The following is a 115,343-nucleotide window of genomic DNA, read 5'->3' as shown; positions in this document are numbered from 1 at the left end:
GGTCCACCTCGGCGGTGCCTGCCTGGCCCGCGGCTACCTGAACCGGCCGGACCTCACCGCCGAGCGGTTCCTGCCCGACCCCTTCGTGCCCGGAGCGCGCGTCTACCGCACGGGCGACCTGGCCCGCTGGCTGCCGGACGGGAACGCCGTCCACCTCGGGCGGCGGGACGAGCAGATCAAGCTCCGCGGCTTCCGGATCGAGCCGGGCGAGGTGGAGGCGGCGCTGCTGGCACTCCCGGACGTCCGGGAGGCCGTCGTCCTGGTGGACCGGGACTCCCCCGGCGAACCCCGCCTCGTCGCGGGGGTCGGCAGGAGCGACGCGGAAGCCCGGACGCCGCACGAGTGGCGGGCGGACCTCTCCCGGCGACTGCCCGCGCACATGATCCCCTCGGCCTGGGCGGAGATGCCCCGGCTGCCGCTGAACGCCAGCGGCAAGGTGGACCGCCGGGCCGTGCTCGCCGCCGCCCGCGCCGCGACGGCCGGGCAGGTCAACACGGCGGGTCCGCGCGACCGCGTCGAGCTGGCGCTGCTCGGGATCTGGCAGCGGCTGCTGCTGCATCCCGGCATCGGGGTGGGCGACAACTTCTTCGACCTGGGCGGCACGTCGATATCCGCGATCAAGGTGGCGCACGCCGTGCACGAGGAGTTCGGCACCGCACTGCCCATCAGGGAGATCCTCCTGCACCCGACCGTCGAGTCGCTCGCCGCCCGACTGCGCGGCAGCGCACCGGAGGCCGCCGAGGACGACGACCTGATCGACTTCCGGGCCGGTGACGGACGGCAGCGGGTGGTCTGCGTCCACCCGGCCGGCGGCACCGCGTTCTGCTACCTGCCGCTGGCCGCGGCGCTGCCGGAGTCCGTCGGCGTCCAGGGCGTCCAGTCCCCCGGGCTCGGCCCCGGCGCGACACCGCTGCCGACGGTCGAGGCCATGGCCGAGCGGTACCTGGAACTCGTCGCCCCCCGGCCCGGGGAGACGCTCGTCCTGTGCGGGCTCTCCTACGGGGGCCTGGTCGCCCACGAGATGGGCCGGCGGCTCGCGGAGGCCGGGCACCGCGGGCTGACCGTGGTGCTGCTGGACACCCGCGGGACGGAGGATGCGGCCGAACTCGCCGCGATCGGGCCGGTGGACGCCGCCGAGTTCCGGGAGAAGCTCGTCCGCTTCAACGGCATGTACCCCGGCATCGAGGACGCGCAGATCGACCGCTACCTGCGGATCTACAACCACAACCGGATGACGGCGCGCGGCTACCGGCCGCCGCCGACCACCGCCCGCACCGTGCTCGTCCGCGCCACCGCCGAGGAGACGGGCACCGTGCCGGACGCCTCCGCCGCCTTCTGGGAGCGCCGGGCCCGGGGCGCGCACCGGGTGGTACCGCTCGACTGCGGTCACTGGGACCTCCTGGAGCCCGCGCAACTGCCCGCCGTCGCCGAGGTGATCACCGGCGAGCTGGCCGCGGCGGAGGGCCCCCCGGGGTCGGAGGCCGACCGAGCCGCGCCGACCGGCGCGCGGGAGGCGTGATGGAAGGCGTGAGGGGAGGCGGGATGCGCGCCGGGAGCCAGGACACCGCAGGCACCGGCCGTGCCGGGCCCGGCACGCGCCCGGGGGGCCGTCCGGGCCCGGCCACGTCCCCACCGGACGGTCTGGCGTACCGGGTCCACGAGCAGGCCCTGCGCACCCCGTCAGCGCCCGCGCTCGCCGACGGCAGTACCCGCCTCGACTACGCGGCCCTCGACGCGGCAGGTGCCGACGTGGCGGAGGCACTGCGCCGGCACGGCGTCCGCCCCGGCCAGGCCGTCGCGGTCGGACTCCCCCGTTCCTGGCAGCTGGTCTGCACGATGCTGGGCATCCTGCGGCTGGGTGCGGTCGTCGTCCCGGTCGACGCACAGAGCCCGCCGGAGCGGCGGGCGCGCATCCTGGCGGGCTCGGGCGCGGTGCTGCTGATCGGCGAGGACGTGCCCGAGGGCGGGGGCGCCGCAGCGCCCGAGCACGGGGACACCCCGGAGGGCGGGGACGTACCGGAGGAGGACGCGACCGGGGCGGACCTGCCCGACGGGGGTGGGACCGCTGCGGTGCGCCGGTTGTCGGCCGCCGCGCTGCTGGGCCCGGGGCCGGGCACGGCGGCAGCCCGCAGCACGTCGCCGGGCGCCCCCGCGACCGGCGCTCCGGTCTCCTTCGTCTTCCACACCTCGGGCTCGACCGGCCACCCGAAGGGCGTCGAGGTGCGGGACGCGGGTGTCCTGCGGCTCGCACTGCCGGGCCCCCTCCGGACGGAGCCCGGCACCCGCTTCGCCTGCATGTCCAACCCCGCGTTCGACGCGCTGAGTTTCGAGGTCTGGGTACCGCTGCTGACCGGGGGCTGCTGCGTCGTCCTCCCCGACGAGGACGTGCAGACGCCGCACCGCCTGGCCGCCGCGCTGCTGACGGAGCGCGTCGACGTCCTGTTCGTCACCACGGCACTGTTCCACGCCGTGGTGGACACCGTCCCGGAGTGCTTCGCCGGAGCCGGCCAGGTGCTGGTGGGCGGCGAGCAGCTCAACCCGCGCGCCGTCCGGGACTGGTACCGGCACAACGCGGCGAGTGCCACCCGCCTGTTCAACGTCTACGGTCCGACCGAGTCCACCACGTTCGCCCTCTGCCACCCGATCCCACGCGACTTCGACGGCGAGGCCGTGCCCATCGGCCGGCCCCTGCCGGAGACGGGGGCGCTGCTCGTCGTTCCCGAGGGCGACCGGCCGGCCGGGACCGGGGAGACGGCCGAGCTGCTGCTGTCGGGGGCCGGCCTGGCAGCCGGGTACCGGGGCCTGCCGGAGGAGACCGCGCGCCGCTTCGTCACGCGTACGGAGCCACCCGCCGCCGGCGGCGACAGGCGTGGCGACGGGTCCCCGGCCGTCCGCTACTACCGGACCGGGGACCTGGTGCGGGCCGCGGCGGACGGCGCGCTCGTCTACGTCGGGCGCGTGGACCGGCAGGTGAAGGTGCGCGGGTTCCGGATCGAGCCCGGTGAGGTGGAGCAGCGGATCGCCGCGCATCCGGCCGTCCGGCAGGCGCACGTCCGCACCCGGCGCGGCGAGGAGGACGGTCCGGTCGAGCTGCTCGCCTACGTGGTCGCCGACGACGGCCTGTCCTTCGCCGCGTTCGACCGCCATCTGGCGGCGGTACTGCCCGCGTACATGCGTCCGCACCACGTCCACCGGGTGGCCGCGCTGCCGCTCACCGCCAACGGCAAGGTGGACGGCGCGGCGCTGGCGGCGGCCGGTCACCGGCCCTGGCGGCGTACGGGCGGGGGCGGCCCGGTCTCCGCGCTCGGCCGCGAGGTGCTCGACCTGGCCGGTGAGGTGCTCGGAACTCCCCCGCCCGACCCCGCGGACCCCTGGACCGCGGTCGGCGGCGACTCGCTGAAGGCGCTGCGGCTGCGCTTCGCGGTTCAGCACCGCTGGGGTTGCGAACTGCCGCAGTCGCTGGTGCTCCACGGTGACCTCGCCGGGGTCGTGGACGCGGTCGCCGACGCGGTGGAGCACGGCGGCGAGGAGACGGCCCACGGCCCGGGGCCGGTCGCCGCCTCGGGTGCCGCCGAGGCGCCGGCCACCAGCGAACAGCAGCGCCTGTGGCTGGCGCACCGGCGCGCGCCGGACTCGCGGGCCTACCACGTGGGACTGCCCTTCCGGCTGACGGGCGACGTGGACACCGCGGCGCTGCGGCACGCCCTGCGCGCACTCGTGCATCGGCACGCGGCCCTGCGCACCGCGTTCGCGGCGACGCCCGAGGGGCTGCGCCAGGTGGTGCACCCGCCGTACGACCCCTGGTCCGACGCACCGGTGGCGGAGCCGGGGGGCCCGGAGCCGGCGCCTCCGGTCCCTCCGCACGACCGGGACCGGAGGCGCCGGTTCGCGGACGTGTTCCTCGGCCGCCCTTTCGACCTGGCGGAGCCGCGGATGCTGCGCGCCTGCTGGCTGCCGCAGGACGACGGCGGTCTGCTGCTGCTCCAGTTGCACCACATCGCCGTCGACGGCTGGTCGCTGAACCTACTGCTGCGCGACCTGTCCGAGGACTACGACCGCGCGGTGCGCCGGGCCCGGGACGGCTCCGGCGGTGACGGCGGACCCGCGGCGCAGCGGCCGGCGGACGCCCCCACCCCGCTCGACCACGCCGCGTGGCAGACCAGGTGGTTCCGCTCCCCCGGATATCTGGCGCAGCGCGCCGAACTCGCCGCCCACCGACCGGCGCAGGACGACCCCGCAGCGGACGGCGACGCCCGGGGAGAGGTGTGCGGGGGCTCGTTCGAGCCCCCGGGGACGCTTTCCCCGGGTCGGCCGGGCACGTACGGAGAGGCCCGGTTGCTGCACACCGTGCTGGACGGGGAGCGGCGCGCCGCCGTCGACCGGCTCGCCGCCGAACTCCGCCTCACACGCTTTCCGTTGCTGCTCGGGGTCCTCGTGTGGAGCCTGTACGGGGTGACGGGGCTGACCCGGCCGCGCTTCGCGAGTCCGGTGGCGAACCGGCCGGTGCGGGAGTTCGAGGACAGTGTCGGCATGTTCGCCAACACCGTCCTGCTCGGTCCGGTGGTCGAACCGCACACCGCTCTGCGGGGCCAGTTGCCGCGCCTGGCGGCCGAAGCACGCCGCGTACTGGACCGGCAGGACGTCACTCTGGCCGATGTGCTCACCGACCGGGAGACGGACGGCGGAAGCAACCCCTTCGACTTCCTGTTCGTGCTGGAGAACACCGACTTCGGCGCGCTGCGGCTGCCGGGCTGCACCGCCGAACCGCTGTGGTGGGCACCCGCCGAGGCCAAGTGCCCGCTGGCGCTGTCCGTCGTCGAGCGCGGCGACCGCCTCGATCTGCTGTGGGAGTACGCCGGGGGGCACTTCGGGGCCACCGAGGTGGAGGCCCTCGCCGGACTGTTCGTGCGGGCACTCGACCTGCTCGCCGAAGGGACGGCGGCGAGCCCCGCCCAGCTGGCGGCCCCCTACCGGCGGGAGCTTCCCGAGCCGGGACGCGGGCCCAAGGCGCGTCCGGAGTGGACCACCGTCGCGGAGGGCTTCGCCCGCCAGGCGGCGCGGACACCGCACGCCACGGCCCTGGTGTCCGGCCCGGTCCGGCTCGACTACGCCGAACTCGACGCGCGGGCCGAGGCGCTGGCCGACAGCCTGCGCGCGGCGCACCCGCTGCCGGAGGACGACGCGGAGCCGTGCCGGGTGGGTCTGTACTTCGAGCCCTCCGTCGCGCACGTGGTGGCGCTGCTCGCGCTGGCCCGGTCGCATCTCACCGTGGTGCCGCTGGACCCGGCGTACCCGCCGGCCCTGCTGCGGCAGGTCCTGGCGCAGGTGGACCCGCTCTGCGTCCTGCTGCCGCCGGACGCCGGTGCGGCGTTCGACGCCGTCGACCCGGACCGCCTGGTGCCGCGCATGCCCGTCGCGCCGGACGGAGGGCCGGACGCGGGCACGGAGGGACGGGCGGAGGGGCGGAGCAGCTCCCGCTCGCCGTCCACGCGCCCGTCGGAAGGCCCCGGGCAGCGGGCGGGCCGCGGTGGCGGCCGTCCGCTGTACACGCTGTTCACCTCGGGCTCCACCGGCGTCCCCAAGGGCGTCGAGGTGCCGGACGGCACGCTGTGCAACCTGCTCCAGTGGCAGCAGGACGCGGGCGGTCTCGAACGGCCCGCCGTCACCCAGCAGTTCTCGATGCTCTCCTTCGACGTCTCCTTCCAGGAGATCTTCGGGACACTGTGCGGGGGCGGGACCCTGCACCTCGTCCGGCCGGGCTGGCGGCAGGACGCGCCCACGCTGCTGGACCAGTTGGAGTCGGCCGGTGTCGAGCGCGTGTTCATGCCGTACGTCGCACTCCAGTTGCTCGCGGAGCACGCGGTGCACCTGGGTCGCCACCCGTCGAAACTGCGGGAGGTCGTGACGGCGGGCGAGCAGCTCGTCTGCACCCCGGCCATCCGCCGGTGGTTCGCGGACATGCCGGGCGCCCGGCTGTTCAACCACTACGGCCCGACCGAGACGCACGTCGTCAGCGCCCTCTGCCTGGACGGGGACCCGGCGCAGTGGCCGGAACGCCCCGCGATCGGCCGTCCGGTGGCGGGGGCGGTACTGCGGGTGGTCGACGAGGCGGACGAGCCCGTGCCACCGGGACGACCCGGCCGGCTGCTCGTCGGCGGGACGATGGCCACCCGCTGCTACCCGGCCGATCCACGGGCGAACGCGGAGCGCTTCACCGAGGTGCCGGGCGTCGGTCTCTGCTACCGCACCGGCGACCGGGCCCGCTTCGACCGGGAGGGCCTGCTCCACTACCTGGGCCGCGACGACGCGCAGTGGAAACTCAGCGGCCACCGGCTGGAACCCGGCCAGGTGGAGGCGGCCCTGCTGCGCCACCCGGACGTGGTGAACGCCGTCCTCGCCCGGGACGGGCAGACGCCGGTCGCCTGCGTACAGTGCCGGGACCGCGTCCCCTCGGCCGGGGAACTGGCCGCCCACCTGGCCGGCCTGCTGCCGCCGCAGGTGCGCGTCACCCGATTCCGGCGCTTGGACGAGCTCCCCAGGACCCCCAGCGGCAAGCTGGACCGCGCCGCCGCCCTGCGGGCCCCCGGTGCGGACCTCGCCCCGCAGGAGGGCCCGCAACCGGACGGCTCGGCGCCCCGCGGGGACGCGTCCGCGCAGCCTGGCGAGGACACCGGTGAGCGCACCGGCGGCGACGCCACGGCGGACGCGTGCGAGAAGCGGCTGGCCGAGGCGTTCGAGAGCGTGATCGGCGTGCCCGTCGCCCCGGACCGGTCCTTCTTCGAGGCCGGCGCCTCCAGCCTGGGCCTGATGCGCTTCCACCTGCACTGCACCACCGAGTTGGGCCTCCGCTTCACCGTGGCCGACCTCTTCGAGCACGTCACGGTCCGCGCCCTCGCCACCCACCTGGCCACGACAGCGCCGCGTCCCCCGGCGCAGCCCGCAGTGCCGGGGGCGGAGACGGAGGCGCCGGAGTCCGGTGGCGAGCGGGCGGGAGCGGCGCCGGGAAGCCCGGTCGGCGGCGCGGACGCGGAGAACCGCGCCCGCGGGGACCTCCCGGAGCGGCGCGGGCCGCGGAACCCGCAGCGGGAGGACGGGGAGGAGCCCGTCGCCGTCGTCGGCATGGCGGTGCGGCTGCCGGGCGCCCCGGATCTCGCCTCCTTCTGGGAGATGGTCCGCAGCGGGGGTACCGGGATCGAGTACTTCGACGCCGCCGACGGACTGGTCGGCGCCCGCAGCCAGATGGACGGCCTGCTGGCCTTCGATCCGGAGCGGTTCGGCATCAGCCCGCAGGACGCCCGTCTGATGGACCCGCAGCAGCGCCACCTGCTGATGAACTGCGTGGAGGCGCTGGCGCACGCCGGTATCGCGGACACCTCCGCGACACGGGTCGGGCTGATCGCGGGAGCCGGTGAGAACACCTACTTCCAGGCGATGCTGCGCGCGTCCGCGTCCGCCGACGCTCCTGTTGCCGTGCCGGACGGCTTCCAGTGGGCCCTCCACCACGAGAAGGACTTCCTCGCCACCAGGGCCGCGTTCCACCTGGGCCTGACCGGCCCGGCGCTCACCGCCCAAGCGGCGTGCGCCAGTTCACTCGTCGCCGTCCACCTGGCGGCGGGGCTGCTGCGCGGTGGCGAGGCCGATGTCATGCTGGCCGGCGGCGTACTGGTGGACACCGGCATGTCCGGCGGCTACCGGTACCGGCCGCAGCACATCTTCTCCGCCGACGGACACTGCCGCCCGTTCAGCGACGACGCCGACGGCACGGTCGGTGCCAGCGGCGCGGGCGTGGTGGTGCTCAAGCCGCTGCGCCTCGCCCGGCGCGACGGCGACACCGTGTACGCGGTGATCACCGGCTCGGCCGTGAACAACGACGGTGCGGACAAACTGAGTTACAGCGCTCCCTCGCTCTCCGGGCAGCGGGCGGTGATCCGGGAGGCGCTGCGGCGCAGCGGCCGGAGCGGCTCGGACGTCGGCTGCGTCGAGGCCCACGGCACCGGCACCCGGCTGGGCGACCCGGTCGAGGTGAGCGCACTGCGCCAGGCGTACGGCCCCGGGCGCTCCGGGCGATGCGCGCTGACCTCGGTCAAGAGCCAGATCGGCCATCTGGGCGCGGCGGCGGGGGTGGTGGGCCTGGTGCGCGCCGCACTGGCCGTGCACCACGGTCTCATCCCGCCCACCCTCGGCTTCCGTGCGCCCAACCCGCAGTTCGGCCCGGACACCTCGCCCTTCTACTTCCCGGCCGAGGCGCGGCCCTGGCCGGCGGCCGAGCACCGGGTGGCGGCCGTGAGCAGCTTCGGCATCGGCGGCACCAACGCCCATCTGCTCCTGGAGTCGGCCGACCACGCGAGCCCCGCCGCGGCGGCGGCGGAGACGGCCGTCGGCACCCGCACAGCCGGTGCGGGCACCGACGGTTCGGCGGCGCTCCGCCCGGTCGTCTCCCCGCTGGTCGTGTCCAGCAGCAGCCTCGCGGGACTGCGCGGGGACGCCGCCCGCGTCGCCGCGTACCTCACCGCCCGGCCCGGCACCTACGCACAGGTGCTGCGGCACCTGCGCGCGGGACGACCGCCGGGCCGCCATCGCGCCGTCGGGCACTGCCCGCGCGTCTCCGACGCGGTGGCCTGGCTCCGGGCCGTGGCCTCCGGGGACATCGCCTCCGAGGAGGCCGACGCCGCGATCCGGCCCGCCACCCGGGCCGGCGCGGACCGGACCCCCGGGCGGCCCCGGGACGACCTCGGCACACCGCCCGGCGTCCGCACGCCCGCGCCCGCTCCCGTGTCCGCGGCGGTGGCATCCGCCGGTCCGCCGCAGGGCGACGAGGACCCCGTCTCCGCAGGCGCGTCGGCCCAGGCGCCCTGGGACTTCCCTCCGCCCGCCTTCGCCCTCACCGACTACTCCTTCGCTCCGTCTCCGGAGGTCGCGGGCAGCGCAGGGGCGGCGGAGATCCCGGGGGTCACCGAAAGCCCGGGGCCCGCAGCGCCGACGGAGGCAGCGGAGCCGGCAACCGGTCCGGCGGGGGTGGCGCCGCAGCGGCTCGACGAGTCCGCGTGGCTGCGCCAACCCCAGTGGGCGCGGTTGCGCCGGGCATCGGCCGTCCCGGCGGCTCGGGCCGACCGGACCCTGGTGCTGCTGACGGACGGACCGGCCGCGCAAGAGGCCGTCCGCTCCTTCGAGGAGGCGTACGCCCGGGTGGTCCGGGTCACCGCCGCCGTGGCATTCGCCCGCCGCTCGACGAACGTCTACGAGGTGGACCCGTCGGACCCCGACTCACTGCGCGCGCTCCTGGACGCCCTGGAGGGCGGAGACGCACGCGACGGATCGGCTCCCTTCGAGGCGAGCGGAGCGTCCGGAGCGCCTGCGGCCCCCGGGGTCGGGATCGACTGGGTGCACGGCCTCGGACTGTCCGTCGGGGGACGGGTCGGTCCGACTGCGCTGGAGGCCGCACGCCGGGCGTGCCTCGACACGGTGGCCGCACTGGTGCAGGCGCTCGCAGCCGGACCTGCGCGGCCGGACCTGCGGATCTGGCTGCTCTCCCACGGTGCCGCGCCGGTCGAGGGCCACGTGGAACGACCCGAGTTGGGGCTGCTCGCCGGGGCCTGCGCGGTCGTCCCCCAGGAGACCGGCCGCCACAGCCGGTGGGTGGACCTGCCCGGCCCCGCGCTGACCTCCGCGGCCGCGCCGCTGGCGGACCTGATGACGGGCGGCGCCCCCGAGCGGCTGCCGGTCCGGCTGGCACTGCGGCAGGGGTTCTGGTGGGAACGGCACCTCCTGCCGGTGCCGTCCGACGGTGCGCCGCCACCGCCCCTCTCGCCGTCACCGTCACCGCCGCCGTCACCGCCGCCGTCACCGCCGCCGTCACCGTCGTCGGCCGGGTATCCCGGGGCTGCCGCCCTGCCGGGGTCGGCCGAGTCGGTGCACCTGGTGCTCGGCGGGACCGGCGGGCTGGGTTCCGGCATCGCCGGATGGCTGCTGGAGCACACCGCCGGACGCGTCCTGCTGCTGGCGCGAGGGGCGCGGCTGCCCACAGCGCCGGCCGGGTGGGAGAGCCGCGTCACCGCGGTCGAGGCGGACCTGAGCGCGACGGCCACCGAGGACGTGGTGGACCTGCTCGCCGCGCACACCGACCGCCTCGACAGCGTCGTCCACGCGGTCGGCACCGGGCAGGGCGCGCTGCTCGTCCGGCGGAACGCCGATACGGCGGCGGAAGGGACGGCCGGCAAGCTGGCCGGCGCCCTGCTGGTGGAGGCGCTCGCGGTCCGCTACCGGCCCGCCCTCGCCGTCTACTGCTCGTCCATGTCGGCGGTGCTCGGCGGGGTCGGCCAGTTCGACTACGCCGCGGCCAACGGCCTGTTGGACGGCTTCGCCCTCCACCGGCCCGAGGAGGCCGACGGCACCGTCCGCGTCACCGTCGACTGGGACGTGTGGCGGGAGACCGGTATGGCGTTGCGGGCACCGGCTGCGGACGCGCGCCACCGGAGCCACCTCGCCACAGGGTTGACGGTCCGCGAGGGGCAGCGGGTGTTCGGACGTGCGGTCGCCCTGCGACTGCCGCACCTCATGGTCTCCACCACTGATCCGGAGGCCGCCCGGGCGGCCTTCTACGCCCCGACCGGAGCGCTCCCGGTGACGTCCCCGGCTCGGTCCGCCACCGGGGCCGGAACCGGCGACGCGGTGGCGGCGGCGAGCGGCGAACCGGTGGGCGACGGCGCGGCGGAGATCGACGCGGCGGGCGACGGCGTGGCCGCGCGTCCCCCCGGGTCGTCGGCCGCGCTGCTCACCGAGTGGCTGGAGACCTGGCTCGGCGTGGAGCATCTCGATCCCGACGCAGCGCTGTACGACCTCGGTGCCGACTCGCTCACCATGCTGGACCTGATCAGCAAGGTGCAGGGACACTTCGGCGTCGAGCTGGAACTCTCGCGACTCGGACACCTGGTGAGCCTCGCGGACATCGTGCGCGACATCCGGGAGACGGCACGGACGGAGGGCGGGGCGACGGTGGCTCCGGAGGTCTGGCAGGAGGGCAGCGGCGAGGACGTGCTGTGCCTGGTGCACCCGGTCGGCGGGGACGTCCAGGCCTACCGGTCGCTGGTCTCGGCACTCGACGCCCGGCTGACGGTCTGCCTCATCGCCGACCCCGCCCTGCGCGACCCGGAGGTGCCGGAGTGGAGTGTGGCAGAGCGCGCCGCGCACTACCTGGCCGCGCTGCGGAACCGTTTCCCCGTCCCGGGCCGCCGACTGCGCTTGGCCGGCTGGTCCTTCGGCGGCTGGGTGGTGGCCGAGATGGCGGCACAGGCGGAGGACGCCGGGGAGGCGGTGGCCGAGGTCCAGCTCCTCGACCCGCCGCCGCCCGGTGCGGGAGCGACCCTCGGCTCCTACGACGACGCCGGGCTCGAAGCGGTGTTCACAGCCGAACTCGGCCGGGCCGGGGAGCACACGGCCGGTGAGGGTCCGACCGGCGACGCGGCGGCCGCGTACGCCGAACGGCTGGCCCGCTGCTGCCGGGCCAATCTGCGCAGCATGGCGGACCACCGGGTGCGGCGGCTCGCCGCCACCCCCGCCGGAATCTGGCTGGCCCAGCACCAGGAACCCGGGCTGCCGCTCCGGGAGACCGCCGAGAGGCAACGGGCGCGGTGGCAGCCCTGCCTCGGCGGCCCGCAGCAGTGGCACCTGCTCGACACCACGCACTACGGCGTCGTCCGGGCACCCGCCGCGGCCTCCGTCGCCGCGGTGCTCAACGCCGCCGTGTCGCCCCCGTCGGCGTCCGGCTGACGCCCGTCCGAGCCCGGCCGACCGCGTGCCTCCCACCCGCCGAACCCGTCCGACGATCGGAGACCCCCGCACGTGAATCCCTACGCGTCACTCCCGGTGCGCTCGTTCTGGCGTCCCGCCGTGGCCGAACCCGAGCCGCAGGCGATCACGGAGGTGTGGACGCCGAAGTTCGGCATCGGCCAGGACGACCCGGTGCTCACCGCGGGCTCCTGCTTCGCCGCCCGGCTCGGGCCGGCCCTGCTGGAGCACGGCATGGACTGGTACGACGCGGAACCGGCACCTCCGGGACTCACCGCCGAGGAGCGGCGCGCACGCCACTACGGCGAGTTCTCCTTCCGCACCGGCAACATCTACACCGCCGCCGTGCTGCGCCAGTGGCTCTCCTGGGCCCTGGGCCGCTCGGCGCCGCCGGAGGAGACATGGCAGGAGGACGGCCGCCACCACGACCCGTACCGCCCGGCCGTCGAACCGGGCGGGCACGCCTTTGCCGAGGAGGTCCACGCGGCCCGCGCGGCGACCCTCGCCGCGATCCGCACGGCCCTGGCCGAGGCGAGCTGCCTCCTCTTCACTCTGGGCCTGACCGAGACCTGGCGGTCGGCGAAGGGCCCCGGGCGCGGCACGGCCTACCCGTCGTGCCCCGGAACCGTGCGCGGCACCTTCGACGCGCAGCGGCACGTGCTGCACCGTCCCTCCTTCGCCGAGGTGCACGAGGACCTGTCCGAGGCCGTCGCGCTCGCCCGGGAGGCGAACCCGGCGCTGCGGGTGCTGCTCACCGTCTCCCCGCAGCCGCTCACCGCGACCGCCACCGGGGAGCACGCGCTCACCGCGAACGGCCACACCAAGTCGCTGCTGCGCGCGGTGGCCGGGCAGTTGGCCCGGGAACTCGACCACGTCGACTACTTCCCGGCCTACGAGCTGATCACCGGGGTGCCGTTCCGGAGCGGCTTCTACGCACCCAACCTGCGGGCCGTCACTCCGGAGGGCGTCGCCTTCGTCGTGCGACACTTCCTGGCCGGGCTCGCCTCCCGCGACCGGGCCGCTCCTCCGGCGCCGACGGAGGCCCGTCCCGGCCCGAGTCCCTCCGCGGGAGGAGGGGACGTCTGTGACGACGCCGTGCTCGACTACTGGAGCCCCCGCTAGGTTCCTGCTGCTGGGCGACTCGCACGCCGGTCCGGTCGGCAGGGCCGCCCGGCGGGCCCGCATCCCCTTCCTCGGCGGACCGATCGGCGCCGGGCGGGAGTTCACCGACCGATTCTTCACCGCCCGCGGTGACGATGTGCAGTTCCTGGACCCCGAAGCGGAAGCCCGCTACCGCGGCTTCCTGACCCAGCTGGGCGCGCCCGACCTGGGCAGCCTGCGGGTCCCGCTGGTGGTGACCTTCGGGTTCTGCGCCCACTTCCTCGCCACCCGCGAGAACTGGCGGTTGTACCAGGAGCCCGACGGGTCCTGGCCGGCCGGGTTCCTCACCGGTCCGCTGTTCGACGCGATCATCCGCGCCTCGGTGCGCGACGCGCTCGCCTTCTACTCGCACGCCCGCGGCCTCGGTCTGCGGACCCTCGCCGTCCTCCCACCGCAGCGCGTGCCGGGGCAGTCGGACCCGGCGGTGTTCACGGCCGCGCAGGAGGCGGTGCTCCGCGCCGTCCGCGCCCTGGACGTGGAGACCGTCGACCTGCGCGACCGCACCACCGGACCGGACGGCCGCCAGCGCCCCGAACTCTGCGAGCCGGACGACGAGATCCACGGCAACCTCGCCTTCGGCCGCCTCGTCCTCGCCGAGTTGCTCGACCGCGGCCTGTAGGACCGTCCCGCCTCCACTCACCCCCTTGTCAGGAGAACCCCATGGAGCCGTACGAACTGGCCGCGCTGGAGCGTCTCACCACCAGGAAGCCGCGGGAGTACCGGACCCTCGGCGTCGCGCCCCTCACCCCCGTCATCGGCGCCGAGGTGTCCGGCGTGGACCTCTCGGCCGACCTGCCGGAGGAGCAACTCGCCGAGGTGCGCGCCGCGTTCCTCGACCACCATGTGCTGGTCCTCCGCGACCAGGAACTCACCCAGGAGGCACACAAGCGCTTCGCCGCCCACTTCGGCACGCTGCGCCCGGTCAACCCGCCCCCGCCCGAAGGCGATCCCTTCATCCTGGAGATCCGCACCGACGCCGCGGCGGAGAACGTGGCGGGCAACGGCTGGCACGCGGACGGCACGGCGGACGCGGAGCCCTCGCTCGGTTCGATGCTCCACCTCACCCGCACACCCGAGGGCGGCAGCGGCGGCGACACGCTGTTCGCCAACATGCACCTCGCCCACGACATGCTCTCCCCCGCGCTGCGCGGCCTCCTGGGCGAACTCACGGCCGTGCACGACGGCGCGCTCGCGTTCAAGGGCCAGGCACCCCCGGTCGGCTACGTCCCGCCCCGCAGCGAGCACCCGCTGGTGGTGCGGCACCCGGAGACGGGCCGCGCGATCCTCTACGCGAACCCGGCGTACACCGCCCGTATCCCCCAACTGTCCGCCGACGAGAGCCGCGCCCTCCTCGACCTGCTGTTCTCGGTGGTGCCCAACCGCCCGCTGCTGAGCTGCCGGGTCCGCTGGGAGCCGGACACCCTGGTCTTCTGGGACAACCGCTGCGTCCAGCACCACGCCACGTACGACTACTACCCGCTCAGCCGCTACGGCCAGCGGGTCGCCATCAACGGCGGCCCGCTCACCCCCTGAGCCGCAGCCACGGCCCGGCCGGATGACGGGGCCCGGCCGGATGACGGGGCCCGGCCGGGTGACGGCGGCGGCCGGTCAGGCAGGCGGCCTCGGGGCGGCGCGGGCGAGGGCGTCGGCAAGGCCCCCGGCCAACCGCGCGAGGCAGAGCAGTTGGGACGTCCCGTCCGTCGCCGTCGCACGGACGCACCCGCGGACGAAGGCGGCCGGGTACGTGGCCGCGTAGGCCGCCGCGTCCGCCGCGGCCCATGCGGCGGCGAGCGCCGCCGCATGGGCGGACGCGTTGGCCTCCTCGTGCATCCGGGCGCAGGCCCCCGTGTTCAGCGCGGCGTAGGTCTCGCCGTACTCGGCGGCCTCCGCCTCGCTCCACCCGCGGGAGCGGGCGAACGAGTCGGCCGCCGCCGCGGCCGTCGCGTGCGCCGCCTCTCGGGGGAAGGCGTGGCGGTAGACCTCGCGCAGCGCCGGTTCCAACGCCTCCCGCCATTGCGCCTCGGCCACCGGTTCCCCGGCGAGTGCCCGTTCGTGCAGCGAGCGGACCTGCTGGTACGCCCGGACGTCCCCACCCCGCGCCCCGCTCGCCGCGACGAGCAGCGGGCTCACCGTACGGGCGTGCCAGTCGTGGACGACGGAGAAGGGGACACCGTCCAGGCGGGCGAGCTCCCCCCGGACCCGCCGCATCCGGGAGCGGGCCTCGGAGGCGGCGGGCCCGTCCAGGAGTACCCCCGCCACCTGCGCCAGCCAGTCCGGTACCCCGCCGACCGCCGCCTCCGAGGGCGCGGCGTCCGCGAGCGCCCCGAACACTCCGTCCACCGCGTGCTGATGCACCATCCGCACAGCCTACAAGCGGGTCCGCCCGCAGTAGGAACCCGGCGGGCGCACGCTACTCCGCCATCTCGTACGTTCCGGACAGCGCCTCGACGCGGGCCCAGACCCGCGCGGTGCGCGCCTCGTCCGCCACCGGCCTGCGCACCGCGCCGAGAGCCCACCGCTGCTGCTCCGCGGTGGCCGAGTCCTTGCCGTGCAGCTCGACGGCGTGCGCGGAGAAGTCCCGCACCAGGACCGCGAACAGCTCGTCCAGCACGTCCTCCTCGACGCCCGTCAGGCGCGCCTGCTCCAGGACGAGCTGGCCGTGCACGACCAGGGCGAACAACTGGCCGACGGCGAGCAGCAGGTCGAGGTCGCGGCTCTGCTCCGCGTCGGGCGCGGCCTCGGTGACGAACGTGCACAGCGCGTCGGCCTGCTCGCGGAACCGGGCCACGTTGGCCACCGCGGCGTACGCGTCGTAGGCGGGCCGCCAATCGTGGAACCGTACGGACCCCAGCCCGCGGGCCGGACCCTGCCGGAAGAGGAAGGAGTCGTCGGCGGCGTCGAGCCGGGTGGGGGCCGGCTCGTGGGCGGCGGGCTCCAGCAGGTGGTTGCGGAGGAACTTGAGGATCAGCGCCAGGTTCACGTGGACGGTGCCCTCCAGCTTCGGCAGCCCGCGGATCTCGGTGGCCGCCTGGGCGAAGTAGGTGTCCTTCTCGAAGCCCTTGGCCGCGATGACGTCCCACATCAGGTCGACCACCTTCTCGCCCTCGGTGGTCACCTTCATCTTCGTCATCGGGTTGAACAGCAGGTAGCGGCGGTCCTCGGGACCGGCGGAGCGGAAGTAGTCCACGGCCCGGTCGCTGAACAGCTTCATCCCGGCGAGCCGGACGTAGGCGTCGGTCAACTCCCGTCGCACGTGCGGGAAGTCGGTGACGGGACGGCCGTACAGGAACCGGTTCCGGGCATGCGTGACCGCCTCGTACATGGCGTGCTCGCAGATCCCGATCGACGCCGCGCACAGGTTGAACTTGCCGACGTTGACGGTGTTCAGGGCGGCGTCGAAGGCCTCCCGTCCGGTGTGCAGCACGTCCTGCGGGCCGACGGGGTAGTCGGCGAGCCGGAACTCGCTGACGAACTTGGAGGAGTCGACGACGTTCTGCACCAGGCGGTAGGCCGGGTGGCGGCTGTCGGCGGCGAAGAACACGTACCCCTCCGGGCCCTCGACGTCGGTGCGGCGGCCGAAGACGGACACCAGCCCGGCGGCGTTGCCGTTGCCGATGTAGTACTTCGAACCGGTCGCCCGGAAGCCGCCGTCGGCGTCGGGCTCCAGCAGCATGTCGGTGGAGTAGATGTCCGCGCCGTGCGTCCTCTCGGACAGCCCGAAGGCGAACACCTCCCCCTCGGCCAGGAGTTGCGCGGCCCGGCCGCGGGCCTCGGCGTTGCCGCTCTGCCAGACGGGGCCGAGGCCGAGGACGGTCACCTGCCAGGCGTACCAGTAGTCCAGCCCGTAGAAGCCCAGGATCTCGTTGAGGGCGGCGATCCGGGCGGTGTCCCAGCGCTTGTCCTGCGACTCCCCCGCCTCGGCCGAGGGGGTGAGGAAGGTGGCGAAGAGCCCCTCCTTCGCGGAGAAGGCGAGGAAGTCCGCGAGCCAGGCGCGCGAGCGGTAGTCCTCGATGAGCTGCCGCTTCCCACGGCTCTCGAACCAGGCGACGGTGGCCCGCAGCAGCCTCCGGGTCTCCGGGTCGAAGTGCGCGGGGTCGTAGGTGCGCGGGTTGAACAGCAGCGAGTCGGCCATGGGATACGCCTTTCCGGCTTGAGGGTTCGGATTGCGGCTTCGGGTGGGGAGTGCGGGGGCGGCGGGTACGGGGTGACAGCGTGCGGGGTTGGCGGAGTGCGAGGGTCGGCGGTGCGGGGGCGGCAGGTCGCGGTGCCCGGCACGCGCGGCGACCTCGCTCGGCGCGGTGGGCGCCGGTCAGGCGTCGGGGGCGAGCCCGCGGAGCGTGGCGAGGACGTCGTCGAGCCAGGCCAGCGTCATCCGCTCGTAGGCGATGCCGCCGCGCAGCACGACGTGCTGGAGCTCCCGCCCGGCGTCCCGCCCGTCCCTTCCGGCCCCCTCCGCCCCGGGAGGGGGCGCCGACCCGGTCTCCGCTGGCGGCCCCTGCGGCAGGCCCGGCGCCTGCGTGGACGCCTGTGCCGGTGCCTGCGTGGGCACCTGTGGCGGTGCCTGTGCGGCCGTCGGGAAGTCGCACCGCTCCCCGGCGAGATAGTGCGCCAGGCGGTCGGAGTGCGCCCGGTGGTGACGTTCGACCTCGCGGATCAGTGCGGCCGGGTCGTCGAAGGCCGCTCCCCGGATCTTCACCGCGAGGTCGTGCCGGACGCTCTCCGGCTCGATCGGCTCGTGCAGCCACCGGGAAAGGGCCTCCCGCCCGGACGCGGCGACCGAGTACTGCTTCTTGTCCGGCCGTGCCTGCTGCGGCACCTCCCGGACGTCGACCCAGCCGACGCTCTCCATCCGCTTCAGCACGCGGTAGATCTGCTGGTGGGTGGCGGTCCAGAAATAGCCGATGGACCGCTCGAACCGCCGGGCCAGCTCGTATCCGGAGCCCGGCTTCTCCAGCAGCGAGACGAGTATCGCGTGTTCGAGCGCCATGACCCCGATCCTGATATGCAACTAGTTGCATATCAAGGGGCCGCCCCCCGATGAGACACGCCTCACCCGCCCGGCCCCGCCCCGGCGCCGACTCGGCCGGGCGCCGACTCGGCCGCCACGGCTCGGAGGAGGCCGATCCCTGCGCCTCCACCGGCGTCCCCGGCCCCCGGCACCGTCTTTGTGGGACCGGACACCCGGCCGGTCCCGGGGGCCGCGACCGGACGCGGAGTCGGTGCTGCCACGGAGGGCGTACGTGGTCGGGTGGCAGGCGCCCTCCACCGCACCCGGTCGGAGGTGTTCGGCCGGCATCAGCACAGCCGATCGGAGGGCCACGAGAATCACGGTGGGAGCGACGCGAGCCGACGGCCGTTTCGTGGCCGCCCCGACCTCGACAGCCCTCCGACCCGCCACAACTGAATGCCGTCTGCAACGGCCCACCTGTCTCGCCGGACTCCGAGGTGCCGTGGACCGCCCCACGAGCGTCGAGGCAGACTCGTTGTCATGGCGCACCTTCGGGTTCTCACGACAAGCGACTGGCCGTTGTGGCGGGACGTTCGCCTCGCGGCCCTGAGTGAGGCACCTCAGGCATTCAAGGCTCGGCTCGCGGACTGGCACAGCGGCGGCGAGGAACGGTGGCGTGCGCGTCTGGCGATGCCCGCCTCCTTCAACGTCGTCGCGTTGCTGGATGGCCGGGCAGTCGGGATGGCCGCCGGCCTTTCTGCGGACAGCAGCACATGCGAGCTGAGGTCGGTGTGGGTCAGCCCCCGGGCGCGAGGGCGCGGCGTCGGAGGCCAACTGGTGGCGGCGGTCGAGACATGGTCGCGGCAGTCGGGTGCTGCAAGGCTGAAACTCGCGGTGATTCCGGGCAACGAGCCTGCCACCGCGTTGTACCAGCAGTCGGCCCTGAGCCCTGGGCAGCAGATCGCCACCCGCCCCCGCACCCGCGCGAGAGCGCACGGGAGGCCGCCGCTGCGAGCCGGACAGGGCAACCGCGCGGGTCCGGGCGCCTGGGTATCGGTGCCCGGACCCGCTGCGCGCGTCCCGGCCCGGCCGGTGGGAGTCCGGATCGCCGGGTGCGGTTGCCCGCGGTCGCCGCCCTGTCGGTGCGCGTTACTTGCTGACGGCGAAGCGCATCAGCGACTGCTCGTCGCCCTGCTTGATCTTGCCGGTCTCGTTGATCACCTGGAGCTTCCACCCCGCGCCGTCCCTGACCGCCTTGGCCACGGCGCAGCCGTTGTCGTTCGTGAGCAGACTGGGCCAGATGTCGGCCACCTGCTGGCTGGAGCCGCCACTGGCGTCGTACACCTTGAAGCTGATGTTCCGGGCGTTCTGGAACGCGCTCCGCTTCTTGTAGGCGGCGGCGACGAACACGATGGACGTGATGTTGGTCGGCACCCGGGAGAACTCGACGGTCACCGTCTCGTCGTCACCGGCGCCGCGGCCGGTCTGGTTGTCGCCGCTGTGCACGAGGGATCCGTTGCCCAGCGGGTCGAGCGAGTCCAGTCCGGCCAGCCGTACCGGGTCCGCGCCCTGCATCGCGATGGCGATCAGGTCGAGGTCGGTGCCGGCCTTCTGGCGGAGCTTGCCGAGCACGCCGCCACTGCTCCCCGCAGTGGGGTCCCAGGACACCCCGATGGCCAGGTGCGTCACCCCACCGAGGTCGGCCGGTCCGTCTTCCTTCTGCAACGTGATCATGCGTGGTCCTCTTTGTTCGCGGGACTGCTACCCCAGCAGTGTGCCCCGTGGCCCGTGCGAAGACCCAGCCCGGGGCTGCTCAGGGCACGGCGCGCCCCGGGACGCCCGAAGGCCGGGACGCCGGCGCGCGTGTCGCGGTACTCCCGGCCGACCGGCCACGGCGCTCAACCGAGGTCGTCCAGCAGCGCGTCGAGGACCGCCTCCTCCTCGACGCGGACTCCCGTCCCGCGGAGCGCCCCCGCGAGCTGCGGGTCCCAGGGGGACTCGGCCGGTCGTCCGGCGAGGGGCGGGCCGTCCGGCTGCTTCCGGATCGCGGCGCGGTAGTCGGCGGCCGTGAAGCGCCAGGGACGCCAGGGCACGTTCCGCATCAGCACGGACGACAGGCGCAGTCCGCCCCAGTCGAAGTCCGCGTGGTGGAGCAGGTCCGCGCCGTGTCCGTGCAGATGCCGCAGCAGGGTCAGGGCGGCGGCCGACGGCTGCCCCTGGAGACACACCAGGGGCGCGGAGCGCCGCCCGAGCGCATCGGCGGCCGCCGCCAGCACCGCCGGGTTCTCGCAGCTCCGTACGGTGCCGGGACCGGCCGCAGGAGGATTCCGGACGAGTTGGCGCAGGGTCAGCACGCACGGCTCGCCCGCGTCTGCCATGGCGTCCAGGACGTGGTTCCCGCGCAGGTTCAGGACCAGGACGGTGGAGGAGAGCTCGTCGCGGAGCAGGCCCGCGGAGGCCCAGACGTCCCGTCGCCACTGGGCCCCCGTCCCCTCCGGCAGGCTGTTCAGCGCCCGGATGCCCGACAGGACCAGGGTGGCGAGGGCCGTGCCCTCGTCGAGCGCGTGGGCACGGCCGAGGTGCCGGGCGGAGAAGGCCGGGAGGGACACGGTCGGTTCCGCGGGAAGGGACTCCAGTACCGACGCGACGTCGACGAGAAGGCTCCGGGCGGTATCGGGGGAGCCGGCGAACCGTCGCACCCGGCCGTCACCACGCAGCCCGGCGGCCCATCCGGCCAGGGACGGGGTCCGCTCCGCGAGGGCTTCCAGCGGCGCGTACGCCTCCCGCCAGGCCTGCTCCTCGGCCCGGCGCAGTGGACCGCGCGGTACGACCGGGCCGGTCAGCGCGGTGACGGCCGCGGCGAGGCCCTCGGGGCTGACGCCGGAACGGCGCAGCATGTCGTCCAGGACCTCCAGCCGGACGGACAGCGAGCGGCCGTCCCCGGGGGGCCTGCCCAGCAGCGCTTCCACCGCTGCTCGCTGCGCCTCGGTGGGGTCACGGAGGGAGAGGGAGCCGGTGAGCGGGCGTCCCCGCTCCAGTCGGCGGCGCAGCCGCTCGACCAGCCAGCCCGCCCCTGATCCGCCCAGCAGCCGCCGCAGCCGATCCGCGTCGACGGCCGCACCACCGGGGCCGCGCCCGTTGGCAACACCGGCATCGTCGGGGGTCACGTCCACGGCTGCTCCGGGCCGTCCGGCGCCCCCGCATCCGGCGCCCCCGCGTCGGGGGCCACCCACGGCCCCGGGAGCGACCTCTCCGGTTTCGGCGCGTCGCCGGGCCGCGGGAGGTCCTCGCGGCGGTGCCGCCTGGTGCCGTCCCACTCCCAGCGGGTGACGAGCACCGCGGCCACCTCGTCGATGCGGGAGAGCTGGGCGATGGCGACGCCGGGCACCTGCGGGTAGCAGGCCCATTCCCGTTCGCTGGTCATCACCACGTCCAGGTCGAAGGCGTGCAGCAGCCCCAGGCACTTGGCGCGCGAGTCGTCGTCCACGCCCGCGAACGCCTCGTCGAGCGTGACGAGGCGCGGGGCGTGCGGACTGCCCGCACTCGCGTAGTGCGAGGAGGCGGCGGCGAACAGCGGAACGGTCACGGCGAGCGCCCGTTCACCGCCGGAGGCGGGCCCGGTCGCCGGTACCCAGCGGCCGTTCTGGTGTCGCTCGACCCCGAACTCGTGCCAGGACCGGTAGTCGAGCGCGGCGGTGAGGTGTTCGAGCCAGCTTCCCGAGGTGTCCGCGCTGTGCTGGGCGGCGATCTGCGCCTGGAGGAACTCGCCCACCGCCCTGCGGTCCTCAGCCGTCCAGGCGTCGGCGGACTGCCGCAGCCGCTCCCTGGCCCGGTCGAGCCCCGCGGGTGCCTTGCGAGAAGGCCGCCAGACCAGGCGCAGCGTCATGCCGGTGGACGTGGGACGCTCCTCCAACTCGGTGTTCATGTCCCGCACCTGGCGCTCGGCGGTCCTGATCAGCTCCTGGAGGGTGCCCGCGACCTCGCTGATCAGATGGGTCTCCAGCACCTCCCGCTCCCGGGCGGAGAGCACCCGGGTGAGCTCGGCGACCTCGGCGGTCAGCGCCTCCGCGAGTTCGGGGACGGCGCGCTCCCGGCCCTGGTAGACGATGTCGACGACCATGCCGTACTCCACCATGCGGGCCGAGGCCGAGTGGCCGTGCCGCGAGAGCACGTCCTGGAGCGACTTGAACTCTTCGCTGATCCTGCGCTGCACGCGTTCCCACGCACCGTCGGAGTCGTCGGTGGAGCCCAGTTCGCTCTCGATGGCGCGGGCGAACGTGATGGCGGGGGTCGCGGCCCACGTGTCGCCCTCCGGTACGGCCGCCGTGAGTTCCGGCAGGGCGACGTCGATCAGGCCGGTCGCGGTGAACCGTCGCAGCGCCGCGACCGCTTCGGCACGGGACTCCGCCGCGTCGCGCAGCCCGCGTTCCAACTCCTCGATGCGCCCCTCGGCCTTGCCCGCGGCACCCAGGGCCTCGGTGTGTCTGCGCCGGGCGAGCTTCGCCTCGGACGCACAGGTACGCAGGGCTTCCGCGGTTTCGGCGAGCCGCCGCTCCAACTCGGCGACCGCGGCGCCGACCGTGGAGCGCAGCGTGGCGTGCAGTTCCTCGGCGGCGACTGCCTCGTGCCCGGACTCGTCGGCCCTGCGGGCGAGTTCGGCCGCGCGCTCGCCTGACTGCCCGGCCTCGGCGAGGTCCTCCACGGCCTGCCGGTCCGCCTCGGCCCGTTCACGTAGCGCCGGCCAGAGCGCGGCCAGCACGGTGGCGAGTTCGCCGGACGCGGTGCGGACCGCGGCCAGGCCCGGCCGATCCGACGGGAGGCCGAGATCGCCGGCGGTGTCGTCGCGTTCGGCGGCAGCCCGCTCCGCGTCCTCCGCGGCTCCGGTGAGAGCGGCGAGTCGTTCCTCGCGCCACCCGCGGGCCCGGCGGACGCCCTCCGAGGCAGCGGTGACCCGGGCGTGCCCCCGGGTGAGTTCGCTCTCGTCGGGAACCTGGGAGAGTTCGGCGTCGAGCACCCGCCGACGCTCGGTCACGGCGTCCGATTCGGCGTCGAGGACCGCCCGTTCCTCGCCGAGTCGGTCGAGTTCGGTGCGCAGGGCGGCAATCCGGGCGCGGCGGGCCGCCTCCCGCGCCCCGTCGCCGATGTACTCGGCGACGGGCTTGTCCCAACGGCCGGTGAGGGCGCCGACGCGGAACCGTCCGTCCGTACCGGCCCAGGTTTCGGAGCCGTCCTCCGGCCCCGTCCCGAGTGCGGCCAGCAGACCCGCGACCCGCGCGTCGTCCACTGCGGCTGCCTGCGGGTCGTCCCGGTCCACGGCCGGGCGCAGCAGCTCCGCCAGCGTACGGCCGGGCAGGGGCACGGCGGCGGGAGAGAGCAGCACGTCGTGCCCGTCCACATCCGCGGCGAGAGCGGAGCCGTCCGGGAGAACCCAGGCGTCGAGCAGGCCGGAGGCCTCGAGCGCCGCTTCCAGGCCGGCACGTCGCGGGGCCGGGAGCGCGTCGTCGAAGTCGACCAGCCGCCACAGCGGAGCGCCGGGGAGCCCGTCGCGCAGACCGGGGGTGCGGGTGGGCGGGGGCTGCGGCGCACCGCGTCCGCCGGCCTCCAGCGCGTCGAGTTCCTGCCGCACCCGCTCGCTGACAGCAGCCAGTTCGGACGCACGGTGGGCGGCCTCCGCCGCCCGGTCGGCCAGTGGTGCCGCCGCGGCCCGGTGGGCCTCGGCGGCGCGGACTCGTGCCGGGCACGGGCCGTCGAGGTGACCGACCCAGTCCTGGAGCTGGTCCAGCAGGCCGGCGAGGTCGGGGTAGGCCAGCTCCGTCCAGGTTCCGGCACGCTCGCGGACCGCGTTCACCAGGGCACGTCCGACGCGCTCGGCGGTCTCCTCGGCCTCGGCGTGCACTTCTGTGGCACGCCCGAGCTCGGTGTCGGCCTCGTCGAGGCGGACGGCTTCCCGACGCTGCTCCGCCGCCGCGTGCTCCGCCCGCTCAGCGAGCCGCTCGACGTGGGCGAGCGCACGCTGCCCGCGGGCCACCGCCTCCTCGGTGTCACGCCGCAGCGCGACGTCACTCCCCGGAGCGTCACTTTCCGGGGTTCCGGGCCCGGGCGCGGCCCTGGCCTCGGACGGCACGGCGTCCGAGGGCAGCTGAACCCGTGCGGCGGCTGCCGCCTCCCGCGCCTGTCGCAGGGTCTCCTCGACAGTGCCCCGCGCGGTGCGGAGCCGGTTCCGCGCGGACTCGCTGCGGCCCAGAGCCCGGGTGTGCAGGTCCGCTGCGCGGTCCCGGTCGTCGCCGGCCTGCGCGGCGGCGCGGGCGGTCCGCTCGGCCGCCTGGGCGGCCTGCTCCAGTTCCCGGGCACTGCGCATCTCGGGACCGACGCGCAGAGCGGCGTCCTGGGCACGGAGCCGGGCGTCGTCCTCCTCCAACTCGACGATCCGCCGCTCGGCCGCCGCACACTCCTCCTCCGCCTCGGCGTGCCGGGCCTGTGCCTCGGACAAGTCGCGCTGCAGCTGCTCGTAGCGGGAGTGCTCGCCGCGCGGCAGGCGGGCCCGACGACGGGTGGCGGTCCTGGCGTAACGACGGTAGTGCTCCAGGAAGTCGGCGGCCGCCCGCTCGGCGGCGGTGGCGGCGGCGAGTTCCTCCTTCTCCTCGTCCAGCGAGCGGAAGGCCTCGGCCACGTCGGCGACCACGGCCTGGTCCATCGGGGGCAGCGCTTCGGTCAGCGCGCGGGAGAGAGCGGCCTCGTTGGGGCGCTTGGAGAGCTGCGGTTGCCGCAGTTGGACCAGCAGGTCCACCAGGGCGCCGTAGCGCTGCTCGCCCAGTCCGAAGAGGGCCTCGTCCACGGCCCGCCGGTAGATCCGCGCCTGGTCGTGGACCATGCCGCGGCCGGCGAGTGCCTCGGCCAGCCGGTCCCGGGTCAGCGCGGTGCCGGTGGCGTCCAGCAGGCGCAGGGTCCCTTCGGCGGGGGCCTGCGGGCGGTGGTCGACGCGCAGGTCGGTGACGGCGAACCAGTGGCGGGCGATACCGCGTCCGGTCACCGCCTTGAGCCCGCAGAGGAGCGTACGGAAGTGCGGGGTGCCGGTCTCGTCGATGCGGCCGAACTCGATCCAGGTGTAGCCCAGACGCTCACTGTGCGGGTGGTCCCCGCCGAGGAGCAGGTTCCACTCCATCCGCTTGCCCGGATCGCCGTCCGGCTCGACGCGCCGCGAGCTGAGGTCGCCGTCGAGGAGGAACGGCAGGGTCAGCGCGAGGACCTTGGACTTCCCGGTGCCGTTGTTGCCGCGTAGCAGCAGCCGACCGTCGCGGAAGTGGAACTCCTCCACGTCGTAGTGGAAGAGGTCGACGAGTCCGATGCGCAGCGGTTGCCACCGGTCGCGCAGCGGCACGGGGAGCCCGGTGCCGGACGCGGTGGTGGTCGTCTGGTACTCGGCGGGAGCGGTCACTGCGTGCGGGCCTTTCGCTGCGTGGTCGGGGCGGGTGCCGCGGGACGGGGGACGCCGGGTGACGGCGCCCGGAGGGGCGGTTCACGGAGCACGGGGGCGCCGACCGTGTAGCGGGCGAGTGCGGGGCGGGGCACCACCCCCTCGGAGGTGCGGGAGACCAGGCCGAGCGCCGCGAGCCGGACGACGGCCTGTTCGACGAGTTCGGGCTCGGCCCCCGGCTCCCGTGCGGACTTCGCCCAGAACCCCGCGTGCTCAACGGCGAGTTCCCGCACCCGCTGGGCCAACCGGTCGGTGGTCACCGGTCCGTCGGCAGCAGCGAGGTGCTCGGCGAGCAGCAGGGTGACGTGCCCCCTGGTGCCCTGCTCGGGCATCCGCACGTCGGTGAGGTCGTCGTCCGGGTCGACCATCGCGATCCCCTCGGCGCGCACTTCGGGCACCAGCCCGGTCAGCTCGTTGATGCGCGCGGTGAGGAAGCCGCGCTGGCTGCCGAGGTAGTCGAGTTCGGCGCGGCTCAACTCGCCGTAGTAGACGACCGGATCGTCCAGGAGTCGCCGGGTGAGGGCCCAGCGGGTCGCGCGGAAGCGCAGTTCGTCGCTGTCCAGGGCGGTTTCGGCGACGAGTTCGCCGAGCCGCTCCTCCAGGGTCTCGCTCTGCACCGTGGAGGGCCCTCGGCGGGTGGCGAGCAACCCGGCGAGCACCCGACGCTCCACGTCGTACAGGACGTCGCCGGCGCCGCTCACGTACGCCTCCTCGTCCCCGGCGACCCGGCGCAGCACGCCGAGCCCGAGCAGGAGCCGCACGACGGCCGCGAGGTCGAGTCGCTCGTCGCGGCGGTCGAGGGTGAAGCGGAGGCCGGTGGCGGCGAGGTGCGGGTCCGCCGCGTCGAGGACGACCTGGTCGGCGAGCCGGCCGAGCGCGATCTGCGCCTCGCCGCGTTCGAGTGCGGCGAGCGCGAGGCAGAGCAGGACGTAGCGTCGGCGGGTGAAGGGGGCACCGGAACGGGTCGTCTCGCGCGCGGGGTGGGTGGCGTCGGTGAGGACACCGGGAATCCTGCGCAGGCGGGCGGTCTCGGCGTCCACCTGGAGGGACCAGCCGGTGTTCCGGTCGAACCATTCGCGCAGCGCGGAGGCGTGCCGGCGGACGAGCCGGAAGTCGTCGCCGTGCTTGCCGCGGGCGAGCAGCAGCGGTGTTCTGAGCAGGGCGCGTGCCGCCTTGCGGAGCTCCGCGGCCCGCTGCCCGTCGAGCACCTCTGCCAGCGGGGTGTTCATCGGATGCTGCTCTCTTCCTCGGTCAGGTCGATGATCTCGATGAGGTGGTCGGGCCCGCTGAACACGCCGTCCGGGGTACGGACTTCGGCCGTGGCGTCGGTGTCGGGCGCGGTGAGGCGGATCTCCGCCGAACCGTCGCTGCTGCCCGCCGCGGTGTGCCGCATACCGGGACGCCAGGTGGCCAGGGCGTCGCCGAGCAGTTGCAGGAACAGGCCGAAGGCGTCGGGGTCGAGCATACCGAGGTCGGACAGGCGGGTGGGCCCGTCGGTGGCCAGCCGTGCCCGGGCCGCGGCCGTCTGCGCGGCCTGCTCCGCCGCCACCTCGGCGAGCACCCGCCGGTGCTGCCCGCGGTCCTCCACGCGGCGGGGCTTGCCGCGCCGCTCGTAGCTCCCGGTGCGACGCAGCTGGGGGCTGATCCGCAGCGGTTCGGCCGCCGCCCAGGGCGTGCTCGCCGGAACCGGGTGCGCCGTGCGGGCTGCGAGGGTCTCGGCGTCAACGGCGAGATGCCGGGAGGGGTAGAGGCCGAAGACGGTGCGCCACAGTCGATGCCGTGAGTCGTCGTCGGGTGCCTCCGCGAACCAGCGGGCCAGCGTGCGGAAGTCGGCCGACCGGTCGGAGCGTCCGGCTCTGCGCTCACCCAGCGTCCGCACCACGGCCAGCAGTTGGGGGACGGCGCCGAGAGCGCGTCCGCGCAGCAGCCGGGCCTGCGACTCGCGCCCGTCCCGGCTGGTGAACCATCCGGCCAGCCCGTCCCACCGTACGGCCCACCGGTCGTGGGCCTGCTGCGCGGCCCGGTCGGACTCCTCGGGCGCCGCGTCGGCGGCCTCCCGTCCGGCGGCGGCCCGCAGCAGGACGGTGATCCGGCCGTCCCGCTCCAACTCCGCGACCAGGTGGGCGATGCGGCCGCCCAGGGTGATCAGGTCCTGGATGAAGCGCTCCAGGTACTGGACGAGTCGGTCCTTGTAGGCGAGGAACGCCTCCTCCTCGACCTCGTGGAGGTCGATGGTGCGTTGCAGGGAGCCCATGAAGGCCCGCGCGTTGTCGGCGAGTGCGGTGAACCGGCTGGCCAGCGCGTCGAGCGCAAGATGCGCCTTCGCGGGGTCGGGCTGCGCGTCGTCAGCGAGGACGAGGAGCGCGTGCAGGTGGGTGACGATGTCGTGCAGGGCGACGGCCTGGAGGGCGCCGCGCCGGCCGAGCGTCTCGTCGTAGACGGCCAGGGCCTCCTCGGCCGCCTCCCCGGCCCGGGTGAGCTGGTAGATGAACCGCTTGCGGTAGAAGTCCTCGACGGCGGTGACGCGGGAGGTGTCCGGATCGGCCCGCAGGTTGCCCCAGGAGACGAGGCTGTCCAGCGCCTTCGCCACAGCCTCCGCGTCGGCGGGCCTCACCTCGACGGGCAGGGCGGCGTGCACGTCCTCCGGCCGCAGGTGGACGGCGAACCGCTCCTTGGCCAGGACGAACACCCGCATCACCTGCCGGTACAGGGCGGTGTTCTGCACGGTCAGGTGGGCGAAGGGCCCGTAGGCGTCCGAGCGGGGCGGCGAGGCCGTGTCCGAGGAGGGCTGCGGGTCAGTGGTACGTGCGGTCATCGCGGACAGTATCCCGCACAGGGAGGCTCGGCAGTGTCCGGACCGGCATTTGCACGCGACGCTGCCCCACGGGCCGACCGCACGGCGACTCCCACGGCAGCACCTGCCCCACGCGCCCGGTCGCGACCGGCGCGCCCAGCGGTCAACGGCGGACGGCGGACGGCGGACGGCGAGGGTGCCGGGGACGCGGATGTGCGGGCGGCCGTCCGCGCCCGGCTCCACGCCCCGGACCCGCACCCCGTAGACCCCGGCGATGCGCTCCTCGGTCAGCACCGCGCCGGGCGGCCCGGCGACCGCGATCCGGACTCTGCTGAGCAGCACCAGGTGGTCGCGGTAGGTCGCGGCCAGGCTGAAGGTCGTGCAGGGCGCCGACGGCCGTCACGGGAGGGTCTCGGCCCAGGTCCAGCAGTTCGAGCCGGTGCTGGATGTCGAGGTGGTTGGTCGGCTCGTCCAGGAGGAGTTCGCGCGGTTCCTGAACCAGCGCCCGGGCGATCCGGACACGTTGGCGCTCGCCGCCGGACAGGGTGTGCCAGGAGCGGTCGGCGCATCCGTCCGGGCCGGTGCGCTCCAGCGCCGGGCGCACGGCCCGTTCGGCGCCCGGTGTGGGGAGCGACCAGGCGCGACGGTGCGGGAACGCCAGCAGCAGTCCGTCCTCGGAGACGAGGACGACCCCGCGGGCGTCCACCTCCAACCGCTGGTCGGCGGTGCTCGACCACGACGGGCCGAACCAGCGGCCGGACCGGTACCCGGACTCGACGCGTCGGGTGAACGCCAGCGGCAGGGCGCCCGGCAGCAGCACATCGGTCTGCGGCAGGAACATCTTCCCCGTGGCCAGGTCGACCGGGTCGGTGCCGCCGGGTGCTGCGCTGCTCGTCCCTCCGGGCGTGCGTCTCGGCGCCGTTGCGGTCCAGGTCCCGGCGCCCTGCTCCGGAGGGCAGCTCAGACGGTGTCCTGGCCAGTCTGCGCGGCAGGCCCGTGCCCTTCGGGCCGATCAGTTCCGGGGCCAGGCGGCCGATACCCTCCGACCGGTCCCGGTCGAAGGACTCCCACGTGCCCTGGAGCGCGGGCACCGGGTCCCTGGCCAACTGCACCAGCCCGGTGGCCGTGCTGGTGAGGTTGGTGGCGTACGCGGCCGGGTGGGCGAGGTCGTACGGGTCGAGCATGTTCGTGCTGCGCGCGAACGGGACGATGCCGGCCGTGCCCTTCAGCAGCCCGCCGGCCAAGTGGTCGGTGTCCAGGCGCAGCCCTGTGACGCCGTCCTCGACCTGCTCCGCGTAGGAGGGCATCGGCGGCGACTCGTCCCGCGCGGCGCGCAGAGCGTCCGCCGCGGTGCTCTGCGCGGTGTTGCGCTGGCTCCGCGCCTCCGCCAGCAGCTCCTCGGCCGCCTCGATGTCGGCCGGGCCGGGGTCCTCGAAGGCTCCCGGCCGCCTGGGCAGGCCGTCCGGGTCGCGCTGGTCGGCGGCGGTGGCGTTGTACTCCTCCACCGCCGCGTCGTAGCTGCTCACCGCGTCGTCGTGGGCCGTCCGTCCGGCCTCGGAGGCCTTCACTCCCTTGCGGTACTGCGCCGCGGTCTGCTTCGCCTGCCCCTGCGCCCACTCCACCGTCCCGGCGAGGCCCCGAAGCGCCTTCGACGCCTTCTCGCAGGCGTCCGCCACGGTGAACCACTTCTTCGGTTCGACCGCCACCCGCTCCCGGAACGCGTCCGCCGCCTCGCCCTTCAGCCGCGAGGAGTCGAGGGCTCGCAGACCTCTGCCGACGCTGTCGAAGGACTGCTGCAGGGTGTCCAGTTGCTCGGCCGTGGCGCGCAGTTTCGACGGGCTGCCGTGGACGGGCTTCTTCGGTTCGTCGGTCCGACCGAGCGGCAACTCGGCGACGTCGGCGCCGAGTCGGTTGACCGCTGACTTCGAGGTGTCACGAATCCAGTTCGCGCCGCTCTCCCAGCCGGCGTCCTCGACCCGGTCCGCAGTCCGGTCGCCGGCGTCCTCGACCAGTTCACCGGCCTTCTCCCTGCCCTTGTCGATCCAGTCCCCGGCAGACCCGAGCAGGTCCCCGACCCCCATCAGCCCCGGTCCTCCCGCGCGTCGCGGACGCCGAGTGCCGGGTCACCGGTGTCGTCCCATGCCTGACCGATGTCCTCGGCGGCCTGTGCGCGCGACTGGGCGCTCCAGCCGGGTGCGTCCGGGGTGAGCAGCTCCTGCCAGCGCTGCTGCTGCACCTCGTCCTCCGTCAGGTGCGGATTGCCCGTCGGAGAGACCGCGTTGGCGACGACCTTGAAGGAGCCCTCGCGGTAGCGGTCCTCCTCCCAGGTCATGCCCGCCGCCAGCCCGAGTCGCTGCGCCAGCTGCTCGGCGTCCTGGATCAGACCGCGCACGCCCCACTCCCAGCGGTCGCAGAAGCCCTCGAACGCCTCCGCCACCTCTCCGCCGCCAGCCTCCATGGTCGACAGTGCCAGCCCGCTCATCCCCACGCCCTGGCGCGAGCCGGTGACGTCGCCGACGTCCGCCAACGCGTCCGCCGCCCCGCGCAGACCGCCGCTGATCAGGGCGACCGCCTCGGCGCCGACGTCGAGTTCTCCCTCCTCCCCGCTCACCGGGCACCCCCTGCACCACCGGTCCCGGTCGCTCCGGCACGTATCGCTGCTCCGGCCGGTGCCTGTCCGACCGAGCCGGCGGCGCGCGGGCCGTCCATGGCCGCGGCAGCGGGCACGGCCACCGCATCGGGCACGACGCCGTGCACCGGGGGGGGGAAGAGCATCGAGCCCTGCGCGGCGGCGACGTCGAGCGCCACTCCGGCCGGGGTTCCCAGCGCCGGTATCACCACGTCGAGCAGCCGGGCGCCCAGGATCTCCCGGTGCGGGGGGCTTCCGCCACCGCCTCACCGTGGGGTGCGTCAGCACCGGCGCCATGAGGCGGGGCGGGTTCGGGCGGGACGTCGCCGCGGGCGGCGGCGAACCGGCGGATCTGGGCGGCGTCGGTGAACGCGTAGACCCAGCGGATGCCGCCCATGGTCGCGGACAGGAATCCGCCCTCCAGCACCGGCGCGAGCACCACCGTGCGCCGGAACTCCCCCAGGAGCACGGCCGGGTCGGTCGTGCCCGCGCGTACCCCTGCTATGTGCCCCGTCAGTTCCACTGCTCCCCCGCATCCCCTCGGTCACCGATGCCCCCGGACCGCCAGGCGCCCGGCCTGTCCGCCTGCCCCGCGACGGCACCTGGCCGTCGTACCGCTACGTGCCCCGGTCATGGGCCCGCCCGCGAGCTGCCGTCGCCGCACGGCGCGGGCCGCCCGGCCTGGTTTCCCCCGGCCTGGTTTCTCGCGGCTCGACGATAGCGCCCGCGCGTCCCGTCCGCCCGCCCCGGTCCCACGGTGCGAACGGGGACGGGACGGGGCCGGGGCCGGACGGGCGGGGCCGGACGGGCGGGGCCGGGGGTCAGGCGTCCCCGGGGTCCGCCTCCGTCGTGCCGCGACGCTCGGCGACGACCGCCGTGTGCGCGAACCACTCCAGGACCGCGCTGATCGCCGCGCCCTGCTCGGCGAACACCTCCAGCGGGAACGACGGTCGCAGATCCAGCTTGGCCTCGGCCAGTTCGATGCCCTCGATCGCGTTCAGCCGAGCCATCAGCTCGCGGCGCAGCGGCTCGTCGTCGAACGGAGGGCGGCGCTTGAGGTACTGGAAGACCACTTCGACCGTCCCCGAGACCGGATAGATCCCCAGGGGCCACAAGGTCCGGGCAGCGGACGCGCCCCCGACCCGGATGACCGGGAAGCAACTGGTCTCGTCCGCCCGGCCGTGTGCAAGGTGACCACCCGCCTGGTGTTCCCAGAACCTGAGCGTGTCGAGCGTCCCCCGGACGGTCTCCTCCGTCTGGTTCTCGCGCAACTGCACCTCGAACCGGGCCGCCGCCGGCTGCCGGCCGCCGTCCGGAGGGGCCGGAAGGGCTGCCACCTCCTCCGCCGCCTCCTCGCCCAGCAGCGCCGCCAGGTCGGCGGTGGTCAGCCGGTGGGTGCGCCGCGCGCGACCGGAACCGTCGAAGGGGACGCCCTCCGCCTCCAGAAGGATGCGCGCGTCCCCGGACTCCCGGCCGTCGGGCCCACGGAAGCCGGGCGAGACCCGGCCGTCCGCCGTCAGCACCCGGTGCGCGCCGTCAAGACCGGCACGGGAGGCCAGGTGCTGGCCGACGGGGACGGCGTGGGTGCCGATGAGCGCGGCGACATCCCCGTACGTCGTCCACGTCCCGGCCGGCACGGCAAGGAGCGCGGCACGCAGCTGCCTCCACCCGGCCCACTCGTCGTCGTCGGGGACGGTCCCGGCGACGGGCCCCGGCCACAGGCGCACCGCCCGGTCCGCCAGGTCGGCGGCGCGTTCGAGGATCTCGGTCTTGCCCCAGCGCGTCCGCTCGGCGATGCCCTGGTTCATACGGAGCGCACTGGAGTCCAAGATCTCCTGCTTGCGCCGGAAAGGATGGTTCGAAAGCTTCGCGTTGTCGGCGGAGAGCGTCATATTGCCCAGTGTGTGCACGAGTTCGGCGTGCACCTCTTCCGGGCCCTGACCGTCCTCCGTCTCCTCCGCCAGCAGGTCGAACCACTGCTGGGCGGGGTTCTGCGGCAGCACGTGCTCGACGGAGAGGCGCGCCCTGGCGTAGTCGACCGGTTCGCTGCCTCCGTAGCTCTCCTCAAGCCTGCGCAGCACCTGGAACCGCTGCCGGGCGCGTCCGGCCCGGTAGAAGGGCCGGGTGCGGACGGCCGCGCGCACCGCGTCGTCGTCGGGCCACACGCGTGCGCCCGTCCGGTTCTTGGACAGGATGCGGTGCACGCCTTCCGCCGGGTCCTCCTCCTTCTCGAGCTCGCGGGGCATCTCCATGAAGACCCGGTTGCTGCCTGTCGTGGAGTGGCCCGCCAGGAGGCGCCGCACCATGTAGCTCTCGGCACAGACCAGCGCACGTGCGGCCTGGTGCGGGGCCGCGAGTCCCTCGTCGACCCGGTCCAGCAGTTGGAGGGCCAGCGGGTAGTGGGTCTGCCCGCCCCAGCGGGCCAGCCTCTCCAGCACCTCGCGCAGTTCGGGGTCGGGCTCCCGCTCCGGCTCCAGGATGCGCATCAGGCGTCCGGCCCTCCGGGCGAGGGACTCGATCTCGGCTTCGAGCGCCGCCTCGTCCGAGCTGAGCGGATCGAGACGCGCCTTCTGGTCGCGGTAGATCTCGCTCTGCTTCGCCCGGCTGTTGCCGGCCACGACCAGGTCCAGCCAGACCAGGAGTTCGAGGTTGGCCGGGCCGAGGAGTTCCTGCATCGGAAGCCAGCGGTTGCGGTAGACGGACTCCCCCCGGTTGGGCAGCCCCATGAAGAGGTAGTTGCGCAGCAGGTCGCTCTGGCTGAGCCCCACGCCGGTGTTGTTGAGGGACTCGAAGATGCGGTAGACGTTGTCGCCCTCGGCCGCCGTGATCTCGACGATCGACAGCAGGCCGCTCAGCACGTGCTCGACCGCGTCCGTCCACGCCTCGCCCCCGCGCTCCTCGCCCTCGGTCAGGGCTGCGTGGAAGAACCGGTAGGCGGCGCCGACGTTGCCGGGGCCGCCCGCTCGGGGCGAGCACTCGACACAGGCGGTGAAGGCGCCCCGGTCGGCCTGGGTCGGCAGGAGCCGGTAGTGGGCGTCGCCGCTGCGGTACTTGTTGACGAGCATCAGGTCGTGGATGCGGTCGGCCTTCTGCTCCGCGCCTCCCCGCGCCCGGTGGCGGTCGCGCAGCGCGATGAAGGCGAGCATCAGGGTGGTGAGCCGCTGCTGGCCGTCGACGACGAGCCAGTGCTGCATGCCACCGGCCGTGATCCGGGCGGGCGCCAGCACCAACGAGCCGAGGAAGTGCGCCGCGGTGGCCCGGCCGGCCAACTGGTCCTCGGCGAGTTCCCGCACGTCGTCCCAGAGTTGCTGCAACTGCTCCCGTTGCCAGCTGTAGGTGCGCTGGTAGAGCGGTACCTGGTACTGCTTCTCGCCTTGGACGAGTTCCTTGAACGTGGTCTCCTGAGCGTGCACGCGCGCCTCTCCCCAACGGTCTGATCGGTCGGCCATCCTCCCACCGGAAACCGGGCACGTGTGGCGATAAGGAGCAGAACGGCAGGCCGAGTGGCCGGAGGCGCCGCCCCTGCCACGGCACCGCCCCTGCCACCGGGCTCCGGTAGCAGGGGCGGCGCCTCGGGTGGGCGGTCGCCGGGAAGGCGCGTCAGGGGGCGATGCCGATGCCGTCGATCCGGCTCCACGCCCACTCCTGGGCGGTGGTCATGGCGGGCCAGGTGAGCCCGCCGGGGCGGGACTGGACGCGGGAGGCGTACGGGGCCGGAACGACCGGCCGCTGCCCTGGAGCGCAGGGGCGCGGAATGGTGCATACCGTGTGCCCTCCGCCGCGTGGCAGAACGCGGCGGCCTCGGCAGTGCGGCGACGCATGGTGCCCGGAGCGCGCTGCGGCCCGGGACGGAAGGAGCAGTGATGAGACCAGCCGATCAGTCGCTCCAGCAGTGGGCGCGCACCACCGATTTCGCCGATCCTCCGCGCTGGGGCGAGATCGAGGCTGTCGTCCTCGGCGAACCGGTCACGAAGGAGGGCCTGGACCTGATACCCGGCAGGGCCGGAGCAGGTCCGCGCCTCGTGGGCGCGCTCGCCTACTCCCTCGTCGGGGTCCTCGCCGCGGCGATGTACGCCTCCTCGCTCGTCGGCCTCGGGCTCGTGCTGTGGCGCACGGGTGCGGACGCCGCCCCGGACGGGTGGGTGCACGGGCTGCGACGTGTCCTCCTGGCCGCGTGCGGGGTGTCCGCTGCGACCTTCGGCATCTGGTGGGACGCCAGGCGCCGGGGTGTGCTGGGGCCCGTGGCCACGACGGTCACCGGCCTCGTCTCGTACCGGGCCTTCCTGGTGATGCTCTTCCCACCCCGACACACATCGACATCCCGGACATGGTCGAGATGCCCCTCGGAACCTGGCACGAACTCGACCGGCGGTGATCCGCCCGGCGTCCGGAGGCGGCACTCTCACGCCTTGGCCGCGCCGCACGTCAGGACGAGTGCCCGGCCCGGAGGTTGCGGGCGTTCCGCCAGACCGCACCGAGTACCCCATGGCCCTCTCCGGTGAGTCTGCGCGGAGCGGCCCCCGCTGACGGTGCCCGCGGTTAGGATTCACCAGGTCCGCGACCTGTGGGGACGGCGCGCCCGGCCGAGCGCGGACCGGCACTCGACACGGCACCAAGAGGCGGGACGGCGCATGCGGGAAGGTCGGTGGACCACGGTCACCGCGTCCGAGTTCGATCACGAGCGCCGCGGCCTGGAGGCGATCCGGAAGCGGCTGCCGGACTCGGACCCGTGGCGTGCCTGGTCGAACTTCACCTTCACCGCGAACACCGGCCACGTCCGGGAAGTGGATCTCCTGGTCGTCGCTCCCAGCGGCGTGTGCATGATCGAGCTGAAGAACTGGCACGGTTCCGTGACCAGTGAGAACGGCACCTGGATCCAGACCACTCCGCGCGGCCATCGGCGTCCGCACGGGAATCCGCTGCACCTGGTCAACAAGAAGGCGAAGGAACTCGCGTCGCTGCTGGGCCGGAACGGCCGCCGGGTGTGGGTCGGAGAGGCGGTGTGCTTCACGGACGGCGGTCTACGGGTCCGGCTCCCCGCCCACGACCAGAACGGCGTCCACACCATCGACGAGTTGGTGGCCATGCTGGAGGCGCCGCCGCTCGACGAGCGGCGGCGGATCACGGGTCTCGTCTCCCGCGAGGTCAAGACCGCGCTCGACCGGGTGGGGATCCGGCGCAGCGAGGCGGAGTACAAGGTCGGGCCGTATCAGCTGGAGCGCAAGGCGTTCGACTCCGGTACCTCCTGGGCCGACTACCGGGCGAAGCACAGCGAGCTGCCCGAGGTGGCCCGGGTGCGGATCTACCTCAGCGAGCGCGGCTCGGACAGGTCGATCCGGAAGTCGGTGGAGAACGCGGCCCGCCGGGAGGCGGCCGTGCTTCTGCGGTTCCAGCACCCGGGCGCCGTCCGGCTCAAGCAGTATTTCCCGTCCGGTCACACCGCGGGCCCCGCGCTGATCTTCGCTCACCATCCGCAGACCCTTCAGCTGGACGAGTACCTGCTCCAGCACGGCAAGGGGCTCGACATCCTGGGCCGGATGGCGCTGGTCCGCCAGCTCGCCGAGACCATGCGCTCGGCGCACTCCGGCCGCCTCCACCACCGGGCGCTGGCCGCCCGTTCGGTGCACGTGGTCCCCCGCAACCGGGGCCCCCGCGGGCAGGCGGTCGGCGAGGAGGCCGCGTGGCTGACTCCGCGGTTGGAGATCTCGGACTGGCAGATCGCCACCCGGCGCGCCGGCGGGACGGGGGACGGCAGCGGTTCCGGAGCGGACCGTCTGGCGCCGACCGCCCTCTCGGCGCGGCACCTGCCGGAGAACTCCGACCCCTATCTGGCGCCGGAGCTGACGGCCCCCAACGCCGACCCGGTGTACCTGGACGTGTACGGGCTGGGCGTCCTGACCTACCTGCTGGTGACCGGCCGGCCGCCGGCGGCGAGCCAGGCCGAGCTGGTGGCCCGGCTGGAAGCCGGCGAAGGGCTGCGTCCCAGTTCGCTCGTGGACGGCCTGTCCGAGGACATCGACGAGTTGGTGCAGGCCGCGACGGCCTACCGGCCGGGGCAGCGGCTGTCCTCGGTGGACGAGTTCCTGGAGATGCTGGAGATCGTCGAGGACGGTCTCACCTCGCCGTCGGGAGCGGCGGAGGGCGAGCCGGACGCCGACGCCGGAAAGGACCCGCTGGAGGCCGTGGCCGGTGAGGTGCTCGGCGGGCGCTGGGAGGTGCGCCGCCGCCTGGGCACCGGTTCCACGAGCCGGGCGTTCCTCGTCCGCGACCTGGAGGCGGAGGCCCGCAGGACGCGTCCGCTGGCGGTGCTCAAGGTCGCGCTGTCGGAGAGCCGGGGCGACGTGCTGGAGCGCGAGGCGGAGGTGATGGGCCGGTTGCGGCCGGACTCCCGGGTGATCCGGCTCGTCGAGCCGAAGCCGCAGCTGATCACGGGCCGCAAGGTGCTGGTCCTGGAGTACGTGGGCGACGAGCGGGACTCCGACGACCGGGCGGCCGACGCGGAGGAGTCCGGCAGCGCTCCCCCGCGGTCCCGGCGCCGCGACGAGACGGTGGCCCGCCAGTTGCGCGAACGCGGCCGGCTCCGGATGGACCAACTGGAGGCGTACGGGGACTACCTGTTCGGCGCGGTGGACTTCCTGGAGGGCGAGAGCGTCTGGCACCGGGACATCAAGCCGGACAACATCGCGATCCGGGTCCGTCCGAACCGCACCCGCGAACTGGTCCTCATCGACTTCTCGCTCGCGGGCTGCCCGGCGAAGGACTACGACGCCGGTACGGAGGGCTACCTCGATCCGTTCGTCGGCACCCTGTCCCGCTCCTGGTACGACTGGCACGCCGAGCGCTACGCCGTCGCGGTCACCCTGCACCAGATGGCCTCGGCCGAGCTGCCGAAGTGGGGGGACGGTTCGGTACCGCCCCGGATGACCGACCAGGAGGAGTTCCCGTACCCGGTCATCGCGGCGGACGCCTTCGAACCCGCGATCCGGGACGGGCTGGTGGCCTTCTTCCGGAAGGCGCTGCACCGGGACGCCTCGCGCCGCTTCCCCGAGCTGAAGCCGATGCGGGACGCCTGGAAGCGGATCTTCCTCGACGCCACCGAGGCGCCGCCGTCCAGCCACCGTTCCCGCTCCCGCTCCTTTGATCCGGCACCCGCGGAGGCCGGCGGGGCCGTCGGCGGCGAGGACGCGCGGCCCGCCATCGCGGACGCCGAACCGCTCAGCGCCGACGAGCACCGCGAACGCCTCGCGGCGCAGGTCACCCGGGAGACGCACCTGTCGGCCGCCGGGCTCACCCCGGCCGCGGAGTCCTTCCTCTACGGTCTCGGCGTCACCACCGTCGGCGGTCTGCTCGACCACAGCCGGAGCAAGCTCCTCAACGCCCCCGGTCTGGGCACCAAGACGCGCACCGAGGTCCAGCGCAGACAGCGCCAGTGGGGAAAGCTGCTGCGCGAGGAGCCGCTCTCGCCGCTCACCCCGAAGGGCCGTGCCGAGGCGAAGGAGGAGCTGGCCCAGCTCACCGCCACCGAGTCCTCGTTCCTGGGCACGCTCGCCCAGCGCGACGGGGCGGGCGGGCTGAGCGAGTCCGCGCTGCGCTCGGTGAGCCTGGACGCGCTGGCGACCCTCCTCGTGCCGGAGCTGAACAACAACCGGTCCAACAGCAGCAAGGTGGAGATGGTCCGCCTGCTGCTGCGTCTGCCGGACGAGCACGGCGAGCTGCCGGACATCGGGGTCTGGCCGAAGCAGAAGGACGTGGCGAAGGCGCTGGGCCTGTCCGCCGGACGCATCCCGCAGATGCTCAAGGAGGAGCGCAAGCGCTGGAAGAAGCACCCGGCGGTCCAGGCCTTGCGGGAGGAGATCGTCGGGCTGCTGACGGGGCTGGGCCGGGTGGCCTCCGCCGTCGAGATCGCCGACGCGCTGTCGGTGCGCCGCGGCACCCAGCTCCCGGAGCGCGAGCAGCGCCGGGCGCTGGCACTCGCCGCGGTGCGGTCCGTCGTGGAGGTGGAGCAGCTCCAGCCGGACGAGGCCGAGTTCCAGCACCAGGCCAACCGCAGGGCGACGGAGGAGTCCCTGACCGCGGGGCTGCTGGCGCTGGACGTGCGGGAGGTCGACGGGCCGGAGACCCCGACCGCCCCCGGTCTGCTCCTCTACGCCTCACGCCTGGGCCGGACCGCCGACCGGCTGGCCGGTCTGGTGACACTGCCGACCGCCACCACCGTCCTGACCGACCTGGGCGCGGTCACCCCGCCGCCCGGCCTGATCGAGTGGGACGAGCGGCGGCTCGTCGAGCTGGCGGCCGCCGCCTCGGAGAACGCGGCGGCCACGCCCCGGCTGGAGATCTATCCCCGTGACCTGCCGCTGGTCCGGGCGCTGCGTCTGGCCCAGGCCGGCCTGGTGCGGGTGATCCTCAGTGTTCCCGACGCCCGGCAGCCGGGGTTGCCGGCCGCTGACGTCCACGAGCGGGTACGGGCCCGGTTCCCGGAGCTGGTCGTGCCGGACGGCCGGGGCGGGAGCACGCGCAGCCTGCCGACCGGCGGCCGGCTGACGAAGGCCCTGCGCGACGCCGGGTTCGACCTCACCCTGTCGACCCGGGAGGACACCAGGACGCTCCGCTATCTGCCCACCCGGCTCGACAGGACGTCCAGCTATCTGACGAGCGGGGGCTCGCACCGCGGCACCGGATTCGCCGCTGCGACCCGCTACGCGGACGATCCGCTGCTGGCGGGTGCCGTCCGGGCGGAGGAGCGGCTGACCGCCTCGGCCCGGCGCGACGGCTACCGGGTACTGACCGTCCACCACGGCCGCACGGCCGCCGCGGTCCAGGGGTTGTCGGCGGAGCGCATCGGGGCGCAGCCGGTGTCGGCGACCGGGCTGTTCCTGGAGTGCCTGCGCGCCCTGGTGCCGCCGGGCACGAAACCGACCTGGGAGACGCTGCTCAGGGCGGACGTGGCCGAGCCGGGCTCACGCGGCGCGGCCAAGTTCGCCGAGTACACCCGCACCGCGTGGGGCGCGGTGGAGCCGCGGGTGCGCGCGCTGCTGGCGCCGGAGGCGGGGGACGGCCCGGTGCTGCTGACGGAGGTCGCCGCCTTCGCCCGGTACGACGCGATGGGCGTGCTGGACCGGCTGGCGGACGCCGCCCGGCAGGGCGGACGCGGCCTGTGGCTGCTCGTCCCGCAGCCGGACCCGGCGCGCGAACCGAAGCTCGGGCCGGTGGCGGTGGCGTACCAGGCGGGCCTGGGCGAGTGGATAGAGCTTCCGGACTCGTGGGTGAGCGGCAGCCGCCGATCCGACGCGTTCGCCATACAGGACAGCAGAACCGAGGGAGTCACCACGTGATCGACCGCACAGCCCTGTTGGAGGACCTGAAGCGACAGGTCCGCGCAGTGGAGAGTGACCTCGCGCAGCAGGTGCGGGCGGTGGACGAGGTCGGCGCCCGGCTGCGGGGAGAGTACGACCGGGCGTGGAAGCTGGGCCGTACGGGGGCCACCTGGAACTCCTGGCTGGACGAGCGGGTCACCCAGGTCGCCGTGGCCTGGGTGCTGGGTACGGTCTTCGTCCGCTTCAGCGAGGACAACCGCCTCGTCCCCGAGCCCTACCTGACGGCGCCCGGCACCGACCGTCGCGATCTGGCACTCGCCCGGTTCGAGGAGTACGTGGCGGGTGCGGAGGACCCGACGTACCGGGGCTGGCTGGAGCGGGCCTTCGAGGAGCTGGGCAAGGGCCAGGCGGGCCGGCTGCTGTTCGACCGCCGCCACAATCCGCTCTACCAGATCCCGCTCTCGCACGACGGCGCTCGGGACCTCGTCGACTTCTGGCGCACCCGCGACGAGACCGGCACGCTCGTCCACGACTTCACCGACCCCCTGGAGGAGGACGGCGACGGCACCCGCGGTTGGGACACCCGCTTCCTCGGCGACCTCTACCAGGACCTCAGCGAGGCCGCCCGCAAGACCTACGCGCTGTTGCAGACGCCCGAGTTCGTCGAGGAGTTCATCCTCGACCGGACGATGGACCCGGCGGTCCGCGAGTTCGGCCACGAGGGCCTGCGGATGATCGACCCGACCTGCGGCTCCGGCCACTTCGTCCTGGGCGCGTTCCGCCGCCTGGTCCAGCTCTGGGACGAGGGCCAACCGGGCAAGGACCCGCACGAGCGCGTCCGGGCCGCCCTCGACTCCGTGCACGGCGTGGACGTCAACCCGTTCGCGGTGGCCATCGCCCGCTTCCGCCTGCTGGTCGCCGCGATGGCGGCAAGCGGCGTGCACACCTTCGCGGAGGCCGGCCGGTACGAGTGGCCGATCCACCTGGCCGTCGGCGACTCCCTCATCAAGCACCGGCACAAGCAGGAGAACCTCTTCGACGAGCTGGGGGCGGAGGAGGCCGACGAGCTGGCCGACTTCACGTACGACACCGAGGACGTCCACGAGCACCCGGAGATCCTGCGTCAGGGCCGCTACCACGTGGTCGTCGGCAACCCGCCGTACATCACGGTCAAGGACCGGAAGCTCAACGCGCTGTACCGGGAGCTGTACGACGCCTGCGCGGGGACATACGCGCTCTCGGTGCCGTTCGCCCAGCGGTTCTTCGAACTGGCGAAGGCCGGGGACGCCGAGAGCGGGCGCGGGTACGGCATGGTCGGCCAGATCACCGCGAACTCCTTCATGAAGCGGGAGTTCGGCACCCGGCTGATCGAGTCGTACTTCGGGCACACGGTGGAACTGACCGAGGTCATCGACACCTCGGGTGCCTACATCCCCGGGCACGGCACACCGACGGTGATCCTCGTCGGACGGCGGCGGGGCGGCAGCAAGCGGTCGGAGACGATCCGGACGGTGCGAAGCGTCCAGGGCGAACCCTCGGCACCGGAGCGCGGCGAGGACGGCCTCGTCTGGAACGCGATCGTGGGTCAGATCGACGACCCGGGGTCCGTCAGTTCGTGGGTCTCGGTAGATGACCTGGAGCGGGAACGGTACTTTTCCAAGCAGCCGTGGATTTTGACGGACGGTGGCTTGGAGCTGAACGAAACAATCGAGGCTGCGAAGTCCGAAACGCTGGCCTCAAAAAGAAAGAATATCGGCCGTTACGCTCACACGGGTTGCGACGAATCATATTTCGCGCCAAACAATACCTGGCTGCGATATAACGTCTCCGCCGCACACGTGGCGCCGCTGGTCGGAGGCGACGTGGTTCGAGACTGGATAACGCGCGCTGACACGGAAACCCTATTCCCCTACGGGGCCGACCTGCGAGCCGAGCTGACCGACGACCTGTCCCACCTACTGTGGCGACATAAAGCCATACTCCGCGAGAGACAGGAGCTCGGCGGAAAACACGAGGAGATCGGCCTTACATGGTACGAGTGGAGTCGATGGCACCCAGAACGCTTCTCAGTTAATTTCGGTATCACCTTTGCATTCGTGGCGACGCACAACCACTTCGTGCTGGACCGGGGCGGGAAGGTGTTCAATCGTTCCGCGCCGGTGATCAAGCTGCGGGAGGGGGCGAGCGAGGAGGAGCACCTGAGCCTCCTCGGCCTGCTCAACAGCTCCACCGCTGGGTTTTGGCTTCGCCAAATGAGTCACGACAAGGGTCGCCCCGGGGCCGACGCAGCCGGGGCGGACGAGCCTTGGGAACATCGATTCGAGTTTACAGGAACAAAGCTTGAGGAATTTCCACTACCAGTGGATTATCCGACGACAATCAGCACTAAACTCGACTCTCTGTCGCAAGACTGGGCGACCACGAGTCCGGAGTGTGTCACAAATAGCAAAATCCCAACATCTGAGACTCTGCGCGAAGCGCACATCCAGTGGAATTCGAATCGCGCTCGCATGATTGCCCTGCAAGAGGAGTTGGATTGGAAAGTCTATACCCTATACGGACTCATTGGTGATGAGCTCACGGCCAGCACCGAAGTCGTTCCCGAAATTTCTCCATCCGAACGCGCCTTCGCAATCGTTCTGGCACGAAAAGTGAAACGCGAAGAAGTACAAACCTCGTGGTTCCGGCACCACAATCACAAGTTCGACTTCGTCACCGAAATCCCGGAGCACTGGCCGGCCGCGTACCGAGAAGTAGTGCAAAAGCGGATCGACGTGATCGAGTCGTCGCGAGCCATCGGGATGATCGAGCGACCGGAGTACAAGCGGCGGTGGGCCACCGAGGGATGGGACTCGCTTCAAGAGAAGGCTCTGCGAGGTTGGTTGCTGGACCGGATCGAGGATCGGGCGCACTGGTTCGATGAGAACGACATGCCCGCGCTCGTCACGCTCTCGCGGCTCACCGACGACCTGTCGCGCGATGAGGACTTCGTCTCCGTAGCCAAGATCTACGCTCCGCGCAAGGAGTTGCCCGCCGTCGTCGCGGAGTTGATGAGCGTCGAGCACGTGCCGTACCTGTCCGCCCTGCGCTACAAGCCGTCGGGGTTGAAGAAGCGCGCGGACTGGGAACATGTCTGGGACCTCCAACGTCAGGAGGACGCCGCACCTGACGAGCCTGCGAAGCGCAAGATCCGGGACAGCATCCCCGTGCCGCCGAAGTACACCTCGGCGGACTTCCTGCGGACCTCTTACTGGCGCGCACGCGGCAAGCTGGACGTGCCCAAGGAGCGGTTCATCTCCTACGGCCAGACCAACGCGGCCACTCCACAGCTCTACGGCTGGGCGGGCTGGGACCACCGGGAGCAGGCGGTGGCGCTCGACACCTACATCGCCACGCACGAGGCGTTGACGACCGAAGAGGTCACGCCGCTTCTGGCCGGGCTGCTGGAACTCCAGCCGTGGCTGGACCAGTGGCACGACGAGCCGGACCCGGTCTTCGCGCCCACCCCGGCCAAGTTCTTCGAAGGCGACCGGCAGATGGAGCAGGGCAAGCACGGTCTCACCGACGAAGACCTGTACGCCTGGCGTCCCGCGGCCGGCACCCGAGGTCGCCGCGCCACCAAGAAGTAGCGCCCGCGCGCGCCTGTGGCCCTCACGATCAAAACCGATCGTGAGGGCCACAGGCGCGAGGTCAGGCAGTCAAGCGCTCAGCTTTGAGGGCTTCGACGAAGGACGACCAGCCACCCACCGGGAACACGAGTGCCGGGCCGTGCGGAACCTTACTGTCCCGAACCGGGAGGACAGCGGCGAGGCCGTCAGCAACCTCGACGCACTCGCCGCCGTCGGAGTTGCTGTACGAGCTCTTGCGCCAGGACAAACGACTCACATCGATTGTTCGCACGGTACTTCCTCCAACATGCGCAGGATGAACTTCCGCGACTCGGCCGGGGACAGCGCCAAGTCGCGCACCGCATCGTAGGCACCTTGCAACTTCTCGACCGCAGCGCAGTCCTTGGTCAGATCGCCCCTGTGCGCGCTCTCGGGGTACACAACGGTACGCCCCAGAGGAAGACGCACGTTCAGCCCTCTGATGGTGGGCCCCTCGGTTGCGGGTCAGGCAGTGAACTTCGCGGCTTTCGTGGCCGACACGAAAAAGTCCCAACCGGCTGTCGGGAACTGGAGCGTCGGCCCGTGCGGCACCTTGCTGTCCCGAACGGGGACGACGCCGGTGAAGTGATCAGAGACCTCTACGCATGCGCCACCGTCCTGGTTGCTGTAGCTGCTCTTCCGCCAGGATGCGGCACTCAGATCGATGGGGGGCACGTCGCTTCCTCCAACATCCGCGAGATGAACTTCGGCGACTCCGCCGGAGTCAGGGCCAAGCCGCGTACCGCATCGTACGTCTTCTGCAAGCGCACAACCGGACTTGATTCCTCGACAAGTTCATCTCTGTAGCCGCTTTCGGCGTAAACGACGGCCCTGCCCCACGGGAGGAGCGGATACCACACATCGGCTCCCATGAGATCGCGTAGCTCCGCATCCTGCCGCAGCACGTCTACCGCCACCCCCGGGCCGGTCGGCCAGCTGCCCCAGGTACTCCAACCGCTCCCGCCCCCCCCCACGTCCCGCAGAGGCGTCCGTAGCGTCGCCTCGGCCAGGATCATCCGAAGAGGAGGTCGCATCCGAGGACGCCGCGCCACTAACAAATAGAGGCGTCCGAGCACACGACCCCTCACGATCAGGATTGACCGTGAGGGGTCGTGTGCGTGAGGTCAGGCGGTCAAGTGCTCGGTCTTGAGTGCCTCGACGAAGGACGACCAGCCACCCACCGGGAATACAAGCACCGGGCCGTGCGGAACCTTGCTGTCCCGAACCGGGAGGACTGTGGCGAAGTCGTCAGCGACCTCGACGCAGTCGCCGCCGTCGGAGTTGCTGTACGAGCTCTTGCGCCAGGACAAACGACTCACATCGATTGTTCGCACGGTACTTCCTCCAACATGCGCAGGATGAACTTCCGCGACTCGGCCGGGGACAGCGCCAAGTCGCGCACCACATCGTAGACGCCTTGCAACTTCTCGACCGCAGCGCAGTCCTCGATCAGGTCGCCCCTGTGGGCGTTCTCGGTGTACGCAACGGTACGCCCCGGCGGTAGGCGCAGGAACCACACATCTGTGCCGTCGAGTCCGTAGGGGCCCGCACTGAACGGCAGCACCTGCACGGCGACGTTCAACCTGTCTGTCATTTCCATGAGGCTCTCCAGTTGTGCTCGCCACGCAACCGTGTCCAGCAGCCCCGTACGAAAGACAGCCTCGGAGATGATCGTCCGAAAACGTGGCGCGTCCTCGCCCTCCAGTAGGTCGCGGCGGCCTATGCGAGCCTCGACCTGCTGGTCCAGTTCCTTGCCCTTCAGGCCGCCCGCCGCCAGCACCTCGCGCGCGTATCCCGGCGTCTGCAACAACCCCGGCAGCACGCTCACCGCGAAGTGCCACAGGCTCACGGCCTCCGCCTCCAGGGCCATGTAGCGGCGGTAGCGCTCGCGGAACTGAGTGTGGTCGCCAGCCGCCAGCTCCCACAGGGCCAGCAGCAGCCCCGGAGTCTCGTAGTGCGTGTCGAGCGCCTGGACGACCTCCGGACTGCCCAGCGTCTCGCCCTTCTCCATCTTCCCGAACAGCGACCAGTCCCAGCCCATCCGCTCCCCCAGCTGACGCAGACTCGTCCCCCGCGCCGCACGCAACCGACGCAACTCCTCCGCGAAACGCTGACGTGGTTCCTGACTCCGGCCGGTGATGACGCGTCGCTGCGGCATACCGCTCCCCTCCGAACTGCTCGCGCTCATGGTCGGTGTGGAAGGTGTGGAACCGACTCCGCACGCCGCGGCAGCACTCCCCGCCCCACAACGCCGGCCGTCCCCGCACGGGCACATCCTCGTGACACCCGCACTACGCACGGTAATACGACCAGCGCAGCGCAGTCAGCAGAACAACCCGAATCCCCCACCTCCGGAGATAACCGCGCCCCATGAGCCCCGCACCGGAACACCCCCACACCCCCGACACCGACACCAGCACCGACGTCACCCCGGCCCCCGAGCCCAGTCCGACCACCGACCCCGGCGCCGTACACCGGCCCGACTCCGGCGCCACCTCCGCGCCCGGCCCTGTGCCGGCAGGCCCCGCGTCCGTCTCCGAGCCGTCGGCCACCAGCAGTCCGCCTCCCTCGCCGAAGATCCAGGAGGCACTGGACGCCCGGGACGCGCTCGCCGCCGCACTCACCCGGGCCGGTGTGCAGCTCCCCGCCATGGACATCCGCACACCCTGGGTCTACGTACAGGACAGCGAACCGCGCTACGCGCTCGTCCAACTCGGCGTCTGCTCCGCGCCCGTGGCGCACGCCCTGGCCGCCGCGCTCAACCGGGGGACGGCCGCGTGAGCGCGGACGGAGTCCCGGCCCGTCCCGACCGGTCCGGTGTCCGCCGCGGCGGCGCCCGACGCCACCTCCCCGACCACGCCGCCACCGGCAGCGGCGTCGCGTCGGAGGACGCCACCCCCGAGGACGGCGTCTCTCCTCCCGAAAGATCCTCGTCCTGCGTCGGTGACGTCGCCTCCGTGGGGGACGCGGTGCGCGACCTCGCCACCGAGCGGGTGGGCCGGGTCATGGGCCGGGAGGGCCCGTACGTCCAACTGCGCCCGCTCGCCGGAGGCCGCGAGTGGGACGCCGAGCCCGGTGACCTGCGGGCCATGGGCCAGTCCGAATTGCTCAGCGCCCTGCTCGCCGAGCTCAACGCCCGCAGCCGCCGGGCTCTGTGAGCCCACGCCCCCTCGCGCGGCCGGGAGCCGCGTACGCCCACGGCTGTCGCCGTCCCGCGCTCGGGCGGCGGCAACCGTTGGGCACGCCCCGGGCGGTGCCGGTTCCCTCCCGCGCCGCAGGACCGCTGACCTAGGATGGCGCGGACCATCTCAGCGGCCCGACGGGCTTCCGCGTCCGCCTTCGCGCGGACACCTTCAGGACATGCCCCCACCCGCACGAGTCTTCTTCGTGCTGCCTGGGGGCATCTCCGTTGCTGTTCCGTGAGTCCGCGGCGTCCGTGGCCGCCCGTCTCCTCGAAGGGTCCCTGACCCTGCATCTGACCGAGAACTTCGTCCACCGGCACGGGCACCGGCCCGCCCCCGGCGAGGTGCGGTCCTGGGAACGCAGCCTCCCCGCCCTCGTCAACGCCCTCGTCGAGGCGGGGCTGGACGAGGTCGAGGTCCTCCTCGAATACGGCCTGCCCCTCACCAGCAAGCGGGCGGACGCCGTGCTCGCCGGGGTGCACCCGGGGACGGGTGATCCCTCCTACGTCGTCGTGGAGCTGAAGCAGTGGAGCGCGGCCCACCCGGAGGAGGGCGCGCCGCTGCTGTGCCGGATCGACGCCTGTCCCGGGCCGGTGCTCAACCCGATCGAGCAGGTCCGGGGCTACTGCGAGCACCTGCTGACGTTCAACGCGGCCGTCGAGCAGGCGCCCGAGGCGCTGGCCGGGGTGGCCTTCCTGCACAACGCGGTCGCATCGCGGGTCGCGGAACTGCGGGGCGTCGAGGAGGACCGCTTCGGCCGGATGTACACGGGCGACCAGCGCGGCGGTTTCCTGGACTTCCTGCGGGCGCGGCTCGCCGCGAAGCCGGGGGCCCGTGCCGCCGACGCGCTGCTCCAGGCGAAGGCCCGGCCGTCCACGCAGTTGGTGGCCGTCGCCGCTGCGGAGATCCGCGACCGCGAGCAGTTCGTGCTCCTCGACGACCAGCGGGTGGCCTACGAGCAGGTGATGTCCGCCGTCCGCGGGGCCAAGCGGTCGAACCACAAGCAGGTGGTCGTGGTGACCGGCGGTCCCGGCAAGAGCGTGATCGCGATGTCGCTGCTGGGCGAGCTCTACCGGCGCGGGGAGACCGCTCTGCACGCCACGGGGTCCGCCTCGTTCACCAAGACCCTGCGCAAGATCGCGGGCGTCCAAAAGCCGGCGGTGCAGCGCCTCTTCACGTACTTCAACAGCTTCATGGACGCCGAGCCGAACGAGCTGGACGTGCTGCTCTGCGACGAGGCCCACCGGCTGCGGAAGACCTCCGCCAGCCGCTACACCCGGGCCGAGCTGCGCACCGGCCGGCCCCAGGTGGCCGAGCTGATCGACGCCGCCCGGGTACCGGTGTTCCTGCTCGACCAGCACCGGTCGTCCGCCCCGGGGAGATGGGGACGGTGGAGGAGATCCGGCAGGCCGCGGCCGCGGCCGGACTCGACTGCACGGTGGTCGCGCTGGACGGCCAGTTCCGGTGCGGGGGCAGCGACGCCTACGAGCGCTGGGTCGTCGACCTGCTCGGGCTGGAGGGCGGCTCGCCCAGCCGGTGGGAGCCCGACGGCAAGCTGGAACTGCGGACCGCCGAGAGCCCCCAGGAGCTGGAGGACTTCCTCGCCGCCCGCCGGGCCGGGGGCTACGGGGCGCGCATGTCCGCCGGCTACTGCTGGCGTTGGACCAAGAAGCTCGCGCCGGGCACGGAGACGCTGCCCGCGGACGTCGTGATCGGCGACCGGGCCAGGCCCTGGAACCTCTACGGGGGCCGCTCGCTCCTCGGCGCACCGCCCGCGCCGCTGTGGGCGACCGACCCGGCCGGGTTCGGGCAGGTCGGCTGCGTCTACACGGCCCAGGGCTTCGAGTACGACTGGTCCGGTGTGATCCTGGGCCCCGACCTGGTGTGGCGGTCGGACCACTGGGAGGTGGTCCGGACGGCGTCGAGGGACCCGGTCTTCACGAAGGCGACGTCCGACGCGGACGTGAGCCGGCTGGTGCGCAACACCTACAAGGTGCTGCTGACCCGGGGCATGGTGGGGACGGTCGTCCACTCGACCGACCCGGAGACCCGCGAGAAGCTGCGCTCCCTCGTCCGGCCGGACGCCGGCGCGGCCGTCCCCGAGGGCGCCCCGGTCTGACGCCCGCTCCGGGCGGGGCAGGCGCGTCCTCGGGAAGGGGCAGGGAACGGGTCACCGGGTGGTGGCCACCGGACGGGCAGGGGCCCGATGGCGAAACGGCCCCTGCCCGTCGGTGCGACGCCATACGATCGGACGAGCCCCCACACCGCACGCACCCGCACGCACCCCCACGCACCTGCACCGAAGGAGAGCGAGACAGCCCATGGCTCAGCAGCCGCCCCTGCTCCGCGATGTCATCGACATCAAGGAGTCCATCTCCACCTCGGACTTCGTCCTCCAGCTCTCGGAGGCGACGGCCCCCGAAGGCGCCGAACGGGCGCTGCGGGACTACGTGGTCACCGAGCGGCTGCTGGAGAACTTCGACGAGGCGCTGGGGCTGATCCGGGCGGCGCTGGAGGGGCACACCTCGAAGGCCGCCTACCTGCACGGTTCGTTCGGTTCCGGTAAGTCGCACTTCATGGCGGTGCTGCACGCCCTGCTCAGCGGCAGCCCCGCGGCCCGGGCGCGCACCGACCTCGACCCGGTGCTCACCAAGCACGAGTGGCTCGGCACGGAGGGCAAGCGCTTCCTGCTCGTGCCGTACCACATGCTCGGGTCGAAGTCCCTGGAGCAGCGCGTCCTCGGCCAGTACGTCAACCATGTCAGGAAACTCCACCCGGACGCGCCCACCCCGCAGGTCTACCGGACGGACTCGCTGTTCGCGGACATCCGCGCGATGCGGTCCCGGATGGGCGACCGGGCCGTGATCAGCGGTCTGGTCGCGGCGGACGAGGACGGCGGCGGCGGCGAGGAGGACGAGTGGGGCGAGGCGTTCGCCTGGACACCGGAGCTGCTCGACACCGCCATGTCCGCCGAAGAGGTGCACGAAGGCGGCCAGGCGCTCAATCTGGTCACCCCGTCGACACCCGTCGAGCTGCGGGCCCGGCTGGTCCAGGACGCGAGCACCCACCTGCTGCCGGGCTTCGCCCGCAACGCCGCCGAGGACGAGCACGGCTTCGTCTCCCTCGACGCCGGGCTCTCGGTGATCGCCGAGCACGCCAAGGCGCTCGGCTACGACGGCCTGATCCTTTTCATGGACGAGCTGATCCTCTGGCTGGCCACCCTCATCCACGACCAGAAGTTCGTCGCCAGGGAAGCCGGCAAGATCACCAACTTCGTGGAGAGCGGCGACTCCCGCCGCGCCGTCCCGGTGATCTCCTTCATCGCCCGGCAGCGCGACCTGCGCGAGCTGGTCGGCGAGGAGGTCTCCGGAGCGGCGGAGGCGTCCATCCAGGACACCCTCAACCTGGCCTCGGGCCGGTTCGACAAGATCACGCTGGAGGACCGCAACCTCCCCCAGGTCGCCCACGCGCGCCTGCTGCGCCCCCGGGACGAAGAGGCGGCCGCCCTCGTCGCAGCGGAGTTCGACAAGACCCGCAAGGTCCGCCAGGAGGTGTGGGACACGCTGCTCGGCTCGGACCGGGGCGCCGACGGCACCGGCGCGGACGAGGAGAGCTTCCGGCTGACGTACCCGTTCTCGCCCGCGTTCATGGACACGCTCGTGCACGTCTCCTCCGCGCTCCAGCGGAACCGGACCGGCATGAAGCTGATGGGCCAGCTCCTCGCCGAGCACCGCGCGGAGCTGCGGCTGGGCGATCTGATCCCGGTCGGCGACCTGTACCCGCTGATCACCGCGGGCGGCGACAAGCCGTTCACCGACAGCCTGAAGGTGGTCTTCGAGGCGGCCGACAAGCTGTACCGGACCAAGCTGCGCCCCTACCTCCTCACCACGCACCACGTGACGGAGGAGGAGATCGAGCAGTGCACGCACCGTCCGGACAGTGTCACCGATCCGGAGCTGCGCACCCGGATCAAGCAGTTCACCGGCGACAACCGGATCATCGGCACGCTGCTGCTGTCGGCACTGGCCCCGAGCGTCCCGGCGCTCTCCGACCTGACGATCCGGCGGTTGTCCGCGCTGAACTACGGTTCGGTCGTCGCACCGATCCCCGGCCGCGAGTACGGCATCCTGAAGAACAAGATCGCCGAGTGGGCGGGCCGGTTCCCCGAGATCAAGGAGACCGGCACCGAGACCAACCCCGGCGTCCGCCTGGAGCTGTCGGGCGTGGACGTGGACTCCGTGATCGCCAACGCCAACGTCAACGACAACCCCGGCAACCGCCAAGCGCTCGCGAAGCGCATCCTCGGCGAGGAGCTGGCCGTCGAGCGGTCCCAGCTGATCGGTGAGCTGCACTTCGTGTGGCGGGGCACCGAGCGCGGTGTCGAGGTGGTGTTCGGCAACGTCGCGGACCGGGACGAGCTGCCCGACCACGAGCTCGTGCCGCAGCAGGACGGACGCTGGCGGATCGTGATCGACCTCCCCTTCGAGGAGGGCGAGTACGGGCCCGTCGACGACGTGAACCGGATGCGGGACCTCCGGGCGGAGCAGGGCGAACCGTCCCGGACCGTCGCCTGGCTGCCCACCCACCTCTCCCAGCAGCGCTTCGCCGACTTCCGCCGCCTCGTCGTCATCGACAAGGCGCTCTCCGACGGCCGGCGGTTCGACGCCCAGTACGCGGGCCACCTCAGCGCGGACAACCGGGCGCGCGCCAAGGGCCTGCTGGAGACCCAGCGCGAATCCCTGCTCAAGAACGTCAAGGCCGCCTTCAAGCAGGCCTACGGCCTGGCCGACAAGAAGGCCGCCGACGTGGAGCTCGGGTTCGACGAGCACCTGGTGCCGCTTCGCGAGGTCGAGGAACTGACGCTGTCCTTCGGCCAGTCGCTGCGCGACGGCATCCGGCACATCGCCGCCCGCCTCCTCGCAGGCCAGTACCCCGAGCATCCGGATCTCGACCCGGACGGCAGCGGCGCAGTGGTCAGGCCCGCGGACGCGAAGAAGGTCTTCGCCCACGTGCGGACGGCCGCCGAGGCGCGGGACGGGCGCGCCGAGGTCCCGGCCGCCGACCGCACCCTGATGCGGCGGATGGCCGGCCCGCTGCGCCTCGGGCAGCAGAAGGAGGCCTACTTCGAGGTCTCCTCCTACTGGGCGGACCACTTCCGGCAGCTCGCCCGGGAGCAGGGGGTGACGGGCGACCTCAGCCTCATCACGCTCACCGACTGGACGGACCGTCCGGCTCCGCGCGGCCTGCCCGCCTTCCTCGCCGTGCTCGTCGTGGCCTCCTTCGCCGAGATGGACGACCGGGTGTGGGTACGCGCGGGCACACCGCTCGATCCGGCACCCGCGCTCCACGAGATCAAGGAGCACGACGCACTGCGGAGCCAGCCGCTGCCCTCGGAGGAGGACTGGGAGGTGGCCCGCCAGCGGTTCGCCGCACTCTTCGGACAGACCTCGCCCACCCTGCGCCGCGGCCGCATGGTGAACCAGCTCGCCCGGCAGATCACGCAGGAGGTGGGCACCCACCACGAGGCGGCCCGCGAACTGGTGACGCAGCTGGAACGGCACGCCGCCTTCCTCCACCTGGACGAGGCCGGGGACTCGGACGCGGCCGGGGAGTCCGGGCGCCTCACCGTCGCGCGGCGCGCGGTCGAGCTGCTGGACGCGCTCACCCGCCCGTCCGGGCAGGGCGCCGCCCGGGCGAAGCGGACCGTCGAGGCCCTGGCCGCCTTCGATTTCGGCGCGCTCGGCCCGGACCGCTTCGGCACCTCCCTCGCCCAGGCACGCGCGGTGTCCCAGGCGCTGGACGCGGCCTCCTGGACGACGCTCGACCTCGCGTCGTCCGAAGGACCGGAGGGCGACGCACTGCTGGAGTCCCTGCGCAACGCCGCACGCAGCGACCAGCGGACCAGCGACCTCAAGGAGGCGCTGGCCCGGACGCAGCGGGAGGTGCTGGCGCTCGTCAAGCGCAATCGCGCCGCGGCCGTCCCGGCGCCCGCTCCGCAGCCGTCCGGGGCGCCGCAACCCGGCCCGGGCGACGTCCCGCTCGACACCAGGACGAGTGACCCGCGGGTCTCCTTCACCGGCCCCGCCCCGCGGCCCGCCGCCCACCACTCCGCCGGTGCCCGCACGACCACCGCCGCCGGTGCTGCGGCGGCGCTGCGGGAGGAGCTGGCCGAGCTGGCGGCGAGCGAGCCCGGTGCCACGGTCGAGATCACCTGGCGGGTGGTCGAGGCATGAGCACCCTCACCGGCAGTGCCGCCGCGGTGCGGCTGAGCCTCGCGACCATCACCCAGTACCTGTCCTCCCGCTCCTCCCTCACCGGCTCCCTCGCCGGCCGGGACCGGCGGCGTGCCGTGCTGCTGCGCTGCGCGCCGCAGTGGGAGGGCCCCGCCGAGCCCGTCTGGGGCGAGGGCTACTCGGCGCGCGTCGCGGCGGCGCCGTCCCCGCTGGCCGTGCACGAGTTGCTGCTCGACCACTTCGCCGAGGGCGCGACCGGACCGCAGGTGCTCGTCGTCCTCACCGATCGCGAGCAGACCGAGCTCGACCCCGCGATCCTGGACCGGGCCCACAAGAAGCGCGTCGACGCCCTGGACAACTGGGAGGTCGTGGCGAGGGCGTTCGGTACCGACCAGGTCGACCGGCGGCTCAGGGACGAGGAGAAGTGGGCGGCGGAGGCCCTTCTGGACGCGGCACCGCCGAAGGGCTGGCCACGGCTGGGCGGCGGCATGCTGTCCCGCAGGGCAGCGCTCTCCGCCCTCGGCCTGCGGCGGCTGCGGCTGGGCCGCTACGCGGACGAGGACGCGGGCCAGGACCCCGCCGCGGCGGCCGACAGCCTCGACACGCCCACCCTGTTCGGCTGGTCGCTGACACCGGGCCGCCCGGAACGGCTGCTGGAACTGCGCGCTCCCGAACGCGCCGGGCTGGCCGAGTTCCTCGGTGAGGAGGAGCAGGCCGGGGCCGCCGGTCGTGCGCTGCTCGCCCTCGTCGAGGCGGAGCACGGCCCGGACGCGGTGGCTTTCGGGCTGGTGTGCGCGGCGCTGTGGTGCCACGCCGAGCCGGAGGCGGCGACCTACACCGCACGCGGCCGGGCCGAGCGCTGGTTCGGGGACCCGCCGCCGGCCAGGGGCGAGCAGTTCGAGGAGCTGGCCGCCGCCTTCGGACGGGCGGCCGAGGAGTACGTCGTCGGGCTGCTCGCCGCCGCGTCCCAGCGCGGTGGCGAGCAGCCGGACGAGGACGCCCGGGAGGCCCGCCGGATCAGCGACACCGTCCTGGACCGGGCCTCCGCGCTGGCACGGCAGTTCGGCGCGGAGAGCGCCGCCCGGACGAGTCCCGTCCTGCCCGCGGGCCTGGAGGCCGGGTTCACGGCCGTGGGCCGGGCTCTCGCCGCCGGTGAGCCGGAGCCGCTCGCCGAGGCGATCCGCACGCTGAGCGACCACCGGCGGGCCCGGGGCCCGGAGGTGCGGGCGCGCATCGAGCGGACCCGGATGGGCGCACGGCTCGTTCGGTGGCTGTCCGGTGAACCGGCCGCGGAGGCACCCACCGCGGCCGCGGCCGTCGAACGCCACCTCGCCGAGACCGGATGGGTGGACCGGGCGCTGGAGCACATCGAGGCGGGCGGGGACGCGGACCAGGTGCTGCGGGCCGCGTACGACGTGCTGGCCGCCCGGGTGCGCCGGCGGCGCCACGAGATCGACCGCTGCTTCGCCCGCACGCTGGCCACCTGGACGGCCGCGGGCACCGACCCCGGCACGATGCTGACGGTGGAGACGTTCCTGGAGCGGGTCGTGCGGCCCGTCGTCCGCAGCGCCGGGGACCGTCGGGTGCTGCTGCTCGTCCTGGACGGGATGAGTGCGGCCATCGCCACCGAACTGGGCGAGGAACTGCGGGCTTCCTGGGCCGAGTTCGATCCGGTGGCCGAGGGCGCTCCGCGGCGCCGCGCCATGGCCGCCGCGTTGCCGACGCTCACCGCCGTCTCGCGCACCTCGCTGTTCGCGGGGAAGCTGACGACGGGCTCGCAGCAGGACGAGGCGCGCCTGTTCCCCGGTCTCCCGCTGTGGGACGGAGCTCCCGCAGCGGTCTTCCACAAGGACGACCTCCGGGCGGCCAGCGCCGGCGAGACCTTCGGCCCCGCGCTGACGGAGGCGCTCATGGACGGCCGCACCCACGTGGCGGTCGTGCTCAACGCCGTCGACGACCGGCTCGCCAAGGAGCAGAAGCTCGGGGACGGCACCTGGCAGGCGGACCACGTCCCGGCGCTGCCGGACCTGCTGCGGGTCGCCGCTGCCCAGGGCATGGCCGTCGTCGTCACCAGCGACCACGGGCACGTCGTGGACCGGCACGGGGCGAAGGTGGAGGCCGGGTCCCCCCTGTCCGCCCGGCACCGGGAACCGGACGGCGACGTCGGCCCGGCGGAGGTCCTGCTCCGGGGTCCCCGGGTCCTCGCGCCCGAGCCGGGCTCCTCGGTCGTCGCCCTGTGGGACGCCGACTCCCGGTACACGGCCCGGAAGGCCGGCTACCACGGCGGTGCCTCGCTCGCCGAGTTCGCCATTCCCGTCCTGGCCTTCCTGCCGTTCGGGGCGGCCCCGCCCTCGGCCTGGCGGGAACTGGGCAACCAGCAGCCGTCGTGGTGGCCCGTCGACGAGTCGTCCCACCCTCGCACCTCCCCCGCTGTCGCACCCGCACCCGCGGCATCAGCCGCAGCAGCAGCTGCATCGGCACCGACCCGGCAGCGACCGACACGGGAGCAGGAGCGGCTGGCGCGCACCCACGAGTCGCTGTTCGACGTCGCGCTGGTCCCCGCCACCGAGGACGACGCGACCCCGGTCAGCGCTGCGGTCGTGGACCCGGACGATGCCCTCGTCGGTGCGCTCCTGGCCTCGGAGCCGTTCCAGGGGCAGATCGGCCTGCTCGCGCGCAAGCCGCCGATGGACAAGGTGGAGGGCGCGATCCGGGCCCTGCTCGACGCTGGCGGTACCCTGCCGGTCACCGCGCTGGCCCAGCGGGTCGGCTACCCGGTGACCCGGGCGGACGGCTTCGCCGCGATCCTGCGCCAACTCCTCAACTACGACGGGGTGCAGGTGCTGGAGACGATGCCGGACGGACGGACCCTCCGTCTCGACCTGCCCCTGCTGCGCGTCCAGTTCGACCTGGAGTAGCCGGCCCGACGGCCCCACGACCACACCCTTCCACGATGCGGGAGCCATGAGCGCCAACGACCGGGTATTGATCAACCAGATGATCGAGGAGCAGCGGACCGCGCGCTGCGTACTACAGTCCTTCGACGCCGCCTTCGAGAAGTTCGCGGCCGAGCACGCCCTGCACGGCTTCGGCCTCTCCGAGGAAGAGGTCGAGTCCGGCGTGATCGGCGGCGCCAACGACGGCGGGATCGACGGGGCGTACGTCTTCCACGGCGGACGGCTGTTACACGAGGACAGCGATCTCCTCCAGCCGCACTCCTCGCTGGCGCACGTGGAGCACCGGACTCCGCTGACTCTCTGGCTCGTCCAGGCCAAGACCAGCCACGGCTTCTCGGAGGTGGCGTTGGACAAAGTGGCCCAGACCTGTTCCTACCTCACCAACATGGAGGTCGACGAGGCCGAGGCGCAGGTGCTCTACTCCGCCGACCTGCTCGCCCGCTTCACGCTGTTCCGGAAGGCGCTCTCCCGTCTCCTCACCCGCCACCCGGCCGTGCTGATCAAGTTCTCCTACGTCACCCGCGGCGAGGCGAGCGAGGTGCACCCCAAGGTGCGGACCAAGGCCAAGATCCTCGAGGAGCAGTTCTCCCAGTCCTTCGCCGTCGCCACCGGCGAGGTCGAGTTCCTCGGCCCGGCGGAACTGTGGCGGCGTGCCAGCACCCGCCCCTCGTACACGTTGGAGCTGCCCTACCGGGAGAGCATCACGCACGGCACCAGCCACATCGCGCTGGTCGCGCTCGGGGAGTACCTGGACTTCCTCAGCGACGAGAACGGGGCGGTCAAGTCCCACATCTTCGACTGGAACGTCCGCGACTACCAGGGGAACGTCGAGGTCAACCGGGAGATCGCCGCGTCCCTGGGCAACCCGGAAGCGCCGGAGTTCTGGTGGCTCAACAACGGCGTCACCATCGTGTGCTCCCAGGCGACCTCGGTGGGGAAGCGGCTCAGCCTCTCCGACGTGCAGGTCGTCAACGGGCTCCAGACCTCCTACACCCTCCACGAGACCCTGCGCGCGCGCCGCACGGACGAACCGTCCGATCCCGTCTTCCAGCGGCTGGTGCAGGTGCGCATCCTGGTGACCGGCGACCAGGCCGCCCGTGACGCGGTCATCCGCGCCACCAACCGGCAGACCACCGTGCCGGTCGCCTCGCTGCGGGCCACCGACGACATCCAGCGCCAGATCGAGGCGTACTTCCTGGAGCACGACTGGTACTACGACCGCCGCAAGAACCTGCACCGCAACCAGGGAAGGCCCGCCGACCGCATCGTCAGCATCCCGCTGCTGGCGCAGTCCGTCATGGCGATGGCCCTGGGGCGGCCCGACGACGCGCGGGCCCGGCCGTCCAGCCTGCTGAAGTCCGACTCGGACTACCGGCGGGTCTTCTCCGACCGGACCAAGCTCCCGGTGTACCTGTGGCTCGCCAGGGCCCAGCGCCAGGTGGACGAGTACCTCCAGTCGACAGCGGCCCCCCTCTCCCGCTCGGAGTACACCAATCTCCACTTCCACCTCGCGATGCTCGGTGCCGTCGACCTCGTCGGCCAGGTGTTCGACCGGCCCGCGTTCCTGGAGAACGCAGCCCGCGAGGACGTCTTCCCCAGCCCCGCCCGTCTGGACTCGCTGTGGAAGTCGCTCCTGGAGCAGTTCGAGGACTTCCAGCGGCGGCGCCGCTGGGGGCCGGACAAGACCGCGAAGAGCGGCGAGTTCGTCACCCGTCTGACGTCCGACCTCGGGTACGGCAGTCTGCGCTCCGGGTGACAGAGGGGCGAAAGCCGCGGTCGATCACGGATGGGACAATGCGCGAGTGACCGATCCACGCTCCTCCGCCGTTTCCGCCGCCCGGCGGCGCACCGCCATCGACGCACTCCGGCGCGGAGCCGTGCCCGAGAGCGGTCTCGACCTGCTCGCCACCGGCCTGGACCGGTTCGAGTCCGCACTCGACGCGGAACTCGACACGGTCACCTCCGGTGCCTCGGTCTTCAAGGCCGTCCGGGGCGAGTACGGCTCCGGCAAGACCTTCTTCACCCGCTGGCTCGGCGAACGCGCCAAGCAGCGCAACTTCGCCGTGGCCGAGATCCAGGTCTCCGAGACAGAGACCCCGCTGCACAAGCTGGAGACCGTCTACCGGCGCCTCACCGAGCGGTTGTCCACCGCCAGCTTCCCGCCCAGCGCGCTGCGCCCCGTCGTGGACGCCTGGTTCTACGCGCTGGAGGAGGACGCGCTCGCCGCAGGTGCCGACGAGGATGCCCTGGCCGACGCCGTGGACGCACTCCTCGCCGCCCGGCTCAGCGAGGTGTCCCGGCACGCTCCGTCCTTCGCCGCCGCGCTGCGCGGGTACCGGTCCGCGCTCGCCGCGGGGGACGAGCAGACGGCGGCAGCCGTCCTCGCCTGGCTCGGCGGCCAGCCGCACGTGGCCGCGTCAGCACGGCGCACGGCCGGGGTGCGCGGCGACCTCGACCACTTCGGGGCGCTGGGCTTCGTCCAGGGCCTGCTGACCGTCCTGCGGGACTCCGGCCACCGCGGACTGCTCGTCGTGCTCGACGAGGTGGAAACCCTGCAGCGAGTACGTTCGGACGCCCGTGACAAGGCCCTCAACGCGCTGCGGCAGCTCATCGACGAGGTCCACTCCGGCCGGTTCCCCGGTCTCTACCTGGTCATCACCGGCACACCGGCGTTCTACGACGGCCGGCAGGGGGTGCAGCGGCTCGCCCCGCTCGCCCAGCGGCTCGCCACCGACTTCACCACCGAGCCGCGCTTCGACAACCCGCGCGCGGTCCAGGTGCGGCTGCCCGGCTTCACCCAGGAGTCGCTGGTCGGCCTGGGACTGAACATCCGCGACCTCTACGCGTCCGGAGCCGAGGCGCCCGACCGGATCAGGTCCCTGGCCGACGACGCGTACGTCACCGACCTGGCCGGAGCGGTGGGCGGTGCGCTCGGCGGCAGGGCGGGCGTGGCACCGCGTCTCTTCCTGAAGAAGCTGGTGGGCGACGTCCTCGACCGCATCGACCAGTTCGAGGACTTCGACCCCCGGCAGCACTACCGGCTCACGGTCGGCGCAGGCGAACTCACGGAGGTCGAACGGAACCTGGCGACCGCCTCGGCCGACGATATCGACCTGGAACTGTGATGACGCAGGCCGCCGATCCCGTCGACCGGCTCGACCCCGTCGTCCTGCACCACGTCGTGAACACGCTCGGCTGGCCCGACCTGCGGCCTCTGCAACGCGCGGCGATCGACCCCGTGATGGACGGCGAGGACGCCGTCCTGCTCGCCCCCACCGCCGGCGGCAAGACGGAGGCCGCCTGCCTGCCACTCCTCTCGGCCATGGCGGAGAAGAAGTGGACCGGCACCTCGGTGCTCTACCTCTGCCCGCTCAAGGCGCTGCTCAACAACCTGGTGACGCGTGTCGACGGGTACGCGCAGTGGCTGGGGCGCCGGGCGGTCCTGTGGCACGGGGACACGAGCCAGGCGGCGCGGCAGCGCATCCGCACCGACCGGCCCGACATCCTCCTGACGACGCCGGAGTCGCTCGAGGCCATGCTGATCGGGGTGAAGACCGACCATGCCCACCTGCTGGGCGGCATCAGGGCCGTCGTCGTCGACGAGGTGCACGCCTTCGCCGGTGACGACCGGGGGTGGCACCTCCTGGCGGTTCTGGAACGCCTCCAGCGGGTGACGCGGCGCCCCATCCAGCGCATCGGGCTCTCCGCGACCGTCGGGAACCCGGAACAACTGCTCACCTGGCTCCAGGGGTCGGGCGCGACGGACCGTCCGGGCCGGGTCGTCGCCCCGGACGCCGGGACCGCCCCCACCACGGGGCCGCCCCCGGGGGACGTCGAACTGGACTACGTGGGCTCCCTGGGCAATGCCGCCAAGGTCGTCGCGACCCTCCACCGAGGCGAGAAGCGCCTGGTCTTCTGCGACTCCCGACGACAGGTCGAGGAGCTGGGAGCGGCACTCCGCGCCCGCGACGTCACCGTCTTCCTGTCGCACGCCTCGCTCTCGGCAGCGGAACGTGCCCGCTCCGAGGAAGCGTTCGCCGAAGCACGCGACTGCGTCATCGTGGCCACCTCCACCCTGGAGCTGGGCATCGACGTGGGCGACCTGGACCGGGTCGTCCAGATCGACTCACCGGCCACCGTCGCCTCGTTCCTGCAGCGCCTCGGCCGCACGGGCCGCAGGGCGGGCAGCAACCGCAACTGCCTCTTCCTGGCCACCGGCAAGGAGGCACTCCTGCAGGCCGCGGCGCTGCTGCTGCTCTGGAACCGCCACTGGGTCGAGCCCGTCGTCCCGCCGCCGGAACCGCGCCACCTGGTCGCACAGCAACTGCTCTCGGTGACCCTGCAGGAGCACCGGCTGGGCGACCGCCGCTGGTCCGAGCAGTGGAACGGGCTGGCGCCGTTCGACGGTTCGGCTGCACCGGTCCTGCGGCACCTGACGGACGAGGGGTACCTCGACAGCGACGGAGGCATGCTGTTCATCGGTCCGGAGGCGGAACGCCGCTTCGGCCGACGGCACTTCATCGAGCTGACCGCCTCGTTCACCGCGCCCCCGCAGTTCACCGTGCTGTCCGGACGCGCGGAGATCGGGCAGACGGACCCCGTCGTGCTGACCGAGGAGCGCCCCGGCCCACGCAGGCTGCTGCTCGCCGGGCGCAGCTGGCAGGTGAACCACATCGACTGGGGCCGGAAACGCGTCTTCGTGGAGCCGGTCGACAGCGGCGGTGTCGCCAAATGGTCCGGTGGGACGTCCTCCGGCCTGTCCCATGCGCTCACCCGGGCCATGCGTGAGGTCCTGCTGGGCGTGGACCCCACCGCATCCCTCACCCGACGCGCCGAAGCCTGCCTCCGCGAGTGGCGCGAGCAGGACGGGCCGGGCCTGGTCCATCCCGGCGGGTCCCTCGTGACGCGCCGGAGAGACGGCGTGCGCTGGTGGACATGGGCAGGCTACCGGGCGAACGCCACACTCACCGCCACACTCGCGTCCGTCACCGACCCGGTGCAGCGTCCCACCGACTCCTGCGTGCGGCTGCGGGAGGACCTGACACCTGCCATGTGGCGGACCGCGCTCGACGCGGCGGAGACCGCGCCGGCCCTCACCCTGCCGGACGTCGACGAACGCGCTGTCCGCGGCCTCAAGTTCGCCGCTGCCCTGCCCCTGCGCCTGGCTGTCGCCACTGTCGCGGCACGCCTCGCCGACTTCGACGGAGCACGCGCCGCGCTGGCGGAACCGAAGCGTTTCCACACCGACCAGCGCCGGTAGCCGGCCGGTGCACGGCGGCGCGCTCCGTCGTCGTACCGCCCTTCTGCGCCGACGACCACGTTTTTTCGGACATCACCGGACGCGTGCATCCTCCGAGACCTAGGCTGGCAGGCCGCTTGACCAGCCACAGTACGACCAGGGGGAAACTTTGCCTCAGACCCACGAAGACCGGGCGGCCAACCGGATCTCCGTCATCGACGAGGACCCGCTGCGGGCCCGCCGCGAGGTGCGCGAGTTGCTCGGCGAGCTCGCCGCCGCGGACCCTTCGGCGAAGCTGAACACCCCCCGCGCACAACCCGCCGAGAAGTCCGAGAAGGGCGGCGTGGCACCGGAACTCGTAGGACTGGCCTTCAGCGGTACCACTCTCGTCGTCGCCGTCGTGCAGACATGGCTGGCCCGGGTGCCGCAGCGGACGATCGTCGCGACGCGGGCCGACGGAGCCACGTTGCGCATCACCGGCCGGGAGGCCCGTCAGGACGATCAGCGGATCAACCGGTTCCTCAGCGGCGAGGAGCCGCCCGCGGACGCGGAACGTGGTCGGAGTACGGAGGGCACGGACAGCGGCACCACCGGAGGCGACGGCCCGGAAACGGGTGAGGGCAGCAGCGCGGCGGCGGGCTGACCCTTCGTATGAACAACAACGACCGGTACGCGATGCTCATCGGAGTCTCCACGTACGACAGCGACTCCTTCCACGACCTGCCGCCCGTCCGCGCGGACCTCCACTACATGCGGGCGGTGCTGGAGAACACCGAGATCGGCATGTTCAACGACTGTGCGATGGTCGCCGAACCGACCCGCGCGGAGATGCTGCACGCCGTCGAAACGCACCTCGAGGAGCGTCTGCCGAGCGAGACCGCGCTGCTCTACTTCAGTGGGCACGGCCAGTTCTGCGAGACCGACAACCAGCTCTACTTCCTGACCCGCGACGCCGACCCCGACGACCTGCCGGGCACCGCCGTTCCCGCCGAGTTCCTGGAGCGGACGCTCCAGTCCTGCCGCGCCTCGGCGAAGATCGTACTTCTGGACTGCTGCTCCAGCGGCTCGGTGGTGCAGGGCTGGACGGCCAAGGGGGCACCGGAGGATTCGCACCGTCCTGCCCCGAGCACTCTGCTCCGTCCGACCGGCGTGTACTTCATCACCGCATCCGACGCTCTTCAACCCGCCTCCGCGATGGCGCCGGCCGGCTCGGGGCTCGGCACCTCCCGGTTCACCGGCGAGATCGTCGAGGGACTGCGCAACGGGCGCATCAAGGAGGGGGGCTGGATCAACCCGGACGATCTCTTCGACTACCTCACCACCCAGATGACGCGGGACGGCGTACCGGAGGAGCAGCAGCCCACCAAGTCGACACTCCGGGCGACCCGGCAACTGGTCTTCGCCCGCTCCGTGGCCCGGCCCGTGCGCCTGCCCGGACTGCCGAACGACTCCGCCGAGGATCGTCGGCGCTCACCGGCGCTGCTCAAAGCAGCAGCCCTGGCCGAGAAGGACGGGCCGGACCCGTCACGGCTGCTGGGGTACTACGTGCACTGTCTCACCGCACAGGCCGCGGCGGCGATGCGGCCCGATCGCGACACAGGGCGGGACAAGAAGTACTTCCTGCTGAACAAGGGCGAAGAACCCGTCCAGTCCGGAAGGGAGTCCGTCCTTCCCGCTCCCTCCGGGCTGCCCCAGCCGAAAGCGGGGGCGGGCGGGTCCAGCAGCGCGGGGACACCCCAGGAGTACTGGTACGGGTATCCGGCGGTGACGCTGCCCGTGCGGGGCGGAGCCAGGGGGCGCCGCACGACCGTCGAGGTGGCACCACTGCTCGTCCAGCAGATGGAACGGGCGCCCGACGAGGACGGCAGGGACGTGCTCCGCCCGAGCGGCGTGCCGTCCCTGCACACCGGCGTCGTCTCGGAACTCCTGGACGAGGACGACGCGGCGGACCTCGTTGCACGGTGGCAGCCGACCTGGCAGGAGGGGAACGACCAGCAGATGCTGCGCGCCGTGCGGGAACTCCTCGAGACCCTGGGACTCCCGGAGCTGGAACCCCTCGATCCGTCCTCGCTGAGTGAGTCCTCGGTGATGCAGTCGCTGCGCCCCGGTGCGCACAACGCGGCGGTGCTGCTGGCGCCCTCCGGCGTGGAGTCCGCGGCGACCCAGGGCCTGGTGTCCAACCTCCTGGAGATGTCGAAACGGACGGGGCATACCGCGGGCACGGCGTTCGACGCGCTGCTCCGCGGCGGCTCGGAGGACTCTCGCAGCACGAGAACCGCTGTGGTCGCGCCGGGACCGTGCAACGAAAGCCAGGAGCAGGTGATCTCCTCGGCGATGACCCGACCGCTGACCGTGGCGACCGGGCCCCCCGGGACCGGTAAGAGCGAGGTCGTCACGGCCGTCGTCACCACCTGCATCGCCGCCGGGCAGTCCGTTCTGGTCGCCTCGACGAACAACGAGGCGGTCGATGTCGTGGCCGAGCGCTGCGACGACATCGCCCCGGGACTGCTCATGCGCACGGGCAACGCCGAGGCCCGCGAACGGGAGGCCGCGAAACTGGAGCAGCTCCTCGGAGAGACTGCCGACGTTCCGCGACGCGGGCCGGCGACCGTCGGCGGAGAACTGCGCATCACTCGCGCGGCGTCCGACACGGAGCGAACAGAGGCAGCCCACCGGGTCGGAGAGGAAGCGCTGCTCCTGGAGCTGCACCGCGAGCGGGAGGAACGAGCGACGGAAGCGGCACTGCCGGTGCCACTCCTGCAGCGCACCTGGAGGGGCGGCCCGGACGAGGTGACCGCTCCGGCGCGTTGGGAGGGACGGGCCCGGAGAGCGGTCGCGGCCCGGTGGTGGTCGCTCGGCCCCTGGCGCCGGGCCCGCGCACTCGCCGCTCTCATCGCCTCGACCGCCCCCGGCCTCTCCGCGGCTGACGAGCCCCCGCCGTGGCCGGTGTGGGCGGCCGAGCGGCCGGTGCCCCCCACACTGCTGCAGTCCGTGGCCGACGTGGTGGCCATCGAGGGGAAGCTGCGGGAAGGGCTGCAGCAGCACGCCGGGTGGGACGAGGAGGGGCTGAAGCGAGCTCGGCTGGACACGGCGAGCAAGCTGTCGGAGCTCTCCGCGGAGCTGGCCCGTTCGGTCTCCACCGAGGTGCAGGCCCGTGCACGCAGCGCGATGGGGCAGCGCCTGCAAGCACTGCGGAGTCGTTCGGGCTACCAACGGAGCCAGAAGAACCTGATGGCGCACCTCAAGGGCTGGGCCATCAGCACCCACTCGGTACGGCAACTGGAACTCAGCCCGAAACTGTTCGACCTCGTCGTCATCGACGAGGCGAGTCAGTGCTCCGTCCCCTCCGTGCTGCCGCTCCTGTTCCGGGCCCGTCGAGCGCTGATCATCGGCGACCCCATGCAGCTGGGGCACATCCCCGGCATCTCTCCGGAGCAGGAACGACAAGCACGGGTGCGGTCCGGTCTGAGCGCGGCGCAGTTGGTGGACCGCAGGCTGGCCTACCACATCCACTCCGCCTACCACGCTTCCGCACAGCGCGGCGAGTCGACGCTGCTCCTCGACGAGCACTACCGATGCCACCCGTCGATCGCCCGCCTCGTCAACCAGTACTGCTACGCCGGGCAGTTGCAGGTGCTCACCGACGTGCGACACCAGGTTCCCCCGATCGACCCGGCGGGTGCTGCGGCGCCGGCGCCCGTCCTGGGCTGGGTGGACGTGCCGCGCAGCGAGTCCGTCCGAGGCGGCGGCGGGGAGTCGTGGCGCAACGAGGTCGAGGCAGCAGCGGTGCGACGCGTGGTGGACGCCCTGCTCGCGCAGCTTCCCCAGGACGCGACGATCGGGGTGGTGACACCGTTCAAGGCTCAGAAGAGCGCACTGGCCCGCCTGTGGCGGGACGAGGACCGCGTGCGGGTCGGGACCGTGCACGCCTTCCAGGGCGGCCAGCGGGACGTCATGGTGCTCAGTCCGGTGGCCACGCGGAACACCCCGCCGAGGACGACTCACTGGGTCGCCGGCCAGGTCAACCTGTGGAACGTGGCGGTCACCCGCGCCAAGTCGCAGCTCATCACCGTGGGCGGAAGCGCCTTCTGGCAGGAACAGAGCGGGCTGCCCTCGCTCCTCGCAGATCGCTCGGCTCCGCTGTCGGCCGACGGACGGGGGCCGAACCCTCCGGGGACCGGCCCTCATGTGCCAGGAGCACCGGGGGCGGGGCCCGGACTCCGGGAGGAACTGACCGATCGACTCCAGCGGTACCTCGCCGAGCGCGGCGTCACCGAGCTGGAACGCGCGCCGGTGGTCGGCGGGCACACCGTGGACCTGCTGTTCACCGAGGGCGGCGGCAACACGGCGGTACTGATCGATACCGGCCCCTCTCCCGACGGTGAACCGGCACGGCATCTCCGATTGGCACACGCACGGGGGGACCTGCTGCCCGGTTTGGCCTCCGGCGGTCGAGGGGCGGAGGCCGGTCCGGTCGCCCGCTCCGTACGGGTTCCCGCGTGGCGAATCCTCGCGGGTGACGAGCTGCTGGAGCCGCTGTTCGCTTGACGCCCCGCACCACCCGGTGCGAGGGGCGCCCCAGGGGCGGCCATCACTCTAAGCATCGCACTCCTCACCCCTTGTCAGTGCGCTGTGCGAGCATCTGTCCTTGTCGAGGTCCGACACCGATCGGGAGGGCACGCGGATGGAATGGGTACGAGGACACGAACGGGCGGGGAGCTGGGTCCCCGGGTACTGGCGCCGGGGATCGGGCGACGCCCCGCAGAGCGGGGGTGGCTTCTGGGCGGGATGCGCCCTCCTCGTCCTGGTCGTGACGGGTGCGGGCGGCTCCGCGGACGAGGAGGCCGCGCGCGGGGACGGCTCCGCCGAGAGGAAGAGCATGGGCGAGACGACCGCCACGAACGTGGTCTACCCGATCACCTGGCCGAAGTGGCGCGAATCCGGACCAGCGCCGTCGCCGACGGTCTCGTACCCGATTCCCTGGGACCGGAGCAGCCGGTGAGCCGCCGGCCGGCTCCTCGGAGACGTCCTCGCCCGGCGGGGTGCCGTTCACGCGCGACCCGTCCGGCAACGGCCCGCCCGGCGACACTCCGCCGCCGGAAGGCCGGACGGCGGAAGTCCCGCGCGGCGCGGCGGCGCGAGGACACGCTGATGCGTGTGTTCGGCGCTCTCGCTCTCGCGTGGTTCGCCCTGCAGTGGCTCGCCTCGCACCTGTGGCTGCTGCCGCCGGCACTGCTCCTCGCCCTCTGCACGGCAGGCGGATGGTGGGCGTGGAAGGTGCGCCGAGCCGAGCGGCGGCAGGCCGCGATGCGCACCCTCCGGTACTGCTTGGACCGGCTCGACGCGCTGCACCACAGCGAGTTCGAGCACGCCGTACGGGATCTGATGCTTCGCGACGGCTGCCGGGACGCAGTGCAGGTCGGCGGAGCGGGAGACGCCGGTGCCGACGTCAAGGCCACGGACCCGTTCGGACGGCGCTGGGTCATCCAGTGCAAGCACCGCCGGGCGGGATCGGCAGGTGCCGCGGTGGGCAGCCCGGACCTTCAGGTACTCAACGGAACCGGGCGGCCCGTGCACCGCGGGGATGTCGTCGTCCTCGTCACGAACGGGCGGTTCAGCAAACCGGCGTCGGACTTCGCGCGGAGTCAGCGGCTGCACCTGGTCGACCGTCGGCTGCTGGGAGAGTGGGCGGCTGAAGCCCGCCCACTGTGGGAGTTGCTGCAGATCGTGCCCGCGCCCAGAAGGCCCTCGTCGCTGTCCTGACGCTTCGCGGTCCCCGGCGAAACGTGGACCGAGCAGGGGCAGTCGGGCGCCGGTGACAGCCTCCCGCTGTCCGGCTCCCCGGGGCGGTTCAGCTCGCCGCCCCTTCGGGGCCGGCCGACGTGGTCCGGCGGCGCACGGCGGGTGTTCCGCGCCCTCCGGCCGCGGAGCTGCGCGGTTCAGCCCGACCCCGGTCCGCGGTCCGGCCCCGGGCCACGCGACGTCGGGGGCTCGGAAGGGTGCGGTGCGGAGAAGGTGATGCCGGAGAAGTCGCGGCCCTGCAGAATCGGTCCGCTCTGGGTTCCGCCGCTGACGGTGTTGTGCACCTGGCCCTCGCCGGTGGCGATCTTCGCTGCCTGCGCGTGCCATCGCCGCAATCCGTGGTGGAAGTCCGCGTCCGCTGCGGCGCGTACGGCCAGGGCGGTGCTGAGGTCATGCGCCCGGTCCGGGTTCGCGGGGTCCTCGGCCAGTCCGGTCAGCTCCGCGGCTCCCGAACTCGCCCCGGGTGCCGCGTCGGGGTCCTCCTGGCCTCGACGGAACGGCAGCCGTACGAGTGCGCTGAGTCCCACCCACGCCTGCCGTCCCGCTTCGCCTCCGGCTCCTCCCGCGAGGGCGGCGAGCAGCGCCACCGATATCGGATCCACGCCGACCCACCCCCACATCGCCGTTCCTCCCGAAGCTTCCACGTTAGGAGGCGCATCGAGTCCCGGGAGCGTCCTCGGATGAAGTCGTAGCGCTTCGCGTACCGGCGCCTGGGCCGTTCACCGTGCTCCCGTCTGCGCCGGGTGCCGTACCGGTGTCCACACGGGTGGACGGGTCGGCCCTCCGGGCGAACGGCATCCGACCGCCTCGTTCCTGGCCGGACTGCTGCCGCTGGGCACCCTTGCCCGCCCGCAGTTCCTCCGAAGCCGCGCTGAACCTGCTGCCACCGCCCGCGCGGGCCGCTCGGAACACCGGCGCGGCCCCGGCCCGGTGCCCCGACGCCCCACCACCACATCCACGTCCGTCTCCGCGTCCGTTCACCTTCGCGTGGGCGAGGAAACACTGCCGCGAGCCCGCGGCCGGGTGCGACCCTCCCAGCGTCGTGGCGCGTCCTCCGAACGGGTGAGGGCCGCGCTCCCCCGACCGTCCGGTTTCGGCCCACGTCGCACCGGGACTGCTCGCCGGCCCGGACGGGCCGACGCCCGAAGGTCCGCACCTCACCGGCACCGCAGCGCACCACAGACCGCCTCCCTTCCCCGGCGGGGCGGACCGCGGCACGCCGTCGGCGCCCGAAATGGCACTCTCCACCGCGTCGCCGCTCCCGGGAAACGTCTCGTTCCGCGCCTCCCCGGGGTGGGTGCCGCACGGTATCGTCACCGTGACCCACTGTGACGTGGGACACGTGAGGGCAACACCGAACCTGGAGGTGGCAGACCGTGGCCCGTGCCTGGGAGGCCGACCCGACGGCCCTGTTCATCAAACGGCTGGGCAAGTCGGCGAGGGAGTCGGGCAATTCTCAGGGCAGGGAGCAGTGTCCGGACATATGGCAGCTCAGCAACGGCGACATCGCGGTGATCGGTCGTGATCTGACCGAGCACTACGGCCCGTCGTTACCGGCGGGCGTCACTCTCGCGGGCGACGAACGCCTCGTCGTCATTCCCGGATGCATGCTGAGCGCGGCGAAGCCGGACATTCCCGATGCTTGACCTCCGTGCTCCCGCGCTTCCTCCGTCTCTCGGTCGACGGCTCGGCAACGACGAGTACCTCCGGGACTTCCGCGCACGGGACGTCCGTATTCGCGACGGCTCGTCATGGAAGCTCGAACGCCGCCAGCACTTTGAGGAGTTCGGCAATCCGTCCCGGGAGGCGCTGCGGCGCGGTGACTGGGATGCGGCGTTGCGCGCGCTCGGGGAGAACCGCGAGGGGCTGCGCCGGGTCCAGGCCGAGGAGGAGGCCCGGGGTGCGGTGTTCCACCGCGTACGCGTGGTCCAGGAGCCGCTGACCCCTTACGTCCAGTGGGAGTTGCACGCGCTGCGACTCAGTGCGGAGTTCGGGGAACGCGTCCGGGTCCTGCCGGCCGAGGCGGTCGCCCGGGACGAGCACGACGGGCTGCTGCCCGAGTTGACGGTCCAGGACGACCGGGTGCTCTTCCACGTGCAGTACACCCCGGCCGGTGTGCCGGACGGCGCGGTCCGCTACGCCGAGCCCACCGTCGTGGAGCCGTGGACGGCGTACCTGCGGCAGGCATACGCGGCAGCCGAGGACATCGGGAGCTACTTCCGGCACTCCGTCGCACCGCTGCCGCCGCCTCCGGCGGCCTGACCCGGAAGGGACGCACCCATCGGACAACCAGCAGACCCCCCGCGGCGCCCCGAGAACTCCTCGAACGATCTCTCCGGCACCTCACGCGACGTGGTGCAGGCCGGCAGCGTCAGCGGCGACATCCACTTCCATCGGGGCCCGGAGGCATCGGGGCGTGCGGTCGTCGGGCCCCGGCAACTCCCGGCCGACACACACGCGTTCGTCAACCGGACACGCGAGTTGGGGGAACTGAACGCGGTCCTGGGCGGCAGGGACGGCGAGCGGGTCGTCTTCTCCGTGCACGTCGTGGCCGGAACGGCCGGTGCGGGCAAGACCTCCCTCGTTCTGCACTGGGCCCACCAGGTCGCGGAACGCTTCCCGGACGGCCAGTTGTTCGTCAACCTGCGCGGCTACGACCCGGGGGAACCGGTCACCGCCGGCGAGGCGCTGCGCCGCTTCCTCCGCGCACTGGGCGTGGCGCCGGGCGATGTGCCGCAGGACGTGGACGCCGCCGCGGCGCTCTACCGTTCGCTGCTCGCCGGCCGGCGGATGCTCGTCCTGCTCGACAACGCGGCCTCGGCAGGTCAGGTACGTCCGCTGCTCCCAGGCACCGGCGACAGCCTGGTCGTCGTGACGAGCCGGGACCGCCTGTCCGGGCTTGCCGTGCGCGACGGGGCGCGCCGGATCACCCTGGGGACCCTCCCCGAGGCGGAGGCCGTGGCGCTCCTGCGGGCCGTGACCCGGGACTACCGCCCGGAGGACGACCCCGCCAAGCTCACCGAGTTGGCGAGACTGTGCGCACGTCTGCCGCTGGCCCTGCGGATCGCCGCCGAGCGCGCCGCCGGCCGGCCGCACCTGCACCTCGACGAGCTCCTCGCCGACCTGCGCGACGAGTCCGCACTGTGGGACGCGCTGAGCACCGGAAGCGGAGAGGAGGCCGAAGCGGTCCGTACCGTCTTCGCCTGGTCCTATCGGGCGCTGCCTGCGCATTGCGGGCGCCTGTTCCGGCTCCTGGGTCTCCACCCCGGCCCGGAGTTCGGGCTGCACACCGCAGCCGCGCTCGCGGACCTGCCGCTCAACCGCACCCGGCAACTGCTCGACGACCTCGTGGGCGCGCATCTGCTGGAGCAGCACGGCCCGGACCGCTACCAGTTCCACGACCTGCTACGCGCCTACGCCGCCGACCAGGCCAACGGCGAGGAGCCGGCCGAGCGGCGCGGCGAAGCTCTCGGGCGCTTGCTCGACTGGTACCTGCACACCGCGGACGCCGCGCAGGCCTGGCTCCAGCCCGGTGAGGACCGCCTGGCACTGGCCGATGCGTCGACCCGGCTGCCTCCCCTGCCGTTCACCGACTACGACTCCGCCGCGGACTGGGCGGAGCGCGAACGTGCGGCGTTCCCCCGACTCGTACGGGCCGCCGCGGCCGCCGGGTTGCACCGGCGCGCCTGGCAGTTGACCGCGGTCCTGTGGAGCGCGCTCTCGGCGTCGGCGGCGTTCGCGGACTGGCTGGACTTCGGGCCCGTGGGTCTGGACTCCGCCAAGCGGTGCGAGGACCCCGCCGGGCAGCGGCTGCTGCTCAACCAGCTCGGCATGTCCCACCGCTCCGTGAACCGGCTGGATCGGGCGGTGGACTGCCTGGACCGCGCGCTCGCCCTTTCCGAGGGCGACCCGGTGGAGGAGGCGCACACCCGCAACCTGCTCGGCCTGATCCATGTCCGCGCACGCCGACTCGACACCGCTGCCGCGTACTTCGCCCGGTCCATCGAGGTCTTCCGGGGTGCGGGTGTCGAACGCTGGGCAGCCTCCGCCCTGTCCAACCTCTCCGGAGCCCACCTGGAGGCGGGTCGGCTGGAGCGGGCCTCCGCCGCCGCCGAGGAGGCGCTCGGTGCCCACCGCGCCCTGGGCGACCAGCAGAGCATCGGCAACATCCTGTGGATCACCGCGGTGCTCCGGCTCGAACAGGGGAGGCCCGACGCCGCCCGCGAGGCCGTCGACGAGGCTCTCGTCCTCGCGCTGAACCTGCGCAACCACGGCCTGGAGGGCCTCTGGCTGCTCACCCTCGGGGACGTCCAGCGTGCCTGCGGGGAGTACGGCGACGCGCTGGCCTCCTACCAGCGGTCGGCGATGCTCCACCGCCGGTTGGGCGACCGCGGCCGGGAGGCCCTGGCCTGGCGCGGCACCGGGCGCACCTACGCGGCGCTGGAACGCCGCGACGAAGCCCCCGCCTTCCACCGCCGTGCGGTGTCGGCGCAGCGCGACCTGGGGGACGCGTGGGAACTGGCCGTCGAACTCGCCCACTTGGCGGAGGCGGTACTCCCCGTGGACCCGGGGGCGGCCAGGGTGCACCGGGCCGAGGCCGCTTCGCTCCTGGCCGCCTTCACCGATCCTCGGGCGACGGCGCTCCGCGCCCGTCTGGAGCGGCGGCCGACCGGCCCCGGCAGCTGAGTGCCCCCGCCGGCCCTCGGAACCTGGCACGAACGCGACCGGCGATGATCCGCCCGGCGTCCGGAGGCCGCACTCCGACGCCTTGGCCACACCTCCAGCAGATTCGGGTGACGGCCGACGCGCTGCACCGACGACATGCAGCATGTCATCCGACGGATGACATGCTGCATGTCGTCGCCCTGATGACCCTCTGGGGGAGGTGCTCGTGACCGCAGCCGACCGGCCGTCCACGGCTCGCACCGACGCACGCACCCCCGGGTCCTTCCTCGCCGCCGCGGGGGCCTTGGCTGCCGTGGACGACGCGCTGCGCGGTGCCCGGCACGAGACCTCCGACGCCGCTGCTCCCGGCCCCGAGCAGGCGCTGGCCTCCCTGAAGCTGCTGCGGCAGGTGCGCGAGCAGCTCGCCGGCTGGGAGACCGGGCTGATCGAGACCGCCCGTGACGCGGGCGCCAGCTGGGCCGACCTCGCCGGCCCCCTCGGCGTCGCCAGCCGCCAGGCCGCCGAACGGCGCTACCTGCGCGGCCGCCCCGGCGCCGTCGGCGCCACCGGCGAGCAGCGCGTGACGGCCACCCGTCAGGCCAGGGCCGCGGAACGCGCCACCGCCGGCTGGGCCCGCGCCAACGCCGCCGAACTGCGCCGCCGCGCCGGACAGATCGTCGCACTCGCCCACCTCGCGCCCGAAGCGCGCTCAGCCCAGGCCGCCCTGCATGCCGCTCTGGGTGCCGCCGACGCCGCAGAGCTCATTGCACCCCTGACCGACATGCGTCCCTACCTCGATGCCCGCCACACCGGCCTCGTCCACTATCTGCAGTTCCTCGAAGACCGGCACACGACGACCCCCGCTGACGATGACTGACCACCACCACGCAGAGTCACACCACCACGCGGGTGCGCTCTGGCCCACTCACACCTCGCCGACGACGGACAGCGGTCCGTCCCCGCCCCGAGTCCGACTCCGTTGATGACGTACTCGCAGAAGTGATCACGTACCCGCAGAAGGAGAACGATATGAGCAGCAGTGTCGAGACGCTGGAATTCCAGGCCGAGACGCGCCAGTTGCTCCGACTGGTGATCCACTCGATCTACTCGAACAAGGACATCTTCCTGCGCGAGCTGATCTCGAACGCCTCCGACGCCTTGGACAAGCTGCGGCTGGAATCGCTGACCGACTCCAGCCTCGCCGAGACCGGCAGCACCGACCTGCACATCGCGCTGGAGGTCGACGAGGACGCCCGCACCCTGACCGTCCGTGACAACGGGATCGGCATGACCCGGGACGATCTCGTGGAGCTGATCGGCACCATCGCCAAGTCCGGCACCGCCGGCCTGCTGGAGAAGATCGAGGAGTCCAAGGACGCCGCCACCGCCGAGAACCTGATCGGGCAGTTCGGCGTCGGCTTCTACTCGGCGTTCATGGTCGCCGACAAGGTCACCCTGCGCACCCGGCGGGCCGGCACCGGCTCCGGCACCCGGTGGGAGTCCGACGGCGAGGGCACCTACGCCGTCGAGGCCGTGGACGGGCTGCCCGTGGGCACCTCGGTCACCCTGCACCTCAAGCCCGACGACAGCGAGGACGGGCTTGCCGACTACCTCTCCGAAGCGAAGATCCGCCAGATCGTCAAGCAGTACTCGGACTTCATCCGCTGGCCGATCCGGATGGCCACCGAGCGCACCGACGCCGAGGGCGGGACCACCCGCGACATCGACACGCTCAACTCGATGAAGGCGCTGTGGGCCCGTTCACGCAGCGAGGTGACCGAGGACGAGTACAACGAGTTCTACCAGCAGATCAGCCACGACTGGTTGCCCCCGGCCGAGACGGTCCACATGCGCGCCGAGGGCACCTTCGAGTACGAGGCCCTGCTGTTCATCCCCTCGCAGGCGCCCTTCGACCTGTTCTCCCAGGAGACCAAGCGCGGCGTGCAGCTGTACGTCAAGCGGGTGTTCATCATGGAGGACTGCGAAGCGCTCATGCCCCACTACCTGCGCTTCGTCAAGGGCGTCGTGGATGCCCGCGACCTGTCGCTGAACGTCTCCCGCGAGCTCCTCCAGCACGACCGCCAGATCCACGGTGTACGCCGGCGTCTGGTCAAGAAGGTCCTCGGCGCCCTCAAGGACATGCAGGCCAAGGACGCCGAGCGCTACACGAAGGTGTGGGAGCAGTTCGGGCGGGCGCTCAAGGAAGGCCTGGTCGAGGACACGGACAGCACCGAGGCCCTGCTGGGGCTGGTGTCGGCCGCCTCCACCCACGACCCGGAGGAGACCACCACGCTGCGCGAGTACGTCGAGCGGATGAAGGACGGCCAGGACACGGTCTACTACCTGACCGGCGAGAGCCGCGCGATGGTGGAGAACTCCCCGCACATGGAGGCCTTCGCCGCCAGGGGTTACGAGGTACTGATCCTCACCGACCCCATCGACGAGGTGTGGGTGGACCGGGTGCCCGCCTTCGACGGCCACCGTCTGCAGTCCATCGCCAAGGGGCAGGTCGACCTCGACGACCCGGCCGACGGCGAGAAGGAGACCGACGCCGAGAAGGCCCAGCGCGAGCAGGACTTCGCCGCCCTGCTGCCCTGGCTGACCACGACGTTGTCCGCACACGTCAGGCAGGTCCGCCTGTCCTCACGCCTGACCACCTCGGCGGCCTGCATCGTCGGCGACGCCCACGACGTGACCCCGACTCTGGAGAAGATGTACCGGGCCATGGGCCAGCAGATCCCCCCGGTCAAGCGGACCCTGGAACTCAACCCCGCACACCCGCTCGTCACGGCCCTGCGCACGGCGCACGACGCGAACGCCGAGAACCCCGCGCTGGCGGAGACCGCCGAGCTGATCTACGGCAGCGCGCTGCTCGCAGAAGGAGGCGACCTGCCCGACCCGGCGCACTTCACCCGGCTGCTCACCGACCGCCTGACCGGCACCCTGTAGCCGCGGGCGCGGGCCGGCAGAGCCGAAGAGCCCGGCCGCGACCACCCGGCCTCCCCCTGACGCCCTCCTGAGCAGTCTGCCTGCCCCGGTGCCCGTACGGGCACCGGGGCAGGCAGACGCATTCGGGCATGTTTAGCACCCGGTACCGGTGGAAGAACGGAGTGCCACCTACGGCCGGCCAACCGGCCGTCCCTGTCGCGGACGTCCGGCACCTCCTCTCCGGCACCGGCCCGCATCGGGGCCGTCGCCAGAACAGGAGCACGTCGATGCGCCTCTACGCCCAGACCCCAGCACGCCGGAGCCGGCAGGCGCTCGGGGATCTGATCGCCGTGCTCCTGATCGTCGCCGCGGTGGCACTCGCGCTGGCCGTGCGCGACGCGATCATGATGCTGGCCGAACCCGGGCGGCAGGCGGAGAACGCGGGCGACGACCTCACGCGAGGCCTCAACAACGTGGGGGACGCGGCCTCCGACGTACCGCTGCTGGGGGATTCCCTCAAGAAGCCCTTCCAGTCCGCAGCCGAGGCCGGCACCGGCCTCTCCGACGCCGGGCAGTCGTTGCAGGACACCGTGACCCAGGTGGCCGACCTGACCGCCCTGGCCCTGATCGTCCTCCCGGTCGCCTTCGTGCTGGTGCTGTGGCTTCCCCCGCGCCTGCTCTGGATGCGGCGCAGCGCGACCACCCGGCGCCTTCTCGGTGTCCCCGGGGGCGACGACCTGCTCGCCCTGCGCGCCCTCACCGGACCACAGCGCGACCTGATGAGGGTCGCCACGCCGGCGGGGGGCCTCGCGGACGCATGGCGCCGCGGCGACCCGGAGGTCGTCGCGGCGCTGTCCGCCGTCGCGCTCAAGCAGGCGGGCCTGCGCCCCTGATGCGGCGCCCCGGGCCGGTGGAAGCGTCACGGTGGCCTCCGGCGCATCGGAACCACCGTGACGCGGGACCGTCGGGCGGTTGCGGGTCAGTGCCCCGCGACCGTGCCCGACAGCTCGTTGGTGCTCTTCGGCAGCGTCACCGATGCGGTCTTCTCGCCGGACTCCAGGTCGACGGCGTGCACGGCGCTCTTCCCGGGTTCCGACACGTAGGCGGTGTGGTCGCGGACGAAGAGGGTGGGCCGGGGCTGCTGCCAGTCCAGCGGCTCCTGCCACTCGTCCACGACCGGGATCTCCTGCTCCACCTCGCCCGACTCCGGGTCGATGAGGTGGAGGACGCCGTTCGTGCCGAGGACGAGCGCCTCCCCGTGCGGGCCGCGGCCCAGCGAGCGGAAGGAGTAGCTGGTGTCCAGGTCGGCCAGCCGCAGTTCGGCCGTCCCGGTGTCGATGAGGGACACCCGGGTCGGACGCTCCAGTTCGGCGTCGGGGTCGGTCTTGTAGTCACCCAGGAGGATCGGGGAGGCGTTGCTGCCCGCCTGGTTTCCGATCCGGCCGTAGGCGTCGGGGGCCTCGACCTTCGTGAAGTCGCCGTCCTTGTAGATCAGGACGCCGTCCTCGCACCCCACCGCGACGGCTCCGCCTTCGGCGGCGGCTTCGCCGTGGACTCCGGGGCAGTTCTCGCTGCGCTTGATCTCCTCGTCGTTCTCGTCCAGCACCAGCGCGCCGGTGCGCTCCTCCTCGGTGCCGAGGGTGCTGAGGAGTTCGCCGTTCTCCAGCTCGACGGCGACGCCGTGGTGCGGCTCGTCGGAGGTGTAGGTGCGGCCCTCGGGCTTCTCTCCGCCGCCCAGCTCCGCGGGGTCGAAGACGTCGACCTGTCCGGTGCCGTCGGTGAAGAGCGCGGTCCTGCCCGCGTGCCGCACGACGTGGCCGGGCTTGGCGCCCTTGTACTCGATGTCGGTGAAGGTCCGCTCCGCGGCGTTCAGGAATCGGAAGCCGCTGTCGGTGGAGACGACGACGTGCTCCTCGTCGCCCGCGGGGTTGACCCGGTTGAAGCCGGGCAGGTCGATCTCCTCGGTGAGTTCGAGGGTCTCGCCGTCCAGGATGTAGAGGCCTCCGTCGAAGGTGGCGACGAGGGGGTCCTGGACCGCCGCGGCGGGCGTGGCGCCGGACGCGTCCTCGGGCCGGGAGTCGGAGGACGAGGAGTCCTCCGCCCCGCAGGCGGTCAGGACCGTGGCGACCGCCAGGGCGAGTGCGGTCCCCGTGAGGGCTCTCCTGCGTAGGGAGGTGTTCACTGTGGTGTTCCTTTCCGGGTTGCGCCGTGGCGGCGCGGGAGGGGCGGACGTGCCCGCCGGGCCGGCAGGCGTCCGTGGGCGGGCATCGGGGGTCGGGGGCGGGGGTCGGAGTCGAGAGGGACGAGGGAGCGGGGGGCGACGGAGGCGAGTTTCGGGGAGGGACGGCTGTCAGCCGCCGGGTGGGCCGTCGGTGAGCGCCTCGGTCATGGCGGTGGTGTTGGCGCGCATCATCCGCAGGTAGGTGTCGGCTCCCCCGCCCTCGGCGGTCAGCGACTCCGAGTGGAGGGCGACGACCTCGACGTGGCCGCCCACCTCCGTGCGGAGCACCTCCGCGAGCCGTTCGGGCTGAGAGGAGTCGGCGAACACGGCGCGCACCCCGGCGTCCTCCATCACCCGGGTGAGCGCGCGCAGATCGGAGGAGCTGGGCGAGGCGAGGGTGGTACCGCTCGGGATGACCGCTCCGAGCACCCGGAATCCGAACCGCTCGGCGAGGTAGCCGAAGACGTGGTGGTTGGTCACCAGGGCGCGCCTGTCCTCGGGGATGCGGTCGAAGGAGTCCTCCATCCAGGCGGCGAGGTCCGTCAGGCGCTGCGCGTAGCGGTCGGCGTTGGCCCGTATCGCGGCGTCGTCCACACCGCCGACGTGTGCGCTCACGTGGTCCGCTATCAGGCCGGTCGCGGTGCGCACCCGGTCCGGATCGGTCCAGAAGTGCGGGTCGGGCTGCCCCGCCTCGTCCTGGGGACCGCCGTCGCCGCTCGCCCGGAAGGTGAGCGGGTCGACGGCCTCGGCGGCCCCGAAGGTGGGCACCCCGGACTCGTGGGCGGCCTCCACGTGCCGGAGCACGTTCTCCTCCAGGCCCAGGCCGTTGTAGACCACCAGGTCCGCGCGTTCCAGTTCGGCCGCCTGGACCGCCGACAGGCCGAAGGAGTGCGGATCGGCGTTGGGCTTCATCAGCACGGTGACCTCGGCCTCGTCACCGACGACCTGCCGTGTGAGGTCGCCGAGGATGTTGGTCGTGACCACGATCCGGGGCGGGGTGCCCCCGGTGGCGCAGGCGGTGGCGGCGGTGAGCGTGACCAGGGCGAGCAGGAGCGCCGGCAGGCCGCGCCGCGCCCCCGCCCCTCGGGTGTGCCGCGTCGTTCCCGTGTGCGTCTTCCTCATCGGCCGGTCTCCGCCATCAGGTGCGGCTCGATGTCGAGGTCGAAGGAACGGGCGACGCGCAGGCCGTCGTCGTAGTCGATCTCGTGGACACGTCTGCCGTCGGGGTCGTTCACGTAGGCCCGGCTGCGGTCGACCTCGATCACGGGTCCGCCTCCGTCGGCGCCCGGCCGGTGCTCCCCGGTCAGGAGCGGATCAGTGCGGGCGGTCTCCCTCCCGTCGGCGACGTCGTAGCCGTGCAGCGCGCCGTCGGTCTCCAGGACGAGCAGCGGGGAGCCTTCGCCGGCCGTGTTGGCGGCGACGACGGGTCCGGTCTCCACGCGGGTCCAGGTCCGCGCCGTGACGTCCAGGACCCATACGGCGTCCTCCCCGGCCGCCGCGGTGAGGGTGTCGCTGCCGGGCCGCTGCTGGAAACCGGCGGCCCGTTGCTCCGCCGGGACCTTCTCGCCGTAGGGGATCTTCTCGGCGGTGAAGGCGCCGTCCTGTGCGCCGACCAGCAGGGCTCCGTCGGCGCAGCCCAGCACCGCGCCGCGGCGGGTGACGGCGTCGCCCCGCGGTTCCTCGCACTCCGCCTGCGGCGCTGCGACGGGCCGACCCTCGCGGTCGAGCACCGCGAGTCTCGTCGCGCCGTCCTCCTCCGCGAGGGTCAGCAGGTGCTCCGCGTACGGGATGACGGTTCCGGCGTGCGTCCCCGGTATCTTCCCCGGAGAGCCGGGTTCGCCCTCCTCCAGTGCGGCGCGGTCGTGGAGCACGGCCCGGCCTTCGGTGTCCGTCACCGCGGTGACGGCAGCGTCGCTGCGGACGCGGGCGCCCGGGCCCGCCGGGAGCTCCCCGAGGTCGCGTATCGCCGCGCGGTAGTAGTGGACGTGATCGCCGTGGTCCACGGTCCAGGCGCCGCCGTCGAGGACGTGGGTGGACCGCTCCGTCCCGAGGTAGCCGAACCGGCCGTCCGTGGTCAGCCGGACGGCGCCTTCCACCCGTGCCGTCTCGTGCGTCTCGCCGCTGATCAGGTCGAGCACCCGGCTCTCTCCGCTGTCCGGATCGTTGAGGAGCAGACGGGACTGCGGCTCGGCGGACTCCTGCGCTCCCTCCACGTACCCGTGCGGCGTGGCGGCCGGGGAACTCGCCTGGTCTGCGGCTGTGTTGGTCTGCTCCCCCGCACAGCCCGCGGCGAGCAGCGCGGTGAGCACCAGGGCGGCCGAAGGCCGCGCAGTAACGTTCTTTCTGACGGTCACGACAATTGCCTCAAGTTTCTCTCGGTCGACTTCGGGGGCGCGCGACGGCGGCGCGGGTGCGCCGGTGCCGAAGCCCGGAACCCGCGTGGGAGAGGAAGAACAGGCCCACCGCGAGCGCCGAGACGGTCGCTCCGGCGGCGGTGCCGAGGTGCCAGGACAGCAGCAGCCCGCCGAACACGGCCGCAGCACCGAGGAGCGCCGCGCGCAGCATCACCCCGCGGACGCTGCGCGCCCACGGCAGCGCCGCCGCCGGCGGGGCGATGAGCAGGCCGAGGACGAGCAGCGTTCCCACGATGTGGAACGAGGCGACGATCGCGAGGCCCAGCAGCCCCAGGAGCACGGCGTGCGCGAGGCGCGGCCGCAGGCCGAGGGTCCGGGCCTTGCGGGGATCGAACGCCAGGGCGAGGAAGGCCCGATGACCGAGCAGCGAGACGGCGGAGGCCACCAGCAGCGCCCCGGCGAGCAGGCTCAGGTCCTGCGGGCGGACGGCGAGGAGGTCACCGAAGAGGAAACCCGTCAGGTCCACCGCGAACGACTGCGCGCGCGACACGATGATCACGCCGAGGGAGAGCATGCCGACGAAGAGCAGGCCGATCCCGGTGTCCTGGGAGAGCCGCGGACTCCGCCCCAGCACCGTGACCCCCGCGGTCATGACCGCGGTGCTCAGCGCCGCCCCCACGAGCAGATTGCCCCCGAGCAGCGAGGCCAGGGCCACCCCCGGCAGCAGCCCGTGGGACATGGCGTCGCCGAGGAAGGCCATGCCCCTGAGCACCACCCAGGTCCCGGCGAGCGCGCAGATCGCGGACACCAGGAATCCGCCCCACAGGGCTCGCTGCACGAAGGCCGCCTCGAACGGGGCCGTCAACCACTCCATACCGGGACCCTACAATGAAAATCATGTTCAATACACCCTCCCCCCTGTCACCGCCCGCGCCCGAGCGGGCACCCCACCTGCACGCCACCGACCTGTGCGCCGGGTATCCGGGCCGCCCCGTCCTGCACGACCTCACCTTTCGGATACCGGGGTTGGCCACGACGGCGCTCGTCGGACCGAACGGCAGCGGAAAGTCCACGCTCCTCGGCGTCCTGGCCGGTGTGATCCGGCCGACATCGGGAGAGCTCGTACAGCGGGGAGGGCCACCGCCTGCCTTCGTGCCGCAGCGCGGAGCCCTCGGCGACGCCCTTCCGCTGACCGTGCGGCAGACCGTGGAGATGGGGCGCTGGAGCGAGCGGGGGCCGTGGCGGCGGTTGACCCGGCAGGATCACGCGACGGTGGACGGCGCACTCGACCGACTCGGCATCGGTGACCTCGCCGCCCGCCAGCTCGGGGAACTGTCCGGAGGGCAGCGCCAGCGCACGCTGATCGCGCAGGGCCTGGCCCAGCAGTCCGACCTGCTCCTCCTGGACGAGCCGACCACGGGACTCGACCCGGAGGCGAGGGAACGCATCAGGTCCCTGCTGGCGGCCCTCCCCGCCGACGGCGTCACCGTCGTCCAGGCCACGCACGACCTGGAGGCGGCACGCGCGGCGGACTTCTGCCTCCTGCTCCACGACGGCCGCCTCATGGGGCAGGGAGGCCCGAGCGAGACCCTCACCGCGACCGCGCTCGCCCGGATCTGGCGGCCGGCCTGACCTGCCTCGACCGCCCCCGCCCCGCCGCGCGTGCCGCGGTGGCACCCCCGTCCGGCACCGCGGGTGAGACAGTGGTGACACGGCGGGACGGGGTCTCCTGCCCGTGGTCACCGGCGTTTCCGGGTCGGGCAGGTCCTCGCTCGTGTTCGGCACGATCGCGGTGGAGTCGCAGCGGCAACTCAACGAGGTGTTCCCCGCGTCCATCCGCAACCGGCTGCCCCGCCACGAGCGCCCCGAGTTCGGCCTGATCGAGAACCTGGCCCCCGCGAGCGTCGTGGACCAGAAACCGGTGGGCGGCGGCACCCGCTCGACGGTGGTCACGATGACCGAGGTCAACCCGGTCCTCCGCGTGCTGTTCTCGCGCTACGCCGACCAACAACGTCGCCGTCAACGACGACGAAGGCGTGGTCCCCCGGATCACGCGGCGGTCCGTCCGGCCGGGCCTGGAGGCGCTCAAGGACAAGGAGCGCAAGGCCACCGAGCGCGTCGTCACCGAGCGGACCTGCCCGGACTGCGGCGGTGCGCGCCTGTCGAAGGCGGCCCGGGAGTCACGGATCGACGGCCGCACCATCGCGGGCCACTGCGCGAGCGAGATCGGCGACCTGGTGGACGAGCTGGAACGGCTCGCCGAACGGTGGCCGGGGCCCGTCGTGCCCGCCGCCCTCGCCTCGCTGCGACGCATCGTGTCGGTCGGGCTCGGCTACCAGTAGCAGGGCGTCCCCGAGTGCGTCCAGGAACGGCACAGGGCTTCGGTCGCCTTCTGGTGCACGTCCGAAAGCGCGGACCGGACACCGGCGACGACGAGGCACTCAAGGCCGTGCCCGGCGCGTCCTCCGCCGTCGACCGGCGCCCTCCCGGCCCCACCCCGGATCACCGGCACGCCCCCGAAAGGAGTGGCATCGTCAGATGTGGCTATCATCGCTATATGACGATTATTCCTGCGGAGTCCGCACCGTCGGCCTCCCCTCCCTGCGGCGCGCCCTCGGCGGCCGTCGCCCTGTTCCGCTCGCTCGGCGACCCGGCCCGCCTGGTGATCCTGCGGCGCCTCGCCCGGGGCGAGGCGCGGGTGACCGATCTGGTCGCGTGCCTGGGCCTGGCGCAGTCCACGGTCTCGGCACACCTGGCCTGCCTGCGCGACTGCGGCCTGATCACCTCCCGCCCGCAGGGGCGGGCCACCCTGCACGCACTGGCCCGCCCCGAACTGCTGGACCTGCTGGCCTCCGCCGAACACCTGCTCGCCGCGACCGGTGAGGCCGTCGACCTGTGTCCCACCTACGGAACCGCCGCCCCCGCAGCCCAGGAGCCCGCCCGATGAGCACCGCCCGCGCCGCTGTCCCCGACGCCACCGGACCGGCCACGCACCGCGCCGTGCGGTACGCGCAGTTCACCATCGGCTACAACGTCGTCGAAGGGGTCATCGCCGTCTCGGCAGGCACCATCGCCGGGGCGGTCTCACTGATCGGGTTCGGCGTCGACTCCGGCATCGAGGTGGCCGCCGCAGCCGTGGTCCTGGTGCGTCTGCTGGCGGAGATCAAAGGCGGCGAGCCGGACGAGGCCAAGGAGCGCAAGGCGCTGAAGTTCATCGCCGTCACCTTCTTCGCGCTCGCCGCCTACGTCACCGTCGAAGGCGTCCGCGACCTTCTCAGCGGCGAGAAACCCGACACCTCACTGGTCGGCATCCTGCTGACCGGTGTCTCCCTCGTGGTCATGCCGTGGCTGGCACGGGCCAAGCGCAAGGCCGGCCAGGAGATGAACTCGCGCCTGGTCATCGCGGACGCCGCCGAGACCAAGCTGTGCGCATGGCTGAGCGTGTCCACCTTCCTCGGACTGCTCGCGTTCGCCTTCTTCGGCTGGACCTGGCTCGACCCGGTCGCCGGGTTCGTCATCGCCGGCTTCGCCCTCATGGAGGGCAAGGAGGCGTGGGAAGGCGAAGTCTTCTGCGACGACGGCTGCGCCTGAGGACCTGTTCAGAGCGCGGGTGGCTCCTGGGCGGTCTTCGGCCGGTTCCCTGCAGCGCAGCCGGGCCGGGGAGACGTCGTGGGGCATCATGCCGGTGACTTCGAACGCGCTCGCGGAGTCGGCCCCCGCCTGCCGGAGCAGGGATCTGCCTCGCCTGATCGGCCACCGCTCGCGGGGCGGGACGAGAGGACGGGACGGTCCCACCACGGTGAGGGGTGCACCGCGGCGCTACGAGACGGAACTGGGCGCAGAGGCCCGCGGGGCGCGGTCCCGTCGGTCGATGGCCTCGGCGACCTCCCGGACCGCGCCCCGAAGAAGGTCACCGTAGGGGCCCTGAGGAAGCTGGGGAACGTGCGCCCGGGCAGCGTCGATATGCTCGGCTGCGGTCTCGAAGGAGCCGAGCCGGCGATAGTCGTCGGCGAGGTTGAGGTGCAGGGACGGGAAGAAGCTGACGATATGGACGCCCGCGTGGTGCTCCTGGACTCGTTCCTCGGTCACGGCGTCGGCGGCGTCCAGAGCCCGGATGTCCCAGGCCAGGGCCTGGGCCGGGTCTTCGTGAAGATCTGCCAGGTAGTGTGCCAGGGAGCAGCGGTGCAGCGGATCGCCGGTGACGCCGATCGCGGACCACAGGTTCAGAAGGCTTCGCCGGGCGGAAGCGGTCTCACCGGCTCGGCCTTCGGTGACGGCCTTCCCGATGGCGGCCATGATCGCGTCGGGGCTGGCGGGCGCGGAAGGCATGGGGCGTGTTCCTCTTCGTCTGTATCAGGCGGGGTGTTCGGCTTTGACGGGCATCGCCAGAGTGGTCAGGTCACCGCGGTCGGCGGAGCGGACCGTGACGGGCTTGTCGTGTCCCCGCAGGTCGAGCACGACGTCGGGGCCGATCGCGGTGCTGATAGCGGGATAGAGCGTGGTCAGTCCGAATCCGATCCGGAGGGCTCGCCCCGTCACGGTGGCCCGCAGGGAACCGGCAGGGCGCCCGTCAGCCGTTGGCACGACGTTCACCGTGTTGTCCCCGATGCGCAGCCCGATCCACGCGCCGGGAAGTTCCTCCAGGACTCGCAGGAGCAGATCCTTCGCAACCGTTACGCGGGTCGTTGCCTCGCCCAGTGACGCGAGCGCCAGTCGGTACTCGGGGAACTCCTCGGGCAGCAGCCGACAGAACTGGTCCTCCCGGTCGGCCCCGCGGAACCGGATTCCGTGCGGCACCGCCTCGACCCGGACCAGCGCGCTGCGACGGATGTCCGCGGCCGCGGCCCGCAGGTCGTCGCCGTCGGCTGTGCCGGCCCACGCCCGCCCCGGTGGTTCAGCCGGCACCAGGGTCCGGGTGGAGAGCCGATAGCGATCGGTGGCGGTCAGGGTGACCGCCTCGCGACTCGCCTCGATGCGCAGGCCGGCGAGGACCGGCGCCCCCGGTTCGTGGGCGGTCGCGGTCAGCACCTGCTCGACCGCGTCCGCGAGCACGGGGCCCTTCAGCGCCGTGATCAAAAGGCCTGGCACGTCGCCGAGGAGGGGCTTGAGCACGGCAGCCGTCCGCTGTGCCGCTGCCGCGTCCCCCACGACCTTCGCGACATGGTCGTCGAGCAGCCGGGACGCGGCCTCGGCCCCGGAGTCCAGTACGGCCTCGACACCGGAGAGGGGCATGGCGATCTCGCGGAGCTGACGCAGCACGACTGCCCGAGCCACCTGGTCGGCGTGGTAGTAGCGGTAACCCGAGTCCGGGTCGACCTCGGCAGGGGGCAGCAGCCCGGTATCAGCGTAGAACCGCAGCGCGCTGGAGGTCAGGCCGCTGCGTCGAGCAAAATGCCCGATCGGCATCAGATCATCATTCGGCATCGCGCCATCATCGAGCTTCGACCAACCTGAAGGTCAACACCGATGAGCGGCGCCCTCAGCCCCGTCAGCGGAGACCCCGTGGCCGACGGCACCCGCGCGAGGCATCCCTGTTCGGGCAGCCACCGGCGACCGCCCGCCACCGGAGCCCGACACCGGCCCGTACGGCGGCGTGCCGTGCGTCGCCCTCGGTCAGCATGATGCCGTCTCAGGTGAACAGCTCCGGCGCACTGTCCGACGCGCCCGAGTCACCGCCGTCGAGGTTCCCACACGGGTAGCGCGCCTCCTCGATGACCTTGTCCTCGTCCTGGACGAGTGCGGGGTCGACGTCTCTCAGGGCTGCGATGACGGCGGACCGCGCATCGCCGGTGGGCTCGGACGGAACGACCTCGTCGGCCTCTGAGCTGTCGCTGCCGTCCGCGTCGTTCGAAGCCGCAGACTCGCTGCTCGGAGCCGCGGGCTCGCTGCTCCGTTCGCTGTCGCCCTTGCTCTCGGCGCTGCTGTCGCTGTCGCTGCTGCGGCCGACAGGGCTGAGAGCGAGCACGGCGGTGACGGCTGCGTCGGTGGTGCGGATACGCAAGATCCCCCTGGACGTGGTGATCTCCGGGCACCACGGCGCGCAGCCGGGGCACGGAGTGCCAGAGCAGCCGCATGGCTGTGACAGGACAAGCCCGAGGCGGCGGCCTCGCCATGACCTCGGGTCCGGACGGGCCGGCAAGGTCTTCCGCCGGTCCGGACCCAGCCGAGAGAACAGGGGAAGGTGAACCGCATCCCCTCCCGTGAAGGTAGCGGGAACTGCGGCTGAGTACGACCTGAACCGTTGATGAGACGGAGTCGGTGGTACTTCGCCCTCGTTACGGCCGGGGCTTCGGCACCCCCACCGGGCGCCGGACCCCGACGCCCAACCGGCCGCGTCCAGTGGCTTTCCCGGCCTTCTCGTCGCGCTCACTGCGGCCTCGGCGCCGGAGTTCTTCCCGGTGGCGAGGTGTCGAACGGTCCGTGCTCTCTTCCCGCTACGGTCTGCGGGTGACCGGAATCCAGACCCTGCGCGCCACTGTTGAGTCCTACGACGCCATCGCCCCGTGATGGTCGAACTCGCCCGCGCCGCGTACCCGGGGCCCCGGTTCGAAGTCGGTTCGATGGCCGCGCTGGAGAGCGGGGACGGCGCGCTGGGCGGGGTGCTCTCGCGGTGGTCCCTCATCCACACCCCGCCGCGCGACGTGCCCGGTGTCCTGGCCGAGATCGCCCGGGTCCTGCGTCCCGGTGGTCACGTGCTGATCGGCTTCCCGGCCACCGACGGTCCCCACCACGCGACGCAGGCCTACGACCACGCGGTGGTGACGGCCTACCGCTGGTCCCCCGACCGTCTCGCCGCGCTCCTGCGCGACCACGGGCTGGTGGAGGCGGCCCGCACGGTGATCGAGCCGGAGCCCACCGACCAGCGGCAGTTCCAGGAGGTCCAGCTCCTCGCACGCAAGGTGGGGACGACGGGCACGTGACGCCTGCGGGAGCCGGGGACGGCGGCGGTCGGGGGCCGCACGCGGCCGTCGCCGCCCACCGGGAGCAGCTCGCCCTGCGCGACGGCGGGCCCGGGAGCGGGCGGGCGCTGCACTGGGGCGAGGTACGGGCCGACCTCGCCCACCTCGCCGGGGACCGGTCCGGGCCACGTGGCCGGCGTGCTCCCCGGACGGCGGGCTCGGTGGCCGTCCGGAGGCTGAGCAGACCGGTCGCGGTGGCGACGCCGCTCAGATCGTTGCTACCGGGCCGGCGGACGGCGGAAGCGTGCTGCGGGGAACTTCCCGGCCGCATGCCGCCCGGAAGCCGTACCGTCCGCGGCCTACGCAGGACGAGTCGACCGTTCAGCCGCCACGCCGTGCCCCCAGCGGGCGAAGAAACCTGCTGGGTTCTCCGGTCCAGGAGATCGTGAGCGCGTCCCGGGCCCTGGTGGCGGCGACGAACAGCAGAGAGCGGGCACGCTGGAGTTCACGCCTGTGGCGCAGTTTGTCGGTCCGCTCCCAGACATCCACGGCCGAGCGGGGGACCAGGCCCTCCGAGACTCCCGCGATGACCATCCGCCGGTATTCCAGCCCCTTGAAGCGGTACATCGTGCCGACGTGCACTCCCTCGGCAGCCCGCGCCCCGTCGCCGGTGATCTTCGTCGCCATGATGCCGCGCCGGGCGAGCCGTGCCACCACCTCGTCGGCCTTGTCGTTCGTCGGCACGCAGATCGCCACCGACTCCCGCGGAACGTCGTGCCACACCTGCACCTGCTCCACCACGAGGTCGAGCTCCTCGTCCCAGCTCTTCGCACCCCGCAGTGCGGGACGCCCGCCGTGCAGCACGGAGCGGTACCCCGCCAGGTCATCGGTACTTCCGTCGAGGTCGTCGAAGTCGGCTCCTTCGAGGATGCCGAGTGCAGCCCCCAGGATCTCGCGGGTGGTGCGGTAGCTGAGGGTCAGTTTGGCCGAGCGGCCACGAATGTTGATCCCGAGGCTTCCCAGGGTGACCTGGTTGTCGTAGATCCTCTGGTGGGTGTCGCCCACGAGGAAGATGTCGTCTGCCTCCTGGGGCACCATGGCTCGCAGCATCTTCCAGTGTGCGGCACCGAGGTCCTGGGCCTCGTCCACCACGACGTGCCGGTAGCGGTGGCGCAGCCAGGCACCCGTCCCCGACTCCGCGTGGATGTTGCCCGGACCTCCGCGCTCCTCCTCCAGCCGGCGGCGCTCCTCGATCTTGTGACAGCGGGCCCTCTCCAGTTGGGCGGCTCGTTCGGCGACTTGGCGGTGGGTCTGCAACCCCTTGACGTCGAGCCGCTGGGTGAAGCGTTCGGCGAGCTGCCAGATCCCGGCCCGGTCGGAACGGCTCACGCTGCGGCCCCGGCCGGCCCGCCGCGCCTTGAAGTAGTCGGCGCGCAGTGCCACGGCCTGGCCCAGGATCACCTGGTTCCACTCGTCGCTGAGGAACTCGGCGTCCCAGCGGGTCTCCCCGGCTTCGACCAGTAGCTGCCGCCACTCGCGCAGAGCCTGTGTGTCGTCGATTCTGCGTTTGGTGTTTCCCGGGTCGGCCTCACTCACCACGCGTGTCGCCAGTTGGTCCACGTGCAGGATGTCGACGCGGGCGAGCGTCTGCGGTCCGCCCAGCGAGAGGAGGCGGGAGCGCAGATCGGCCGCGAGGTTCCTGTTGAAGGTGGTGAGGAGGACCGGCTTGTTGTGGCCCGGGGGCAGCTGGTCCACCAGATGCTTCACCCGGTGCAGTGCGACGATCGTCTTCCCCGTTCCGGGGCCGCCGCTCACCCGGGCCGGCCCGGAGTACGTGCGTCGCACCAGCTTTTCCTGGGTGGGGTGCAGGAACACCTTCCACCGGCCGAAGTCGCCTTCTTCGAGGATGCTCCGCAGCGACTCGTCATCGGTGATCACCACGGCCTGCGAGCGGTCGGCCGCGGCTCGCCAGTCGTCACCGCGTGCAGCGACGGGCACTTCCTCGGCTGCGGCGGCCACCGGTGTGGTCACCTCCGCCATGACCTGCTCGTACGGAACACCGTCGCGCAGCCGCAGCAGCACCTCACCCGTGTGCCGCGGGGCGTACTCGGCGAGTCCGAGCAGTTCGTCGTCCGTGGTCAGCTTGCGGACGATCGGGATGAGCGGCTCGGCCACCCCCAGGTCGGCCAGTTGCCGCGCGGTGTGGGCGGCGAACAGCGCGGTGTCCGGTCGGACGGCGGGCTGCGTGCTCGGCGGGGTCGCCTGCGGGACGGCCTGCGGGACTGCCGACTCGGGACGCGTTCCGGCTCCTGATCCGCTGAGGACGTCGTCCTCCACGACTTGGAGGTCCACGTACTCGATCGCGCCGGTGACCTGGTTGATGCCGTAGGCCAGCCGGTCGAGGTTGCGGTGGACGTGCCCCCGGTGCTTGACCGAGACCAGCAGCCAGTCGTTGCCGCTCAGGCGTACCAGCAGTGCCCGGTACTCGCGGTGGACACGCGCCGACCACAGCCGCTCGTGCCCCTTGAGCTGCTTGAGGTCGAAGCCCGGCGACTCGGGGTTCTTCCGGAACTCGTGCTGGAACTTGTAGACCGCTCCGACGATCGTCCGGTCCAGCTTGACGATTTCCTTGTCCGCCTTGTCGAGCAGGCGGAGGGTCGCGCCCGCGGTCGGCGGGCCGGTGGTGGTCATCGGTCCTGCTCCTCGTCGTCGTTCACGGCCGCGCGGTCGTCTGCTGCCGCGGGTCCGGCAAGGGCTGCGGCGAGTTCTCCGGCGTCCCATTCCGCGGCGGTGCGCACGGTCCAGCCCGCTGCCGCATAGGCGCGGTCGCGGTCCCGCGCCTCCGCGACGGCTGCTGCGTCGGCCTCGTCCTCCGGGCCGGGGGCGAGTACGACACCGACCCGGTGGGCGGGCCAGGCCAGTTCGGCCGGCCATGCGCCCTCGCCGAGTTCGAAACCGGCCTGGGGCGCGCGCACCCGGGACCGGATCAGTGCCTCGACGAGTTCGGCGAGACCGGGCTCGTCCACGAGGTACTCGACGACCTCGTCCCAGGCCGGATCGTGGGCCGCCTCCCGCTCTGCCTCCCCCGCCACCGACGGCGGGGCCGCCCCGCCGGGTGAGGCCTCCGTAGCGGCCCTCCCGGCCTCGGCGGCTCCGGCGGAGGGCCCGGTCGCAGCGGCCGCCCCTCCGTCCCGGGCAGGCCCTGTCGCAGGGGGCTGCTGCGATTGCCGACAGGACTCCAGCCAGCCGGCGCCTCCTGTCACGGCCAGCTCCACCGGGTCGAAGCCCGACAGTTGGCTGGTCGCGAGCTGGACGCCGTCGCCCTCGCCCTCGTTGAGGAACTGGAGCAGATTGGTCCAGTAGAGCCAGGCCCGCCAGCGCCTGCGGTGGGCGTTCTCGTCCCGGCCCGGTGCCTCGGCGCTGTCGTCGAGCACGGTCAGCGCGGTCCACACCGCGCCCGCCTGCCCCTCGCGCAGGTCGAGGGCGACGGTCAGCGGGACTCCGCTGCCGTCCTTGGTCGCCATCACCTGGACGGGGCCCTGGCCGCCCGAGAGCCGCTTGCCGTGCAGGGCCTCGACGATACGGTTCCGGATCTCGGGGCCGTCGGCCAGGGCGCGGCTGGTCGCGGACACCGCGGCGAACCCCGCCAGGGCGCTCTGGGCGCGCCGCCGCCACACCTCCTGGTCGGGGGTCGTCAGGTAGCCGATCAGGGTGTCGACCGGGTTGGCCCACACGAACAGGTTCAGGTCGCGCGGATCGTCACCGTGCAGTCGCCGGTGGATGTCCGACGCGGTCTTCTGCGCCGTGTTCTGGTAGGGCACCCACACGGGGTCGGCGGGCGGCTTCGCGTCACCCGTCCAGGCGCGCACGTCGTCCCAGGTCAGCTGGAAGACCTGCCAGCCGTGTCCGGCACGCAACCGGGTCCGTTTGGCGGCGTCGGACGCGATGCGGTTGTGGTCGGCGCTCGCGTGGTAGCGGTAGCCGTCCAGGTAGACGGCTACCCGCCTGCGGTCGTCGTCCAGGCTGCGGAAGACCACGTCGGGAACAGTGAACCCGAGGTCCGTCTGGGTCTCCATGCGCCAGCCGCTGACCGTGCCGTCGGGCGCCGTGAACCGCAGCGTCGTGTCGCGCTCGCCATCGGGAGTCTGCGCGGACCGCACGCTCACTTCGTCGACGCCTTCGGCCCAGTCGAGCAGCCCGCGGCGGAACAGCGCCTCCAGCTCGCTCTCGACCTGCTTGTCGAGGCTGATGACACGAGTCGTCCCGGCCTCCTCGACGTCCCAGGCGTCGCCGGTGCGGCCGAGCAGTTCGCCGAGCATGTCGAGGGCGTGTTCGCGGGAGACCAGGGCGTGCTCGCTGTCGCCGGCGTACCGCAGCAGGCAGCGGTGGCAGGCGGGTCGCTGCTCGCCGACGCACGGGCAGCGCTCCACGACCTGGCGGGCCCGGGTCAGCACGTTGCGCAACCCGTCGGGTCCCGCGAGTCGGTGCAGGTAGCCGGTCCCGCCGGGCAGGGAGTCGTACAGCACGAGGAAGTGCCTGCGCACGTCGGCGCCCGGCTCGGGCACCGAGTCGGTGACCACGGCCAGGTGGTCGGGGTCGCCGCCGTAGCTCCGGGCGATGCCCAGGAGCAGCAGGGCCTTGAAGGAGGCCAGGCGTTCCTCGGTGTACGCGGTCACCGCGGGGACGAGGATGCGCAGTGCCTCGCTTCGCAGTTCGTGGGCCAGGAGCAGTTTCACGCCCTGCTGAGCCGTCGTCGACTCGTCGAGTCCTTCGCGCAGGCGGGGGCACCACGGGCGGTGGTGCTTCGTGGCCCGGAGCGTGGTGAGGGCGTCCTGCTGCCCGGCCTGCGCGGCGGCGGGACCGCCGTCGGCGTCGGCGTATCCGCAGGAGTCGCAGACCCAGAAGGGGTTGAGCCGCACCCGGCGTCCTGCGAAGGCGTCCTCCACGCCGGTCTCCACGCGGGTGGCGCCGACGTTGATGTGGCGGATCACGGCCTGCCGGGTGAACTCCCATCCGAAGGTGGCCTTCCTGTGCCGCCAACCCGTCTCGATGTGCTCCTGCGGGATGTCCACGGCCGGGACCACCGTGTAGTGGCGCCGTTCCCGCTCGTCGGTGTCGTCCCGTACCCGAACGTCGTCGCGCTGGTCGCGGGCTGTCACCCGGTGCGGCACCAGCACCCTGTGCAGGCAGCCGACGTCTCCGATGGCGGGCGACTGGCAGCGCGGGCAGGCGGTCGAGTCCTGCCGTGCCTGCTGCGTGCGGACGTGCCCGCACTCGGGGCAGACGCGCCACCACAGCCACGCCGGACGGTTCGGGCTGCCGATGTCGAGCCCGGTGACGCGGTGCTTGTAGCCCTGTACGTAGTAGTGGTTGCCGGGCGCGAAGTCGGTGAGGGCCAGGCGCGCCGACCGCTCGTACCTGAGGACTTTGCTGTGGTGCTCGGGCTTCCCGTCACTGCCGTCTTCCCGCCAGGTGAGGGATGCCTCCAGTTCGGTGAGCGAGTCGACGAGGCTGTAGTTGGGCAGCAGTCCGAGGTCGACGAGCGCGCCGTGCGCGGTGGTGCGGCTGATCTCGGCCGCGTGCCGGGAGACGGCTCGGCGCTCGGCCCGCAGTTCCCTGCCCTGCCGTGCGTGTTCGGGGTCGCCGGGCACCAGTGCCTTCAGCGCCTCGTCGATCGAGGTGACGCGGCGCTGCATCTCGCCTCGACGGTCCTCCCAGCGGTCGCGGGCCTCCTTCAGCGCCTCGGCGAGCCCCCCTGTCGCGTACGTGCGCAGTGCCTCGGCCGCCTGCGGGCTGATGCCTGTGCCCTTCGCCTCGTCGTAGAGCGGGAACAGTTGGAGGAAGGTCTCGGCGAGGTGGGGGCCGGCGGCGAGCGCGGCCTGCTCGAACTCCGACAGCCACGCCGAGGGTCCGAACAGGTCGGGGGCCAGATGCAGCATCGGATTGAGCATGTTCCCGTTACCCTCCGCCACGGGCAGGCGTCCGGCGCCCGCCAGGTCGAGAAGGTGCGCGAGGTACTGGCGGCGCAGGATCTCGCTGGCCGAGAGGAAGCAGCCGGGCGGCTGGATGTCGCCCGCGATCATCTGCCGGGGGTCGTCCAGGTAGTAGCGGTCGCGAGGACCGCGATCGACCATGGTCAGCAGGTAGGCGTTGCCGGTGGCGCGACCGGCCCGGCCCACGCGCTGCACGTAACTGGCGGGCCCCTTGGGCAACGAGGCGAGGACGACGGCCGACAGGTCGCCGATGTCGATCCCGAGTTCGAGGGTGGGGGTGCAGGAGAGGACCTGCGGATTGGCGTAGTGGCCCTGGGTGCCCTCGCGGAAGGCTTTCTCCACGGCCTCGCGTTTGGGCCGGGTGAGGGTGCCGGTGTGCTCGGCGGTGTTGATGGTGAAGACACCGGCCTCGCGGTACATGCGCCGGTAGAAGTCCTGGGTGAAGTCCCGGCGCCGTGCACCGCTCTCCAGGTCCTGGCCGGTGCGCAGGAGTCCGCCGCAGCGGTAGCGGGGGCACGGCTGCCCGTGCCAGTGGTCGGCCAGGTCGGGGTGGACGGTCTGCTCCCAGGAGCACACCGGGCAGTGCGCGGAGGCGTCGGGCACCTGGTCGTCGGCGAGCTTGCGGACGTGTACGTGTCCGGGCTGGAGGCCGTAGACGCGGGTCACGCCGTCCGTGGCGGTGCGGGCGGACAGCACACCCGCGTCGGCGAGTGCGGGCAGCAGTCGCACGAGGAAGGCGCTGGCGGCGTCGGGGCGCAGGCCGAGTGCGCGCCGGGTCCAGTCCTGGTACCAACCGAGGCGGCCGGTGACCACGTCGAAGTCGTCGCTGCCCTGTTTGGGACTGCCCAGCAGGAAGGCCGGGGCGGACACGCCGGGTGGGAACGCGGGCATCCCGGTGCGGCGCCCGCCCCAGACGAGCCAGCGCCGCACGCCCGCCTGGTCGAGCCAGCCGTCGAGCCAGGCGTGCCGGACGGCGCCGCGGGTGCGCAGCCGCTCGAGGAGGCCGCGCACGTACCCGATCCAGCGGTCCGGGCCGGGCGTGGAGCCGTCCGGCAGCGCGATGTCCCCGGGCGTGGTGTGGAGGAGTTCGCGCACGATCCCGGCCACGGCGTCGGGGTCCTTCAGCGGCACGTCCGCGGCGACAGTGCGGGTGAGTTCCAGTGTGCGGCCCTGCCGGGACCTGAGCCCGAACTCCATGACCGCCGCGAACGCGAGCCGCTGCGCGATGAGTTCCCAGGTGGCGCGGGAGCCCTTGCCGCGTCCGGACAGCAGGGTGTCGACGCCGCGCACCACGTGCAGGTCGGGCGGGATCACCGCGGCCTGGACGGCTCTGCTGTCGACGACGTCCGCGATGAGGTCGGCGGCCAGGTCACTCAGCGCGATCGGTTCGTCCTCGTCGATGCGGCTGCCCAGCAGGGAGCGCAGCGAGAAGGTGTAGGAGCGGTTGGCGACGTACCCGGCGCGGTGCGCGGCGTCCTGCACGGAGTCGTTGAAGAGGAGGGTCTTGTCCTCCTTCAGGTTCTTGTCGAGCTCACCGCCGGTGAACAGCTGGGTGATGGAGGCGGCGGCGAGGGCGGCGAGGCCGGTGCCGAGGTAGCGGATGGCGTTGAAGGTGCGGCAGGCCGGGCACTGGTCTCCGCGCGCCGCCCGGTCGTCGCCGAGATCCGCCCAGACGAACGCCGCGTCGTGCAGCGGCTTGGCCGTGTGGGGGCTTTCCTCGTCGCGCGGCGGGTCGAAGTCCGTTTCGCGGGACAGGGGCCGCACCCGCCCACTGAGCCCGTCCAGCACCATCACGGTGGGCCCGCTGCGCTGCTTCTCCGCCACGAAGGCAGCGTCGTAAGCCTGCTGGGGGGTGGCCGCGATCATGTTGCGGACACGGCTCTTGTCGCGGCCGACGGACGCCCGGCGGATCTTCGTCGCGTTCATGTCCAGCTCTGCCGGATCTGATTCCGGGGAGAGCGCCGCCCATCCGGAGCGGCCGCACTGCCGGCAGAAGACGGCGGGCAGGAACACCTGGGCGGGCGGGGGCGCGCTGTCCCCCACCGGTACGACCGCGCCCGGATCGCCGTCCGAGGCGGGGGCCCCCCTCCCCTGGCCGGTGCCCCCACGGCTCCCGGTGTCACGAACGCCGCCGCGTCCACCGCTCGTACGGGCGGCCGGCCTGCCGCCCGTGGTGATCCGCTCGTCGTCCCAGCGGAACTCGGCCCTCGCCGCGCTGATGCCGCGCAGCACCCGGGAGACGGAGCGCACCCAGTGGTGGACCTCGATCGACAGGAGCGGACGGGCGGGGTGCTCGGGGTTGCGGGCCGTGGAGAGCAGCGCGACGTAGCGCGCCAGGGCCTGGGCCGCGACGGACGGGGTCTGCTGCACCGCCATGCCCCAGTGGTAGGCGTAGCGCGGCAGGACGTCCATGATCTCGGGCGTGGTGCGCGGCCGGCCGTCGAGGATCTCCAGGACCGCCGCCGTCAGCCGGTGGCGGCGCAGTTGCCTGCCGAGCTGCGTGGCGTCCAGGCCGCTCCGGCCGGTGAAGGCGGCGGCCAGCCGATCCAGCGCTTCGGGGTCGCGGGTGGGGTCACCGAGCGCCACCACTTCGTGCGGGGCGGGGAAGGGCAGCGAGAAGTCGCTGTCGCCCGCGAAGCCTTGTGCGCTGTCGCGGTCTTCGCCCACCACGGCGTCCGGCGGGAACGGCACGCCGAACACCTGCTCCGCCACGTCCAGCATCGGCCCGGTCGCCGCGCCCTCGCCCCCTTCGCCGAGGGTGGCGGAGGTGGCGACGGGACAGACCGGGCCGAGGGGCCGTCCCGGCTCGTTGAGCCCCGCGACGGCGCCGAGACGGCGCAGCAGCATGGCCACGTCGGTGCCCTGGGCGCCGTCGTAGGTGTGGAACTCGTCGAGGACGACGTAGGCGAGCGGGGAGCCGCCCGGCTCCTGCCACAGCCGCTGGTCCTCGGGCCGCTGGAGCATCAGGTCCAGCATCTTGTAGTTGGTGATGAGGATGTCGGGCCGGGTGTGCCTGATCTCGTCGCGGTCGACCGCGACGCGCGGGTTGGCCTGCTTGAACTCCCTGGACGCCTTGTCGCCGATGTAGAGCGCCGCGCGCACCCCGGCGTCCCTGAGCCGGGCGTCGCGGGGGTTGTCGAGGTGGTTGTTGATGCGGTGGGCCTGGTCGGTGGCGAGCGCGTTCATCGGGTAGAGCAGGACGGCCTTGACGCCTTCCCGGCCGGCCGCCCGCTGCCGCCGGCAGTGGTCGAGGATCGGGACGAGGAACGACTCGGTCTTGCCGGAGCCGGTGCCGGTGGTCACCAGGGTGGGCCGGGCGGGGCCGTGCAGGGTGGACAGGCGCTCCCAGGCCCGCTCCTGGTGGCGGTAGGGGGCGAAGCCCTTGGTACGCGGCCACCAGGTGAGGTTCCGCTGCCAGCCGTCGTCCGCGGCGGAGCGGAAGGGTGTGCGGATGCGCAGGTACGGGCCGCGGAAGATGCCGTCGTCGGCGTCGGCGAGGAACTGCTCCAGGGCGCTGCGGGTGCCTTCGTCCGCCAGCGCGTAGGTCGTCGACAGGTACTGGCTCAGGCTGTCGCGTACCTGCTCGGCGGCGAGGGTCGGTCGCACGCGTGGTCCTCCTGGTTCTGCGTACTGGGGCCCGCTCGGGGCCACGTCCCTACCGTAGACGCGCGACGACCGTATCCGGCCCGGCCGTGCGTCGTGGAGCTGCGGTGATGCCGGTGGCGCCGCGGCTCAGACGCCGAGCTTGCGCCCCACGCAGGCGATGCGCAGGGTGCTTCGGTCGTGCAGCAGCCGGAAGTGCATGCGGCCCGGCTTCGGAAGGAACTCGCAGTGCCAGTCGAACAGTTGCGAGGTGCCGTCCTCCTCAGCGAACCAGCACAGCCGTCTGCGGGACTCGAACTCGGTGCGCACGTCGGATCTCCACTGCGGTCCGATCGGCCGGGCCCCGGGGTCCCAGCCGGCCACTGCCTCCTGCAGTTCCGCGAGGCGGTCCCGTACGGGCCGCACCCAGACCTCGGGCAGGTTCCGCAGATCCCCTTCCACGCGCGGCAGCCATTCGAGGCGGGGAAAGAGTGCGGCCCGCCGTTCCCACAGGTCCGTGCCCCGGCGCACGGCGGCCAGGCCGCCGCTGCGGGCCGCCTCGACGGATTCCCGCAGCCAGGCGCCGTGCGCCTCGCAGTGGGCGATTCGGGACATGTGCCGGACCTGGACCTCGTCGGTCTCCGCGCGGTACGCGCCCCCGTCCCCCTCCACCAGCTGCTCACGTTCCAGGACCACCCGGTCGGCGTCCCAGCAGGAGTCCACCGGCAGGGAGACCCCGAGCCCGTCCATGAGGTGGGCGGCGCCGAGCCCCTCCGCCGTCTCGCCGCGGTGCCGGTACTCGACGTCGTAGTGGTCCTGCCCGTCGGGGAAGACGACGCGGTGCGGCCATTTGCTCTGCATCTGGAGAAGCCGCCGCCAGGCATCGCGGTTCCTCGGGTTGCCGTGCCACTTGCCGATCGGATGCCCGTCCGCGATCTGGAGCCCGGTGATCGGGTCCCTGCTGACCAGGACGGTGCCCGCCCGGTCCGCGCGGAGAACGGCGAGGACGGCCCGCGCCAGCTCGGTCATGGCCCGCTCGGCGCGCGCCGGGTCACAGCTGGTGGTGCAGGAGATGTCGTTCAGGAACAGCAGCGGCACACTTCCCCCTCCGTGGTGTCTTCCCCGCCTGCTCGGCAGGCCTCCGGGCCGGTTCTCAGGCCAGGAGCTCGTCGAGGGTGTTCTCCAGCTCGTCGAAGAACCCCTCGGGCCACTGGTCGAGCAGCCCGTTGCGGTCGATGCGGGGGCTTGCCACCTCGCTGCTTGTGCGACCGCCCCGGAAGTAGTGCAGGACGGCCGCCTCCGGTGCCAGCACTCCCCGCTTGACGGCGAGCCGCACCCCGTTGAGCACGTGGTCGCTGTGCGTCTCCACGACGAGTTGCGCCCCGTGTCCGGCGGCCGAGGAGACGAGAGCGGCCATCTGCGTCTGGCCCCGCGGGTGCAGGTGCGCCTCGGGGTTCTCCAGCAGGACGAGCGACCCGGGTTTCGCCGTCAGGCAGGCCACGACGACCGGCAGGGCGTAGGTGAGGCCGAAGCCGACGTTCGTGGGGCGCCGCCGGGTGCCGCGCGGGCCGTCGAAGCCGTAGGACAGGCGTACCGAGTCGGTGCCCTCGATGGCCGCCGCCCGGAGGTCCACGCCGGGGCACAGCTCCCCCATCCACGCGGCGGCCTGGTCGAGCAGCCGCGCCGAGTCCGCGCGCGGGTGGCGCAGCGGCCCGTCGGGGACCTCGTCCCTGGAGTGGTGACGCAGATAGTTGACGGTGTGCTCACCGCGCACACCGAGGAAGCCGCGTCCGATGGCCGCGTGGTGGTCGCGCGGATAGAACTCGGCGGGCGCGATGCGGTCGGCGTGCAGGTACTGGAACCCGGCGGTGAAGTATCCGGGGACGACGGCGGCGGCGCCCTCCGGGGGCGTGGCGCCCTCGCTGGTCAGGGGGATGTCGACGCCGGTGAGCGGCAGCAGGTTCTGTTCCCGCTGGTAGGCGACGGACCACGCGTAGCGGTACGCGCCCTCGCTGACGGCGAGTACGATCTCCGGCTCGTCGCCGGTGAAGTCCTCGTGCAGGACGTCGTGGCCGGTGCCGAGCGAGACCAGTTCGCCGTTGAGCAGGAAGCCGTTGTCCAGGCCGGTCACCTCGCCGGAACCGGCCGCTTCCACCAGGTCGCGCACGTCGTCGAAGTCACCGGCGGTGTACGACTGCTGGAGCAGGCCGAGGGCCTGGAGGACGCTGCTCTTGCCGGAGGAGTTGAGGCCGGTCAGCAGCGTCAGGGGGCCTAACGGCAGGTCCACGTGCTGGAACGCCTTGAAGTTCGTCAGTGTCAGTTGGTCAATCACGGTTCGCTACCCCCCGGAACAGTTCCGCCATCGCGGTGAACCTCTTGCGCACCTTCTTCGTGTCGCCGGTCGCGACGGAGATGGCCCGGTCGAAGTCCCAGTCCTTCATCAGCTCGAAGAAGCCCTTGAGCACCTCGTCACGCGACGTTACCAGCGTTGCACGCTGGTGATCGTCCAGAGCGGCCAGATTGACCGCGACGGTCTCGAACAGGGCTTTGTTGACTGGGGACTTGGGGCCCTTCTTTCCTCGCCACTTGCGGAACGCGTACGGGCCGAAGATGTCCGAAGCGCACCACATCGCCTTGTGGAACTCCAGGGCCAGCGCCTCCCGACCCGCGTCGCCCAACCGGTTGACGCCGTGCATGGCGGTGACGAGAAACTGGTCGAAGTCGCGCTGCGTGTGCTTGGCCGGGTCGCTCAGCCGGAAGGCCAGGAAGCGCAGCACCATCTCCCGGTCGGCCATCCGCTCGTTGGAGACGCTGTGCCCCGTGGCGTTGCCGAACGCCGGGTCCTCGGCCAGGTCGGCGAGGTAGCCGCGCACCGGCCCGTCGACCAGCGCATGCCGGATCTCCTGCGGGGTGAGCGGCAGCCCGCCGGTGTTGATGCGGGAGAACACGTTGAACTTCACGGCCTCCGGCGTGCCCTGCTGGATGATGTGCACCACCAGCTGGGTCTCGCGCAGCCTGATGCGCAGCCGCCCTGTCAGGTCCGCGTATCCCTTGCCGTGGTGGTCGCGCAGGTAGTCGAGACCGCGCAGGGCCAGCGGCGGCATGCCCACCGCCGCCGGTTCCATGAACCGGGCGATGGCAGTGAGCCGCTGGATGCCGTCGACGACGGCCCAGTCGTCGTTCTCGTCCTGCGCCATGTGGAAGGACGAGATGGGGATGCGCAGCAGCAGCGACTCGATCAGCCGGCTCTGCTGCACATCCGTCCAGATACCGGCCCGGCGCTGGAAGTCGGGCGCGAGGTCGATCATGCCTTCCCGTAGCCGGGACAGCAGCAGGTCCACGGTGGTCGTCTGGGTCTCGATCTTGATGTTCTCGGGCCGGAAGGGCGCGGAGATCTCGTCGGAGTCGACCGGGGCCTTGCCGGCCGACCCGCCGGGCTCCGTGCCCTCCTCGTCGGCGGGCTGCTCCAGCTCCACCCCGGTCGGCAGGCCGTCGCCGCCGATCTCGACGGGGCCGTGCAGGGAGGGGAAGAGTCCGGTCTGGAGCAGTTCGGTGTCCTCCGGTGGGAACTCGTACCGCCGGAAGCCGACGTCCCGCCCCCGCGATCCGCTCGCCCGTCCGCTGCCGCTGTCCTCAAGCCCCGTCACGTCATGACTCCCCGTCGCCTCCGCCGCCGCTGATGACCATGGTCCGTGGTCGGCTGCCCAGCCTATAGACGGCGGCCCGGCGCGTCAGCGCGGCAGGTCCAGCTCGGCGCGTACCGTCTTGCCGACGGCCGCCCTGTCGACGGCCGCCCTGTCGAGGACCGCCCACCGGTCGGCCAGCGCGTCGACGAGCAGCAGCCCCCGCCCGCCGTCCGCCACGTCAGCGGGGGTGGGTTCGGAAGTGCCGGTGGGGGCGGGTCCGGGAGCGCGGGCAAGGGCGGGTGCACGGGCGGTGAGCGCGTCCGGGCCGTCGGGGCGGCGCTCCCCGCGCGGGTCCGACACGTCGATCCGGAGCGTGCAGGCGTCGAGGCTGAGCCGCACCTCGAAGTCACGGCCGCGAACCCGGCCGTGGGTGACGGCGTTCGCGGCCAGCTCCGCGACGACCAGCGCGGCGGTGTCCGAGGTCTCCGAGCCGTACGGGACACCCCAGACATCCAGCCGGTGCAGGGCGAGAGGGCCGCGAGCCGGGCCCCGCGCGCAGGGGAGCTGAAGCGCTGCACGAACACACATACGGCGGCCGGGGCCTGAGGGGCGGTACGTGACGTCATGCTGCCAGGCTGGCCGCACGGGGCGCCGCTCACCACACCAGCCATCCGCACTCTGCGTCAGCGTACGAGTACGCACAGTAGACAGGGGTGGCAGTCCACCGTGACCATGGTCGGAGCGAAAGGGTTTGCGGGACAGACGTACGGGAGGTGTCCTCGCATGACGGACGGTACAGACGGCACGAGCAGTACGAGCAGTACGAGCAGATCAGGCGGTACGGGGGGCGGCAGCGAACCGGAGGTGTCCGACAGTCTCAGGACGTTCGGTGAGGTCCTCAAGGCCTTCCGCAAACGAGCCGGGCTGACACAGGAGGATTTCGCGGAACTGGTGCGGTACTCGGCCCAGACCGTCGCGAAGATCGAGCAGGGCCGCCGCTTCCCGCAACCGGACTTCGTGGAGCGGGCGGAGGAGGCGCTCGACGCCTTCGGGACGCTGCGGGGCGCGGCACGACACCTCTCCCGGCAGCCGGGACTGGCCAGTTGGTTCCGGCAGTGGGCCAAGTTCGAGGCGGAGGCGGTGGGCCTGTACACGTACGAGTGCCGGGTGGTCCCTGGGCTGTTGCAGACGGAGGCTTACGCGCGGGCGGTGTCGTTCAGCGTCCCGCCCCTGCCGGACGAGCAGCAACTGAGCGAACGCATCACGGCGCGAGTGGCCCGCCAAGACCTGCTGGCCACCAGCCGGAAGCCGCCCACGGCGTTCAGCTTCATCGTGGAGCAGGCCGTACTCGACCGGCACACCGGTGGAGAGGCCGTGACGCGCGAGCTGTACGACCACCTGCTGGCCGTCGTCGACCGGCACTGGAACGTCGAGTTCCAGCTCATGCCCCTGCGGCAGCCGGTGCACGCGGGGTTGGACGGGCCGCTTCAACTGGCGGAGACCCCGGAGAACCGGTGGTACGGGTACTCGGAGGGACAGGAGAACGGTCGCCTCATCGTTGACGCGAAAGAGATCAGCCGTCTGCACCAGCGCTATGCCAAGATGCGTTCACAGGCCTTGACCCCTGAGGACTCCCTGGGCCTGTTGAAGCGGATGCGAGGAGCGCTATGAACACGTCTGAGCTGGCCTGGTTCAAGAGCAGCTACAGCGGCTCGCAAGGCGACAGTTGCGTCGAGGTTGCGATGTCCGGGGCGGAGGCGGCGCCAGCCGGCACGGTCCACGTACGGGACTCCAAGCTCCGGCAGAGCCCGCAACTCGCGGTCACCGCCGGGACATGGGACAACTTCGTCTCCTACGCACGACAAGCCTGACGCCGTTGGCTGCATGAGTGCCCTGTACGGGACCCGGTCCCGTACAGGGCACTCACGTCACCCCTGCTGCTCCCGCGCCTTCCGCAGCCGCTCAGCGAACACAGCGTGCGCAGCACGCATCTCCTTCTCGCGCTCGGCCTTGTAGAACGGAGCCGTGTACCCCTCCGGGGGTTCCGAGCGCTCGTCGTTGTTGTAGGCGACGAACTGCTCGTAGTCTTCCCTGGTCTGGCCGAAGCCGTAAGCGTGCCGGACTCCAGCAATCTTCCGTTCGTTGGCGTCGAACCACGTGACGGCATCGAAGTCCTGCATGTTCGGGAAGCGGGACGTGTACATAGCCCCCAAAGCGTCTGCGCTAACTCCCAGCCACACCGCAACCAAGGCGTCGATCTCCACCAGGGCCGCACGACGCGCACGCTCGGTCCGCAGCGGGACGTCGTGGGTCCAGTCCGGAGTGACAGCGTGCAGCGGCTGGAGATCGGACCAATCGTGAGCCCAAGACTCATAGCCGGGCCAGGTCGGATCGTACAGCTCGTGCCAGAGGTCAGCGTAAGCGCTCGTCAAACAGTTGAGACGCAAGGTACGGAGGAGTAGGGCCGATGCGAGGGGGTGATCCAGATTAGGAGCAGGCATCCTGCACGCAGGAGCCTTCTTCAAGTGACCAACGCCAGTAGTTCGCAACAAGTAGTCCACCGGCATTCCGGCCCAGAAACCGGCGGTGAGGGCCGTGAGGTGCACATTTCCAACTACTGCACTGTGCACGAGGTCAACGTGCGCCGCGCCCTTCGGAATGATCGCAGTGTATAGGCTGCGTTCCGTATCGGGAGCAATCATCTCCCGCCACCCCATCCGGTAGAAATCGGTATACGGCCGTCGCAACCGCTGCACCAACTGTCCGTCCACCTCCTCCACCGTGACCTCCTCAGGGGCAACGCCCTTTGCCTCGGCCACAGCGGCTCGCGCCCGCGTCACCTCACTGTCCGACGCCCGTAGCTCGTCCAGCGTCCGGTGATCGCTCCACACGTCCTGGGCAGCGCGGCATGTGGCGGGCTTCGCCACGTACACGTACTCGGACTCTGGGACCGCGTCATCCGACAGCGTCAGCGGGTTGAGGCCCAGTACCTCACCGGCGCCTTGGCTGGGCTGCTTGAACATCGGGTTCGCCAAGCCGATCTGCGGCCCCTTGAGGATCACCCCGGACCAGTCTTCCGGCCGCTGCACTGCACCCGTCGCATCCGGCACGTTGTAGTCGATGAGGCCGGCCGCCTTGGCACCGCTCTCGTGGTACCCGCTGCTGATTTGAGGGTCGTAGTTCGCGAGCCGCAGTGGGTAATCAGCCAGCGCTTCGATCGCCGGGTCCTCGGCCGTGCTCACCGGGGAAAGCAGCCGACCCTGTCGCACGGGCTGCCGCCCCTCATCGCCCGTCAGGCGCTGCCATCGCTCCAGTGCCTCCTCGTTCACCCGAACGATCCGCTTACGATGTGGGCGCTCGTCCCACTTACCGGCGTACCGAATACCCGGGGCGGGCGCGGTTCCATCATCCTGCGCCGATAGCCTCAGCGCATCCACGGAAACCAGCCACGACAGATGATCAAAGCCGATCTCGCCCTCCTGCCCATAGATATGCACTCCGAAATGGCTGGCGTGTCCCACAGGTGGTGGAAAGAACCGATTGCCTTGGTTCACGAAATCGCCGTGCACTCGGAGTCGCGTATAGGCAGCCTCCCGCAGGCGCGCTTCCCTGTCGCCGCTGAAATGCGAGCCGGGGTGGACGAGCCCAACCGTCCCCTCCTCCGCCATGTGCTCCCATGTACGGCACATGAAAGCCCGGTACAGATCCGGCTGTGTGCCCGGCAGCAACGGGTAGATCAGGCCGGAACCGAGCATGGCTCCCGTACCGCTGTGTGCTGCCAGCTCGTTCAGCAGGTAGCCGCGCACGGACTCCGACGTCAGCAGTTCGTCCCGCCGCCGTCTGCGCTCAACGTTCGTCGGCCTCTCCTTGAGCATGAACCACGGCTCGTACTCGGCGAGCAACGGGCTTTCCTCCCACTTGGGCCGCACCCAGGGCGGGTTGCCCACCTGGAGGTCGAATCCCCCGCGCTGCCGGAACACGTGGGCGAAGTACAGTTCCCAGTGGAAGAAGCCGTGGCCGTCCTCGGTCCTGATGTCGCGCCCGTTGGTGCCCGCGATGTCCTCGACGACGTTGAGCCACGGGAAGCGCTCGGCCAGCTTGAACGGGGAGTCCATGCCGAGGACTCCGTCCAGGCTGCGCTCGTACGTCTCCAGGAGCGGCAGTGCTTCGTCCACGGGGAGGTCGTCCAGGCCGTCCAGGAACGAACCGGCGTCGGCGTCCCTTGTGCCGAGGGTCAGTTCCAGGAATTCCAGCCAGTCGGCGAACGTCCTCAGCGGGACGACCGGGCGGCGCCGGTCCTCGACGATCCCGGCCTTCCTGCCGGTCGCCCGGCGCCCCTTGGTCCGCAGGCCCTTGACCTCCAGGCCCCTGGCGCTGTCCGCAGCGGCCTCACTCAGCTCGCCCTGTTCACCGTCGGGGTGGTCGAAGAGCCCGGCGGCCTGCCAGCCGGCGTCACCCGGTGCGGGACTGCTCGGAGAGGCGGGCTCCGGTTCCGTCGTCACCGGAGTGAACAACGGCGTCAGCACCTCGTCACCCGGCTCGTAGGCCGTCGGGTCGGTGCCGTCCAGCAGCCCCACCTTGTCCAGCGGCCAGAACCACAGTGCGCACCACACGTCCATGACCGTCTTCAGTCGCCAGTACGGCGTGCCGGCCGCTGTCAGGTCGTCCAGGACGCGTTGCTTGTCCGCCGCCTCCGGCGCGGGGTCCAGCCAGCCGGCGCCCCACACGTCGATCCGCCGGGAGATCTTGCGCTCGGAGAGTTCCAGGCGCTTGGCGACCAGGCTCCACAGGAACTCGGCCCGGCGGGCCACCGCCTGCACTCGGCCGCGCTCGGTCCTGGCCGCCGCCTTCGCCCACCTGTCGTACCGTGCCTGCCGCTTCTCGGGCGACTCGTCGTCCCGCTCCTCGAACGGCTTGCCCTTGGGTGCCTTCTGCACGCCCTTGCGCCACTGGCCGAGCGCTGCTGCCTCGTCCTCCGCCAGCTTCTTCGCCTCAGCCTCTCCGGCCACCGCGCCCCAGCCGAGTGCGGGGAGCAGGAAGTGGTGCACCGCGCCGTCCGGCAGTTCGCCGTCCCGGAAGGGGAGGTCGGTGGGCGGCAGCGGCGTCTTCTTCGACAGCCACGGGCCGGTTGTCAGCGCGTCCGCGCCGTACACCTTGCGGCCGGCGCCGATGAGGGAGTTGCCGCGCCTGAGGTGCAGGCCGAACCAGGGCGCGCGCATGCCGGGGTGCATGGAGTTCAGCCAGAGCGAGACCTCGGCCAGCTCCACGGCGGTGGCGTTGAGGTCCACGCCGTACGCGTTGTGCAGGGCGATGTACGCCTTTGCCTTCTGGAGTTCGACCGGCCGCGCCTCCGGGTCGACGCGGCGGCCCAACTCCCGCTCCCGGCGCCGCAGGTACTCCGCCGCCACCTGGTCGATGGCCTCGTTGAGGAACGCCCCGGAACCCAGCGCGGGCTCGCAGATCTTCCAGCCGAGCAGTTCCTCGGCCCTCGTCGTCGTGCCGTCCTGGTCCAGGCGGTGCTTCAGGGCGAGTTCGACGGTGACCTCGGTCAGCGACTTCGGCGTGTAGTAGGAGGCGGAGGTCTGGCGGTCCCGGCCCGCCAGGCGGTACACGAACGAGCCCCGGGGATGGACGACGCGCACCGGCCGGCCGGTCTCCTCGTGGGGGCGCTCGACGAACACCTCGTCCGGGTAGCCCTGGACCCGGCCTGCGGGGATCATCCAGCTCCCGCCGGACGCGTCGCCTCGCTTGGCCACCTCGTACAGGTCCTCGTCGGCGATGAACCCGGTGTAGGACATCAGGCCCTCGTAGACCGCGCCGAGCTGGTTGATCCCGAGCTGCGCGTACGAGATGAACCCGCCGCGTTCGCGCCCCCGGCCCCTGGTGAGCATCAGGCGGCGCAGCACCTTGTGCAGTGTCTCGTTGCGCAGCCGGGTGTCCAGGAACTCGGGCAGGCCGGAGCCCTCCTCGTAGGCCGGGTTCTCGATCCGGTCGGCCGAGATGAGGCCCACCGCGTCGCTCTCGAACAGGTCGGAGCGCAGCGGCTCGAAGCGCAGTCCCACGTCGGCACTGCGGGCGGCGGCCTTGCGGGCGCGGTCGGCCTCCCGGACCCGTTCGGTGTACTCGTCCCGGGTGATGGTCCCGGCGGCCAGGGATTCGGCGGCCTCCCGCTCGGCCTCCCCCGCCGCACGGTCGGCCTCCCGGGCCGCGAGGTCCTCGGGCTCGCTGCCGAACTCCCGGTGGCCCTTCTGAACCTGCTGGAAGAGGAGGTCCAGGGACTCGTACAGGTGGTAGCCGTTCCGGGACCGCTCCCCCACCAGGTCGCGGACGACGAGGTCGCCGAGGCGCTGGAGACCGTAGCCCCGGGCGTACTCGGGATCGTCGGCCGGGAGGATGCCGAGCGACGGCTGGGCCTCGGCGTACAGCAGGAACAGGACGCGGTAGAGGTAGCGCAGCGACTCCCGGCCGAGTGCCTTGGCCAGGCGATCCGGTTCGTCGATCTGCTCCGGGCGGACGCCCTGGTCCCGCAACCTGGCCAGGACCTCGTTGGCGATCCACTCGACGGACAGCCGCAGCCCCTCCCGCAGCTCGGTCGAGACGCCGACCGCGTGCTTGCCCGACCTGTCGACGAAGCCGGCCAGCGGCGCGGTCCCGCCCTGCTCCGGGACCCGGAGGGAGTCGGCGCCGAACAGCGCGGCGACCGTGTCGAGTTCCCCGCCGTTGCGGACGTCACGCCGGTGCAGCGCGGCGTCCAGTCCGACGGCCAGGTAGCGGCCCTCGTGCCAGGCGAGCCGGTCCGCGAGCACGACGACGCCGCCGGCCATCATCAGGACGTAGCGCGGCGGTTCGTCGCACTCGAAGAGGAAGTCCGTCAGGGCCTTCGCGTCGGTGAGGCGGGCCGCCGCCTCCAGCGCGACGGGGTGCAGCAGGCGGCCCGCGCCGTCCGGGTCGAGGGCCGCGTCCGGCGCGTCGGTCCAGCCGCAGGAGACGGCCCTCAGGCCGGGCTCGGCATGCAGGACCTGGACCGGGTACGCGTGGCCGGAGCGGTGGACGGTGACGGTCTGCTCGTGGGCCCCGTCGAAGCCGAGCGCGCGCAGGGTGCCCAGGTGCAGCTCGGTGAGCCGCTTGGCCCAGTCGGCGGGAACGGGCGCGTCCGGCACGGCGAGGGCTTCCGCGTCCCGGGCGAAGTCCGGGCGGGAGGCGAAGTAGGGCCCGTGCAGGGCGCGCAGTCCTTCGCGGGGAGTGCGGACACGCGGCGGGACGGTCCCGGGATCGTGCCCCTCGGACGTGGCACGGGCGAGCGCGTCGGCGTGGGCGCGCTTCTCCCGCTCCTCGGTCTCGGCCCACCGGGCCAGGAGGCCGCCGCCCGCCTTGAGGTCCCTGGGCAGGACCTCGGCGAGGTAGTGCGCCGAGAGGTAGTCGCCGTGGTTGACCAGCGAGTCGTACGTCACGTCAGAGTTCTCCGCCGGATCGGTGGGCGTGGTCGGGGGCGCGGTGAGCGGGCGCCCCGTCCGCGTGCTCCTGCCAGGTGCCGTCCTCGGCCCCGTCCGGAGTCCCGTCCGGAGTCCCGTCCGGAGTCCCGTCCGGAGTCCCGTCCGGAGCGGGCCGGTCCAGGACTGCCAGGACTCGCAGGAGGGGTGACCCGACGGTGTTCAGCTGGTCGAGGAGATCGGCCTGGTCGCCCGCGGTCTTCTCCACCTGCCGCTTGCGCCGGGCGCTCCCGCCGGACAGCGAGTCCAGGGACTCCTGACGCCAGTCGGACAGCCGCTCCCGGTACTCGGCGAGCGGGCCGCTGAGCTGCCGCGCCCACTCGTCCCTGGACGCCTCCACGTGCTCGCGGGCCCGTGCCACCGCGGCGGGCACCAGCGACCGGAGGTGCGCCAGGTCACGCGGATCGCCGGTACGGGCCAGGTCGGGACGGACCTTCGCCGCCCGCAGGGCGTCGGTCATCTCGCCCACGGGGACTTCCCCGTCGGCGCTGACGGCCATCCACCGGACGACCGTGGGGCGGCCGAGCGCGTTGGAGCAGACGCCCTGGATGAGGAAGGTCGGGTGCTCCACGTACGGGGACGTGATCACCGGTGCCTCCTGCCGGCCGAACTGCACCAGCACCTTGTCCGTGAGCCACTCCACCACGGGGTGGATGTCGCTCAGATGCGAGACCGTGGGCCAGATGGTGCCCGTCGCCTCGCGGGCCTCGGTCAATTTGTCCTGGGCGAGGCCGCGGTCGAAGGAGAGGATCATCTTCTCGGCCACCCCCTGCTCCTTCAGGTAGGAGGGCGGCAGGGCCTTGAGGCGACGCAGCAGGTCGGGGGCCTTGACCGGGGAGAGGGAGAAGTACGGGCGCTCCCTGGCGTCCCTGCTGCGGGACAGGCCGATCGCCTCCTCGGCGTGGTCCTCGTACAGCTCGGCCAGCGCCGTGTCCACGAAGGCCGAGGTGTCGCCGTCGAACAGCGAGGGCACCTCGGCACGGGCCGGCAGCTCCACCTCGGTGATGGCGTCCACCTGGCCGAACAGTCCCGCCAGGTCGGCGTCGTCCGCGGCGGGCGCGGAGGTGAGGAAGTCCTCGACCGTGCCGCCTTCCACCAGTTCCCTGATGAGGCGCCGCTCCTCCTCGTCGGCCCGGTAGTAGCCGGTCTCCGCCTCCGCCGTGCCGCTCAGCTTGTGCGCCTCCTCCTCCCGGACGAGCAGCTTTTCTGCGACGGTCCTGTCGTCCTTGGCCCCCGGCCGGGCGGAAGTGAGGATCAGCGCGCGGAACTCCGGCTCGTGGAGCTGCCCGTACCGGTCGATGCGTCCGTTGCGCTGCTCGATGCGGATCAGCGACCACGGGATGTCGTAGTGGATCAGATGGTGGCACTGGCGGTGCAGGTTGACGCCCTCGGAGGCGACATCGCCGGCGAACAGCAGCCGCACCGGGGCACCCGCGAGGCTGAACTCCTCCCGGATCACCCGTTGCTGCTCCTCCACGATGCCGCCGTGCATCAGGCGCACGGCCTTGTGGCCGCCGTCCTTGCCACGCCGGAAACCGAGGCGGTCGGGGACCTTCTCGGCCAACCACTTGAGGGTCTCGACCCGCTCGGAGAAGACCACCGCACGCGTGTCGCTGCCCGGTCCGACCCCGATCTGCCGCAACTGCTCCACCAGCGCGTCCAGCTTTGTGGAGTCCCCCGGCGCGCTGCCGTCCCCCATCGTGTCGACGAGGGCACGCAGGCGGGTCAGGGCGGCCTGCTCCCCGGCGATCGCCGGGTCCGGCCGCTTCCCGCCGACCACCGCGTCCCGCTCCCGCTTGCCGAGCGCGGTGACGCGCCGGTCGACCAGCTCCCGCAGGGCCACGTGGGAGGAGAGGAAGGTCTTGAGCACGTTGTACGCGAAGAGCGGGTCGGTACTCACCGGGGCCCGCTCCTGGTCCGCCGTGCCGAAGTCGGTGCCGGCGGACGGCGCCGGCAGCCAGTGCTCGGCGAGCTCCGCGAAGATCCGCTCCTCGGCCTCGTTGGCCGGGCAGCGCAGCGAGCGGGTGGGGCCGCGGTCCGCCCACTGCGTGCCGATGCCGTCGCGGACCTCGGGGCTGATCTTCGTGCGCCGGATGAAGAGGTGCCCGAGGTCGCCCGCCGGGTCGTAGTGGTCGCGGTCCACGATGGCGGCGGGATCGAGCAGCGCCACCAGGTCGGCGAAGGAGCGCTTGTCGCCGTTGTGCGGGGTGGCGCTGGCCAGCAGCAGGGCGTCGGTGCGCGGGCTGAGCGTCTCGGCGAGGGCGCGACGCTGGCTGCCCTGGTTGATCAGGTTGTGCGACTCGTCGATGACGACCGCGTCCCACTGGATGCGTTCCAGGTGGTGCCGGTACTGGCCGATGTTCTTGAGCGTGTCGACGGAGATGATGACGCGCTTGTAGTGGGTGAACGGGTTGCGGCCCGCCGGGATCTCCCGCTGGATGCGCTGGATGCCCAGCGAGTCGAGCCGCACCAGCGGAATGGAGAACCGCGTCCACAACTCGTGCTGGAACTGCTCCAGGACACTCTGCGGGGTCACCACGAGGATGCGCTCGCCGCGGCCCCGGCGGATCAGCTCGGCCAGGGTGAGACCGATTTCGAGGGTCTTGCCGAGGCCGACGACATCGGCGATCAGGATGCGGGGGCGCAGGTTGCGCATCGACAGGGCGAGCTCCGCCGGGCGCTGCTGGTAGGGCAGCGGGTCGAGCAGGAAACGGTCCGCCAGCGCGAGGCCCCGCTCGGTCTGCGGCAGCGGCGTCTTGCGCAGGACCGCTTCCAGGAAGAGCCGTCCGCGGCGGAAGTAGGAGGAGGTGTCGGGGACCAGACGCGTCTTCTCCGGTTCCAGGAGCTCGACCGTGTCGATGCCGGTGAAGAACACGGCCTCCTCGTCCCGGACGAACTCCGAAACACCGATGGCCTCGATGCGGTCACCCTCGTGCTCGGTCCGGCGCGCGGTCCTGACCAGCCACTCCTCGTCCCGGACAAGGATCTGGGCGCCGGCCGGAAACCGATTCTGGCCCTGCTGCGTCACGCGTGCTCACTCCGTTGTCCGTGCCGTTTCCGAGCCGGCACATACCGCCCGCTCGATGCGGCCCCGAGTCTTTCACGGGGCCTGCCCGGCTCACGGCGGAATACCGACAGAGCGGCACTTCCGCCGGAAGGCGGAAGGCGGAGGGCGGAGGGCTCCTCAGAATCGGGCGTCACTCGCGTATGCGGCCCGCAGCGCCTCGGCGATCCGCAGCGGCACGGCGTGCCGCACACCCGGCCGCGCGGGCCGGTCCTCCGGAGCGGACGGACCGGCGGGCGAGGCGACTCCGGGCGGTGCCGGATTCCCCGGGGCCGCCTCCCCACTCCCGTCACCGTCCTCCTCGCTGTCGCGGGGAGCGTCCTCCGGAGTCGGGGAAGCCTCATCCCCCTCACGCGCAGCGATGTCCACCACGGTCGGGGTGTAACCGGAGTGGTTCCGCTGAACGTCGTCGAGTTCGGGCGGGAGGGGTGCCTCGGGCAGTGCGAGCTCCGGTGTCAGCGCCGTGAGCAGGCGTTTGGCCCGCGCAGCAGTAAGCCCCCGGCCCACGATGACGTGCACGAGCTGCTCGGTGACCCGGGGCAGCGTCGGCCGGTCGACGGGGTCGAGGGCAAGCATCGAGGAGATCAACGGCGCCAGCTCGGTTGGCAGTCCGTCGAGGTTCGGCGGGACAGCCGGGTCCTCGATGCGGCGGGCGACCGCTTGCCAGCTAGCGCCGGTGTACGGGTAGTGCCCGGTCGCCGCGTACAGCAGGGCCGCGCCCAGGGCGTAGACGTCCGCGGCCCGGTCGAGGTGCTGCCCGCCCTGGGTCTGCTCGGGTGGCATGCACAGCACGGAACCCACCACCACGCCTCTCGCGGTCAGCGTCGAACGCCGCTCGGCCAGCACTGCGAGGCCGAAGTCGATCAGCTTCGGCCCGGAAGGAGCGAGCAGGATGTTCTGCGGCTTCAGGTCGCGGTGCAGCAAACCGGCTTCGTGAACGGTGCCAAGGCCTTCGGCCAGCAGCGCCCCGAGACTGGCCACCTCCACGAGCGGGAGCCGTCCATGCTCGGTGACCTGGACCCGGAGGTCGGGCCCGGGGACGAACTCGACGGCCAGCCACGGACGTTCCGCGTGGGCATCCGCCGCGACGAAGGAGGCGATGAAGGGGCCGTACACGGTTTTGAGGCTGTCCACCTCCAGCAGGAACCGGGCCCGGCTGTCCTCGTCGAGCACCGAAGGCTTGATCACCTTCACCGCAACCAGCTGACCGGCCGGTGACTCCGCAAGGTAGACCTGCCCCATGCCGCCCGCGCCGAGCCGGCCCACCAGCGTGTACGTACCGATGGCCCGCGGGTCGTCGTCCCTCAATGGCTCCACTGTGTGCGGGCCTCCCCTGTGCTCTGCCGACCGGTGCGCTCCGCCGGCCGACGATCCGCACACCTCCTCGCAGGCGGTCACCGACCCGACTGCACCGGCAGTTTAGAGGCTGTCCCCTCTTCCGCGGAGGCGACGGCCCTCGTGGCACCGTTCCCGACGTACGGCTTCCGCCGGCTCCACCAGCGGGCGTCGGTCAGCAGCTCCTCGAAGACAGCAGTGCGTTCGCCGCGACCGGTCCGGTGGTGGACAGCCGCTCGCCGGACGGGTCGTACCGGGCGGGGAGGCGCTGCCCGAGGCGCGGGCCGGGGCCGGGAGCGGCGCCCCTCCCGGCCCCGGCCCGGCACCCCGGCCCCGGTCGGGTCAGGTGCCGCTTTCCGCCATGCGGCGGCGCAGGCTCAGCGGACGCATGTCCGTCCACACCCGGCCGATGTGGTCCAGACACTCCTGCCGGGTGCCGGTCGTGCCCTCGGCGTGCCAGCCGTCCGGGAGGGTCCGGTCCTGCCGCCACACCGAGTACTGCTCCTCGTCGTTCCGCACCACCCGGTAGCCGGGCTCGTCGCTCTGGCTCATCGCTTCGGTCCTCCCGTGTTCGATCGGTCGTCGGGGCACAGCGTGCCCCGCCCGCCGGGACGGGCACAGGGACAAACGCGCAGAAGGCCGGGTGCCGCCCACTGCCCGTCCTTCCCTGGTGGCACGGCCGCGACGGCGGCAGGGTTCCCGGCAACCCCTGGAAGGAGTTCGCCATGACGGACGTCCCGGACCACGTGCACCTGCCCACCGGCGGCTGGCGGCTGTGGGACCACTTCGCGCTGCGCGGCCCCGGCTTCCCCGCCGAGGGGGTCCTGCGCACCGCACCGCCCGGGCTGGCACCCGCGGCGGACAAGTTCGCACCCGGTGACCGGCTCGACGGCCCGGAGTGGGAGCACTTCACCGAGGCGTTCGACGCCGGTGCCGTGCACACCGCGCGGTTCCTCCAGGAGATCGCCGGCGACCCGCGCTTCCGCGCCGCGGTGGCCTGGCAGAACCCGGCGGTTCTGCGCACCGGCATCGCGCCGTTCCTCGCCTGGACGCCCACCGCCGCCGGCCGCAGCTCCATGCCCCGGCAGCGGGAGGAGCTCGTCGCCCACTACTGGCAGCGCTTCTGCGTCAAGAACGACACCATCGGCTTCTTCGGCCCCGTCGGCTGGGGCCGCTGGGACCTCGGCACACGCGGCCTCACGGTCGACCCCGGCAAGGGCCTGGTGGAGACGTCCACCGTGTACTTCGCGAGCTGGGCGATCGACGCCCTCGCCGCCTCGCTCGCCGCCGACCCGGAACTCCTGGCGTGGATACCGCCCCGCCGCGTGTCGTTCGTACACTTCGGGGACGGCACGGTCCACGTGCCGGGGCGGGCTCCGCAGCCGCTGCCGGACGCGGCGCGCGCCGTGCTGGAGCGGTGCGACGGGACGCGGCCGGTCGGCGCCGTCGCCGCCGAACTCGGCCGTCCCGAGGACGAGGTGGCGGAGACCGTCCGGTGGTTGCAGGGCAGGCGGTGGGTGCACTGGCGGCTGGACGTGCCCAGCAGCACGTACCCCGAGCGGGCGCTGCGGGAGATCCTGGAGCGCGTCGGTGACGCCCGGGTGCGCGAGGCGGCCCTGGAGCGGCTGGACGTGCTGGAGCGCGGACGGGACGCCGTGCAGGCCGCCGGGGCGGACGCCGAGGCGCTGACGTCCGCGATCAGCGCCCTGGAGGCGGACTTCGCCGCCCTGACGGCCACCGACGGGCAGCGGGCCAAGGGGTCCCGGACCGCGCCCTGCCGGGGCCTGGTCTACTCCGACAGCCGCCGGGCCGCGACCGCCACGGTCGGCACGGCGCTATTGGACGAACTCACGCCGCTCGCCCAGTGCCTGACCTCGGCGCGCTGGATGACCAACCGTTTCGCGGAGCTGGCGACCGCCCGGTTGCGCGCCCTGTACGAACGGCTGGCGGCGGACGGGCCGGTGGACCTGGCGACGCTGTGGCTGTCCGGTCTGCCCTCCCCGTACCCGGGCGCGGACCAGGACCTCGACGCCGTCCAGGCCGAGTTGCGCGCGAAGTGGGCGCGCGTGCTCGCGCTGCCGGAGGGCGTGCGCCGGGTGCGGCTGTCCACGGCGGATCTCGCCGACCGGGTCCGGGAGGAGTTCGAGGAGCCCGGCACCGGGTGGTCCCTGGCCCGCTACGTCAGCCCGGACCTGCTGGTGCTCGCCGAGGGCCCCGAGGCCGTCGAGCGGGGCGACTTCGACCTGGTGCTGGGCGAGATGCACTGCGCGCTCAACACGATGGGCGCCTCCCTCTTCGTCCATCAGCACCCGGACCCGGGGGCCCTCGTCGCGGAGACGAGCCGCGACTTCCCCGGCCCCCGGCTGCTGCCGATGCTGCCCAAGGAACTGCCGCTGAAGTGGTCGTCCCGCAGCCGGCCGGCGCTGGACCGGCCGGAGGACCACTACGTGGCGCTGGTCGACGACACCGGCGACCCGCACCGCCCGCGCACCGTGCTCGCCGCGGACGTAGCGGTGGAGGACGACGCGGTGGGCGACGGCTCCGGCCGGCTCACCGCCGTCCTGCCGGACGGAAGCCGGTTCGACCTGCTCGATGTCTACGCCAACACGCTCACCCAGCGCGTCATGGACCGCTTCACGCTGCGCCCCGCGGGGGAGCACACTCCGCGGATCACGCTGGACAGGACGGTCGTCGCCCGGGAGACGTGGACCTTCCGCGCGGGCGGACTCGGCTTCGCCGACGAGAAGTCGGAGCCCCGGCGCTTCGTGCGGGCCCGGCACTGGCGGCAGGAGAACGACCTGCCGCGCTTCGTGTTCGTCGTCTCCCCGGCCGAACCACGTCCGTTCTACGTGGACTTCGACAGCCCGGTGTACCTGAACATCCTCGCCAAGGCGGTGCGCAGACTGGCCCGGAAGGATTCGGGGGCCAGGCTGAAGGTCAGCGAAATGCTGCCCACGCCGGAGCAGGCCTGGCTGCCCGACGACCAGGGCCGCACCTACACGTCCGAGCTGCGCTTCGTCGCCGTCGACCGGACGGTCGTCGACCGGGCGGACATCGGCCCGGCCGGCGTCGACGGGGACGGGGGCGCGTGATGCGGACGTTCGTCGACGACATCCTCGCGCAGGCGGCCCGCACCCCGGGCCGGGTCGCCGTCACCACTCCGGACGGGGAACTGACCTACGCCGGACTCGCCGCGCGGATCGAGCGGCTGGCCGCGGTGCTGCGGTCCCGCGGGGCGGGGCCGGAGCGGGTGTGCGCCGTGGCGGTGCCGCGTGGGGTGGACGCCGTCGTGGCGCCGGCCGCGGTGCTCCGGGCGGGTGCCGCGTTCCTCGGTCTCGATGTCGAGCAGCCGCCCGCGCGCCTGGCCGCTCTGGCGGCCAGTGGCGGCGCGGAGCTGCTGGTGACGACGTCGGAGCTGGCGGCGCGGCGGGGCGGTACGCCGATTCCGGGCGCACCGGTGCTCGTGGACGCCCCAGCGCCGAGCGGTCCGCCGCCGGAGGCCGAGCCGGGCTCGTACCCGGAGCCGGAGCCGGTGGACGGCCGGGCACTCGCGTACGTGAGCCACACCTCCGGCTCCACGGGCGAGCCGAGCCCCGTCCTCGTCGAGCGGCGGTCGGCCGACTCCTACCTGCGCTTCGTCGTCCGCGACTACGGGCTCGGCCCGCACACCGTGGCCCTGCAGACCGCGCCGCAGGGCTACGACGCGGCCGTGCGGGACACGTTCGCGCCGCTGCTGGCGGGCGGGCGCCTCGTCCTGGTGCCCCGCGCGGACCTGATGCGGCCGGACGCGTTCGGTGCGACCGTGCGCCGCCACGGGGTCGACACCCTGCTCAGCGTGACGCCGTCGTTCCTGGCCTTCCTCGCCGGACAGCCCGACGCGCGGCGCCTGCTGGCCGGGGTGCGGTTGGTGGTCTCCAGCGGGGAGTCACTGCGGCCGTTCCTCGCGGCGGGCGGCCGGGAACTCGTCGAGGGGACGCTGGTCAACCAGTACGGACCCACCGAGTGCACCATGACCTCCACCC

The 115,343-nt window shown here is 72.7% G+C and carries 67 protein-coding genes and 7 pseudogenes (2 of these 74 cut by a window edge); 36 read left to right on the top strand and 38 right to left on the bottom strand.

Features of this window, described 5'->3' with window-relative positions:
* From H300_RS25590 to H300_RS0107695, 5 genes are all read left to right on the top strand, one after another.
* Positions 1 to 1,519, top strand: the end of a protein-coding gene (locus H300_RS25590) for a non-ribosomal peptide synthetase (RefSeq protein ID WP_486583624.1). 2,588 nt of this gene lie to the left of the window's left edge; 1,519 of the gene's 4,107 nt are visible here — the last part of the coding sequence; its start codon lies off the left edge, out of view; it ends in the stop codon at positions 1,517 to 1,519.
* Between the two features lie 23 nt (positions 1,520 to 1,542).
* Positions 1,543 to 11,766 carry a non-ribosomal peptide synthetase gene (locus tag H300_RS25585; protein WP_078515792.1) on the top strand — a complete coding sequence of 3,408 codons (10,224 nt, stop codon included), beginning with the start codon at positions 1,543 to 1,545 and terminating at the stop codon, positions 11,764 to 11,766.
* Between the two features lie 72 nt (positions 11,767 to 11,838).
* A complete protein-coding gene (locus tag H300_RS0107705; protein ID WP_028426975.1) occupies positions 11,839 to 12,906 on the top strand; it encodes a GSCFA domain-containing protein in 1,068 nt (355 codons plus the stop codon).
* Positions 12,869 to 13,564 carry a hypothetical protein gene (locus tag H300_RS0107700; RefSeq protein ID WP_028426974.1) on the top strand — a complete coding sequence of 232 codons (696 nt, stop codon included), beginning with the start codon at positions 12,869 to 12,871 and terminating at the stop codon, positions 13,562 to 13,564. Before H300_RS0107705 ends, H300_RS0107700 begins: the two co-directional genes overlap by 38 nt.
* 41 nt (positions 13,565 to 13,605) lie before the next feature.
* Positions 13,606 to 14,478: a TauD/TfdA family dioxygenase gene (locus H300_RS0107695; protein WP_028426973.1), complete on the top strand. Its 873-nt coding sequence runs from the start codon at positions 13,606 to 13,608 to the stop codon at positions 14,476 to 14,478.
* 75 nt (positions 14,479 to 14,553) lie between these two features.
* Here the strand turns inward: H300_RS0107695 and H300_RS25580 are convergent, their stop codons facing one another.
* From H300_RS25580 to H300_RS0107680, 3 genes are all read right to left on the bottom strand, one after another.
* Positions 14,554 to 15,303, bottom strand: coding sequence for a SpcZ (locus tag H300_RS25580; RefSeq protein WP_158678335.1), 750 nt, complete (start codon positions 15,301 to 15,303; stop codon positions 14,554 to 14,556).
* Positions 15,304 to 15,355: 52 nt separating this feature from the next.
* Complete coding sequence (locus H300_RS0107685; protein WP_028426972.1) at positions 15,356 to 17,077, bottom strand: acyl-CoA dehydrogenase family protein; 1,722 nt, start codon at positions 17,075 to 17,077, stop codon at positions 15,356 to 15,358.
* Positions 17,078 to 17,254: 177 nt separating this feature from the next.
* The gene (locus H300_RS0107680) at positions 17,255 to 17,932 is read right to left on the bottom strand and encodes a helix-turn-helix transcriptional regulator (protein ID WP_028426971.1); all 678 of its coding nucleotides are present in this window, start codon (positions 17,930 to 17,932) and stop codon (positions 17,255 to 17,257) included.
* A 501-nt stretch (positions 17,933 to 18,433) separates the two neighbouring features.
* On the opposite strand from H300_RS0107680, the pseudogene H300_RS29900 reads away from it, so the two are divergent.
* Positions 18,434 to 18,829, top strand: a pseudogene (locus H300_RS29900) (GNAT family N-acetyltransferase); the annotation flags it as partial.
* A 213-nt stretch (positions 18,830 to 19,042) separates the two neighbouring features.
* Here the strand turns inward: H300_RS29900 and H300_RS0107675 are convergent.
* From H300_RS0107675 to H300_RS25555, 11 genes and pseudogenes are all read right to left on the bottom strand, one after another.
* Positions 19,043 to 19,627 carry a TerD family protein gene (locus H300_RS0107675; protein ID WP_028426970.1) on the bottom strand — a complete coding sequence of 195 codons (585 nt, stop codon included), beginning with the start codon at positions 19,625 to 19,627 and terminating at the stop codon, positions 19,043 to 19,045.
* A gap of 164 nt (positions 19,628 to 19,791) precedes the next feature.
* Positions 19,792 to 21,060 carry a TIGR02679 family protein gene (locus H300_RS0107670; protein ID WP_106966767.1) on the bottom strand — a complete coding sequence of 423 codons (1,269 nt, stop codon included), beginning with the start codon at positions 21,058 to 21,060 and terminating at the stop codon, positions 19,792 to 19,794.
* Positions 21,057 to 25,328, bottom strand: coding sequence for a TIGR02680 family protein (locus H300_RS25575; RefSeq protein ID WP_078515791.1), 4,272 nt, complete (start codon positions 25,326 to 25,328; stop codon positions 21,057 to 21,059). The genes H300_RS0107670 and H300_RS25575 overlap by 4 nt, the downstream gene beginning before the upstream one ends.
* Positions 25,325 to 26,596, bottom strand: a complete 1,272-nt coding sequence (locus tag H300_RS0107660; RefSeq protein ID WP_028426968.1) for a TIGR02678 family protein — start codon at positions 26,594 to 26,596, stop codon at positions 25,325 to 25,327. The genes H300_RS25575 and H300_RS0107660 overlap by 4 nt, the downstream gene beginning before the upstream one ends.
* Entirely contained in the window at positions 26,593 to 28,182 is a 1,590-nt protein-coding gene (locus tag H300_RS0107655) for a TIGR02677 family protein (protein WP_028426967.1), read from the bottom strand. Before H300_RS0107655 ends, H300_RS0107660 begins: the two co-directional genes overlap by 4 nt.
* Before the next feature lie 186 nt (positions 28,183 to 28,368).
* Positions 28,369 to 29,002: pseudogene (locus H300_RS29895) on the bottom strand (DUF6531 domain-containing protein); the annotation flags it as partial.
* A gap of 520 nt (positions 29,003 to 29,522) precedes the next feature.
* Positions 29,523 to 30,242, bottom strand: a pseudogene (locus tag H300_RS32245) (putative T7SS-secreted protein); the annotation flags it as partial.
* On the bottom strand, positions 30,242 to 30,772 hold the full coding sequence (locus tag H300_RS25565; RefSeq protein ID WP_051269707.1) for a hypothetical protein: 531 nt from the start codon (positions 30,770 to 30,772) through the stop codon (positions 30,242 to 30,244). The pseudogene H300_RS32245 and the gene H300_RS25565, both read right to left, overlap by 1 nt.
* Entirely contained in the window at positions 30,769 to 31,002 is a 234-nt protein-coding gene (locus H300_RS31785; protein ID WP_199779148.1) for a hypothetical protein, read from the bottom strand. Before H300_RS31785 ends, H300_RS25565 begins: the two co-directional genes overlap by 4 nt.
* Positions 30,996 to 31,313 (bottom strand): hypothetical protein, encoded by a 318-nt coding sequence (locus H300_RS25560; RefSeq protein WP_199779147.1) that lies wholly within the window; start codon positions 31,311 to 31,313, stop codon positions 30,996 to 30,998. The genes H300_RS31785 and H300_RS25560 overlap by 7 nt, the downstream gene beginning before the upstream one ends.
* 298 nt (positions 31,314 to 31,611) lie before the next feature.
* Positions 31,612 to 34,203 carry a GmrSD restriction endonuclease domain-containing protein gene (locus H300_RS25555; RefSeq protein ID WP_037979430.1) on the bottom strand — a complete coding sequence of 864 codons (2,592 nt, stop codon included), beginning with the start codon at positions 34,201 to 34,203 and terminating at the stop codon, positions 31,612 to 31,614.
* A gap of 450 nt (positions 34,204 to 34,653) precedes the next feature.
* On the opposite strand from H300_RS25555, the gene H300_RS0107630 reads away from it, so the two are divergent.
* The 3 genes from H300_RS0107630 to pglX all read left to right on the top strand — a co-directional run bounded on the left by H300_RS0107630 (position 34,654) and on the right by pglX (position 43,733).
* Entirely contained in the window at positions 34,654 to 35,292 is a 639-nt protein-coding gene (locus tag H300_RS0107630; protein WP_028426965.1) for a hypothetical protein, read from the top strand.
* A 129-nt stretch (positions 35,293 to 35,421) separates the two neighbouring features.
* Positions 35,422 to 40,122, top strand: coding sequence for a BREX system serine/threonine kinase PglW (gene pglW, locus H300_RS25550; protein WP_051269703.1), 4,701 nt, complete (start codon positions 35,422 to 35,424; stop codon positions 40,120 to 40,122).
* Positions 40,119 to 43,733 carry a BREX-2 system adenine-specific DNA-methyltransferase PglX gene (gene pglX / locus H300_RS0107620; protein ID WP_028426964.1) on the top strand — a complete coding sequence of 1,205 codons (3,615 nt, stop codon included), beginning with the start codon at positions 40,119 to 40,121 and terminating at the stop codon, positions 43,731 to 43,733. Before pglW ends, pglX begins: the two co-directional genes overlap by 4 nt.
* A 61-nt stretch (positions 43,734 to 43,794) precedes the next feature.
* Here pglX and H300_RS0107615 read toward each other — a convergent pair whose 3' ends face one another.
* The 6 genes and pseudogenes from H300_RS0107615 to H300_RS0107590 all read right to left on the bottom strand — a co-directional run bounded on the left by H300_RS0107615 (position 43,795) and on the right by H300_RS0107590 (position 45,909).
* Positions 43,795 to 43,989, bottom strand: a complete 195-nt coding sequence (locus H300_RS0107615) for a DUF397 domain-containing protein (protein WP_486583647.1) — start codon at positions 43,987 to 43,989, stop codon at positions 43,795 to 43,797.
* A pseudogene (locus H300_RS32240) lies at positions 43,986 to 44,180 on the bottom strand (Scr1 family TA system antitoxin-like transcriptional regulator); the annotation flags it as partial. The pseudogene H300_RS32240 and the gene H300_RS0107615, both read right to left, overlap by 4 nt.
* A 36-nt stretch (positions 44,181 to 44,216) precedes the next feature.
* A complete protein-coding gene (locus H300_RS0107605; RefSeq protein ID WP_028426962.1) occupies positions 44,217 to 44,426 on the bottom strand; it encodes a DUF397 domain-containing protein in 210 nt (69 codons plus the stop codon).
* On the bottom strand, positions 44,408 to 44,803 hold the full coding sequence (locus H300_RS32235) for a Scr1 family TA system antitoxin-like transcriptional regulator (RefSeq protein WP_486583645.1): 396 nt from the start codon (positions 44,801 to 44,803) through the stop codon (positions 44,408 to 44,410). The genes H300_RS0107605 and H300_RS32235 overlap by 19 nt, the downstream gene beginning before the upstream one ends.
* A 72-nt stretch (positions 44,804 to 44,875) precedes the next feature.
* Positions 44,876 to 45,085, bottom strand: a complete 210-nt coding sequence (locus tag H300_RS0107595; protein ID WP_028426961.1) for a DUF397 domain-containing protein — start codon at positions 45,083 to 45,085, stop codon at positions 44,876 to 44,878.
* Positions 45,067 to 45,909, bottom strand: coding sequence for a Scr1 family TA system antitoxin-like transcriptional regulator (locus tag H300_RS0107590; protein WP_028426960.1), 843 nt, complete (start codon positions 45,907 to 45,909; stop codon positions 45,067 to 45,069). Before H300_RS0107590 ends, H300_RS0107595 begins: the two co-directional genes overlap by 19 nt.
* A 212-nt stretch (positions 45,910 to 46,121) precedes the next feature.
* Here H300_RS0107590 and H300_RS0107585 point away from each other — a divergent pair, with 212 nt between their 5' ends.
* The 12 genes and pseudogenes from H300_RS0107585 (at position 46,122) to H300_RS30955 (ending at position 67,125) form a co-directional block, all read left to right on the top strand.
* Positions 46,122 to 46,532 carry a hypothetical protein gene (locus tag H300_RS0107585; RefSeq protein WP_486583619.1) on the top strand — a complete coding sequence of 137 codons (411 nt, stop codon included), beginning with the start codon at positions 46,122 to 46,124 and terminating at the stop codon, positions 46,530 to 46,532.
* Positions 46,529 to 46,909 carry a hypothetical protein gene (locus H300_RS32230; RefSeq protein WP_486583618.1) on the top strand — a complete coding sequence of 127 codons (381 nt, stop codon included), beginning with the start codon at positions 46,529 to 46,531 and terminating at the stop codon, positions 46,907 to 46,909. Before H300_RS0107585 ends, H300_RS32230 begins: the two co-directional genes overlap by 4 nt.
* Before the next feature lie 251 nt (positions 46,910 to 47,160).
* Positions 47,161 to 49,052 (top strand): annotated as a pseudogene (locus H300_RS25540) (DNA/RNA helicase domain-containing protein).
* Between the two features lie 202 nt (positions 49,053 to 49,254).
* Positions 49,255 to 53,166 (top strand): BREX-2 system ATPase PglY, encoded by a 3,912-nt coding sequence (pglY, locus tag H300_RS0107570; protein ID WP_028426957.1) that lies wholly within the window; start codon positions 49,255 to 49,257, stop codon positions 53,164 to 53,166.
* Complete coding sequence (pglZ, locus tag H300_RS0107565) at positions 53,163 to 56,084, top strand: BREX-2 system phosphatase PglZ (protein WP_028426956.1); 2,922 nt, start codon at positions 53,163 to 53,165, stop codon at positions 56,082 to 56,084. The genes pglY and pglZ overlap by 4 nt, the downstream gene beginning before the upstream one ends.
* A 46-nt stretch (positions 56,085 to 56,130) precedes the next feature.
* Complete coding sequence (locus H300_RS25535) at positions 56,131 to 57,879, top strand: AIPR family protein (protein WP_037979429.1); 1,749 nt, start codon at positions 56,131 to 56,133, stop codon at positions 57,877 to 57,879.
* Between the two features lie 46 nt (positions 57,880 to 57,925).
* Positions 57,926 to 59,248 (top strand): BREX system ATP-binding protein BrxD, encoded by a 1,323-nt coding sequence (brxD, locus tag H300_RS0107555; RefSeq protein ID WP_028426955.1) that lies wholly within the window; start codon positions 57,926 to 57,928, stop codon positions 59,246 to 59,248.
* Positions 59,248 to 61,383: a DEAD/DEAH box helicase gene (locus tag H300_RS0107550; RefSeq protein WP_037979427.1), complete on the top strand. Its 2,136-nt coding sequence runs from the start codon at positions 59,248 to 59,250 to the stop codon at positions 61,381 to 61,383. The genes brxD and H300_RS0107550 overlap by 1 nt, the downstream gene beginning before the upstream one ends.
* Before the next feature lie 148 nt (positions 61,384 to 61,531).
* Positions 61,532 to 62,005: an effector-associated constant component EACC1 gene (locus H300_RS25530; protein WP_078515789.1), complete on the top strand. Its 474-nt coding sequence runs from the start codon at positions 61,532 to 61,534 to the stop codon at positions 62,003 to 62,005.
* An 8-nt stretch (positions 62,006 to 62,013) separates the two neighbouring features.
* Positions 62,014 to 65,910 (top strand): caspase, EACC1-associated type, encoded by a 3,897-nt coding sequence (locus tag H300_RS0107540; protein WP_028426953.1) that lies wholly within the window; start codon positions 62,014 to 62,016, stop codon positions 65,908 to 65,910.
* 136 nt (positions 65,911 to 66,046) lie between these two features.
* The gene (locus H300_RS30960) at positions 66,047 to 66,364 is read left to right on the top strand and encodes a hypothetical protein (RefSeq protein ID WP_028426952.1); all 318 of its coding nucleotides are present in this window, start codon (positions 66,047 to 66,049) and stop codon (positions 66,362 to 66,364) included.
* Between the two features lie 149 nt (positions 66,365 to 66,513).
* Positions 66,514 to 67,125: a restriction endonuclease gene (locus H300_RS30955; RefSeq protein ID WP_037979425.1), complete on the top strand. Its 612-nt coding sequence runs from the start codon at positions 66,514 to 66,516 to the stop codon at positions 67,123 to 67,125.
* Positions 67,126 to 67,301: 176 nt separating this feature from the next.
* Here the strand turns inward: H300_RS30955 and H300_RS0107525 are convergent, their stop codons facing one another.
* The gene (locus H300_RS0107525; protein WP_028426950.1) at positions 67,302 to 67,766 is read right to left on the bottom strand and encodes a hypothetical protein; all 465 of its coding nucleotides are present in this window, start codon (positions 67,764 to 67,766) and stop codon (positions 67,302 to 67,304) included.
* Positions 67,767 to 68,540: 774 nt separating this feature from the next.
* Between H300_RS0107525 and H300_RS0107520 the strand changes: the two genes are divergently transcribed.
* The 6 genes from H300_RS0107520 (at position 68,541) to H300_RS0107495 (ending at position 75,650) form a co-directional block, all read left to right on the top strand.
* Positions 68,541 to 68,810 carry a hypothetical protein gene (locus H300_RS0107520; RefSeq protein WP_028426949.1) on the top strand — a complete coding sequence of 90 codons (270 nt, stop codon included), beginning with the start codon at positions 68,541 to 68,543 and terminating at the stop codon, positions 68,808 to 68,810.
* The gene (locus H300_RS0107515) at positions 68,803 to 69,426 is read left to right on the top strand and encodes a DUF6879 family protein (protein WP_028426948.1); all 624 of its coding nucleotides are present in this window, start codon (positions 68,803 to 68,805) and stop codon (positions 69,424 to 69,426) included. The genes H300_RS0107520 and H300_RS0107515 overlap by 8 nt, the downstream gene beginning before the upstream one ends.
* Positions 69,427 to 69,516: 90 nt before the next feature.
* Positions 69,517 to 71,850, top strand: coding sequence for a tetratricopeptide repeat protein (locus tag H300_RS0107510; protein WP_106966741.1), 2,334 nt, complete (start codon positions 69,517 to 69,519; stop codon positions 71,848 to 71,850).
* 205 nt (positions 71,851 to 72,055) lie between these two features.
* Positions 72,056 to 72,706 carry a hypothetical protein gene (locus H300_RS0107505; RefSeq protein WP_037979422.1) on the top strand — a complete coding sequence of 217 codons (651 nt, stop codon included), beginning with the start codon at positions 72,056 to 72,058 and terminating at the stop codon, positions 72,704 to 72,706.
* 152 nt (positions 72,707 to 72,858) lie between these two features.
* A complete protein-coding gene (htpG, locus tag H300_RS0107500) occupies positions 72,859 to 74,778 on the top strand; it encodes a molecular chaperone HtpG (protein WP_028426945.1) in 1,920 nt (639 codons plus the stop codon).
* A 266-nt stretch (positions 74,779 to 75,044) separates the two neighbouring features.
* A complete protein-coding gene (locus H300_RS0107495) occupies positions 75,045 to 75,650 on the top strand; it encodes a hypothetical protein (protein WP_028426944.1) in 606 nt (201 codons plus the stop codon).
* A gap of 86 nt (positions 75,651 to 75,736) precedes the next feature.
* Here H300_RS0107495 and aztD read toward each other — a convergent pair whose 3' ends face one another.
* The 4 genes from aztD to aztB all read right to left on the bottom strand — a co-directional run bounded on the left by aztD (position 75,737) and on the right by aztB (position 80,206).
* A complete protein-coding gene (aztD, locus tag H300_RS0107490; RefSeq protein WP_028426943.1) occupies positions 75,737 to 76,939 on the bottom strand; it encodes a zinc metallochaperone AztD in 1,203 nt (400 codons plus the stop codon).
* Positions 76,940 to 77,107: 168 nt separating this feature from the next.
* The gene (aztC, locus tag H300_RS0107485) at positions 77,108 to 78,100 is read right to left on the bottom strand and encodes a zinc ABC transporter substrate-binding protein AztC (RefSeq protein ID WP_028426942.1); all 993 of its coding nucleotides are present in this window, start codon (positions 78,098 to 78,100) and stop codon (positions 77,108 to 77,110) included.
* On the bottom strand, positions 78,097 to 79,332 hold the full coding sequence (locus H300_RS0107480; protein ID WP_028426941.1) for a hypothetical protein: 1,236 nt from the start codon (positions 79,330 to 79,332) through the stop codon (positions 78,097 to 78,099). Before H300_RS0107480 ends, aztC begins: the two co-directional genes overlap by 4 nt.
* A 10-nt stretch (positions 79,333 to 79,342) precedes the next feature.
* Complete coding sequence (gene aztB, locus H300_RS0107475) at positions 79,343 to 80,206, bottom strand: zinc ABC transporter permease AztB (protein ID WP_028426940.1); 864 nt, start codon at positions 80,204 to 80,206, stop codon at positions 79,343 to 79,345.
* Between the two features lie 14 nt (positions 80,207 to 80,220).
* Here aztB and aztA point away from each other — a divergent pair, with 14 nt between their 5' ends.
* The 4 genes from aztA to H300_RS0107455 all read left to right on the top strand — a co-directional run bounded on the left by aztA (position 80,221) and on the right by H300_RS0107455 (position 82,923).
* Positions 80,221 to 80,964 carry a zinc ABC transporter ATP-binding protein AztA gene (gene aztA / locus H300_RS0107470; protein ID WP_028426939.1) on the top strand — a complete coding sequence of 248 codons (744 nt, stop codon included), beginning with the start codon at positions 80,221 to 80,223 and terminating at the stop codon, positions 80,962 to 80,964.
* A gap of 404 nt (positions 80,965 to 81,368) precedes the next feature.
* Positions 81,369 to 81,674, top strand: coding sequence for a hypothetical protein (locus tag H300_RS0107465; protein ID WP_028426938.1), 306 nt, complete (start codon positions 81,369 to 81,371; stop codon positions 81,672 to 81,674).
* A gap of 215 nt (positions 81,675 to 81,889) precedes the next feature.
* The gene (locus tag H300_RS0107460) at positions 81,890 to 82,279 is read left to right on the top strand and encodes a metalloregulator ArsR/SmtB family transcription factor (protein ID WP_028426937.1); all 390 of its coding nucleotides are present in this window, start codon (positions 81,890 to 81,892) and stop codon (positions 82,277 to 82,279) included.
* The gene (locus H300_RS0107455) at positions 82,276 to 82,923 is read left to right on the top strand and encodes a cation efflux transmembrane domain-containing protein (protein ID WP_028426936.1); all 648 of its coding nucleotides are present in this window, start codon (positions 82,276 to 82,278) and stop codon (positions 82,921 to 82,923) included. Before H300_RS0107460 ends, H300_RS0107455 begins: the two co-directional genes overlap by 4 nt.
* Before the next feature lie 228 nt (positions 82,924 to 83,151).
* On the opposite strand, the gene H300_RS0107450 is transcribed toward H300_RS0107455, so the two are convergent.
* The 3 genes from H300_RS0107450 to H300_RS0107440 all read right to left on the bottom strand — a co-directional run bounded on the left by H300_RS0107450 (position 83,152) and on the right by H300_RS0107440 (position 85,333).
* Complete coding sequence (locus H300_RS0107450; RefSeq protein ID WP_028426935.1) at positions 83,152 to 83,661, bottom strand: hypothetical protein; 510 nt, start codon at positions 83,659 to 83,661, stop codon at positions 83,152 to 83,154.
* A gap of 24 nt (positions 83,662 to 83,685) precedes the next feature.
* Positions 83,686 to 84,756, bottom strand: coding sequence for a DNA polymerase III subunit beta family protein (locus H300_RS0107445; protein WP_028426934.1), 1,071 nt, complete (start codon positions 84,754 to 84,756; stop codon positions 83,686 to 83,688).
* Positions 84,757 to 84,961: 205 nt separating this feature from the next.
* A complete protein-coding gene (locus H300_RS0107440; RefSeq protein ID WP_028426933.1) occupies positions 84,962 to 85,333 on the bottom strand; it encodes a hypothetical protein in 372 nt (123 codons plus the stop codon).
* 499 nt (positions 85,334 to 85,832) lie between these two features.
* Between H300_RS0107440 and H300_RS25525 the strand changes: the two are divergent.
* Positions 85,833 to 86,252, top strand: a pseudogene (locus H300_RS25525) (class I SAM-dependent methyltransferase); the annotation flags it as partial.
* Between the two features lie 360 nt (positions 86,253 to 86,612).
* Here the strand turns inward: H300_RS25525 and H300_RS0107430 are convergent.
* From H300_RS0107430 to H300_RS25515, 6 genes and pseudogenes are all read right to left on the bottom strand, one after another.
* On the bottom strand, positions 86,613 to 88,922 hold the full coding sequence (locus H300_RS0107430) for a UvrD-helicase domain-containing protein (RefSeq protein WP_028426932.1): 2,310 nt from the start codon (positions 88,920 to 88,922) through the stop codon (positions 86,613 to 86,615).
* Positions 88,919 to 95,830 carry a DEAD/DEAH box helicase gene (locus H300_RS25520; protein WP_051269697.1) on the bottom strand — a complete coding sequence of 2,304 codons (6,912 nt, stop codon included), beginning with the start codon at positions 95,828 to 95,830 and terminating at the stop codon, positions 88,919 to 88,921. The genes H300_RS0107430 and H300_RS25520 overlap by 4 nt, the downstream gene beginning before the upstream one ends.
* A gap of 126 nt (positions 95,831 to 95,956) precedes the next feature.
* A complete protein-coding gene (locus tag H300_RS31425; protein ID WP_028426931.1) occupies positions 95,957 to 96,904 on the bottom strand; it encodes a hypothetical protein in 948 nt (315 codons plus the stop codon).
* Between the two features lie 55 nt (positions 96,905 to 96,959).
* Entirely contained in the window at positions 96,960 to 98,138 is a 1,179-nt protein-coding gene (locus H300_RS0107415; protein ID WP_028426930.1) for a DUF3696 domain-containing protein, read from the bottom strand.
* Entirely contained in the window at positions 98,131 to 99,453 is a 1,323-nt protein-coding gene (locus H300_RS0107410) for a DUF262 domain-containing protein (RefSeq protein ID WP_028426929.1), read from the bottom strand. Before H300_RS0107410 ends, H300_RS0107415 begins: the two co-directional genes overlap by 8 nt.
* 84 nt (positions 99,454 to 99,537) lie before the next feature.
* A pseudogene (locus tag H300_RS25515) lies at positions 99,538 to 100,058 on the bottom strand (ATP-binding protein).
* Between the two features lie 157 nt (positions 100,059 to 100,215).
* Here H300_RS25515 and H300_RS0107400 point away from each other — a divergent pair.
* Complete coding sequence (locus H300_RS0107400; protein ID WP_051269694.1) at positions 100,216 to 101,103, top strand: Scr1 family TA system antitoxin-like transcriptional regulator; 888 nt, start codon at positions 100,216 to 100,218, stop codon at positions 101,101 to 101,103.
* Positions 101,100 to 101,303, top strand: coding sequence for a DUF397 domain-containing protein (locus H300_RS0107395; RefSeq protein WP_028426927.1), 204 nt, complete (start codon positions 101,100 to 101,102; stop codon positions 101,301 to 101,303). The genes H300_RS0107400 and H300_RS0107395 overlap by 4 nt, the downstream gene beginning before the upstream one ends.
* Positions 101,304 to 101,360: 57 nt before the next feature.
* Here the strand turns inward: H300_RS0107395 and H300_RS0107390 are convergent, their stop codons facing one another.
* The 4 genes from H300_RS0107390 to H300_RS0107375 all read right to left on the bottom strand — a co-directional run bounded on the left by H300_RS0107390 (position 101,361) and on the right by H300_RS0107375 (position 111,873).
* Positions 101,361 to 106,883 carry a hypothetical protein gene (locus H300_RS0107390; protein WP_028426926.1) on the bottom strand — a complete coding sequence of 1,841 codons (5,523 nt, stop codon included), beginning with the start codon at positions 106,881 to 106,883 and terminating at the stop codon, positions 101,361 to 101,363.
* A gap of 1 nt (position 106,884) precedes the next feature.
* Entirely contained in the window at positions 106,885 to 109,950 is a 3,066-nt protein-coding gene (locus H300_RS25510; RefSeq protein WP_078515785.1) for a DEAD/DEAH box helicase, read from the bottom strand.
* 156 nt (positions 109,951 to 110,106) lie between these two features.
* Positions 110,107 to 111,303, bottom strand: a complete 1,197-nt coding sequence (locus H300_RS0107380) for a serine/threonine-protein kinase (protein WP_028426925.1) — start codon at positions 111,301 to 111,303, stop codon at positions 110,107 to 110,109.
* Between the two features lie 360 nt (positions 111,304 to 111,663).
* Positions 111,664 to 111,873: an MbtH family NRPS accessory protein gene (locus H300_RS0107375; protein WP_037979412.1), complete on the bottom strand. Its 210-nt coding sequence runs from the start codon at positions 111,871 to 111,873 to the stop codon at positions 111,664 to 111,666.
* A 173-nt stretch (positions 111,874 to 112,046) separates the two neighbouring features.
* Between H300_RS0107375 and H300_RS25505 the strand changes: the two genes are divergently transcribed.
* Positions 112,047 to 114,413, top strand: coding sequence for a lantibiotic dehydratase (locus H300_RS25505; RefSeq protein WP_051269690.1), 2,367 nt, complete (start codon positions 112,047 to 112,049; stop codon positions 114,411 to 114,413).
* A protein-coding gene (locus H300_RS0107365) for an amino acid adenylation domain-containing protein (RefSeq protein ID WP_028426923.1) crosses the window boundary here: on the top strand, positions 114,413 to 115,343 show its 5' portion. 605 nt of this gene lie beyond the right edge of the window; the window shows 931 of its 1,536 coding nt (coding positions 1–931); the start codon lies at positions 114,413 to 114,415; the stop codon falls past the right edge of the window. The genes H300_RS25505 and H300_RS0107365 overlap by 1 nt, the downstream gene beginning before the upstream one ends.

The organism is Streptomyces sp. TAA040, assembly GCF_000424845.1.
Note: the sequence above shows the minus strand (reverse complement) of the source record. Positions and strands in the feature narration are given on the sequence as shown.

Excerpts from the sequence above, each read along its gene's own strand:
- H300_RS25585 (WP_078515792.1), top strand. The coding sequence starts at position 1,543 with ATGCGCGCCGGGAGCCAGGACACCGCAGGCACCGGCCGTGCCGGGCCC.
- H300_RS0107695 (WP_028426973.1), top strand. The coding sequence starts at position 13,606 with ATGGAGCCGTACGAACTGGCCGCGCTGGAGCGTCTCACCACCAGGAAG.
- H300_RS25580 (WP_158678335.1), bottom strand. The coding sequence starts at position 15,303 with ATGGTGCATCAGCACGCGGTGGACGGAGTGTTCGGGGCGCTCGCGGAC.
- H300_RS0107685 (WP_028426972.1), bottom strand. The coding sequence starts at position 17,077 with ATGGCCGACTCGCTGCTGTTCAACCCGCGCACCTACGACCCCGCGCAC.
- H300_RS0107680 (WP_028426971.1), bottom strand. The coding sequence starts at position 17,932 with ATGGCGCTCGAACACGCGATACTCGTCTCGCTGCTGGAGAAGCCGGGC.
- H300_RS0107675 (WP_028426970.1), bottom strand. The coding sequence starts at position 19,627 with ATGATCACGTTGCAGAAGGAAGACGGACCGGCCGACCTCGGTGGGGTG.
- H300_RS0107660 (WP_028426968.1), bottom strand. The coding sequence starts at position 26,596 with ATGAACACCCCGCTGGCAGAGGTGCTCGACGGGCAGCGGGCCGCGGAG.
- H300_RS0107655 (WP_028426967.1), bottom strand. The coding sequence starts at position 28,182 with ATGACCGCACGTACCACTGACCCGCAGCCCTCCTCGGACACGGCCTCG.
- H300_RS0107630 (WP_028426965.1), top strand. The coding sequence starts at position 34,654 with ATGAGACCAGCCGATCAGTCGCTCCAGCAGTGGGCGCGCACCACCGAT.
- pglW (WP_051269703.1), top strand. The coding sequence starts at position 35,422 with ATGCGGGAAGGTCGGTGGACCACGGTCACCGCGTCCGAGTTCGATCAC.
- H300_RS0107590 (WP_028426960.1), bottom strand. The coding sequence starts at position 45,909 with ATGCCGCAGCGACGCGTCATCACCGGCCGGAGTCAGGAACCACGTCAG.
- H300_RS0107585 (WP_486583619.1), top strand. The coding sequence starts at position 46,122 with ATGAGCCCCGCACCGGAACACCCCCACACCCCCGACACCGACACCAGC.
- pglY (WP_028426957.1), top strand. The coding sequence starts at position 49,255 with ATGGCTCAGCAGCCGCCCCTGCTCCGCGATGTCATCGACATCAAGGAG.
- pglZ (WP_028426956.1), top strand. The coding sequence starts at position 53,163 with ATGAGCACCCTCACCGGCAGTGCCGCCGCGGTGCGGCTGAGCCTCGCG.
- H300_RS25535 (WP_037979429.1), top strand. The coding sequence starts at position 56,131 with ATGAGCGCCAACGACCGGGTATTGATCAACCAGATGATCGAGGAGCAG.
- H300_RS0107550 (WP_037979427.1), top strand. The coding sequence starts at position 59,248 with ATGACGCAGGCCGCCGATCCCGTCGACCGGCTCGACCCCGTCGTCCTG.
- H300_RS0107540 (WP_028426953.1), top strand. The coding sequence starts at position 62,014 with ATGAACAACAACGACCGGTACGCGATGCTCATCGGAGTCTCCACGTAC.
- H300_RS30960 (WP_028426952.1), top strand. The coding sequence starts at position 66,047 with ATGGAATGGGTACGAGGACACGAACGGGCGGGGAGCTGGGTCCCCGGG.
- H300_RS30955 (WP_037979425.1), top strand. The coding sequence starts at position 66,514 with ATGCGTGTGTTCGGCGCTCTCGCTCTCGCGTGGTTCGCCCTGCAGTGG.
- H300_RS0107515 (WP_028426948.1), top strand. The coding sequence starts at position 68,803 with ATGCTTGACCTCCGTGCTCCCGCGCTTCCTCCGTCTCTCGGTCGACGG.
- htpG (WP_028426945.1), top strand. The coding sequence starts at position 72,859 with ATGAGCAGCAGTGTCGAGACGCTGGAATTCCAGGCCGAGACGCGCCAG.
- H300_RS0107495 (WP_028426944.1), top strand. The coding sequence starts at position 75,045 with ATGCGCCTCTACGCCCAGACCCCAGCACGCCGGAGCCGGCAGGCGCTC.
- aztC (WP_028426942.1), bottom strand. The coding sequence starts at position 78,100 with ATGAGGAAGACGCACACGGGAACGACGCGGCACACCCGAGGGGCGGGG.
- aztB (WP_028426940.1), bottom strand. The coding sequence starts at position 80,206 with ATGGAGTGGTTGACGGCCCCGTTCGAGGCGGCCTTCGTGCAGCGAGCC.
- aztA (WP_028426939.1), top strand. The coding sequence starts at position 80,221 with ATGAAAATCATGTTCAATACACCCTCCCCCCTGTCACCGCCCGCGCCC.
- H300_RS0107460 (WP_028426937.1), top strand. The coding sequence starts at position 81,890 with ATGACGATTATTCCTGCGGAGTCCGCACCGTCGGCCTCCCCTCCCTGC.
- H300_RS0107455 (WP_028426936.1), top strand. The coding sequence starts at position 82,276 with ATGAGCACCGCCCGCGCCGCTGTCCCCGACGCCACCGGACCGGCCACG.
- H300_RS0107450 (WP_028426935.1), bottom strand. The coding sequence starts at position 83,661 with ATGCCTTCCGCGCCCGCCAGCCCCGACGCGATCATGGCCGCCATCGGG.
- H300_RS0107445 (WP_028426934.1), bottom strand. The coding sequence starts at position 84,756 with ATGCCGAATGATGATCTGATGCCGATCGGGCATTTTGCTCGACGCAGC.
- H300_RS0107430 (WP_028426932.1), bottom strand. The coding sequence starts at position 88,922 with ATGACCACCACCGGCCCGCCGACCGCGGGCGCGACCCTCCGCCTGCTC.
- H300_RS0107400 (WP_051269694.1), top strand. The coding sequence starts at position 100,216 with ATGACGGACGGTACAGACGGCACGAGCAGTACGAGCAGTACGAGCAGA.
- H300_RS0107395 (WP_028426927.1), top strand. The coding sequence starts at position 101,100 with ATGAACACGTCTGAGCTGGCCTGGTTCAAGAGCAGCTACAGCGGCTCG.
- H300_RS0107375 (WP_037979412.1), bottom strand. The coding sequence starts at position 111,873 with ATGAGCCAGAGCGACGAGCCCGGCTACCGGGTGGTGCGGAACGACGAG.
- H300_RS25505 (WP_051269690.1), top strand. The coding sequence starts at position 112,047 with ATGACGGACGTCCCGGACCACGTGCACCTGCCCACCGGCGGCTGGCGG.